A 115,343-nucleotide genomic window follows, 5' to 3' on the forward strand; every position below is an offset into this window, starting at 1 on the left:
AGATTTTCTAGACCACTCGTAATGATTTCTTGGAACAGTGACCAGTCAAAAGCTGATTCACCATAAATGACTACATATTCATCCAGCAGATCAATCAGCGCTCCCCATGTCTGCTCATGGTTTCTTGCCGCTTCTAAGTTTCCTCTGTCTACTTCCTGATTACGCCAAAACAATAATTGTTGCTGTACACCACTTTGAATCAAAAATTGATAAAAAACATTTGCGGCCGCTTGTCCTGTTTTGCTTTTCTTTATTTTTTTAAAAAATGCAGGTACAGCTTTCTGAAATAATCGTCTAATCGTATTTGACTGTTCTTCCAGATATTGTACGTCTTCAATCTGTTCTGCTTCAAAATCATACGCTACAAACTGCCAGTCTTTTTCACGCGTCCAGTAAGTGCCTTGATAATTATAAGCAAGTGCAACATTTTCTGTGATGTCCAATTTTTTCCTGAATTCATCTCGTTCTTGTTTCCATTCATCCAGTTCGGTTTCTGTTTCCATCGATAGGAACAATTCCGTCTTAAAAAAACGCATAATATCACTTAATCGATAAGAATAGCGGTCAAGAGCGAACAGACTGTTGATCCATTCAATCAGCGGATGATTTTCCATCATTTGTTCTTCATCGATATAAAATGGAATCGCCATTTCTTGAAAGATTGGTCGAAGAATATTTCCATATAAGGACATATTTTTTGTCAGTACTTGGATATCACGATAACGGTAGTTTTCTTCACTGACTAGCCGTCTGATTTCAACAGCTAACTGTCGGACTTCCTCAGTTGGATTTTCAGCTTCCCACAAATGGAGAGCCTCTTGTTCCCCTAATTTGTGGACGGTTGCTTTCTTTTGGCTGGAAGTCTCTTCCCACATCGTTTGCAGCAACTGCAGCGCTGTCGGACGATTCTGCTCTGGCGCAAAACGATCTACTAATATAGGAACTTTCCGTTCTCTCGCACTTTGAAAAAGACGGAAATAAAGCTTTCCAGTCTCATGAAAGAGCGTAAGTACTTCTGGAAGATCCGCTGTATAAGGACGATCCAACAATAAATCGACAACTAATTGCCCCTTTTCCATCATCGCCTGCAGTAATTGATACTCTTGCCCATTGATTCGGGAAAAACCGCTGACGATAAATTTGACGTTGGTGAAATCTTGTGTCTGCATATAATTTGCTAGTATAGCCAGTGCATCTTCATTTGATAGGGCACGTTCGGTCAATTCGCTGTCATAAGCTGAAAAAATCAGCTTCAAGTCTTTCATTTTAAGTTGCTGGTCTTCTGCATTCGGTGAATCACCAAATAAAAGCATCAAGTCTTCCGGTTGAATATTCCCTATGCGCAATTCACTATAGAGTTCTTGCAATTGGCGAATAAATCCTCTTTTATTGATTTCTCCGCGAAAGATCGTTAATTCTTCCTCATGTTTTTCTAAAATCTGTCGCAAGATCATCGCAGATCCGGATTCTGATAACTCATTTCCTGTAAGAAGGGTTGTCTGTTGCAGCAAATACCAAGCCAGACGGTAAAAACTGAATACTTGAACATTTGTTGTGCTGAAAGCTTTTTTCCCGCTTCTTCTTCGCATCTCCGCTAAAATTTCTTGTTCCTGTTCGAATTTGCTGTAATTGGGGACAAGGAAAAATACTTGGTTGCTTGCATCCTGGTCGAGCCAAGCTGACGCTTCGTCGATCAAGACTTGACGGTGATCTTTTTTCCCATTTCCAAGAATAAATTGTAAAGACATGCTTTTCCTCCTTCAACACATGATACGGTGCTTCTTTATTATATCAAAAAATACTGAACATTTGTTCTATATTCTTCAAATTATATACTTTTATGGTTCTGATATTTCTATCTTTTTTGAGTATACGCAAAAAGACAGGAATCGCTACAAATAAGCAATTCCTGTCTTTTCGTGAGTTGATTAATGGATAGATCCCATTAGTTTTTTGATTGGTTCTTTCACAGTAAATAGCAAGATACCACCAACGATTGCTACTGCACCGATAATACCGAAGTAGGCAGATTCCGTTCCCGGTGTGTAGAAGCGTGCAATTTGTGCATTGATTGCTTGTGAAGAAGCATCAGCTAAGAACCAAATAGCGATTGTTTGTGATTCAAATGCTCGTGGTGCTAATTTCGTTGTTACAGACAAACCAACTGGTGAAAGACACAATTCAGCAATAACCACGATGAAGAAACTTCCTAACAACCACAATGGACTTACTTTTCCACTTGTCCCATAAAGCATACCTGGCAACATCAATAGTAAGTATGATAATCCTGCAAACAAAAGACCAAGAGAGAATTTCACTACTGTAGATGGTTGGCGTTTGCCAAGTTTTGTCCACATCGTTACGAATATCGGTGTCAAAATAAAGATGAAAATCGGATTCAATGATTGATACCAGCTTGCTTGGATCGTCACACCAAATAGTGTAGATTGCGTACGTTCACTAGCAAATAAAGCTAAGATAGATGAACCTTGTTCTTGTAATGACCAGAAAATGATTGCTGCAAGGAATAATGGGATATACGCCCATACTCTTGGTTTTTCTTCAGCAGTTACATCTTTTGAAGTCAACATTTTGATAAAGTAATACAACGGTAAGATAATCCCCAATACACTGATTGTATTGACAAAAAAGTCGATTGTCAGATGACCAGTTAATTGTGCCCCACCGAATACTGCAGCGATAACAACAAGTGCGATGATCAAGTTACGGATGAATCCTTTACGTTCTTCAGTTGTCAAAGGATTCGGCGGTGTAGTACCCACTCCGTCTAATGTCTTGCGTCCTTGGATAATGTATTGTAATAATCCAAAGAACATCCCAATAGCAGCTAAAGAGAACCCTAAATGGTAGTTATATTCTTGACCGATTGTCCCAACGATTAGTGGTGCTAATAATGCCCCTAAGTTGACACCCATGTAAAAAATCGAAAATCCTGCATCTCTTCGCAAGTCAGTCTTTGAATAAAGATGTCCGACCATACCAGAAACGTTTGGTTTCAAAAAGGCGGTTCCAATAATAATCAATGCCATTGAAACAAATAATGTACTTACACCAAATGGTAAAGCCAAGACGATGTGTCCAAGCATAATGAAGACTCCACCAAAGAATACAGTACGTTTTGCTCCTAACATTCGGTCAGATACCCATCCGCCGACGATACTAGACATATAAATCAAAGATCCGTATATCGACATGATAGCTAATGCTGTTGCTCGTGGTAATCCAAGTCCCCCGTTGGCAACTGTATCGTACATATAATAGATAAGTAATGCACGCATACCATAATAACTAAATCGTTCCCACATCTCAGTGAAGAACAAAGTTGACAATCCCTTCGGCTGCCCGAAGAAGCCCTTGTCTTGCTGTTTTTCCATAATCTATACCCCAATTCTTTAAATTTTCAGAAAATATTATACATCTTTACCGAAAAATTTAACTAAAAAACTTATTTAAGAAATATAAACTAATTTTCTATAAAAACAAGTAATTTTTAATGGCAATATCATAAAAAAAAGAAGATAGAGATTTAATAATTATATATCAGCTGTTTTTTTCAAATAAGCAAAAATTCCTAAAACACAGCAATGAAAGCGATAACCAAGAAAATCCTTTTCTGACGATTTCCCTTATTAAAATTGTTTTTTGAACTTCGCTTATTTTTTGTGAGCATATCTGTTTACTTACTTTTTGTAAGATGCTATACTTCATTTCGTAATCAATTAAAAAAATGCAAAACGCAAATCAAAGGAGAAATTTTATTATGACAACTTTTACTGACACTTTAAAAAACCGCCGTTCAATCTATCATCTAGGACGTAATGTTTCACTTTCTAATGAAGAATTGACAGCTTTGATCAAAGAAGCAATTAAAGAAAGCCCAACTGCTTTCAATGCTCAATCAACACGCGCAGTTATTCTTTTCGAAGATGCACATGAAAAACTTTGGGAAATCACTGAAGAAGCACTTCGCCCATTGACTCCAGCAGAAGCTTTCCCAAATACACAAAACAAATTAGCTAGTTTCAAAAATGGTTATGGTACAGTATTATTCTTCAAAGATACTGACGTGGTAAAAGGACTACAAGAACAATTTGAATTATATGCAGACAACTTCCCAGATTGGTCAGAACAATCAAACGGAATCGCAACAGCGAACACTTGGGTAGCATTAGTTGATAAAGGATTGGGCGCAAACCTGCAACATTACAACCCAGTTATTGACGAAGCAGTTGCAAAAGAATGGAATATTCCTTCAAACTGGAAACTACGTTCACAATTAGTATTCGGTTCACCAGAAACACCAGCTGGGGAAAAAGAATACATGAACGATGCAGATCGCTTCCGTGTATTCGGATAATTTTACTTGAAAAAAACAGAGGTTGTGACAAACATTTTGTCGCAACCTCTATTTTTTATTCTGGATCGATCATAATATCAATCTCCGCCTCATCGTTCAAGCGTTGGGACAAAAATGGAACTAATTCTTCTAATGATGCAGAAAATTTCAGCATCGGTCCCCGCCATCCGTTTCGGAAAAAATTCATTTTTACAATTTTAGAACCTTTTGGTTGGTACAACACGATTTTATTGATTTCAGAAAAAGGAACACCTTTTTTATCAAAGCTATTCAAGACAAGCCCTTCTTCTGTAATTCCTCGACTGTCCAACAAAAAACTAATAAAAATCATCGCTGACAAAATCCCTTTTGCCAATTCATCTGCTGTAGGCTGACTGATGAGTGTGTACCAAACGACTAGTACTACTAAGAATGGTATGACCAAGTAAACCCATCGATTCCGAACAGTCCGATAAATAATTTCTTTTCGAACCAGCCAAAGAAATAAGAACATAACAACAACGAATAAAAACAATAGAACCGTAAAAAATGTTACCATGACAACTCGCCTCGCTTTTTCTTCTCCTGAAAACAGGAAAAGAATACTGATTTACCTTCTCAAAGAAATTGGACTTGCAGCACGCCGCACGTCCAATTATTTTCTTTATTCAAATGTATCATATTTTGCAACAACCATGCTTGCTTTTTCATCTAATAACTCTTGATCCTCTGCAGCACATTGGGCAACTTTGACCACGGCACAGTTTGTCATTTTTGATACAACTTCACCAATGACCGTTTTTGTAAAGCCAATTGGTTTGCATGCATATTGTTCTCCTAAATTAATCATTTCTTCCGTCATCAAAATCCTCCTAAACTGCTGGAACTTTTCTCCATATTACAACTGCTATTTTTTGGAGATTTAATTATTTGATTTTTTGTTTACAGTCAAAAATCAACCTTACAGGCATTATAGCGTACTGTTTTCGTTTTCACAATTAAAACAGCTGTTGTATCTAGAAGAATTTTTTCTAGAATAATAAATAATATTCCTCAAAAACTGATTATTTCTTACATATTTAAATAAAATACTTCCCTTCCCAATAAAAATACACTTATAATAGGAAAGATAAACAGCTGAAAAGGGAGATTTCCAATGAAGAAAAAAACATTTAAAAAACTATTGTTTCTAGGAGGTACAGCTACTCTTTTATTAAGCGGTACAAGTTATTACCTACATATCCATTCTCCAGAACATACAATGAATACTACACAAAAAAGTTCAACACAAAAAACGAAAAAGACAAAAGAGAAAGCAGAAGTTTTGCTAGATGTTCCATTAGAGAGCCAGTTTGACTCTCCTTCTCTAGAAAATGGCTGCGAGGTCACTTCGCTTTCCATGCTTTTATCTTTTTATGGTTATGAAACGACTAAAAACCAGTTAGCTGAACAATTGGATTACGTCCTTGTTTTCAATGCAGACGGGACTCACGGCGATCCTAATGAAGGATTTGTTGGAGATATCAGTGGCGGAGACTGGGCTATGGGCGTCTATGTCCCTCCTGTTGCCTCTCTTGCTCAACAAATCGTCCAAACGGATTATCATACTTTTCCAAAAACAGACGCTCAACTAGATGATATCAAAAAAGCTCTATCTAAAGGAAATCCTGTATGGACTTCCGTGACTATCAATTTTGAAGTCCCTGATGAAACTGATTTTATGACTTGGACAACAAACAACGGAGAAGTAAGAGTCACTCCACTTGTTCATGCTTGTGTAGTCACTGGATACGACAAAGAAAATATTTACGTCAACGACCCCTATGGCGTAAAAAATCGAGCAGTACCGATCAATGATTTTTCGGCTATTTTCACTGCAATGGGTGGACAAATGCTAACTTTGGAGAAAAGCTAGTAATTAAAGTAAAAATCCCTTATACTCTAGATACCGAACCTTTGAAGGGAGCACAGATAATGGAAAAATTCACTCATAAAAAAATGGATCCAAATGAAATTCCGATTATTTTTGTCCGTGACCGCAAAGGAAATGTTCAAGGTAAAGTTTCTATTAATGAGTGGAACGAACGGTGCAGACCTGCTACCCTCAATGAACTAGAAATCAAACTGTATCGTCAAGCTCTTGTCTATTATGGAGACCAAGAGTATGGAAAAGCAATCGATTTATTAAAATTTCTGATCGCTCGAACGGAGTACACCCATTTTGAATATATCGAACGTTTAGCAAACATTTACCATATCATGAATGAACCTGTCAAAGAATATCACTTGCTTGACTCCGTCTTGTCAGTAGCAGAGCGGATTGCCCTTCCTGCTGGATTGGAAAAGAAACTGGTGCGCCGCCTTTTACGAGTAAAACAACAACTATCTGATCAAGAAAAATAACTTGCGTTTTTTTAGAAAAGTGCTATGATTATTTTGTTGAATAAATGGGATGTAGCCAAACTGGTAAGGCACTTGACTCTGAATCAAGCAATTGTAGGTTCGAACCCTGCCATCCCAATTTGATGGACTTGTTGATAAAAAATGAACCCCTGAAAAAAGATTAATCTTTTTTCAGGGGTTTTTGGAATATTTTTATTATTTATTATATAGTTTACATAATTTTATTATAATTAACAATTAAATCTGTAGCACTCATACAGTAAATTTAGCCAATAATTGCTAATGCTTTTTCCGGAACTTTTTCTCTAGGAACTTCTTCATACGTTTCTATGTGCGCTCCTTTATTGCTGATTTTCAAATAATGATTTTCTTTTAACACAGAAAGTCCATTAAATTCAATTGTACGCTCTTTCCCATCGACATTAGCAGCTTTTTGAACATACCTTGCCGTTCCATGTTCATTTACTTCCTCTGGTTTTTGTGTTTTTACATAGACCTCACCTTTTTCAACTAATGGATTTAGTTGATCAAGTATACCAGGGATTTCCCCGTAACTTCCTTCAGTATAGTATTTCAGTCCAAATAGCAAAATACCACTAATCGCCGCCAATCCTATCAAATATTTAATCACTTTCATCTTTCTACCTCCTTGTTATATATTCAGTATATGGGGCAATTAGAAAAATTCCATCCGACCTAAGTTGGAGATTTTTCTCCTACTTTAGAAGCGAGAAACAAGTGTTTTTTTAGTAAAAATGATCGTTATTTGATATTATGGAGGTGTGGATAATGTAGTTTTTCTCACTTTATCCATGTTAAAAAATCAAGTTGATGGCAAAGGATGTGTTCAAAATGAATCAAGAAGAATTATTTCAAAAAGTCAAGGAAATGATAAAAGGCGGCAACTTCGACGGCGCAAAACGATTTATCGAAGAACATAAAGAACAACTAGGTCCTTACAAAGAGAAAGCACAAAATCTTCTAAAAGACGTAAATATCGACAGTGTGAAAGACAAATTCAAAAATCTATTTAATAAGTAGGAATTTTCATTTCTGGAACACCGGGAATCAGAAGTTGTGAAAGAGACGTTCAGCCTTATTGCCGATAGGCTGTCTCTTGAACACCGTTTGTCCAGAAGAAGGGACTGTGACACGATTTTTGTCACAGTCCCTTCTTCTTTCTGAATCATCCTTACTAAAATAAGCGTGTTGGATCATAATGATAAGTCACATTGCCGTTCAGCGATGCTTTTCCTACCACATATTTACGATTCTCCAATTTCAGCCATGCTTCTCGAAAAGCCATCAATTCTTCTCTTTTTACATCAATTTTTTCGATTTTTCCATCAATCAAATCTTGGATAAGTTGTTCATATGGATTCATTTTTTTCCTCCATTTGCTGTTAATCAATAAGTTGTAAAAATAGGTTCATATGCCTTTTTAGTATCCAGATCTTCTCTGACTTTGACTGTCGTATAAATGATTTTTTCTACTGGGATACTATAATAACTACCTTCACCGTTATTGAATCGGTGAACGTCTTTCTTTGCTAAAATACCATTGATTTTATTCGTCAGTACACGTTGTTCGACACTATTGCTTACAACATAGTAAATCACCCGAATATTATTGATTAAATGCAAATCGATTTCTAACACTACATGATCCATGAAAATTCCACTCCTTCTTTCACTTTGATTATAGCAATTTTCCCCTATAAATTCAAAAACAATACATATTTTACTGGATAAATCCATAGAGCTGCTTGCGCCTTCACGCACAAAGTGTTATTTTGTATCTTGGACTTTATTTATTGGAGGCAATAGTATGATTGCGATCGGTCAGTTTGTTTTTTATATTCCTTTTTTTATTATGCTAAGCATTCTTTTCTATTACATAAAATGGACGAAAAAGAAGTTTTCAGTTTTACTGGCCTCTTTACCTGCCGTATATTTTACTTATCAGATTTTTTCTTTTAGACATTGGGAAACAACATCTGTATTAGTGATACACATCATCGAATTGACGCTTGCAGTAGTTTTTCTAATCATTTGGATTTATTTTTTATATAAAAATCAGAATTGAATCCTAGCAGTTTCAAAAGAAAACGATTAAAGATCAGCAGAGATTTGCTGTATCTTTAATCGTTTTTTTCTATTCTGTGATACCAAAAAAATGTTTGAATCGGTGAAGAAGCGTTCCTTGTTTTAATTCTACAAATTCTTGTGCAATCGGATATTTTTCTTCCAAATTTTCTTTGTTCTTTTCAATCAGACTTTTTGCTTCTTCATATTTTTTATCTGCACATAATACTTTTACTTCCTGTAAAACTTTTCCTGCTTCCATTTACCTCACCCTCTTGCCTTTTTTATGGCTTTAAGTTTGATTTAAGCTATACGCATTATTCTATATTCATCCCAAATAACCTTTTTTCATTTTTTACTCCTCGAACCAGTCAGTTTTCTAAAGACTGATTGGTTCGTCTTTTTTATTTTTCATCCATTTTATGCTGCTCTTCTGCTAATTTGTCTAATGCTTTGAGGGATGTGACGGTTTTCGCATAATCATAGCTGTATAATTCTGTAAATTTATCAGGCAGAACAAACCACGCTGGATGGTAGCCGTTCGCAGTGATTGGGAATCCTTTGTCTTGTTGATTATCTCCATCCCACCTTACAGCAACACCTTTTTTTCCTTTCCACTTTATTAAAGCAATCGAGTATCCTTTTTTTGTTTGTGTGCCGTCTTCAATAATTGCTAAAATTTCTATTTTTTCTTTTGGTGCACGAACTTCTTGAGGGCGAACCATTTTCTATTCCTCCCTTATCTAATTACTTCACAACCAATACACTGCAAGGGGCATGTGAAACGACATAAGAAGCGGTCGATCCTACTAGTGCTTGTTGTATCGCTCCTTTTCCTGTCGCTCCCATAACAATCAAATCAATATTTTCTTGTCCAGGGATGACATTGGCAATCAAATTTCTTGGATCTCCAGTTTCAACTATTGCATGGATCTCAGCAATACCGAACTCTTTGGCATCATTGATTTTTTTCAGCATGGCTACTTCTGTTCTTTGTTTTTCATCTGCATAGATTTTTGAAAAGGCATAGGCACTATGGGTCAGCTCAACTTTGTTGATGATTGACACGATAAATAAGTGGGCTTCATTGTCCTTTGCTAAGTCAAGGGCTTCAGCGAACGCTTTGATCGATTGTCTTGATCCGTCAACTGCTACCATGATGTTCTGGTATCTCTTACTCATTGGAACCGCCTCCTTTTTCTTTTATTGTAACATCTCAAGCAAAAATACAAAAAATATACGCAATGTGTAAATAAAATGATGATTAATAGCAATTTTTTTCAAGTTATTTATACATTTCTGTTCTCATCAGAACTCTTGTTCTAAACCTATTATTTCTGCATTATGTGAATTTCCTCATCATTTTTCACATGAGATGAACATCATTCTGTTACAAAAAACGTGGATTTGTCATAAATTGTCATGCTTCTTTTACCTATGAAATATTTTCACGTGTTAAAGTATTCCTCGTTGAACACAACAAATAAAACTTTTTAACGAATAAAGGAGATTTTTCATGACATCACTTAAAACTTTACTTTTTGGAACAACTTTGGCTGCCGGTGCTGCATTCTTCATGGGAACGACTGCTCATGCGGACGAAGCTTATACCGTTCAATCAGGTGATACTCTATCAACGATTTCTCAAAAATACGTTGGTGACAACTCCTTGATCAATGCCATTGCAGAATCAAATTCAATTTCTGACATTAACCTGATCTACTCAGGACAACAATTAACGATTCCAACAGAAGGCTCTACACAAGCAGCTGCTGAACCTCAAGCAGCCGTTCAAGAAGCACCAGTCCAAGCTGAACCTGTTCAAGCTGAACAACCTGTTGTACAAGAAACGGTTCAAACGGAAACACAAGCAGCCCCTGTTGCTGAAACACAATCTGCTACAACAGAAACAACGGCAACAAGCACGAATGCTGCAAAAGAATGGATCGCACAAAAAGAATCAAGCGGTTCTTACACAGCAACGAACGGACGTTACATCGGACGTTACCAATTAGATTCTTCTTACTTGAATGGTGATTACTCTGCTGCGAACCAAGAAAAAGTGGCAGAACAATATGTTGCTTCACGTTATGGTTCTTGGGAAGCTGCGAAAGCATTCTGGGAAGCAAACGGTTGGTACTAAGATTCATTATTTGAACGTTTAAACACATTCAAAATAGGAAGAGGCCATGCGAAAGAATACATCGCATGGCCTCTTTTTGAGTTGTTTTGTCACATTAGAGCGAGTTTTTTGCTCATCTATTACTTCTATGACTTTCTTACCGAAATCTATTTTATATCAGATTTTATAAAAAAATACCGATGGGATCTCTCCCTCGACATCTTTTCTCAGTATATATAAAAATTATGCGGCTAAGAAGATTCGAACTTCCACGAGGTCGCCCTCACTAGCGCCTGAAGCTAGCGCGTCTGCCAATTCCGCCATAGCCGCATCATATGTTCTAGTTTAGGATTACATTTGTTTTTTGTCAAGAACATATTTTTTGTTCTTTTTTATCTCTACGCGTTTTCCCTCTTGCAACCAATACAAATAGTTCATCCGAATAACTCCATCATCTATTGAAGGGCGATAAAAAAATTCTGTTTTTTCCATAAGCTCAATTTCACTTTTCAGAAAATTGGTCACATGATGCGGGACGCTGTCGATGCAAACATAGACATAGTCAACAGCACGGATTCTTTCAAATAGTGCTTTCTCCCCGTACTCATATGCATCGATTCTTTCGACAGTTTCTACATATTTCTGCAATCCTTTTACGAATCCTTTTATTTGTTTGTTCCCGATCACAGCAATTTTGAGTGATGATGCCCACTTTTCAGCGTCTATGCTCAATTGCTTTTTACTTGACTGTTTAGATTTTTGTCTTGTTCTCTTTAGATATTTGTCGCTTCTTCTTTTTGACTTATTCTGTTCAACGATAGGATAGCAATACCTTAGATATACTGGACCGTCTACTATTTTTTGATGTACTCGTACTGCTATGCCATCTGTTAAAAGATCTTTGCGTTTAAAGCTCTCTTCTACTATCAGTGGTCTTCTTTGCTCCGTATTGACCTCATAGAAATAAATGTTGTCCTCTTCTATTTCTACAAAACCATAAAAAATATTTGTTTCTTGATACTGCAAATTATTCGCTTGTTGTTCAAAGATCCATTGATACCTATTGAACAGCTTGTTCAGCTGATTGAACTTATAAAATGATTGGGTATCTAACTGTTGGATCAATGCATGGATCAGATCTTGAGGAGCTGCTTGTACGAAGTTTTGTTTTTTCTTTGCTAATTGTTCTGTTTGTCGCTGGTTGACTTTATACAACTGTTGCAGTTCTTGTTTTTTCTTCTCCATGATTTTCAGATACGTAGCATTTCTATTTGAAAGCTTTTCTAATTTCTTGTTCAGTCGATCATTTCTTTTCTTTAATAAACCTGACGCTTTATGTATGCTCTCTAGATAATGTTGCATTTGGCTATTTTTTTGCAGCAAATAAATGATGATCTGGTTACGTTTTTGGAGTTCCTGAAGTGCGTGATTATCTGTATCCCAGCCCACTTCTTCTAATTTTTGATACAATAGTTCTGTTTTCCTCTGCTGTTCGATGGCTTTTTGTCTCATCTCTTCTTTTTCTACTTTTGCTTGTTGGTGCTGTCGTTCGAGTTGCTGTGACAGCTCTCTGATGTGTTTCTTGTCCTCTCTTCTTTTCTTGCTCACAGTAGCTACTTGTTTTTTTGCTTTACTCAATTCTTGCTTCAATTGATTCATTTCATTGTTTAAACGAACGATTCTGGGATCGGTAGCTATTTTATTTTGCTGCTTTTTCTTCGTTTCTTTGTTCTTCTTTTTCTCTCGATTCAGCTGTTTTTGCTGCATTTTCTCCAACAACTGTCTTCTTCTTTCGTTTTGATACTGATCATTTTTTGCTTCTGTTTGCCGCCATCCTTCTGGAATTCTTTTATAACCGCTAAAGTAGTTCACGAGATCTCCTTTCTAGTGATCATAAGCAACGGACGAAAAAACTTTAAAAATAACACATTTATTAAAAATTCAATTTATCTTGAACTTTCAATATCAATCAATAAGATCATTTTTAAAAGATAACGAGGATTCATCTATTATAAAAACAATACAATAAATAACAAAAATCTGCAATCATTTATTTTGTTAAATTATTCTTAATACGATACATCACAAAAAAATAAAAATAAGAATGGCTATTCGCCAAAATAGTGCTATAGTAGAAAAAATATGTTTACTTAGGAAGAGGCGGATTCGATGAAATTGATCAAACTATGGGAAGCAGATTTGGAGAAAGCTTATCGGCTGCAAACTAGCTTCGGACCAAACGAGAATGGATTTATCAACAGTGCTTATGGCTATACACTTGCTGAATTTTTAGATTATGTAAAAAAATGCGAAAACACTTCTTTAGGTATTGATCTTCCTGAGAATTACGTTCCCGCAACCGTCTTTATTTTGGAAAATGATGGACATGAGTATGTAGGAATTTTTAATCTGCGCCATAAACTGAACGAATCATTAAGAAACGGCGCTGGCCATATCGGTTACGGCATCTCCCCTGACTATCGTAAAAAAGGATATGCAACACAAGGTTTAGCATTAGTACTACAAGAGGCAAAAAAAATCGGCATCGATGAGGCACTTTTGTCTGTAAATAAAAAAAATCTTGGCAGTCTTAAGGCGCAGCAAAAAAATGGGGCCACGATTTATCGTGAAGATGAGAAAGAATACTATACGAAAATCAAATTGATGTAAAAAATATGGATGGCAAAAGAAAAGAGATTTGAATGTCCTTTATCAATAGAACACATTTATTTGATTAACTTCTAATATAGCAGACAAAATTTTATAAACAAAAAAACCTCTTATCTCTTTTCTTCTAGAAAGGATAAAAGGTTTTTTGTTTTTACTATTTGCTTCTCATAGCTAGTCAGTCAAGATCCCTATCGAATCCCCAACGCAATCCGTGCATAACGGCTCATCTTATCGGTCGTCCATGCGGGATACCAGACAAGTTTTACTTCTGCTTTCGTTACTTCTGGTACTTCTTTCAATGCGTCATGGATAGATTCTGTTAAAATATCGGCTAGTGGACAGCCCATAGTTGTTAGCGTCATTTTGATGACTGTTTCTCCGTTTTCAGGATTGAATTCTATATCATAAATCAAGCCTAAGTTGACAATATCGATTCCTAATTCAGGATCGATCACCATTTCCAAGGCAGCAAGAATACGTTCTTTGATCAGTTCTATTTCTTGCGCAGACCGTTCTTGGTTTGCTTCGCTCATCGTACGACACTCCTTAACACGATTTTTATTTATCATACTCTTTTTTTAACTACTTGTAAATGAGAATTTAGAAGGAAGATTCTCGTTTAAATTTATAAAATGTCCTTATTAGATGGAATACATTAAATTCATTCTAAATAAAACTGATTCCTCATTTTTTTTGTGAACGATTTTTTATTTCTGGCAACACACCTGTTGTTCGATACATTTTTTGTTCGTTTTCATTTGCAAATCGGCCAAATACTGAATGAGTTGGTAAAATATTGATAAATGCATCGTCGTCGATTTCATGAACGATCTGATCAAGATCATACATTTCATAGCGAGTGATGACCATCATGATCATATTTCCTTGTTTTTTTGAATAGCCACCGACAGACGGAAGCAATGTCATTCCACGTACCATCCGTTTCGCTAGTTCTTCTGTTACCTCTTCCGGTTTGACGGTCACGATCATCGCTGTTACTTTTTGATGACTCGTATGGATGGCATCAATCACTTGAGTCATTGCATAAATGGAAATAATCGTATACAAGGCACTTTCCCAGTTAAAGAAGAAGCCTGCGATGACTACAATGATCCCATTTAGAATCAGCATGTAATTTCCGACTGTTTTTCCAGTTGTTTGTGAAAGCACAAGAGAGATGATGTCCATTCCCCCAGTTGTAAAGCCCATTTTTAAAGATAACCCTACGCCAAGACCTAATAAAACACCGCCTACTAAGGCATTCATCAAAATATTATCAGTGATCTGTCCGACTGGAAGTAGCATCGTCATCACTGATACGCATACAACGTTCACAAAACTAAGGATCGTTGCTCGTTTTCCTACTTTGAGGAACCCTAATACAAACACAGGGATATTCAAAATAAAAATAAATGTTCCTGTGTCTACCTTGATATGAAACCATTCATATAAAAGCGAGGAAATGATTTGAGCGATCCCATTCATCCCTGCAGAAAAGACATTGGCTGGAATCAAAAAATAATTTAAAGCGACCGCAGCGGTCAATCCGGTTATCAAAATAACCACTATTTTTTTTAATCTTTCATTTTTATGATACGCAGTCATAATTTTGCTCACAAGCACCTCTCCTCTACTTTGTTATTCCAAATGTAAGAATAACAGTTTATCTATTAAAATAAAATACTTCGAACTCAAATGAGAAGAATTTTAGCAAACAAGTAAGAATCTGCCCCATTCCTATGATAAGATAGATGTATAGTAAACTTATACGTATATCAGGAGGGTTCTTATGGCAAAAGATGCTAGCTTCGACATTGTATCAGAAGTCAATACAGAAGAAGTAAAAAATGCGATTCAGCAAACAACAAAAGAATTGACTAATCGATTTGACTTCAAGGATTCTACGGTAGAAATCAAATTAGAGAACAGCAATCTAGTTGTCTTGAGCGATGATGATTTCAAAATCGAACAGATCAAAGATGTATTATTTGGTAAGTTGATCAAAAGAAATGTGCCAATCAAAAATATCCATTTTTCCGAATCGGAACACGCGCTAGGTGGCAAAGCTCGTCAAATTGCCGATCTTGTCAACGGAATCGATCGTGAAAACGCGAAAAAAATCACTACAGCTATCAAAAATGAAAAACTGAAAGTAAAAGCACAAATCCAAGAAGATCAGATTAGAGTGACAGGTAAAAACCGTGATGATCTTCAAGCTGTGATTGCTTTATTACGTAAACTTGACTTACCAATCGAGTTGCAATTCACTAACTATCGTTAATGAAAAAAACGAGGCTGACATCTGTCATCCCTCGTTTTTTTGATTTACTGCTTCTTTGGATGACCAAAAACGCTGTATTCCTTCTTCCAATTCTCCAACACTTCGTACTTCTCTTGCTGTTTGCCAATGTTGTGGGAATAAACGTCGATAAGAAAAACGAGCAAATCGTTGATCTGCCAATACTACGATTCCTTGATCCGCCATGCCACGAATCACTCGACCACCAGCTTGCAAGACTTTGTTCATTCCAGGAAGCTGATAAGCGTAAGCAAATCCAAGGTGTTCCTTCTCATCATAATATGATTTGATCAGTTCCTGCTCATGATTCATCTGCGGCAAACCTACACCTACAATCATACTGCCGATCAATCGGTTCCCTCTCAAATCGATTCCTTCTGAAAAAATCCCACCAAGTACACAAAATCCTATCAATGTTTCATCGGGATCTGCTTGGAATTTTGCTAAAAATCGTTCGCGTTCTTCTTCATTCATGTCCGTTTCTTGAATCAGCACATCGCTGTCAGGATATTGCTGTTTGAATGCTTCCGCCGCAAGGTCTAAATATTGATAAGAAGGAAAGAAAACGAAATAATTTCCGACCTTTCCATCAGCAAAAGCATGGATTGTCTCAACTAATTGTGCCAGACTTTGTTCCCTTTTTCGATAAGTCGTCTCTAAGTAATTTGCGATGAAAACTTGCTGGTTTCCTTCTGGAAAAGGACTCGGCAGTTTGTAAGCGAGACTTTTTTGTCCGCCCAGTGTTTCCTGATAATAAGATAGGGGTGAAAAACTCGCAGAAAAAAGGATACTGCTTCTTCCTTTATCCAACGACTGCTCAAGAAACAAGCTTGGATCAATACAAAACTCTTTTACTATCAGATCGCGATACGTTTTTTCGACCGTTGTTTCATAGTGATCATCATAAAATTCACTGACCTTCAAAAAATGAAGCAAATCAAAATAATAAGGAAGCAATTGTTCTTGTGATGGATGCTCAGGAAATTCTGCTAGCCATTCTTTGATTTTTTCGCTTAATTGATAACCTGCCTTTACTAAAGATTCAGCCGGTGCTTTTTGATGATGATAATCCCAATGATCTTCTTTTGCTATTTCTCGGATCGAATCAAATTCTTTCAATAGTTTGTTGAAACGACGATGGAGTTTTTTGAATTCCTTTGGTATAGCTTCCTTACTTCGTTTCGTTTTTTCATAAGATAGTTCTGCCGAATACATCTCTCGGGAACGATTCACCAAATTATGTGCCTCATCAATCAAAAACAGATAATCCTCGTTTTTTTCATCTTCAAAAAAACGTCTTAAATAAACAGTGGGATCAAACAAATAATTGTAATCCCCAATGATCACGTCGCACCAGATACTGACATCTAATGATAGTTCGAAAGGACAAAGTGTATGCTTCCTTGCATAAGTTTCGATGACTTCTCGAGTGATCTGATTCTCATGATTCAAAAGATCCCATAATCCTTCGTTGATACGATTGTAATAACCATTGGCATACGGGCACTGATCTGGATTACAGGTCGTCTCATCTAAAAAGCAGATCTTATCTTTAGCCGTCAAAGTGACACTTTTTACTTCAGCTCCAGTATCTTTTAATGCTGTCATGGCATCTTCAGCTACTTGTCTAGTTATTGTTTTGGCCGTTAGATAAAAAATCTTTTCTCCCTCTTCTTCCCCTACAGCTTTCAAAGCGGGGAATAACGTAGAGATTGTTTTTCCAGTTCCGGTAGGTGCTTCTACAAACAATTTCTGTTTCGTACGGATTGTTTTATAAGCAGCTACTGCTAGTTCACGCTGGCCTTTCCTATACTCATCATGGGGGAATTTCAAAGCCATCAAAGAGGCATTGCGTATAGTACGCCAGTTTTCTTGAAAAACAAGCCATTCTTTATAATCTTCAGTCAGTTTTTTAAAAAAAATTTCTAACTGCTCTCTTGTCTGATGTTCGACCTTTCTCGTGATCACTTCTTCTGCCGTCTGAAAGTAAGTCAACTGCAGATTTATTTCTTGTAAATCATGCTCTTGACTATAGATATAGGCGTATACCCTTGCTTGATGAAAGAAAAGTTCCACTTGTTCTGGTTCTAAATCTTCAAATCGTGGTTCGGAGGTTTTGATTTCATCTATATAATAAATACCGTCTCTTTTGAAAATACCGTCTGCACGGCCTTCAACGATCAGGTGATATTCATCTAATGGGACTGTTGTTTTTAAAAAAACTTCTTTTTCATAGTCTTCTCCCGCATCTTTTTGGAGCTTGCGGTGGATTCTTGCTCCTTCTAATGCAGTATGGCTACTTTTTTTACGATTGTCGATACTTCCACGTCGCAAAATAAATTCTACTAAGTGCCGCACAGATATTTTTGACTGTTTGATCATTTCCACCACCTCTTTCTCTCTAAGATTACCTGAAAAAACCTAGTTTAGCAAAAAGAGCTCTCTTTTCAAGCATAAAAAAAACACCCTGCTGATTAGGCAGGGATATAGGATATAGAATTTGGATTTTTGGATGAGTCTAATGTAACAAGGACATATTAAAATGCTATGAAAACTTACTTTCCTTCTCTTTAGAATATCCAAATACTTTTCATATAGTCTGATAATTCAGATAAGTAAAGAGAAATAAGTACCTGTTTTTGTTTCCTAGCAATGAATGCGTTATACTAATGGATGAAAGAAGTTTTGGCTATCAAGGAGGAATGCACATGCATATCGAAAGATTAAAAACAGGAATGATTGAAGAAAACTGTTATTTGGTCTACAACGAAGAAGCACTTTTGATCATTGACCCTGGAGAAGATGCGGAACAAATCAAACAAGAAATCAAAAAAACAAACCAACAACCGGTAGCGATTTTACTTACCCATACCCACTATGATCATATTGGTGCAGTAGAACCCTTACGCGCATATTATCAAATCCCGGTGTATGTCAGCCCACTAGAACAAAAATGGCTAGGTGATCCGATTTTGAACCTTTCTGGACTCGGACGACATGATGATATTGCTGATATTATTGTCTCGCCTGCAGAATATGAATTTGAAATGAAAACTTATACTTTAGGAAACATGTCTTTTCGTGTGGTCCCTACTCCAGGGCACTCCATCGGAAGCGTTAGCTTTATTTTTGATGATTTTGTCGTTTCTGGCGACGCCCTATTTAGAGGAAGTATCGGTAGAACCGATCTGTATACAGGAAATTTAGAACAATTACTTCACAGTATTCGGACCCAGCTGTTTGTTTTACCTGATGAATTTGCAGTCTATCCAGGACATGGTGATGCAACAACGATTGAACAGGAAAAAAGGACAAATCCTTTTTTCAATCGTTAAAAATGATTTAGGAGGAGAATAAAATGACAGAAACTACACTTTATATCGTACGGCATGGAAAAACGATGTTCAATACAATCGAACGCGTACAAGGCTGGTGTGATACGCCACTCACAAAACAAGGACAAGAAGGCATCCATTATTTAGGGCGCGGGTTAAAAGATGTCGACTTTTCTTTTGCTTATTCTAGTGACAGTGGTCGGGCGATCGAAACTGCCCGTATTATTCTAGGAGAACATTCTAAGGGAAAAGAAATTCCTTATTTTATCGAGAAACGGATCAGAGAATGGTGCTTCGGGTCTCTTGAAGGCGGCTATGACATGGAAATGTGGGGTGTGATCCCTCGCGTATTGAATTTTAAAACATATGATGAAATGTTCACCACAGAAGTTTCTTTTGAACAAATTGCCAATGCTGTATACAATTTGGATACGGCTGGATGGGCAGAAACTTATGAAACATTACGAGATCGTGTGTGGACAGGATTTGAAGATATCGCCCATCACTGCGAAAAAAACGGCGGCGGAAATGTTTTAGTCGTATCACATGGTTTGACGATTGCCTTCTTGCTTAATCTGATCGATCCTAAACAGCCTGTTCGTGCTGGTCTTTTAAATGGCAGTGTAACAAAGGTTACTTATGCAAACGGTCGATTTTCTATCCATGGTATCAACGATACGTCTTATATCGAAAACGGGAAAGCACATAGTCGAAACTCATTTTTATGATGGGATATTTTAATTTTTAACAGAGAATCATAAAAGGCAAAGTCTGAACGAGGGCTTTGTCTTCTTTTTTTCTCTTCGTATTCTTATCTGCTTCATTTCTCAAGTTTTTCTTAATATTAAAAAACAGATTGGGTTTATCAAAAAATAACGGTATACTATAAGATGTATCTTAATTGGGAAGGAAGGAATTTATGTTTTTTGCAAATATTATCAAAGCAGTGATTCTCGGTATTATTGAAGGAATAACGGAATGGCTGCCCATCAGTAGTACTGGTCATCTGATCCTAGCAGATGAATTCATCAAACTGGATGCCAGTTCACAGTTTATGTCGATGTTCAATGTCGTTATCCAATTAGGGGCGATCTTAGCTGTCGTCGTTCTTTATTTTCACAAATTAAACCCCTTTTCTCCAAGTAAATCAACGATAGAAAAAAAAGATACTTGGACACTTTGGTTTAAAGTGATCGTTTCTTGTATACCAGCCATCATCATTGGTTTGCCTTTGGATGATTGGTTAGAAGCAAATTTCCACAAGTTCTTACCCGTTGCCATTGTTTTGATCGTTTACGGTATTGCCTTTATTATTGTCGAAAAACGTAACAAAAACAAAACACCTCGTTGGACTTCGCTGAATGACTTTACGTACCAAGCAGCTCTTCTTGTTGGGTTATTCCAAGTCTTGGCACTTGTTCCCGGAACATCCCGTTCTGGTGCAACGATCCTAGGAGCTATCTTGATTGGCGCTTCGCGTTTTGTCGCTACAGAATTCTCATTTTTCTTAGGGATTCCTGTCATGTTTGGCGCAAGCGGCTTGAAGATCGTCAAATATTTAGCTGAAGGGAACTCATTCAAAATGGAAGAAACTGTTGTTCTTCTTGTAGGAACATTCGTATCTTTTGTGGTTTCTGTCTTAGCTATTAAATTCTTATTAAGTTATTTGAAGAAAAACGACTTTACCGCTTTTGGCTGGTATCGTATTATCCTTGGTATCATTTTAATTGGTTATTGGTTTATCGCAATGTAAGAAAAACCAGAACACTTCTCTTGTATGAGAAATGTTCTGGTTTTTTATTTTCTTTAATGATAATTATTATAAACAATAAAAACTATATAAAGCTTCATAGCCATCTGATAACCATTATCGTTCTCATTTAGCTGTTTTTATTATCAATTACATTGTTATTATGCTATCCTTGTTTTGACAAGGAGGACTGATAACGATGACTAATCAGAAAAAAGCTTTTGCAGCAACAATTGGCTGTCTTTTATTTATGATTGCCGGTTTTATTTTCGACCGATTCTCTCTTACCATCACCCCACTTTTTTATATCAGCGCTATTATCATCGGTGGATACAAACAAACATCGGAAGGCTTGAAAGAATTGTGGAATGACCGAACACTGAATGTGGACTTATTGATGGCTTTAGCTGCTATCGGTGCCTGTTTGATTGGTAATTACTTTGAGGGAGCAATGTTGACATTCATCTTTTGTTTAAGCGGTGCATTAGAGGAATACACGACCAATAAAAGTCAAAAAGAAATTACCGCTTTGATGAATCTTCAGCCACAAAAAGCTCAGTTACTAAAAGAAAACGGACAAATGCAAGAAGTAGATGTTTCGCAATTAAAGGTGGATGACTTGGTGTTCGTCGCTAAAGGAGCGGCTGTTCCGATCGATGGTTGTTTAGAAAGCACACAGGCAACGATCGATGAGTCTGCATTAAGCGGTGAATCTGTACCTGTAGAAAAATATTTAGGAGATGAGATGTTTGCAGGAACGCTGAATCAAGGAAATCCCATTACGATTCGAGTAACAAAAACGAGTGCCGAAACCGTCTTTGCTAAGATTATCCAATTAGTGGAAGAAGCACAGAATACGCCAACTCAAACAGCTTCATTTATCGAACGGATCGAAAACAATTATGTAAAATTGATTTTGCTTGCTGTGCCTCTAATGATCCTTCTCCCCCACTTTTTCTTAGGTTGGAGTTGGGATGAAAGCTTTTATCGAGGAATGGTATTACTAGTCGTGGCTTCTCCTTGTGCGCTTGTCGCATCTGCTACTCCTGCTTCTCTAGCTGCTCTTTCAAATTCTGCAAAAAATGGGATTCTAATCAAAGGCGGGATTCATTTAGAGAAGCTTTCTGAATTAAAAGCGATTGCCTTTGATAAAACAGGAACACTCACTAAAGGAAAACCAGTTGTGACTGACAGCTTTTTCTTTGATGAGAAGGATTTGGCACAACAACTTCTTGTTGCTATGGAACAAAAAACGACACACCCTCTTGCTCATGCGATTTTACAATATTTCGATTGCACAATACCCGAAGCAATCCAATCCTTATCAATAGAAGAAATTACTGGTTTTGGCTTACAAACTACCTATTTAGGTGCGCAATGGAAAGTTGGCAAACACGCTTATGATCCTGAGACGATGAGAATCAGCAAAGAGATTGAGGAAATGATCGAACGTTTAGAAAATCAAGGAAAAACTGTAATCTATCTGTCTAAAGATCAACAGTTAATCGCTGTTTTAGGTCTGTTGGATATTCCAAAAGCAAATGCCCAACAGGTGATTTCTTACTTTAAATCCCAAAACATCCATACAAGTATGATAACTGGCGACCATTCTGGCACAGCAAAGGCTATTGCTGAACAAGTAGGGATCGAACATTACTATGCAAGCTGTACTCCGGAAGAAAAAACACAACTAGTCAAAAAAGAAAATGAACTTTACCAAGTAAATGCGATGGTTGGTGATGGAGTCAATGATGCGCCTGCTTTAGCAGCTGCTTCATTAGGTATCGCTATGGGACAAGGAACAGACGCCGCTATGGATATCGCAGACATCGTCTTAATGAAAAATGACTTAGATAAATTTGTCTACAGTCATCGGCTGTCTTTAAAAATGCGGCGGATCATCAAACAAAATATTATTTTTTCGATTCTTGTTATTCTCTTGTTGATTGCTTCTAACTTCCTGCAATTTTTAAATCTACCTCTTGGAGTTGTAGGACACGAAGGAAGCACAATATTGGTTATTCTGAATGGCTTGCGTTTACTAAGACCTTTACCTGCTCTTTCTGATTCTTCAAAAAAATGTAAGTCTTGTCCACTATACAAAGCGCGGCTGTCTTCTGTTAAATAAGCGAAGTGTTTTTTATAATTTTATTTATTTTATGAAAAAAACAGCTTATGAATAGGTCTTGAAGGATGAATTCCTACTTTTGCAACTTTCCAAAAAGATGTTATGATTGTTTCGAAGAAAGTGAGGAATATATTTTATGGAAAGTTGGCTTTTTTTAGGAATTATTTTACTTGTAGCAATTTTAGCTAAGAACCAAAGTCTGATGTTAGCGGCAGCTTTTGTGTTGATTATGAAGCTCATACCAACCTCTCGTTCCTTTTTCCCTTGGCTTCAAGGCAAAGGAATCAATATTGGTGTGACGATCATCACTGCAGCTATTCTGATCCCTATCGCAACAGGAGAAATCGGTCTACGTGATTTATTAGAAGCCTTTAAATCCCCTATCGGCTGGGTAGCTGTTTTTTGCGGTGGGCTAGTGGCTGTCTTATCTTCCAAGGGCGTAGGATTGATTGCTTCTGATCCGCAAATCACTGTTGCGCTTGTTTTTGGCACGATTTTAGGTGTTGTCTTCTTAAGAGGAATCGCCGCCGGACCAGTCATTGCTTCTGGCATTACTTATTGTATCTTACAAGTATTTGCTTTAGGAAAATAGATCAAATTTTGCCTATTTTTAGGAGATTCTTAATACCCCCAATTTACTGATCCGTGATATACTGACAACGAGGTGATACAATGTTCGAAAAATTGAAGTATTTCATAGGAACAATTGGCTGGTTTCTTTTAGCGGTACTTTTGATTCTAGGCTTAGCTTATCTTTTATTTCCTGATTTGATACAAAATGTGTTAGATACTGCTTTTTGATTGACCTATTAGAATGATATAGGGATGCTCCTGCGATGCAGGGGCTTTTTTTAAACAAGGAGCGAGCGAATGAGATTCCCTATTGAAATCGATGCACTTTTTTCTTTTTGGCTCTTCTCCTCTTTTTTGTTATCGCGAATTGTAAAATTAAGTTAGAAAAATAAAAAGGCATTTATGGTACACTCAAATTGTATTTCCGACGAAAGAAAACAAAGGAGTGTAACCATAAATGACCTACAAACATCTTACCATAGACGAACTGACAATGATAGAATCATATTATCTTCAACATAATAAGCCGGTTGAAATCGCTAACCGAATGGGACGTGCTATACAAACTATTTATAATGTAGTCAATAAGTTCAAGCAAGGCAAGACTGCTCTTGATTATTGGCACCAGTATAAAGAAAATAAGAAAAAATGTGGGAGAAAAGTCATTCAATTACCTGCTCATGAAGTAGATTACATTAAAGAGAAAGTCACTCTTGGTTGGACGCCTGACGTCATTATCGGGCGAAAAGAAAGGCCTGTTTCATGCGGTATGAGAACACTTTATCGTTTATTTTCTAAAGGAATATTTGATATTGACACACTACCGATGAAAGGTAAAAGAAAACCCAATGGCCATCAGGAAAAACGGGGAAAACAACAGTATCAGCGCTCAATCCATGATCGACCTGATAATTATCCTGATTTCAATTCTGAGTTTGGTCACCTTGAAGGTGATACGATCGTTGGCATTCATCATAAAAGTGCCGTCATTACTTTAGTTGAAAGATTATCTAAAGTCATTATCACGATTAAACCCAACGGCCGTAAGGCATTAGATATTGAAACTGCCCTTAATCAATGGTTTTCTCGCTTCCCTAAAAACTTCTTTAAATCTATTACGTTTGACTGTGGAAAAGAATTTTCTAACTGGAAAGCCATTAGTAACCAACATGATATTGATATATATTTTGCGGACCCTGGAACACCTTCTCAACGCCCATTAAACGAGAATTCTAACGGGATTCTGCGTCGTAATGGACTGCCGAAATCAATGGATTTTAGAGAAGTGAATCAGACATTTATTTCCAGTGTCAGCAATCAACGTAATCATATTCCAAGAAAATCATTGAATTACAGAACACCAATCGAAATATTTTTGAGCTATGTACAAGAAGCATTTTATTCTAGCTTAATTTGACAAATCATATATACTAGATTACAGTGGACAAAAGAAGGAATGATTGCATCCGCTTTAACGAATACCAAAATGGAAGAAACAGTACCTGTTTTCAGGTTACTTTGGAAAGAAAGGAAGACGCTTGTGGAAACTTTTGAAGGTCTTTTAATTGATACGTATGTTTTACAAGAACAGCCAATGATGCTGACTGGAATCAACTTGCAGCTTGAGGACCGTGTGATCAATGGACTGCTTAAAGATCGCTATTTGGCAAAGTACATCTTACGTTTGCCACTAAATAAATATGTACTGGAAGTAAGTGGCAAATGGAACCGTCGAAATCAGTTAGTCATTAAAAAAATGTTGATAAAAAATATTGATGAATATATTAAAATAATCGGTACACCAGAATAACCTTTACCGATCAAAGGTGACTGGTTATAAAATAACTGCAGTTTCTTAATAGAAAAACAAAGAACAATAGGGAATCGTATCCCTTTTCAAAAAAAACTTTGCAAACGGTTCTCTTTGTTATATAATGACTTAGTACCAAACATTCCCATTCAATCTTTGTTTAAATAGATAAATAAAAATCTAGTTTGGTTTGACGCTATTGCCTCCCACAATAGCGTCTTTTTGATTTTTTCAGCTTGATTTATCTGTTTTTACTGATAAAAAGTTTAAATAAAAGACTGTTAAGGAAAAAAACTTGTCATGTTCATATTGCAAAGCGCGCTGCCTTTAGGTATAATAATGAATGTTGAATTATGCGGTCACACGCGTAAGAACTTAAGTTATCGGAGGTGAAACTAATGCCAAACATTGAATCTGCAATCAAACGTGTTCGTACAAGCGAAAACGCTAATGTGAAAAATTCATCTCAAACAAGCGCTATGCGTACTGCAATCAAAAAATTTGAAGATGCTGTAGCTTCAGGTGCTGACAACGTAGATGCGTTATATAAAGAAGCTGTTAAAGCTATTGATATGGCTGAATCAAAAGGTCTAATCCACAAAAACAAAGCTAACCGCGACAAATCTCGTTTAAGCAAAAAAATCGCTAAGTAAAAGAATCGGCTTCGGCCGGTTTTTTTATTTGTCAAAAAAACCAAAAGCAACCGGTATTCTTGCATGCTTTTGGCTTCTTCTTTCTTCCTATCGATTTCTCAACAACTGCCCTGTGCGCAAAACGAAAAGTTGAAAACTTAATTCTTTTTCGATTTGCCCCGTTTTGATTTGATAATCCATTTCGACTAATTGATCAAATAATTGTACTAGCAACTGTTCATCGAATTTCCTTACTTCTTGCATGGCAAGTTTTACACGGTAAGGATGGATTTTTAATGTTTCTGCAATATTGGCCTGCTGATAGCCAATCTTTACAAGAAATTTTGTCTGTAAAAACAAACGTAATTGAGAAAGTAAAATCGCATTGATTTTGATTGTTTCCTCCCCTTGCATGACTAAATCTTCATATAAACGCAAGGCTTGTTCTGTCTTCCCTTTTAAAATATATTGGGTCATGTCAAAAATATTATGTTCCAATGTTTTAGGAACTAATTGTTCTACTTCTCGAACAGTGATCTGCTGTTGATTTTGTCCATAAAGAATTAATTTCTGTAACTCTCTCATCATTTTGGATAAATCTAAGTCAGTCAACCGCAAGAATAAATCAATGGCGTTGCGTTCCATTTTGATGGAGGAGTTCTCTAAGGTATTCATCAGATATTGACGTACTTCTTTTTCATTCAACTGTTGGACGTTGATGATGGTTGCTGTTTTTTTCAATTGTTTCGTTACTTTTTTCCGTTCATCCAACTTTTCATATGGTGCAAAAAATACTAATACAGTCGATTCTAGTGGTTCTTTCAAATAAGCTGTCAGTAAATCAGTATTTTGTTCGATCCCATTGTTTACTTTCTCACCTGTTAAAAAATATGGGTTCTCCACAAATACTAATCGTTGATCTCCGAAAAACGGCAATGTCTCTGCTTCAGCCACTACCTCCTCTAAACTTGCATTTTCCATGTCAAAACTTAAAAAATTTAAATCATCTTCGCTCTCTAATTTGATTTTTTTAACTATTTCTGCCCGAACTTGATCTTGGAGAAACTTTTCTGTTCCTAAGATCAAGTAACAAGATGCAAGTTTTTCTTTACGTATTTTTTGTAACTCTGCTTGTATACTCAAATTACTCACCACTTTCAAAATTATCCTACCATGAGAAGATGAGAATTACTAGTCTATCATTGTTTCCACTAGGCCGTGAGGATGAAAAACTGGATGCCAGCGATAGGAGATCATTCCTTGCTGATCGGTTCGCCATGTTCTTATCTGATTTTCTTCTAGTGCCTCCAATACTTCGCTGTGAGGGTGACCATAACGATTATTTACTCCGCAGGATATAATTCCATGTTTCGCTTCAATACGGGAAAGAAAATCCGTATTACTTGATGTGCGGCTACCGTGGTGACCTAATTTGACTACGTCGGCTTTCAAATTAGGATAAATAAAAAGCAGCTGTTCTTCCATCGCTTGATTCAAATCGCCTAAAAACAAAAAACGGCTATTGTTATATTCCGTCCATAAACCAATTGAATCTTCATTTCTTCCTTCTCCCTTTTCAAAAGGGGTCAATACATAAAGATCATAATAGCCTTTGATCCTGTCGCCATGTTTGACTTCAATGATTTTAGTGCCATTTTTTTGAGCTTCTGTTAAATGCCTTCGCAACGGCTCATTTCGTCCAGCACCCCAGCCAATATAAATTTTTTTGATGGTGAAATGCTGAGATAATGTGGACAATTCTCCCACATGATCCGTATCATCGTGTGTCAAGATGAGTTTATCGATCACACTTATTCCCTGTCCTTTTAGATATGGAACGATATTCCTTTCAGCAGGAGGTCGTACGATACCTTGCGCCCACTTTTCCCTTTCAAAGTGCAACTTACCACCCGTATCAATCAAAATCGTTTCTTTTCGAAAAGGACTTTGCAAAAAGATACTGTCTCCTTGACCAACATCGATAAAAACGATCGTTGAAGAAAAACGTAAAAATGGCAAAGTCAATAGCATCAAAGAAAACAGACCTACATAAAACAAGAGTTTCATCGGCTGCTCGTTCAATCTATCCATACAAATCAGCAATCCGAAAATATATACCCCTGATAGCACAAGAGGTAGACGCCCTATAACAAGAGTCGATCCTGAAAACGAATCGATCATTCGTTCAAACAAGATCAGTCCCTCTTCTATCAGCAAAAGTAAGGTTCTCGGCAACCAGCGATTGAAAAGCGTCAGAAAGAACACACTAGGAAGAAAAAGAAACTTGAATACCGGTGCAACCAGTAATGTAAAAAGACTGCCTAAAAGAGGCCACTCATAAAAATGCCATACAATCAACGGCATCGTGATCATGGTAAATAGGACATGAGAAGCCGTTTTTTTCATCCAATCTCCATCAAAAGAAATCAGGATAAACAAAAAACTCATGAAAAAACTAAGCTGTCCGCCCGCATGAAAAAGAAATCGAGGATCAAATAGCAAAAGAAGCCAAAAGACAACTGCAAATAAGTCCATAGAGGAGTAACGTTTATTCAATAATTTGACTAGCAACCGCAATAAAAACAACAGACTAGAACGCAAGACAGAAATAGAACTGCCTGCAAGAGAAACATAACAGATAGTTAGCAGACTCAACGGAATGATGCTGACGTGCAGTGGCCATCCGATACGTCGAAACAAATAATACAGCCACCCTAAATAAAATTGGATGTGTAATCCCGATAGGCTGAATAGATGCAGCAAACCACTCTCTCTAAAAATTTCTTCTGATTCTCTGAAGCCTGAATCTTTATAACCCCATAATAAAGAATTGATATATACACTTGTTTTTTGCGGAAATTCAGATTGGACAAAAGAAATAAAAGCGCCTCTTTTTCTCTGGAGCCAATTTCGCCAATGATTTTGTATGTTGATTTTTTCGACCCTTTGAATTTGGAATCGACCAGAGATTCTATGGTTCCTGAAGTAAGCTTCTTGGTCAAAAGTATAAGGATTTCGCTTTTTTTCGGGAGAAATAAACTCGCCTTCAGCTGTCAATTCTATCCCCTCCCCTCGGAACCCAAGCCAAGTTTTCAATTCCTCTTCGGTGTTTGCTTGATAAGAAAGCTGTATCTTCTGTTTACTCTCTGACAACCTTCCTTCCATTGTCAAAAAACTGCCATTTGCACGAATCGTATCTGTAGATAAAGTCACTTGCGCAGAAGTTTCTTTTTCCTCTAAAAATGAATATTCTTGTAGCTTATAAGAAACGGATACCATTATGCTACCAACAATACAGAAGTACGCGATAAAACGTCCTTCTTTTAGCGAAAATCACAAAAAAATTCCGGCAAGAAACAAACGATAAATCCAATTGTCCGTATCATACAACAAACAAATAATCATCGACGTAATTGCCGGAAAAATCAACCGATTTCGAACATGCCTTTCTAAAACGCTAGACATGTTTTCCTGTTAATTCATTTTGAAGTTTTGAAAAATGCTGCGAGTCTAAAGCAACTTGGTGTACAGATACGCCTAATTGTTCAATCAACGCTTGAGCATACGGATCATTTCGATAGTCATGGAGATAATTGATCCCTTTGACACCAGCTTGCAGCAAAGCTTTTGTACAAGCTAAACATGGAAAATGTGTGACATAGATTTCCGAACCTTCCGTTGGGATACCGAGTTTCGCGCACTGTAGCAGCGCATTCATCTCTGCATGGATCGTTCGCAAACAGTGTCCATCCACAACATAGCAGCCTTCATCTATGCAGTGGACATCTCCACTAACTGCTCCATTATAGCCGCCAGCAATGATCCGTTTTTCCCTAACAAGTGTCGCTCCTACTTCTAAACGTGTACATGTGCTGCGTAAAGATAACAATACTGCCTGAGCCATAAAGTACTGGTCCCAGGGAATGCGTTTGTTTTGAGTCTTATCAGTAATTTTTTCTTTGTTCGTATCGCATGGTTTTGAAGATTTTTCTAACATGGTTTACATTCCTCCGTTTTTTCAAGTTGATCAAAAAAGCACTCCATTGCTTAAACAAAATATTCTTTAAATATACCGAATCATCATGTCTGACAAAAGAGCATATCCTTCACTGCCGAAATGAAGTCCGTCATCCATTAGCCTCCATTTATTGCTCTTTTCAGTTGATTCTGAATCATTCTATTTAATTGTAACGAAGTTTTTTAGTTTTTCAACTGTCTTTTCACCGATACCAGAGATCTCCTGCAAGTCTTCCACTTTCTGGAAGGATCCGTTTTCTTCTCTAAATCGAATGATTTCTTGCGCCTTGACTGATCCGATCCCAGGAATCTGCTGGAGTTCTGAGGGACTGGCTGTATTGATATTTATTTTTGAAGGCTCGGAATCTGCTGTAGATTGTTTTCCTTCTGAGGATGCCAACTGATCAAGATGTTCTGGCAGCTCTTCACCTACAGCAGGGATATATAGGACTTGCTGATCTTCTATTTTCGCAGAAAAGTTGATTCGATCGCTATCCGCTTCTTCTAATAATCCTCCTGCGCGCTTTAGTACATCATAGACCCGTTCTTCTGAAGAAAACGAATAGATACCAGGCTCCTTCACACTTCCTTTTATATCGGTGTACATAACCTTTGGACGAGCATCCTCTTCTACAGTATTTCCTTCAGGCAATTGATTTTCTTCAATGGAACTAAATGGAGAAAGCATTTCTTTTGCAGCGATTTCTTCTGGTTCTCTATGAAATAACAGATTTGACAATAAAAAACCACTGGCTATACAAAAAATAAGAACTACCGTAGACATACAAACGATTAACTTAGGTGAGGTGAGTATTTTCTTGCTGATTTTTTCTATCATTATTTCTTTTTACAAAGAATGATCAGTAAAAACCATTCATTACTCCTTTCATTTGAAATCGAAGAAACAGTGTGCTCTGGCAAAATCGTCCCTTCAACATCTAATTACGTCAATTTTTTCTTTTTTTTTAGCAGAAAGATATTTTGACGAAAAAAAAGGATTGTGACAGAAAATATGTCACAATCCCTTATTCAAAATAAATAGTATTCAATTAGCTCAAAAGCTTGCATCTGCGGTAAATAAATCCAAACAAAAGAGGAGAAGCTGTTTTTGCGTAGCTATTCTTATTACTTGATACAGAGCAGCTTTTTCACTTTTTTTTAGTTGCTTCATTTCATTTTCTCTAGATAGTCAAGCGCATCTTGTACTGTTTTTACTGGTACGATTTTCATGGAGGAATTCAATTTTTTGGCGGCGGCTTTTGCTTCTTCGTAGTTGGTTTTTATTTCAGGATATTCTTTCTTAACATCGTCTGAGATCGTATCATCTGGTGCAAAGAAAATCTCTACGCCGGCTTTATCCGCGCTTGCCACTTTTTTATCGATTCCTCCGATTCGGCCGACTTCTCCTTCGCTGTTGATCGTTCCAGTTCCGGCAATTTGCTTACCATGTCGCAAATTTTTACCAGTGACCTGTTCATAGATCTCTAAAGTGAACATCAATCCCGCTGACGGTCCACCAATAGAGCCAGAATTAATGCGAACGTCTGTATCTGATTCGATCTCTGTATGATCAGTAAGTGTGATGCCTATTCCTGCCTTTTTATCTGTTGGCAACTCAATCAGATCACCAGATGCTGTTTTTTCTTCACCATTATGCAAATAACTGATTTCGATTGTTTGTCCAACTTTTTGGCTTTTTACATAATCCATAAATGCTTCTGTACTTTGAAAGCTTTTGCCGTCTACTTTTGTTACTGTATCTCCTACTGAAAGCTTGCCAAAGAAGTTCGATGTTTTCTCTACGCTCATGACATATACGCCTTTGAATTCCATTTTATAAGGCTTGCCTGCAAGTTTCAACGCTTGTTCGATGGCTGCGTTTTGGGAAGAATCCATATAATACTGTTGCATTTGATTATATTCTTCATTTGTTGCCCCACCAGTCAATTCTTCTTTACTGATTAATTCTTCAAAGGGGGCTAGTTTAGCCTTTAGCGCCAAAAATCCGGTAGCTTGCCTGATACCGACGGATGTAAGAGAGAAAGAGCCAGAACCTTTGTCTTCTTTGTCATTGACTGTAATTAATTCTTTCAGATCAATCGTTGCTCCTGGTGATTCCACATAATATGGCAGAGGAACTACTACAAATCCGATGATCAACATTCCAAATATGATAATCAGTACTGTTTTCAACCATTGTTTAGCTTTCATTTGATTCACGCTTTCCAGCTAAAGCTTCGTTGATAACTGGCGGTAAATAACTGCTCACGTCTCCACCAAAGTGCAGTACTTCTTTTAAAATACTGGAACTGACATGGCTATATTCTGGTTTTGCCAATAAGAACACCGTTTCCAATTCCTCGTTTAGATGATGGTTCATCTGAGCGATTTCTCGTTCATATTCGAAGTCTTTGATACTCCGTATTCCTCTGACCAAGGCATCCGCGCCGATTTCTTTTGCCGTTTCCACTGTCAATTGATTTTCCTGATGCATGACTTTTACATTAGGAAGATGTGCCACAGCTTTTGCGATCAATGTCATTCTTTCTTCTGGAGGAAACAAACTTTTCTTTGAAGTATTGATAAAAACACCAATTACCACCTCATCGAATAATTTAGCCGCACGCTCCACTGTATCTAAGTGTCCTTTTGTAAAAGGATCAAAACTTCCTGGGAATAATGCACGTTTCATCGATTTCCCTCTTTTCTATAGATAGTCACAGCTGTTATGCCATAAATCTGTTTTCTTATTTGATGAAATCCAGCCACAGATTCTGGCAATTCGACTGTTTTATCCGTTTCGCATACGATAACTGCGGTTTTAGAAAAAAGTCCCAGTTCTTCCATTTTATGGATTTGATCAATGATTTTTTGTTTTGCATACGGCGGATCAAGAAACAAGTAATCGAATTGTTGTTTCTCTGCTGCTAGCCGTTCGATTGCTTTGTCCGCATCAAGTTTTATTGTGGTAAACTTCTCTGGTTCTTTCGTAATCTCGATATTTTCTTTGATGATTTTTAGCGCTTGGTAATTTTTGTCTACGCATACTGCATGACTGCAACCTCTGGATACGGCTTCGATAGCTAGACCGCCGCTTCCTGCAAACAGATCCAATACTGTCTCTCCATCAAAATAGGGTCCAATCATATTGAATATGGATTCTTTTACTTTATCTGTAGTTGGTCTGGTGTTCGCCCCCGCTAAACTTTTTAAGCGGCGTCCGCCATAATTTCCTGATATTATCCGCATCTACTCACTCCTTAGAAATGGTACTGGTACTAGTATACCAAAAAAAAGACCAAAAAATACTTGGACAATGATCAATTTTTGATAGTTGTCCAAGTTATTTTTTTATTAAAAAACTGCTCATAAGAGATTTTTAAAGATGTTCAGCTAATCTGATTTCTGTATTCAGCTCTTCGATTTCGAAACCTTCTTCTTTTAATACCGTTTTATTACCTATTTTATCAGCAAAATTCATTTCGATATCTGGTCGGTAAGAACGTTCTACGTTTCGAACAAAATGTAATTTACGGATTCGTTCTTCTGTCTCTTCAAATGTCTCTTCATTCAAGTAAAGGACGACATATTTCATTCTTCTTGAGACATAATGCAACAAGCCGAACTTTTTTAGATTCTTTAATTGTTTTAAGCTGTAGACCCATACGATCAGCCCGCGTCGTTTTATTATTTCAAATTCACTATTGTCAACTTGCATGACAATTCCCTCCGCATCCAAAGTGTTTTTTCGTTTCAAAGAACGGACTACCTGCATCTACCTTGATCTCATTAGAAACTTCTTCGGCAAGTGCTTGGACAATTTGATCCAACAGACTTTGTAACTGTGTTTCACTATACCTAAAAGCTGCGACATGCTCATTCAGGTCAAGCTGTCTTTTTGCTTTTCGAAGAGCACGTTTTTTTTCACGATAATCAGGTGCATATTCGCCATATGCCGCTACATTTTCAAACGCCTTTTTCTTCGACAGGAACGCCTCTTTTAATTGGCAGACTTCTGCAGATTCTTTCATTGACTGTTTATGTTTGAAATAAGAAGTCATCGTTTTACTCTTTTTTATCATTTCAGCGACTCGGAGGCATTGATCCTCCAGTTGAAACAGCTCTTCGTTAACGATCACTGCTATCACTACTTTCTCCGTTTTCTTCTTGCAATAAGACTAACATATTTTCTTTAGAAAAAGCAATGCCTAATGAATCCGTTCCCGGATCCATAAAGCGGTCATGATTATATGGATCGCTGTACCAATATAAAAACGAAAAAGTAGCGTCGATTGCTGGATGAATAAACAGTCCACTAGTATTTTCTAATTTCTGTTTACTGATTAGCTTCTCCAATTCATCATTCGTCAAGGAGAATTTCATTGTCGTTTGCCCGCTGCCTAGCGATTTTTGCCAATCAGCCATACGTTCGTCTGACAAGATTTCTTCAGGCTTTGTCAAGAAATCATGTAGCAGCAGCCGACTGTGGCTTTGAAAGGCAAGCGGTTGGTTGTATATAGGAAGTTCGTCTTCTCTTCTAAGCATGTTTAGTAAAGTCGTACTTTTTCGTTTTTTACCGCGATTGATCGATTCCCAGTCAGCCGATTTATCTGCTTCATAATGTGGGAGACCTTCACCAAACACTTGATACGGTAAAAGTTTCAAAAGACTATCTTTATCTAAATATACAACTGAAAACAGACCGTTTGTTGTTTGATCAAAAAACAAAATAGCAAAAGTGTCGTTATCAAAAGCAATCAGTGGACGATAATTCATATCCTCTTCCATCAGTTCGATTCCAACTTCTGTGTCGTGATACTCAAAAGTGAAATTAGTATAGATAGTCGTGAGTTTCGTTAGGTCCTGCATCGTCATCCCTAAATAAAACGGCGTGATATCAGCAGGTCCTGTTTGCAGTACTTTAACAGTTGTGACCATGCTATCTTGGACATTTACTTCAAACGTGAGATGACTGGCTTTGTTTTCATAATATCTTGTTTCAAAACCAAACCCACTAGTTAATCGATCATAGGATTGTCCAAAATCTTTTTCTAGCTGTTCGATCGGTTTTCCAATATAAGTAGAAAAACCAGTTGCTTTAAGCTCCTGGTATTTCCACGTTGTCATTTGATTTGAGATTTGTTGATCAGAGTTTTCCTTCACTTCAAGTTTTGGCGGGAACAAGACTGGTTCCATATAGAATGCCGCAATAACTAATAGCAGAATCAGCCAAAACAAACCCAGTCTTTTCATGTTTCCCCACCTTTCACTTATTATTTTTCAGTCACTTCAATCAAAAGGTCGCCAGACGAAATCGTGTCGCCTGAAGATACATATACATGTGCAACTTCTCCGTCAAAACGTGCTTCGATGGCTGTTTCCATTTTCATTGCTTCAGTAATCATCAACGTGTCGCCTTTTTTGACGTTATCGCCTTTTTTCACTAATACATCAAGCACAGAACCAGACATCGTTGCTCCGATTTGTTCTCGGTTTGTTGGTTCAGCTTTCAATCGAGTTTGAACCGCACTGATGATTGAATTATCTTTGATAGTGATTTCCCGTCTTTGCCCATTCAGATTGAAGAACAGTACGCGATTTCCTTCGATATCGGGTTCTCCGATTTCATCTAAACGAATGATAAGCGTTTTTCCACGTTCGATTTGTACATTGATCGTTTCACCTAAACGTATCCCTTGGAAGAATGTTGGTGTATCCAGTAATGTAACATCGCCAAATTGATTATACGCTTTTTGATAGTCCAAAAAGACTTGCGGATACATCAAATAACTTAATACTTCGTCTTGTTTTGGTTCATAGCCGATTTTTTCTGCCAATTCTTTTTTCACTTCGTTGAAATCGACTGATTTCGCCAACAGTCCTGGACGTTTACTCAACGCGGGTCTGCCCTTAAGAATGATCTTTTGCAGTTTTTCAGGAAATCCGCCGACTGGTTGTCCTAGTTCTCCTTGGAAGAAAGTCACTACAGATTCAGGGAAACTTAGTGTTTCGCCTTTTCCATAGATGTCTTGTTCTGTGAGATCATTTTGGACCATGAATAGTGCCATATCTCCTACGACTTTAGATGATGGAGTTACTTTCACGATATCGCCAAACATCAAATTGACAGTATGGTACATTTGTTTGATTTCATCCCAGCGATGACCTAGTCCGACAGCTTTTGCCTGCTGTTGCAGATTTGAATACTGTCCTCCCGGCATCTCATGCATATACACTTCTGTTTCAGGAGCATTCAAGCCATTTTCAAATGGTTTGTAATACATACGCACATCTTCCCAATAATGGTTTAATTTCTGTGCATTTTCAATTGTGATTTCTGGCAGCCGTGGGCCATTGACCAGCGCATAATACAAGCTGCTCATGCTAGGCTGACTCGTGTTCCCACTCATTGCACTCATTGCTACGTCAACGATATCTACTCCTGCTTTTGAAGCAGCGGAATAAGTGATAATCCCGTTTCCACTAGTATCATGAGTATGCAGATGGATTGGCAGATCCGTCGTTTCTTTCAATTCACTAATCAAGCGATAAGCTGCTTGCGGTTTAAGCAACCCAGCCATATCTTTGATTGCAATGATATGCGCACCCAGTTGTTCTAGTTCTTTTGCCATGTCTTTATAATACTGAACATTGTATTTTGCTCGGCTTGGATCGTTGATATCGCCAGTATAGCAGATAGCTGCCTCTGCGATTTTACCAGTATCCCGTACTGCTTGGATACTTTTTTCCATTTGAGGAGTCCAGTTCAAACTATCAAAGATTCGGAAAACATCAATCCCTTGTGCTGCTGCTTCTTTGACAAATTCCACCAGTACATTGTCAGGATAATTAGAATACCCAACGGCATTTGAACCTCTGAAAAGCATTTGCAGCAATGTATTAGGCATTAAAGAACGGATTTTTCTCAATCGTTGCCAAGGATCTTCATTCAAAAATCGGTAAGCCACATCAAATGTTGCTCCCCCCCACATCTCACTTGAAAAGAGTTCAGGAAGACCTTCTCCCGTTAAGCGTGCAATCTGCTTGAAATCCTTTGTCCGAACACGAGTTGCTAGCAGACTTTGATGAGCGTCTCTAAATGTCGTATCCGTCAACAATAAATTTTCCTGTCCTTTGATCCATTCAACCAAAGCATCGGCACCCTTCGCATCTAATACGTTCTTAGCCGTTACGTAATCAGTTCTTGTGATTAGATCTTTAGGTATACGTGGTTCTTCATAAAATGGTTTTTCGCCACTTTCGATACCTGGAAAACCATTGACAGTAATTTCACCGATATATTTCATCGTTTTATTTCCGCGGTCTCGTAGTCGAGGAAATTCAAATAATGTTGCTGTACTATCGATAAAAGTTGTTTTTGCATTTCCTGATTGGAATTCAGGATGTGTGATGACATTTAGCATAAATGGAATATTTGTTTTTACTCCACGGATCCTGAATTCTTTCAAGCAACGTTCCATTTTCTGAATGGCTGTTTCAAAAGTAGCGCCATGCGTACATACTTTTACTAACAATGAATCAAAATACGGCGTCACCACATAGCCAGCGTAAGCATTCCCTACATCCAGACGTACGCCAAATCCGCCAGGTGAACGATACGTATCGATTTTTCCTGTGTCTGGTAAAAAGTTATTCAACGGGTCTTCCGTAGTAATTCGGCATTGAATAGCTGACCCATTTAATTTGATTTCTTCTTGCTGAGGCAATCCGATTTCTTTATGCAAATCTAACCCTTGGGCAATCAATAGTTGTGTTGTCACGATATCAATATCTGTAATCATTTCTGTGATCGTATGTTCCACTTGGACGCGAGGATTGACTTCGATAAAGTAAAAATCATCTCCTTCAACAAGAAATTCTACCGTACCCGCATTGACATACCCAACATGTTTCATCAATTGGACAGCTGCCTGACAAATTTTTTGACGTTGCTGTTCGTTCATAGAGACACAAGGCGCTACTTCTACTACTTTTTGGTGGCGGCGCTGAACAGAACAGTCTCTTTCGAAAAGATGGATGACGTTTCCATGTGTGTCACCAAGAATCTGTACTTCGATATGCTTAGGGTTGGCGATGTATTTTTCAACATACACTTCATCGCTACCAAAGGCAGCTTTTGCTTCGCTTTTTGCACGTTCGTAACCTTCTCTTGCACTCTTTTCATCATGAGCCACACGCATTCCGCGACCTCCGCCGCCTAGAGCTGCCTTAATCATAATCGGATAACCGAATCGTTCAGCAAATTCCAATGCATCGTCTACAGAAGCGATTGGACCATCTGTGCCTGGAATTGAAGCAATTCCTGCTTCGATGGCTGCAGCTTTTGCTTTGATTTTATCTCCAAAAATATCCAAATGATGCAGTTTGGGTCCAACAAAAGTGATGCCCTCTTCCTCGCACCGTTGCGCAAAATTCAAGTTTTCCGATAAAAGACCATAACCAGGATGAATGGCATCAGCCCCGCATTCTTTCGCGATAGAAATGATCCCTTCAATATCTAGATACGCATCAATCGGTTTTTTCCCTTGTCCTACTAAATATGCTTCATCCGCTTTAAAACGGTGTACGGAATATTCATCTTCTTCTGCATAGATTCCAACAGTTTTAATTCCTAATTCTGTACAAGCACGAAATACACGTACAGCGATTTCACCCCTGTTAGCAACTAAAACTTTTTTCATCGAACCACTCCTACATCTTTTTTTATTATAAACCTAAGCTCTTGCGTTTTTCATCCGCACTAATGTTGAGGACAAAGCCGACACAGATCGAAAGCATCAGCAAACTGGATCCTCCTTGACTTAAGAATGGGAACGTGATCCCTGTCAAAGGAATGACACCAGTGATTCCTCCCAGATTGACAAACACTTGGATCAAAAACATTGCGCCGATCCCAATGCACAAAAGCGAATTGAACGGATCTCTTGAACGAATCCCTACAAGAATAATGCGCACAATCATAAAGAATAGCAACGCTAATATCAAAATCCCCATAATCACTCCGAGCTCTTCCACTACGATCGCATAGATAAAATCGGTTTGTGCTTCTTGTAAAAATCCCTTTTTCTGGATACTGTTACCTAATCCTCTGCCAAATAACCCGCCATTGAACATGGCATAGTAACCATTAACTAATTGATGGCCTTTATTTAATTCATCCGAGAAAGGATTTTGGTAAATAGCAAAGCGATTATAGATATACTGTAAACGTCCAGGCAAGATTTTTCCGTTTGTAATATTGATTAGCCAGATCGTAAAAGTACTTAAACAAAAACCCCCTACTCCTACAATCAAAGTATACACATAATTAACTCCGCTGGCTAAAAGCAGAACCAAAATAATCAAAAAGATAACTGCCGCATTCCCAAAATCGGGAAGGATAGCGATCAAAGCAGTCAGTCCGATAACCATTGCAAGTGGACGTTTTACAGTCCCTAGGAAATCTTTTTGTACACTGTTTTGCCTTTTTGATAAAGTCAGAGACAGATACCAGATAGAAATGATCTTTAGGTATTCGGCAGGTTGGATCGAAAATCCTGCAATTTGAAGCCAACCTTTTGCACCATTGATTTCTTTACCGAAAAACACAACGATCAGCAGCAAAATCGTCAAAACTGCGATGGCTGCCATAATCAAACGCTGGTTTTTCAAAACATCTGTTTTCATTTTGTAGAGTAGTGCGATAGCAATCAAGCTGAGCACCCAAAAAATACTTTGGTTAATGACTGATGCGGACGGATTTTGTCCGTTTTCTAATAATAGATACGACGTAGAACTATATACCATGATCAAACCCAAAACACATAAAATCAAATAGGGAATCAAGATACTATAGTCTAATAGATGCCTTTTTTTTACTTTCTTAGGCAAGTCTATTCCTCCTTGCCAACTTCTTTTTTATCATAATTTTCTTGGTAAACCTCACTGTATAACTGATTCAATTCTCGTTCCAGCTCACTTAACATCAGCTGTCCCTCGTTTTTTTCGATTACTCCTATACGAACAGCAAACCCGACTTGCTGGGAGAAACCGTACATCTGTGTATCTACCACTTCTTCGAGGGCTTTGCATTGCGAGATACAGAGACTGTTATTTTGGTTTCGGATTAATCGTTTGATCCGTTCTGCTTCATCATTTAATACTTGGATCGCAAGTTTTTTCGACAAAGAATCCATCTGTGCTTACCTCCCGTTCTAATTCCTTAATTATAACATATTTGATTTTCATAGGGAGCAAAAAAACAGATTTAACCAGTTGTTTTTATTCATTTTTACGTAATGGTCCTTCTTACTTGTCCAGAACGTTAGGATCCGTATTTTTTATCCGAGATAAAAAGGCTTCTCCGTATTTATCAAGCTTGCTTTGACCAACTCCCTTTATCTGAAGCATCTCCAGTCTGCTTGATGGACGTATTCGGCTCATTTCTTTCAAGGTGGAATCTGAAAATACGACATACGGGGGAACGCCTGCTTCTGATGCTAGATCCGTTCGAAGTTCCCGCAACACTTCAAATAGTGTATCGGTCTCTTCATCCGACAGCTGCTGGACTTTTTTGGGTTCCTTTCGATAGACAGCTTCTTGTCCTTTTAATACTTGGATCCCTCTTTCTGTTACTTTCAAGATAGGATATTCTCCATTAACGGTCAGAAGATAGCCATTCGATATCAAATATTCAATCAATTGCATCGTTTCTTTTTGCGATTGGTTTTTCATCAGTCCATAGGTAGATAAACGTTCAAACCCCAAGGCTCGCAGCTTTTGTTCTTTCGATCCTGCCAAGACTTTCATTAGCATCTGCTTGCCATAATTCTCCCCCATACGTTTCAAACAAGAAAGGACCATCTGTGCTTGTGTCGTTACTTCTACTATTTCTCTGTCATCTAAACAGTTACCACAACGATTGCACGGACTGCTTGTCTCGCCAAAATAGTTTAGGATGTATTGCTGAAGACAGGATTCTATATACGCATATTCTGTCATCGCTTTTAATTTTTCATATTCTTTTTGCTTTTGCTCCTCTTCTCTTTGGGACTGATGGATAAAAAACTTTTGGACCTGAATATCTTGAGGAGCGAAAAGCAGGATGGCTTCACTGGAAAGACCATCTCTTCCCGCACGACCAGCTTCCTGATAGTATGCTTCTAGAGAGCCAGGAATTTGATAATGGATAACAAAACGGACATTGCTTTTATTTATGCCCATGCCGAATGCATTGGTCGCTACGATTAGCTGTAAGCGATCGTATAAAAAGGCCTCTTGCATTGCCGTTCGTTCATTCTCCTTTAGGCCACCATGATATCTGCCTATAGAAAATCCAAATTTTTTAAGCAAATGATAGATTCGGTCTACTTCTTTTCTCGTCGCTGCATAAATAATGCCCGATTGATTTTTGTTGATTTTCAAATACTCGACTAGATATTGTTCTTTTTTTTGGTCTTTCACTACTTGAAAGCGGAGATTTTCCCGTCCAAAACCAGTCTGGATGTGATTGCCGTCAGGGATTTTTAAAAGTCTTTTTATGTCAGCGGCTACTTGTATAGTTGCTGTAGCTGTCAGTGCAACAATAACAGGTCGATTTGGCAGTTGATCTAGCTGTTTCGCCATTTGTAAATAACTTGGACGGAAATCATGCCCCCACTGAGAGATACAATGCGCCTCGTCAATGGCAATCATACAGACGTTCCATCGATTCATCGCTTGAATGAAATCCGACATGATAAAACGTTCTGGAGCAATATAAAGTAAACGATACTGCTGCCTATCGATTTCTTGGAAGCGTCTAGCTGTTTCGTAACCATCTAACGAGCTATTGATAAAAGTGGCGGGTATACCTAATTGATTCGCTGCATCCACCTGATCCTTCATCAAAGAGATCAAAGGGGATACAACCACAGTAAGCCCATCTACTAGTAAAGATGGAAGCTGGTAACAGATTGATTTCCCACTGCCGGTAGGCATGATCCCTAATACATTTTCCTGATCAATGACTTTCTGAATAATTTCTTTTTGACCAGGTCTAAACTCATCATAACCAAAGTATTGTTTTAATAAGTCGTTCATCTTCCCGCTCCTTTCCCTTGCCATTTTACTTCGGTTTTCTCCGAAGGACAAGTTGATCCCTCTTGTGAAACATACGCGCGATATGAAACAAAATCACACCAGAATCAAGTTCTTTAAAAGTCTTTTAAATGTCTTTTGGCGTATTTTCTGAATTTAAGTCCATTGACAAAGATGACTTCTCCACAGAAATAAGTTGGACAAAAAAGAAACCAGCTATTTTTTATAACAAGCTGGTTTCTCTCTTCATCCTTTTACAGATTATTTTTTCTTTTTAGATGCTTTTTCACGAGCATTTTTCTCTAAAATTTGTTTTCTCAAGCGAATGCTTTCTGGTGTTACTTCGCAATATTCATCATCATTCAAGAATTCCAAAGATTCTTCCAACGTCAATTGTTTTGGTTTTTTGATGACAGATGTTTGGTCTTTAGTAGCAGACCGTACGTTTGTCATTTGTTTTGCTTTTGTGATGTTGACAGTCAAATCATTATCACGGCTGTTTTCTCCGATAATCATTCCTTCATATACTTCTGTACCTGGTTCTACGAAGACTGTACCGCGTTCTTCGATACTCATGATAGAATAGGTCGTTGCTTTTCCGGTATCGATCGAAACAAGCGCACCTTGGTGACGTCCACCGATTTGACCAGGAAGCATTGGCAAGTATTGATCAAAAGTATGGTTCATGATTCCGTAACCGCGTGTCATTGAAAGGAATTCAGTTGAATAACCGATCAAACCGCGAGCAGGTGTCAAGAATGTCAAACGGATTTGTCCGTTTCCTGTATGGACCATATCTTGCATTTCACCTTTACGTAAGCTCAAGGATTCGATGACACTACCCATGTATTCTTCTGGTGTGTCGATTTGTACGCGTTCAAACGGTTCGCATTTTACACCGTCGATTTCTTTTTCAATAACTTCTGGACGAGATACTTGCAATTCGTATCCTTCACGACGCATGTTTTCAATCAAGATAGACAAATGCAATTCTCCACGACCAGAAACAGTCCAAGCATCTGGAGAGTTTGTTGGTTCAACTCGCAAAGATACATCTGTTTGAAGTTCTGCCATCAAACGTTCTTCAATTTTACGAGCAGTTACGTATTTCCCTTCTCGACCGGCAAATGGTGAATTATTAACTAAGAAAGTCATTTGCAATGTTGGTTCGTCAATGTGAAGGATAGGTAACGCATCTTGATGATCCACAGGAGTAACTGTTTCACCGACAAAGATGTCTTCCATACCTGAGACAGCAATCAAGTCTCCAGCTTTTGCTTCTTGAATCTCTAGACGTTTTAGTCCAAAGAAACCAAATAATTTCGTTACACGGAATTTCTTAACTGTTCCGTCTAATTTAATTAATGCTACTTGGTCGCCTACTTTGATTGTTCCTCTAAATACACGTCCGATTCCGATACGACCTACATAATCGTTGTAGTCAAGTAATGAAACTTGGAATTGTAATGGTTCGTCGCTATTATCGACAGGAGCAGGAATTTTTTCAATAATCGTGTCAAAAATAGTTGCCATTGTTGGTTCTTGATCTGCTGGGTCGTCTGATAAGCTTGACGTACCATTCAGTGCAGACGCATAAATCACAGGAAAGTCTAACTGATCATCATCTGCTCCCAATTCGATGAATAGTTCAAGAACTTCATCTACAACATGCTCAGGACGAGCAGAAGGTTTGTCAATCTTGTTTACGACAACGATTGGTGTGATATGTTGTTCCAATGCTTTTTTCAATACAAAACGTGTTTGAGGCATTGTTCCTTCATACGCATCTACGACCAACACAACGCCGTCAACCATTTTCATGATCCGTTCTACTTCGCCACCAAAGTCCGCGTGTCCTGGAGTATCCATGATGTTTACGCGAATTCCTTTATAGTCTACAGCTGTGTTTTTGGCTAAAATCGTGATACCACGTTCTTTTTCTAGCGCATTTGAGTCCATCGCACGTTCTTGCAATTGCGTATGTGCGTCTAATGTATCTGATTGTTTTAATAGTTCATCAACTAATGTTGTTTTTCCGTGGTCAACGTGGGCAATAATTGCGACGTTACGGATATCGTTTCTATAATTCAATGTAACTAACTCCTTTTTTATTGGTTCTTTATGACAGGGCAAATTTTACTCGACTGCTAATTATAGCAGACTTTTTTCATGAAATATAGTAAAATGTTTTCATTTTTTCGAGAAAATTAATCTTTTGCCCGTTTTTATCATTTTTGTGAATGATTTCTACCTTTTTTCAGCCTTCTTTTTTCAAAAGGTCTGCGATTTCTGCATATGCACAAGGAGTCCCTGCTAAATAGTATTCCCTTCTATCAAAGGTCAATGGAGTGCCAAAAAGACCGCTTGTTACCATACCAAACTCTTCCAATAAAACATTTCCCGCTGCATAATCCCAAGGGCTGAGGTTCGAAATGTAAGCAATATGGTTTCCTTTCAAGATTGCGGCTAGTTCAAGCCCTGCACACCCGTACATACGTGTTCCCATGCTGCTTTCCGCAATCTCTCGGATTCCATATTTATTATGACCGAAAAGATAGCTATTCACACCAAGTAAGCCTTCTGATAAAGATTTATTTGCTGGTCTAGGCATTGGTTTGTCATTTTTATAGACACCTATTCCTTTTCCACCCCAAAAAAGCTCATTTCTCATGACGTCATAAATGAAACCAAGTTTTCCAACGCCGGATTCATAAACAGCGAGCATGATACAAAAGTTTTCCCCTTCAATCACGAAATTCAATGTGCCATCAATAGGATCGATGATAAAGACTCTTCCATCGAGATCCGATAGTTTATTACACCCTTCTTCTTCTGCCAATATTTTCGCCTCTGGATCATAGGAATGGATTTTTTCGATTAGAAAATTCTGGATGTTTCGGTCGACATTTGTCACTAGATCCGTTCGATTTGATTTTTGCGAGATCGTTAATGTTTGTTGAGAAGATTTGATTTTCTCACCAGCTTCTTCTAGCCAGGATTTGATATGATCAATCATCTGTTCCATTTATCTCACCCGTTCATTCTCAAAGTTTTGTTTGGATTTTTTTTTGCTTGCTGCACTGTTCGATATAAGGAGTACCCGGAAGCTTTTTCAAATTCCCGTCCCAACCGTTTTTCTTCTCCGATGGATTTGACAACTGTTTTGAACTGCTGATAGGTCTTCAAAAAAGCTTCATTGTTTATCCCTTTTTCATTCGCACGTTCCAGATCTTCCCACATCTTCATTACAATGACCATTTCATCTGTTGTCCAGTCTAAATCAAGTGGATACTGATATTCTTGCATCTTCAACTCTCCTATTTCATATTCTTCTTTAGTGTAGCATAGGAGACGGTAATAAACCAAGAAGTTGTCGTATTATTAAGTTTACATAATTAAATTATTGATAATAAAAAAGAAAAAACGCAACCGATTTCTCAGTTGCGTTTCGCCTGTATTATTCAAATCAAATATGGATTGGCAAGCCTAATGCTAATTCCGAAGCATCCATGACGATTTCGCCAAGAGATGGATGCGGATGAATCGTCAAGGCGATATCTTCAGCGTTCATTCCTGATTCGATTGCTAAAGCTAATTCAGAAACCATATCGCTTGCACCGACTCCCCCGATTTGTGCACCAATCAGCACGTTATCTTCGATCGTCGTAACTAGACGGATGAATCCTTCTGTTTTACCAAGCGATAATGCCCGACCGTTCCCTGAAAATGGGAATTTGTATGCTTTTGCTTCGATACCAGCATCTTTTGCTTCTTTGATCGTCATACCTACAGAAGCCAATTCAGGGTCAGTGAAGGCTACTGCCGGCATTGCTTTATAATCTACAGCTACTTTTTTGCCAGAGATTGCTTCAGCAGCGATTTTTGCTTCATAACTGGCTTTGTGTGCTAATGCCGCCCCTGGAACGATATCACCGATGGCATAGATATTAGGTACGTTCGTACGTCCTTGTTTATCTACCGTAATCAATCCTCGTTCTCCTACTTCGACTCCTGCTTGTTCTAAGCCCATATCATCCGTATTCGGACGACGACCTACAGTGACCATCACATAATCAGCAGTAACGGATTCTTCTTTCCCGTCCACTGCATATTTCACTGTCACGCTGTCACCGTTATCGACTGCTTCTTTCGCCATTGCATTCGTTACGACTGTTACACCTTTTTTCTTGAAATCATCTTCTACTAATTTTACTAGATCTTTTTCGTAAGTTGGTAAAATTTGTGGTGAACCTTCAAGGATCGTTACTTCTGCTCCTAAGTTTGCGTACGCTCCGCCCAATTCGGCACCAATCACACCGCCACCGATGATCACAAATTTCTTAGGTACTTCTTTCAATGCTAATCCGCCAGTAGAATCTAACACACGTCCTCCGAATTTAAATCCTGGAATCTCGATTGGACGGGAACCTGTTGCGATGATTGCGTTATTGAACGAATAAGTTTGAGCTGAATCTGGATGGATGACGCGTAGTGTGTGATCATCTACGAAGAACGCTTCTCCTTCGATTGTTTCAACCTTATGTTTTTTTAATAGGAAACCAACACCAGAAGTCAACGTATGGACAACTTTGTTTTCTTTCCATTCTTGTGTTTTCGCAAAATCTAGTTTGACATTTTCACTAGTTACTCCAAACATTTCAGAATCTAGTGACTCTTGATAATGGTGTCCTGCAGCTATCAGTGCTTTTGAAGGAATACAGCCGACATTCAAACAAACACCGCCAATATACTCTCTTTCAATGATTGCTACTTTTTGTCCCATTTCAGCAGCGCGGATGGCAGCTACATAGCCACCAGGTCCCGCACCGATTACAACTGTATCTAATTCTACAGCAAAATCTCCAACTACCATTTGTTTATCATCCTTCCATCATTAATAGCTCTGGATCAGCTAAAAGACGTTTGATATTATTCATTGCTTGTTGCGCAGTTGCTCCATCTACGATACGGTGATCGAAACTTAATGACAGTTTCATCACACGACCGACAACGATTTCGCCTTCAGCATTTACGATTGGTTGTTGTGCAATCGTTCCTACACCTAAAATAGCTACTTCTGGATAGTTGATGACTGGTGTAAACCAACCGCCACCTACAGATCCGATATTGCTGATCGTAATCGTTCCATTGCGCATATCTTCTGCAGATAGTTTGCCGTCATGAGCTAATTTTGCTTTCTCATTGATTTCGTCTGCAATAGCAAACATTCCTTTGCGGTCTGCATCTTTCACATTTGGTACATATAGTCCGTGATCCGTATCAGTTGCAATACCGATATTGTAGTAATGTTTATAAACGATTTCTTGGTTTGCATCGTCGATAGATGCATTCAATACTGGGTATTTCTTAACAGTCGCTGTTAAAGCTTTCACGACATATGGCAAGAAAGTAAGTTTCGTACCATTTGCAGCAGCAACTTCTTTAAATCGTTTCCGATTATCCCATAGTTTAGACACTTCTACTTCATCATGCAATGTCACGTGTGGAGCTGTATGCTTACTGTTGACCATTGCTTTAGCAATAGCTTTACGTGTTGGTGTCATTGCTACACGTTCTTCCAAGTCTCCTAAGTTGGACTTGAATGGTTTTGCTGGTGCAGATGGTTTGCTTTCTGCTGCAGGAGCTGCTTCTTTCGGCGCTGCCGCTTCTGGCGCTTCTGATTTCGCTGGTGCACTGCTTGGACCACCTGACAAGAAGTTTTCGATGTCCTCTTTTGTTACTCTGCCACCTTTTCCAGTTGCAGTTACTTGTGAGATATCTACATCTTTTTCGCGGGCAAATTGACGAACAGATGGCATAGCCAATACACGTTTATTTGGATCGGCAGCTTCAACGACACTTGCTGAACCTGATGTTTCTACTTTTTCTTTTGGTGCTTCAGCTGATGGCGCACTAGTTGATGGTGCACCATTGTGTCCAGGAGCATCGATTTCTACTAACACGTCCCCAACATTTGCTATTGTTCCTTCTGGGACAATCACGTTTTTAACTGTCCCGGTTACGGGTGACGGGATTTCTTCTACTGATTTGTCGTTTTGAACTTCTAATAATGTATCATCTTCATTGATTGTATCTCCTGGTTTGACGAACCATTTGACGATTTCACCTTCTGCAATTCCTTCACCGATATCCGGTAACTTGAATTGGAAGACTCCTTCGCTTGACGATCCAGCTGATTCTGTATCAACAGTTGGTTCAGCAGCCGGGTTAGCTGGAGTTTGGGATTCTGCGGCTACACCACTGTCCCCTTCATTGTCTTCGTGTCCTGGTGCATCGATTTCTACCAATACATCCCCAACATTTGCTACTGTACCTTCTGGAACAATGACATTTTTAACCGTTCCTGTTACAGGTGAGGGGATTTCTTCTACTGATTTGTCGTTTTGAACTTCTAATAATGTATCATCTTCATTAATCGTATCTCCTGGTTTGACGAACCATTTGACGATTTCACCTTCTGCAATTCCTTCACCGATATCCGGCAATTTAAATTGATAAGCCATGACTTTGTTTCGTCCCTTCTTTTCTTAAAATTCCGCGATTTCTTTTACTTTGTCTTCGATATCTTTTGCGTTTGGTAACCAAACATTTTCTGCTTGTCCAAACGGGAAGACTGTATCAGGTGCAGAAACTCGTCCGATTGGGGCTTCTAATGAAAGGATAGCGCGTTCTGAGATCTCAGAAACTACTTGCGCAGCAACACCCGCTTGTCGTTGCGCTTCTTGGACAACGACTACGCGACCTGTTTTTTCCACGGATTGAATGATCGTTTCTACATCTAATGGCGCAACTGTACGAAGATCAATGATTTCAACAGAGATATTTTCTTTTGCAAGATTGTCTGCTGCTTTGATGGCTTCACGCACCATTGCCCCGTATGTGATAACAGATACATCTGTTCCTTCACGAGTAACTGCTGCTTTGTCCAAAGGAACTTCGTAAGCTTCATCCGGCACTTCTTCTCGGAATGAGCGATATAGTTTCATGTGTTCTAGGAAAACAACTGGATCGTTACTTCTAATAGAAGAAATCAATAGTCCTTTTGCATCGTAAGGATTTGATGGGATCACTACTCGAATACCAGGAGACTGGGCAATCAAACCTTCTAAATTATCTGAATGCAGTTCTGGTGTATGAACACCGCCACCAAATGGTGAACGAATCGTGATTGGTAGATTTCTAGTACCGCTCATTCGGTATCTTGTACGAGCCATTTGAGCTACTACTTCATCCATTGCTTCGAAAATAAAACCAAAAAATTGGATTTCAGGAACTGGACGAAATCCTTCCAACGCAAGTCCGAAACTCAACCCTGCGATTCCAGATTCAGCTAAAGGAGTATCGAATACTCGGTCTTCTCCGAATTTTTCCTGCAATCCTTCAGTTGCCCGGAAAACTCCTCCGTTTTTCCCAACATCTTCACCAAAAACAACGACATTCTCGTCATTTTCTAGTTCAAGTGCTAAGGCATCGGTGATTGCTTGGATCATTGTTTTTTGTGCCATGATTATTTCGACTCCTTCGCTTCATAAATTGCAATTTGTTCTTTGATTGATTGTGGAGATACTTCGAACATGTTTTTCAAGAAATCTGAAACCTTTTGTTTTGGAACTTTGTCGGCTTCTGCGATAGCTGCTTTGATTTCTTCTTTAGTTGCTTCAATCACTTGTTCTTCTTTTTCTTCAGACCAAAGTCCTTTTTCCGTCAGATATTTACGGAAGCGGATCAATGGATCTTTTTTCTGCCATTCGTCATCTGTGTCTTTTGTACGGTAGCGGGTTGGATCGTCCCCAGATAGTGTATGTGGTCCGTAACGATAAGTCAGTGTTTCAATTAGGACTGGTCCATTTCCGCTGATTGCCCATTCCCGTGCCATTTTAGATACAGTATATACTGCAAGCGGATCCATTCCATCGACTTGAATTCCTGGAATCCCAGCTGCGACAGCTTTTTGTGCAAGTGTTTTTGCTGCGGTTTGTTTTTCACGAGGTGTAGAGATCGCATACCCATTGTTTTGGATATAAAATACAGCATTTGCATGGTAAGCACCAGCGAAATTGATTGCTTCGTAAAAATCACCTTGTGATGAACCGCCATCACCAGTATAAGTGAAGACAACATTTTTCTTGTTGCGTTTTTTCAAACCTAATGCAACACCGGCTGCTTGTACATATTGTGCACCGATGATGATTTGTGGTGGTAGAGCTTTCAATTCTTCCGGATAAGAATTACCTGCAGCATGTCCTCTAGACCATAAAAATGCTTGTGATAAAGGTAAGCCGTGTTTTACTAATTGAGGGACATCTCGATAACCTGGAAGAAGAACATCTTCTTTATCAAATGCATACGCACTGGCCAGCTGACTTGCCTCTTGTCCGGCAGTTGGTGCAAAAAAGCCTAGGCGTCCTTGGCGGTTCAGCGCTGTGGAACGTTGGTCTAATACACGAGACCATACCATGTGAGTCATTAATTCAACGAGTTCATCATCGGATAAATCAGGTACTAAATCTTTGTTAACTACGTTTCCATCTTGATCAAGTGCTTGATATACTGGGAAATCTGCATTGACTTCATCTAGCAGTGCTTGGAAGTCGATCGGTGCTTTTTTGTTTGCCATTTGTCACACATTCCTCTCTCATCTATAAGAAAATCTCTTCATTCTGCGATTGAAACAGCGAATAAAACTGTATCACTATTTAACCGTCTTCATTAATAAATTATCATGGATTTATGAGAAATACAAGCTAAAAGCACAAATTTTCACGATGAAAGGAAATTATGCCAATCCGCATATTAACAGCATTAGTGAATATAATCACAATAAGGAAAGCGTTTTATATTTAGACTGTGTTTTTTCTATTTTCTAATCAAACTTATAATGATCTGTTTCTATTTAGAAACGCTGGTGTTATACAGTTTTGCTGCAACTATTTATTTTCTTAAGACATCGTGAACGGTTGTACAAAAAGTGTTTTTTTCCCTAATACTTTGTCTCGTCTTCTTTTTAAGAAAAAAAAGAAACAGCCGGAAATTTAAATCCCAGCTGTTATATTCTTTAATCTTTTTACTTTGTGAAATTATTCTGTTAACCACTGTTCTAAAATTTTCATCTTTGAATAAAACAACGATATGTTGGCTTCATCTAGACGACTGTAATTGATTCTGATTCCATTTATATCTTGCCCAAAAAGTAGACTTGGTGCGATTCCTAGACCCATATCTACTACTTTTTCTGCTAGTTGGGGGTCCAGCTTTTTTCCATCCCAAGTGATCCAAGCATAATAACCACCTAGAATCGAATGAAGCTTGAAAAACGATTGAGACTCCGCCCAAATACTTATCAGTTGGCTTTTTTCTTTCAATTTTTTTCTTACATCCAACATTTTCAAATCAATTGCTTCATCAAATACATTAGCGGCCGTGATTTGTGTAAGGATGTTCATCGGAAACTCCATCATTTCTTGCGCTTTAGCGAGTTGCAAGATAAAGGTCTCTGGTCCGATCAACCAACCGATTTTCGTTGTTTTTCCTAAAATCCTAGATAACGAACCGACATATAATACATTATCCGGATCAATCGTCCGTATAGGAAGAACTTCATCTTGCTTTAGAAATGAAAGGTCCGTAAATACATCGTCTTCAATAATCGGAAGCCGATACTGCCGACACAATTCTACTAGCTTTTCTCGTCGCTTTTGGCTCATCACTTTCCCTGTAGGGTTTTGAAAATTGGGGTTGATAAGCACTGCTTTCAATTTATTTTTATGGATCGATTCTTTCAGTTTTTCTAAGTCGATCCCTTCTTCATCCATCGGTATCCCAAATAAACGCGTTCCTGAAGCTTTGAAAAGAGGTAATCGGTAAAAAAAAGAAGGTGACTCTACAGCTATCCCCTCTCCAGCAGAAAGAATCGTTTGTAAGATCAAAAAGATTGCTTGCTGGCCACCACCAGTCACCAGAAGCTGGTTTAGGGAAAAGGTCAGTCCAAATTTACTTTCCAAATACCGTTTGATTTTGTTACGTAACGGAGTATAGCCTAAAAGATCCATTTCTTTTTCTTCCGCTAAGATTTCTTCAAGAGAATAAGAAGGAAACTCAAAATTCGGCAAAAGCTCATTTGGCATCTCACTCGCATATAAGTCAAGGAACAATGTTTTTTGGCTCTGCTTTGCTTCTTTTATTTTTTGCTCATACCAATCCGTCTGTTCATAGCGAGGTGAGATCATTTGTCGCCAATCGATTCTTGGAACGGCGAATTTCCCCCATTCAGTCTGATTGACGAACCAACCGCTACCACGTTTACTTGTTAATACGCCAAGCTCTCTAAGTTCTTCCAATGCATGAACAACGGTGGAACGATTTACACCAAAAAATTGCCCTAGTTTTCGTTCCGATTCAAGTTGATCTCCAGGATTGATTCTTCCACTTTCGATTTCTCTCATGATCTGTTCCATGATTTGACGATAAATCGGTCCTTGTTTTTTCTCTACCTTTTCCCACATAGTCCTCTCTTTTCTGTTGTCCATTCTTTCTATTGATTTTACCGAATTTACGAGAAAAAAGAAAAGCTTTTTTTGCAAAACATAAAAAACGGAAGGTTCTGTTATGAACCTTCCGCTGATATTTTGCTCATTATTTAGATCGTATCTCCGTTAAAAATCGAATTTTTCACGATGACATAATCAACTTTCCGAATGGCTTCCAGATCTCTTCCTCCAGCATACGAAATAGATGATTGAAGGTCTTGTTGCATTTCCACTAGTGTATCTTTCAAAGATCCTTTATGTTGGATCCAGATTTTCTTTCCTTCAACATTTCGTTTTTCACCTTTTTGGAATTCTGAAGCAGAACCAAAGTATTCTTTATATACAATTCCGTTTTCGACTTTTGTTTCGCCAGGAGATTCCTCGTGACCGGCAAACAATGAGCCAATCATAACCATTGTCGCTCCAAAACGGACAGATTTTGCAATATCGCCATGTGTTCTGATCCCACCGTCAGCGATGATCGGCTTGCGAGCTGCTTTCGCACACCATCTAAGAGCGGCCAGTTGCCAGCCTCCAGTTCCAAAGCCTGTCTTGATTTTTGTAATACATACTTTTCCTGGACCAATCCCGACTTTTGTTGCATCTGCGCCCGCATTTTCCAATTCACGGACGGCTTCCGGTGTACCAACATTACCGGCAATCACAAAAGTTTCAGGCAAATATTTTTTAATATGCTGAATCATATCAATAACTGAGTTAGCATGTCCATGCGCGATGTCGATAGTGATATAATCAGGATTTAGCGATTCTTCTGCCAACTTCTCTATAAAGGAATATTCCTCTTTCTTGACGCCAACACTGATCGAGGTAATCAATCCGCGCTTTTTCATTTTTTTGATAAACGGAATTCGAGCTGCTTCATCAAACCGATGCATGATATAGAAATAACCATTTTCCGCTAAGAATTCTGCAATCGTTTCATCAATAATCGTCTGCATGTTGGCAGGCACTACTGGCATTTTGAATGTATGTTTGCCTAATGTGACCGTTGTATCACATTCAGAACGGCTATTTACGATACATTTATTAGGAATTAATTGAATATCTTCGTAATCAAATACTTTCATTACATTATCCTCCTGATGTTCACATCCAGCAAAACACGAACATTATTAATTTAATCAAGGCTTTTTTTAGCGCCCTATGTAATTTAACTCAATTAAGCGAAAAAATCAAGAGCAAAAAGAGAATTTATACGAATGGTAAAAAAACATACATTATTTTTAGTCTAAACAAACGAAGCAATGAATGTTCGCTTTTAGCGAAAAAAAGACTGTGACAAATGTCTTGTCACAGTCTTTTTTCTGAATAAACGGTGTTCTCCTACGCTGTCCGTTTTTTCTTGTTATACAAGTCTAATACAACGGCTAAAAGCAAGATCAACCCTTTGATTGCCTGCTGCCAATCTACCCCGACGCCTAAAATCGACATACCATTGTTCAATACACCCATGACCAAGCCACCGACAATCGCACCCATAATCGTTCCGATGCCGCCGGATGTTGAAGCACCGCCAAAATATACTGCCGCCATCACATCTAGTTCCATCGAAGTACCCGCTTGAGGTGTCGCCGCATTTAACCGAGCAGCTAAAACTAATCCAGCTAAAGCTGCCATGACTCCCATGTTGACGAAAACCCAGAACGTGATCCGCTTTGTTTTTATCCCTGATAATTCAGCCGCTTTTCGATTTCCGCCCGTCGCATAAATCTGGCGACCTGCTACTGTTTTATTTGTCAAAAACCCATATGCTGCGACGATCAAACCGAGAATGATCAAAATGATCGGATATCCTTGATAAGAGGCAAAGATGTAAGTTATCCCTAGTACAACGACTGCTGTAAATACTGCCTTTACCAAGAAAGCTGCTGGAGATTCCACTTCAAATAAATGATTTTTCCGACGATTTCTTGTTCGCCATTGTCCAACAACTAACACGATGGTGATGATCATTCCTAAAATCAATGTCAAGAAGTGAAGGCTGCTTCCTTCGCTTAAGTCTGGTAAATAACCCGTAGACATTTTTTGGAAAACAGCTGGAAAAGGTGCTAGAGATTGACCGCCTAGAACAACTTGTGTCAGTCCACGAAACATCAGCAATCCTGCTAAAGTCACGATAAACGCCGGTATCCCAGCATAAGCTACCCAAAAACCTTGCCATGCGCCGATCAGCCCGCCTACTGCAAGACATGCGATGACTGTCACCCACGGGTTCATTTGGCGATTGACCATCATCATGCCCGCAATTGCACCAACAAACGCCATCACTGACCCTACCGACAAATCCACATGACCTAAGAGCACAACTAATAACATCCCTGCAGCTAGTACTAATATATGACTATTTTGCAAAACAAGGTTAGTTATATTCAACGGACGCCAGAAAATACCATCCGTCATCAATTGAAACGCAATAAGTAGTCCCGCTAAAATGATCACCATGCTGTAGCGACCAAAAAGATCAGCTGCTCTACTTTTCAAATTTAGTTTTTTCTCTTTTTTATCCGTAAGATTTTTTGCTTGTTCCAACTTAACCCACCTCTTCTTTCGTCATTAATTTCATCAAGACTTCTTGATCTGCCTCTTCTCGCGAGACTTCTCCTGTAATACGTCCTTCGTTCATCGTATAGATTCGATCACACATTCCTAAGATTTCAGGAAGTTCAGAAGAGATAAGACAGACAGCTTTGCCATTTGCTGCCATTTCTTCGATAATCGTGTAGATCTCATATTTTGCCCCAACGTCTATCCCTCGGGTTGGCTCATCTAAAAAAAGAATATCGGGTTGTGTCATCAGCCACTTGGATAAAACGACTTTTTGTTGATTCCCACCACTAAGACTACTGACAATTTGATGGATGGAGTTTGTTTTTATACGCATCTTTTTCCGGAAATTTTCTGCCTCAGTTACTTCTTTTTCTTTATCTAATACTCCTTTTTGACTTATTTTATCCAAACTGCTCAGCGTCACGTTTTCCCGAATATCCATCAGCAGATTCAGTCCTAAAGATTTTCGATCCTCCGAGACATAAGCGAGTCCGTTTGCAATGGCTGAAGGAACGGTCTTAACTGATATCTCTGCCCCTTCCTTTAATATACGTCCGGATATCTTGCTTCCATAAGAATGTCCAAATAGACTCATAGCGAATTCAGTTCTGCCCGCTCCCATCAGCCCAGCTATTCCTACAATCTCTCCTTTTTTCAAATGCAAGTTGATATGGTCGTTTATGATTCGCTCATGATCAAGAGGGTGATAGACCGTCCAGTCTTCTACTTTAAAATAAACTTCTCCAATATCCGGTTTTCTTTCAGGATAACGATCAACTAAATCTCTGCCCACCATCCCGCGAATAATATGCTCTTCGCTGATCATTTCATTTTCTAGCGTCTCAATCGTCTGTCCATCCCGTAAAATGGTGATTCGATCTGCGATATCCACGATTTCATTCAGCTTATGTGAAATAATGATGGAGGTTACACCTTGCTCTTTCAATTCTCGGATCAATCTCAGCAAATTCGCGCTTTCTTCTTCATTCAATGCAGCGGTAGGCTCATCCAAAATCAACAGACGGACGGATTTTGATAATGCTTTAGCTATTTCAACTAGTTGCTGTTGCCCTACGCCGATCTGGGATACTAGAAGATTCGGGTCGATAGACAAACCGACTTTATTCAGCAATTCATACGTTTTCTTTTCTGTCAGTTCCCAATCAATCACGCCTCTTTCTGCTTGTTCATTTCCGAGAAAAATATTCTCTTTTATTGAAAGATAAGGACTTAGTGCTAATTCTTGATGAATGATGACGATGCCTTTTTCTTCACTATCTTTCAAATCTTTGAATTGACACAGCTTTCCATCATAAAAGATTTTCCCGTCATAGGAGCCATATGGATACAAGCCGCTCAAGACATTCATCAATGTTGATTTTCCCGTTCCGTTTTCTCCGCACAATGCATGGATTTCCCCACGTTCAATCATCAGATTCACGCAATCTAACGCTCGGATTCCAGAAAATTTTTTGGTGATATCTGCCATTTTTAAAATACAATCCGCCATAATTCTTATCCTCTCTCTGACTTAGATCTCTTTAGTTCCTTGTTTGGTTCCTCTTAATTTTTCAGATCGGATTCTTTATAATAATCTGTGTCGATCAGCTCTGCTTGATAATTATCTTTATCGACAGATACTGTATTTGCTAAATACGTAGGAACAGTTTTCACCCCATTATCATAAGTTTCAGTATCATTGACCGGAACCTCTTCTCCATCACTGATTGCTTTGATCATTTCAATCGTATTTTTTGCTAAGATACGTGTGTCTTTAAAGATCGTTTGTGTTTGTTCCCCGGCAATGATCGATTTGACGCCAGCTACTGTCGCATCTTATCCAGTAATCACAGGTAAAGGTTTACTTTCACTCCCATACCCCACGCCTTTTAATGACGAAATGATCCCTAAACTTATTGGGTCATATGGCGACAAAACAGCATCCAATGTTTGGTCAGTATAATTTGCGCTTAACAGATTATCCATCCTTGCTTGCGCCGTAGAACCATCCCAGCGAAGCGTAGCGATTTGACTGAAACTCGTCTGTCCAGATGGCACGACCAACTGACCGTTGTCCATATATGGTTGTAAAACAGACATCACTCCGTTGTAATTAATTAGTGCATTGTTGTCGTCAGGCGAGCCACCAAATAATTCAATCGTGAATGGCCCTTTTCCTTCTTTCAATCCTAAGTGCTCCTCAATATAAGCTGCTTGCGATACACCTACTCCAAAATTATCAAAAGTCGCGTAGTAATCGACATTTTCTGAATTCATCAGTAAACGATCATAGGCAATCACCTTGATATCTGCTTCTTTTGCTTTAGCTAACACATCAGTTAAAGCCGAACCATCGATAGAAGCAATCACAAGTTTATCTACCCCTTTTGTAATCATATTTTCGATTTGTGCTACTTGATTTTCTACTTTATCTTCTCCATATTGAAGATCTGTTTTATAACCCAGTTTTTCTAATTCCGAGACCATGTTGTTCCCATCAGCGATCCATCTTTCTGCTGATTTGGTCGGCATAGCGATTCCTACATACCCCGTACTATCATCTGCAGATCCTGAATTGCCACACGCACTTAATAGAATGCTTGCGGTCAAAATAGCGATACTCCCAAGAATCTTTCTAAATTTGTTTTTCATTTTTTATCCCCCATTCCGATTGATACACCGAGTATAGCTAATAAAGAAAGCGTTAACATTGATTTTTTTATGGGATTTACTTTAAATTTTTTAGGTGCACTTTTTTTGTCTTGGATTTTTTTAAGTTTCTTGGATTTTTTTCGATTGATTCCTTTTGACTTTGATTTTCCCTTTTATCTGATAAGATAGTACTAACAAATCCAGATGGAGTGATCTAAAGTGAAACGTGTTTTATTTTTTTTAGCCCTTATTGTAATCGCTTACCAAATGATAGGGTGTACACCTAGTACAAAGGAAGCACCTGACCCACTAGTCGTTGGTTTTTCGCAATCAGGAACGGAGAGTAGCTGGCGGAAAAAGCATACTGAATCAATTATCACTGCGCTTGAAAAAGAAGATTACCAAGTTCTCTACCGAAATGGTTACATGAATCAGGAACGGCAAATCCAAGATATACGGACGTTCATTGCCTATAAAGTAGATATGATCATTTTTACTCCTTTGCAAGAATCCGGGTGGGACTCTGTATTAAAAGAAGCCAAGCGAGCAGGGATCCCTGTCATACTTGTCGACAGACATATTCAAACGAATGATCCCGAGCTTTTCGTCACCCACATCGGTCCCAGTTTCAAAGCAGAAGGAAATCGGGCGGGTTTATTTGTCAGCAATCACTTCACAAATTCAAAGAAACAGGAAATCAGAATCCTAGAACTTGCTGGTTCAGAGAACTCCACACCGACCAAGCTACGCTCCGAAGGATTTTTGGAATCAATCAATCGTAAACCAACCCTAAAAAAAGATGGAACCATCGACCATAAACCTCCAATGACTATTGTTCACCGAATTGTCGGTGATTTTATTCGGATGAAAGGAAAAGACCAGATGAAACGATATTTAGAAACAAATGATTTATCCGAAATTGATGTATTATACAGCCATAGTGATGAAATGACTCACGGTGCTTTAGCTGCGATAAAAGAAACATCAATCAAACCTGGAGAAGATTTGATCATTGTAACGATTGATGGACAAGAAGATATGATCGAGAAGCTACGCTCAGGAATCGTCAATTGCGTAGTCGAGTGTAAACCTGATGTCGGCTGGTATGTAGCCAATACCGTTACTCGTTATTTTGGAAATCTTCAAACAGGAAAAACATTACCTAAAGATATTTTTATTTCCGAGACTGTCTTTTCCCAGCAGAATATAGCTAACATCCCAACCAGAAATTATTGACTGGAGAAGTATCATGACCAAAAATTTAAGCATAAAACAGATTTTTGCCCAAGCAAACAAAGCCATGCTTCTATTTGCTGTTATCCCTTTGCTACTGAGCATACTGTTATATTCGCAACAGCTTTTGATTTATCAACAGACGATCGCAAATATCCAAAAAGCAGATGCAATTGCTTTGAAGGTTGATCAAAAAGTTTTGGAAAGTATGTGGGACTTGATTTCTGGCCAAGTAACCGTAGATGAGTTCAATGAGGAAAATATCCTAGAAGAACTTAGGAATGATATTCGAGAGATCAAAAATAATACAAATACACTTAAAGAAATTAGTACGTTAGATGTATCGTTACGTACGATCGATACATTGGAAGATTATCAAACTGAGCTCATTCATCATATCTTGGCAGAAGATTTTATGGATACCAATGAACAGATCATCAATCAGGTCGATTCTGTCACTCAACTACTGTCAGATATTTTACAGGATTTTGTTCGTGTGGAAATCGACTTAGCAAGTCAAAAAAATACGACGCTTGTCCGCTCGCTCATTTTATTAACGATAGTCGAATTGGGGGTTCTTAGTACTATTTTTTTCTATGCGAAAAAGAATCGCCGCTTTTTAGAGCAGAAGGTCCAAGAGCCGATCAATCAGCTGATCACAATGTCCGAACAGCTTTCTTCAGGAGATCTTGGATTTCGTTTAAACATGCCAGAAACACAAGAACTACAGACACTTACCGCTAGTATGAACAAAATGGCGGAAGATCTAAACCAGTCTTTACGGGAGAACGCTTTGAAACAATACCATTTAGCACAAAGTGAAGTTCGTGTATTGCAAGCTCAGATCACTCCTCATTTTATTTATAACAGTTTGGATGCCATCATTTCTTTGATCGAACAAGACTGCTTTGAAGAAGCTCTGACTATGACCCATGCACTTTCCGGCTTTTTTCGTACGTCTTTAAGCAAAGGACAAGACTGGATTCCTCTTGAAAAAGAAATCAGCCATATCAATGATTATCTGGTCATTTTAAAAATAAGATACGGACATATGCTTGACTATAAGATCGATATACCAGAAACACTTTTTCCTGTTTCTATTTTAAAGATGATCTTGCAACCATTGATCGAAAATGCTGTGTACCATGGAACAAAGTACGTTCGTCACAAAGGATTTATTCGTATTACTGCATGCAAAATCGACGAAATGATCCAATTCAAAGTCATAGACAACGGTATTGGCATTCCTGTAGAAAAACTAGCAGAAATACGTAAAGAGTTAGCCAAAGGGATCGATTCAGATTTCAGTATCGGCTACGGGCTTTACAACGTAAACAAGCGTCTCCTTCTCTATTACGGAAATAATCAAAAACCTATCACGATTGACAGCAAATACCGAGAAGGGACAACTGTCACACTGACGATTCCTATATCTCCCAAAACAATTGGAGGAAACAAACATGTATAAAGTTTTTATCATCGAAGACGAATACCTCATTCGCAATAACTTGCGGGAACAAATAACTGCCCTTAATTCTTATTATCCAATCACTTATGTCGGGGAAGCTGGAGATGGTGAGATGGCACTGTCTTCGATTATCGACTTACAGCCCGATATCATTCTGACTGATATCCAAATGCCATTCATGGACGGTTTGACTTTTTCAAAAGAAGCAAGGAAACTGCTTCCTTGGACTCGCCTCATATTTATTAGCGGATTCGACGATTTCGATTATATGAAAGGAGCAATCCAAGTACAGGCAGATGATTATCTACTTAAACCAATTAAAAGCAACGAATTGAAACAAGCAATAGAAAAAGCAGTGACTGCGTTAGACTTGCAGCAAAAAGAAACGCAGCCTTCTTCTGATCTTGTTTTCGAATTGAAAAAAAATCATTTCTTGAACGGTTTGTTCAAAGGCTCACTTACGATCAGTGAAACATTGAAACTTGCTGAATCTTTCAATCGCTCTTTAGCAGGGAAAAAAATGACCGTATTATTAGCAGCAAACCAAGTCAGTACAGACTTTGAAGATTACGCTCATCTCAGTGATTATTTGAAGTTTTTATTTAGGGAGAATCAACAAGTGATTTTTTCTGCTGTTTCCTCTCGATTCATCAAATTTTTAATAGTTGATCCTCTTGAAGAAAATGTGATTGAGACCAGTTATCAGGTAGCCCAAACGTTGGTCCATGAATTAGAAAAGGGACAAAAAAATAATTTTTCAGTCGCCATCGGTCCTGTCGCAGAAAGAATCAGCGAATTACCTACATCTTTTGAGATCACGCAGATGATACTTGAAACTGCCAGTTCCCTTAAAGATCAAATTATCAGCTATGAGGATTTGATTAAAGAAACAAAACTTCCAGTTGATTCTGTCTTTTACTTTGATCTCTCACTTGATTTGTCTTCATTATCGAAAAACGAAGTATCTAAGTACATCGAACACTTGACGAAACCACAAGGCACACCAATCCGAACACGATTATATCGTTTATTTGTCTTGACTAAGCTACTCCAGCATGTCCGCCTGAAAGAAAAGGAAATCCCGCAAGAAATGGTTCATTGCACAGCCACTAGCCAACGCTTAGCAATCAGCGCCGACGACTCGCTTTACCGTTCGACTGTTTCTATGTTCATTTCTTTCTTAACTGCTCTGCCCTCACAGCCTTCAAAGAACAAATGTCAGCCAATTTTGAACCATGCATTGGATTTTATCAAAGAAAATTTTACCGATCCAGATATGTCCTTAACTTGGGTCGCTCAACAAGTTGCATTAAGCCCCTCTCATTTCAGTACGATTTTTTCTCAATCGTTTAACCAAACATTCATCGATTATCTGACAGAACAAAGAATCGAATTAGCAAAAAAATTATTGCAGCAATCAGACTATCGTATCTCAGATATTGCTTTTGAGATTGGTTATAATGACCCTAACTATTTCAGTTATTTATTTAAGAAAAAACAAGGGATTTCCCCAAAAGAATATCGGACACAGCTTTTCCTTGAAAACAAAAATAAATAATAAATAAAATCCGTATAGCGATACTCTTTCCCGTTGGCAATAAAAAAAGGCGGAATATCTCGAAGCTGAAAATAGCTTTCAAGATATTCCGCCTTTTTAATTGATCGCAACGTTCACCTGCTTATGACAACTTTTAAGGTAAAATGTTTCCAGCAGCACGGTACAATTCGTACCAATCTTCCCGAGACATATTAATTTCTGATGCTTGAGCGATTTCCTTGATTCGCCCTACGTTCATCGTACCGGCGATTACTTGCATATTGGCTGGATGGCGCAAAATCCAAGCAGAAGCCAAGCCAGTTGGTGTCGTTTGATATTTAGCTGCGAGTTCTTCTAATGTTTGGTTTAATTCAGGGAATTTTTCGTTCCCGATAAATACACCTTCAAAAAATCCATACTGGTATGGCGACCACGCTTGGATCGTCATATCATGCAGACGGGAATAATCAAGTACACTACCATCATGGTCGATACTTGCTTCATCTGTCATATTGACATGGATCCCTTGATCGATCATTCCAGTATGTTTCAAGCCAAATTGCAGCTGATTAGCTACTAATGGTTGACGAACATATTTTTTCAGCAATTCGATTTGCATTGGTTTTTGATTGCTGACACCAAAATAACGGACTTTACCTGATCGTTCCAATTCATCAAACGCTTCAGCTACCTCTTCTGGTTCCACCAATGTATCTGGACGATGAAGAAGTAAAGCATCCACATAATCCATTTTCAGACGGGTCAAACTTTTTTCCACTGATTCAATGATATGTTTTTTAGAAAAATCAAACATCACACCTGGAACGATTCCACATTTTGTTTGAATAAAAAGATCTTCTCGTTTGATTGATGTTTTTGCTAGAGCATCTGCAAAGATTTCTTCACATTTACCGTTCCCATAAATATCTGCATGGTCAAAAAAATCAATGCCGTTTTCATAAGCTGTCTCAATCACTTTTACTGGATCTTCCGCATTGTTGATACGCATACAGCCTAAGATCACTGCAGCTGCTTTCTGATCAGAAGTACCTAATTGAATTTTTTTCATCTGAACTCCTCCTTATTTATATACACAACAAAAGTGTACCACACTCTTTATGAAAAGGCTTCACTAAAATCGGCGCTTCCGACTATATTTGTTGTATTTTTTTATAAATAGAAGCAGCTGATTTACTTCACGACTAGTTCGCTATTGGCAGCTTTTTCTCCAATATCTGTACGATAAAATGTTCCATCTGTCGTTTTATCCATTAACGCGGTGTAGATTTTTTCCTGTGCTTCTTTGATCGTCTCACCGTATGCTTCTACTAGATAAAGGCGTCCTCCTGTTCCAACTAGTTTGCCGTTATTTGAGGAAACTCCAGCATAGTAAACAGAAAGCTCTTCTTCCAGAAAATCTGGTAGAACCATTCCTGTCTCATATTCTTCGGGGTAACCGGCAGCTGCCACCACAACGCCTACATTGTATCCTTCTTGCTGCCACTTTAACTCTACTGCACGATTCTCTAATAAATCATCGATTACTTGTGCAAAGTCACTCTTCAACCGAGAAAGAACGACTTGCGTTTCAGGATCACCGAAACGTGCATTGAATTCGATCACTTTTGGTCCTTCCTTCGTAGCAATCAAACCCGCATATAAAACACCCGTGAAAGAGCGTCCTAGTTCTTTCATTCCCAAAGCCGCTGGTTTTAAAACTTCTTCCACAGCTTTTTCAATCATCTTTTTTGGAATTTGCGGTACTGGTGAATAAGCACCCATTCCGCCTGTATTTGGCCCTTTATCGTTATCGAATGCCCGCTTATGATCTTGCGAAATGACCATCGGATACACTTTGGTATCACGGACAAACGCCAAAAGGGAGAATTCTTCTCCTGCCAAAAACTCTTCTACGACGATTTTTTTGCTGCTGTTCCCAAATCGATGCTGGTTCAACATTTGTTCTGCCGCATCCAGCGCTTCTTTCACTGTTGTAGCCACGACTACACCTTTTCCAGCTGCTAAGCCATCCGCTTTCACTACGATTGGCGCACCGTTTTCTTTGATATACGCTGCTGCTTTTTCGTAACATTCAAAACTTCTGGATTTAGCTGTCGGGATCTGATACGTCTCCATCAATTGTTTAGCAAAACTTTTCGAACCTTCGATCAGAGCTGCTGCTTTTGTCGGACCGAAGATTTTCAATCCTTCCGCCATAAAATCATCGACGATCCCATTTAATAAAGGAACTTCAGGACCAACGATACTCCAATCAATCGCCTCATTCTTAACAAAATGAATTAATGCTGAATGATCTTGTTCACTGATAGCGACACAATTGATGCCATCCTTTGTCATTCCAGGATTTCCTGGCGCACAATACACAGTATCCACCTTCGGACTGTCTAAAAGTTTTTTACTTATTGCATGTTCACGACCACCTGCACCGATCACCAAAATGTTCATTTATCCGACTCCTCTCTAATGTCTAAAATGCCGAACATCAGTAAAGACCATTGCTAGATCGTATTTATTCGCCATATCAATAGAATCTTGGTCTTTGATACTTCCACCTGGCTGAATGATTGCTTTTATACCATGTTTGGCTGCATATTCAACTGAATCATCCATTGGGAAATAAGCATCGCTAGCTAAAACTGCACCTTCCATTTTCTCTTGCGCTTGTTCAATCGCAATTTTTACTGAACCGACTCGATTCATCTGCCCGGCTCCGATTCCTACTGTCTGACGTTCGTTTGCCAGTACGATCGCATTAGATTTCACATGTTTGACAGCTTTCCAAGCAAACGCTAATGCTTTTGCTTCTGCTGGAGTCGGCTTACGTTTTGTCACGACTTTCCATTCTTCTTCGTTTTCCATTGCCAGATCTTGATCTTGTACAAGAAGTCCACCTAAGACTGAGACCGTTTCTTCTCGATTTTGATTTTCTTCTTGCGCAAAGTCTACTGTCAGTAATCGGATGTTTTTCTTTTTTTGCAGTAATTCCAAAGCTTCTTGTGTATAAGAAGGGGCAATGATGATTTCTAGAAACAGCTTATGCATCTGTTCTGCTGTTGGCAGATCTACTTCTCGATTCAAAACGATGATCCCACCAAAGATTGAAACAGGATCTGCTTCATATGCTGCTTCCCACGCTTCTAAAATCGTAGATGCTGTCCCAATACCACAAGGATTCATGTGTTTCAAGGCGACTACCGTTGGTTCGTCATATTCCTTCATGATCCGTAACGCAGCATCTGCATCTCGGATATTATTATAAGAAAGTTCTTTCCCATGGAGTTGTTTTGCTGCTGCAATCGAATATTTTTCCAGAAGAGCGGACTGATAAAAGGCAGCGGCTTGATGGCTATTTTCACCGTAGCGAAGCGTTTGTTTTCGTTCATACGTAAGTGTCAATTTTTCCGGTTCTTTTTCTTCCACCCAATCCGTCAAGTATTGAGCGATCAGTGCATCATATGCAGCAGTATGACGAAAGACTTTTGCCGCTAGTTTTTGTCTGAAAGAAAGTGAAGTATGCCCATACTGACGTAATTCTGAAAGTATTTCTTCATAGTCAGATGGATCAACAACAGCGGTGACAAATTCATGGTTTTTTGCTGCACTACGGAGCATACTAGGACCACCGATATCAATGTTTTCAATAACTTCTGCTATTTCGACATCTGGTTTCATAATCGTTTCTTTGAAAGGATATAAATTGACACAAACAAAGTCGATTGGTTGGATATTTTCCGTCTCCATTGCCTCCATATGGCTAGAGAGATCGCGTCTTCCTAAAAGACCACCATGGATTTTAGGATGAAGTGTTTTGACACGGCCATCCATCATTTCAGGAAACCCTGTCACTTCTTCGATCGAAAGCGTTTTGATCCCAGCTTGATCCAACGTATGCTTTGTTCCTCCTGTTGAAATGATTTCTACTCCTTGTTCAACCAAACCTTGGGCAAATGCTACAATCCCAGTTTTATCTGATACACTGATCAATGCTCTTGTCATTTCAGATAGCCTCCATTTTCAATAATTTCACTAATCACTTCTGGATAGATTCGATGTTCTACTCTATGGATTTTTTCTTTTAAAGAATCGAACGTGTCCTCCTGTTCGATCCTCACTTTTTCCTGCCGGATGATTGGTCCAGTATCTACACCTTGGTCGATATAATGAATTGTGACACCCGTTTCTTTTACTCCAGCTTCAAATGCATCACGAATGCCATGCAAACCAGGAAATGCAGGTAAAAGAGATGGATGGATATTGATGATTCTTTTATCATAATTTTCCAGCAATACTGGTCCAATGATTCGCATGTATCCAGCTAATACGATCAAATCGATCTTTTTTTCTTTCAATTTATACAAAATCGCTTCTTCATACTCTTTTTTGGAGTCAAATTCTTTAGGTAAAAAACAATCTGCCGGTACATCCAATGCGACTGCACGTTTCAAAACATATGCTGCAGGCTGATCACAAAACAACCAATCAATCGAAGCTTCCATTCCTTTTTTCGATAGATAATCGGCTAGCGCTTGAAAGTTGCTTCCGTTTCCAGAAGCAAAAACAGCGATCCTCATCGTTCTTCTCCTGTAAACACCACACGATGTTTTTCTTTGGCGATCACTTTCCCGATTTCATAAACTTTTTCGCCAGCTTGCTCAATCTCGTGCACGATTTCTTTTACTTTTGCTTCCTCGACTGCTAAGACCATACCGATGCCCATATTGAATATTTCGTACATCTCCATCATAGGAATCTCACCATATTTTTGTAAACAGCCGAAGATCGGAAGGATCGGCCACGTGCCAAGTTTGATTTCAGCAGCCATAGATTCTGGCAACATTCGCGGGATATTTTCTACAAACCCTCCACCGGTGATATGTGCAGCTCCTTTGATTTTCTTTTCTTTGATCAGCGGAAGCAAGGCAGAAACATAGATTTTCGTTGGTTCAAGTAATACTTCGCCAAGTGTTTTTTTCAATTCTGGCAGGTTTGATGATAAAGAAAACTGCTGCTGCTCAAAGAAAATTTTGCGAACAAGAGAGTACCCATTTGAATGGATTCCGCTAGATGCTATTCCAAGCAACACGTCTCCTGGGTTGATTGTTTCTCCTGTCAATAATTGAGATTTTTCAGCTATCCCTACAGCAAATCCGGCTAGATCATAATCATTTCCTGAGTACATACCGGGCATTTCAGCTGTCTCGCCGCCGATCAGTGCCATATTTCCTTGAACACACCCATCTGCTACACCTTTTACTACATTTTCTAAACGTGTCGGATCATTTTTCCCCGTTGCTAAGTAATCTAAAAAATACAACGGCTCTGCCCCTTGTGCTAAGATATCATTGACACACATCGCTACGCAGTCGATTCCGATCGTGTCGTGTTTGTCTGCTTCGATTGCTACTGCTAATTTCGTCCCTACACCATCGGTCCCCGAAACAAGGACTGGCTCTTTTAATTGAAAGACCGATAAATCGAAACAGCCGCCGAATCCTCCTATAGCGCCCATCACGCCTAATCGTTCCGTTTTTCTGACATGCTTCTTGATCCGTTCTACTACTTCATATCCAGCTTCGACATCTACGCCAGCTTTTGCGTATGCATTTGCCATTGGCTTCATATACTCCCTTCTTGATCTGCTTTTAAAAGAACGATACTTTTTCTTTTAGTGATTCCTGATATTTTTCTTCATAGTCATATAACGGCGTCGGATAATCTCCGTTGAAATAAGCCATACATAATCCTGAATACGGGGCATCTTTTTCCAGACCGATCGATTCGATCAGGCCCTCTTCACTTAAAAAACCTAAAGAATCGGCACCGATACATTCTTTGATTTCATCAATCGTGTGATTGGCCGCAATGAGTTCTTTACGCGTTTGAATATCAATCCCATAAAAACACGGATATTTCAAAGGAGGAGAAGCAATCCTCACATGTACTTCTTTTGCTCCTGCTTCTTTCAAAAGATGGACGATCCGTCTGCTTGTCGTGCCCCGAACGATCGAATCATCAACCATAATCACCTTTTTCCCTTCCACTACCCCGCGTACAGCAGATAATTTCATTCGGACGCCTTGCTCTCTTAGTTCTGGCGTCGGCTGGATAAATGTTCGGGCAATGTATTGATTTTTTACTAATCCAATTTCGTAAGGGATACCGCTTGCTTCTGCATAACCGCTTGCGGCTGACAAAGAAGAATTAGGTACACCAACGACCATGTCTGCTTTTACTGGCGATTCTTTCGCTAAATTCCGTCCCATGTTTTTCCGTGCAGTATGCACATTGATCCCTGCGATATTTGAATCCGGTCTGGCAAAATAGATATATTCCATCGAACAAATAGAAAGCTGCGTGTCCTTCGTAAAGCAATCAATCTGGATTCCTTTGTCATTGATGATCACTATCTCACCAGGCTGGACATCTCTTATAAAACGTGCCCCAATAACTTCTAATGCACAAGTTTCCGAGGCAATCACGTATGCTCCGTTTTTCATTTGTCCGATTGCTAATGGACGAAAACCATTCGGGTCCAAAGCGGCAATCATTGCCGTTTCTGTCATTAATAAATAGGCAAAGCCACCTTTGACTTCATTTAAAGCACTTTTCAATTTATTTAAAAAATCTGTTTCTTCACTTCGTCGGATCAAATGCATCAATATCTCCGTATCGGAGTTGGAATGGAAGATCGCCCCATTTTCCTCTAACTCTTTTCTAAGAGAGCGAGCATTGATCAAGTTACCATTATGCGCTAAGCCGATCGACTGATCATGAAATTTGAATAGAAAAGGCTGAATATTGTCCACACTTCCATTGCCTGCTGTTGCATAACGTACATGTCCGATTGCAGCTTCTCCTGTTAACTGCTGCAATTTTCTTTGATCTTTGAATACCTCAGAAAGTAGACCCAGGTCTCGATGACCCATGAGCTTTCCTCGATCATTGGACACGATACCCGCACCTTCTTGTCCTCGATGCTGAAGACTATGGAGCCCGAAGTATGCCACACTAGCGGCGTCTGGATGACCCCAAACACCGAAGATCCCGCATTCTTCATTTAAACTCTTCACTTCATAAGACATACGATTGCATCCTCCCAGCACTTTCTTGCTACTGCTGTTTCTATTTTGATTTGACCGTCAGTTGCTGAAATTTCGATTATCGCTTCATCCGTCACCTTACCTGCTAAAACAGCAGCATCTCCCATCATTTCTTCGAATCGTGTCTGGTTTTCCGGTGCAACTGTCAATACAAATCTTGATTGAGTTTCTGCAAACAATTGAGCAGAGGGCAAGCCAAACTGCACAGATAAACCTAACTGATATTTGAAAGCTGATTCTGCCAGTGCAATTGCCAAGCCACCTTCTGAACAGTCATGGGCACTTTCAATCAATCCGTTTTGGATGGCTGTCAATACTAACTCCTGGTTTTTCTTTTCAACGGCTAGATCAAAGTTTCGAATCACCCCTTCGATTCTTCCAAGCTGCATCTTTTGTAATTCACTGCCATCAAAATCTGCAAACGTCTTGCCTAATATATAGATTAGATCCCCTGATTTTTTGAATTCCTGAGTAGTGATATGTTCATGATCCTCGATCAATCCGACCATACCGATCATCGGTGTTGGATAGATTGCTTGACCGTCCGTTTCATTATATAAAGAGACATTTCCTGAAATAACAGGAGTTCCTAACGTTTCACACGCAGCAGCAATGCCGTCAGCTGAAGTCGATAATTCCCAAAAAACTTCTGGTTTATCAGGAGAACCATAGTTCAGGCAGTCGGTGATCGCCAAGGGTCTGCCACCGCTAGCAATGATATTTCTAGCTGCTTCTGCCACTGCTATTTGTCCTCCGACTTTTGGATCCAAATAGAGATAACGAGCGTTGCAGTCTGTGGTCATCGCTAATGCTTTGTTCGTCCCTCTGACTCTCATCACAGCCGCATCGCTTCCTGGACAGACAACTGTATTGGTTTGTACTTGTGAATCATAAGTTTCGTAGATTGAACGTTTCGAAGCAATCGTCGGTTGTTGCAGCAGATCAAGCAATACTTGTCCAGGTTCTTCAATAACCGGCTGATAAGGAGCCAACCGCTGAAAATCTGCGATTCGAGCTGGTTCTTTCATCTCTTTATGATAGACTGGCGCATCTTCAGCCAGCGCATCGACTGGCAGATTCGCTACTTCTTTCCCTTGATGATATAGACGATATTGCCCGTCGTCTGTTACTTTACCGATAGTGACTGCATCTAGATCATACTTCTGAAATAGTTCTTGGATTTTTTCTTCCTCTCCTGATTTGACACAAATCAACATCCGTTCTTGGGATTCCGATAGCATCATTTCATAAGGCGTCATTCCAGTTTCTCTTTGTGGGACTTCGTCTAATGTCAATATAAGTCCTGAACCAGCTTTTGAAGCCATTTCCGCACTAGATGAAACAAGTCCTGCTGCTCCCATATCCTGTATACCTACTAGAGAATCCGAATGATGCAAGATTAATTCCAAACACGCTTCAAGCAGCAGCTTTTCCATAAAAGGATCGCCTACTTGTACAGCAGAACGTTGCTGTTCTTCTTCTTGACTAAATTCTTCTGAGGCAAAAGTTGCGCCGTGGATGCCGTCGCGACCTGTTTTTGCTCCTACATACATGATCGAATTGCCGACACCAGCGGCTTGCCCTTTCTGGATATATTTGTGTTCAATCAAACCTACACACATTGCATTGACTAATGGATTTCCTTCATAACAAGGATCAAATGCAATTTCGCCACCTACAGTCGGTATGCCGATACAATTGCCGTATCCGCCGATACCTGCAACTACTTCTTCTAGTAAATATTTTGTTCTTGGATTATCTAATTCGCCGAATCTCAATGAATCTAGCAGCGCAATTGGACGAGCCCCCATGCTGAAAATATCTCTGATGATTCCGCCAACTCCTGTCGCAGCTCCTTCATAAGGCTCCACGGCTGAGGGATGGTTGTGACTTTCTGCTTTGAAGACAACTGCTAGTCCATCACCGATGTCGACGATACCTGCGCCTTCTCCGGGGCCTTGCAAGACATGAGGTCCACTAGTAGGAAATTTGCGTAGAACCGGTTTAGAATTTTTATAGGAACAATGTTCGCTCCACATAACAGAAAACAGTCCAGTTTCCGTATAATTAGGCATTCTTCCTAAGATATCTTCTTCGATCATTCGATATTCTTCATCAGTCAATCCCCATTCGGCATAGATTCTTTTTTTCTTGATCTCTTCAGCTGTCGGTTCATTCAATGTTTTCATCTATACGGTCACCTTTCCGAAGTTTTTTAAAATGGAAGCAAAGAACCGTTTCCCATCTTCTGATCCTAGCAAGTCTTCTACTGCACGTTCTGGATGAGGCATCATTCCTAACACATTCCCCGCTTTATTCGTAATCCCTGCAATGTTTTCCACGCTGCCGTTGATGTTGTCATTATAAGTAAAGACGATCTGATTATTTTCCTTCAGTTCTTCAAGTGTTTCTTCGTCACAGAAATAATTTCCTTCCCCGTGAGCAACTGGAAGAGAGATTATTTCATCTGCTTCATATTCTGAAGTAAAGGCTGTCTTAGGGTTGACTTTCAATGGTACAGTTTTACAAATAAAATGCAAAGACTCATTTCGTCTCAGTACACCTGGCAACAGTCCAGCTTCTGTCAATATCTGGAATCCATTACATGTACCGAATACGGGTTTCCCTTCTTCAGCAAAACGAATCACTTCTTCCATGATTGTAGAAAACCGAGCAATCGCACCGCATCTCAAATAGTCACCATAGGAGAATCCTCCCGGCAGTAAAACCCCATCAAAACCTTCTAAAGAGGACTCATCATGCCGTACAAATTCGGCATCAGCGCCCATAATCTCGCGAACTGCCCATAACATATCTGCGTCACAATTTGAACCCGGAAAAACGATGACCGCAAATTTCATGTTATACTTCCTCCATTTTTTTGATTTCATATCGGTATGTTTCCATATTTACATTTGCAAGCAACTTGTCACAAATCGTTTCAATCACTGTATCGATTGGTTCTTCTGTATCAGCAAGTTGTATCTCAAAGTATTTTCCGATACGGATATCTTCGATTGTTTCATATCCCATACGATGGACTGCTTTTTTTACTGCCTCTCCTTGAGGATCTAACACTGAATCTTTATAGGTTATATAAACTTTTACGAAATACATCATACTCGCTCCTTTTCTTCAGTTAGTTCCGATAGACGGTTATATACTTCTTGATAGACTGGAATCAGATCACCTAAGCCTCTGCGGTAAACGTCTTTGTCCATATGTTCATTCGTACGTTCATCCCATAATCGGCAAGTATCCGGTGTTACTTCGTCCGCAAGCAACATTTTTCCATTCGACCGACCAAACTCAAGCTTGAAATCCACTAAAACCAGACCAACCTTAGCGAATAATTCGATCAAAATTTTATTGATAGCTAATGCTTGGGTTTTCAGCTCACTGATTTCTTCCGGTTTTGCCAGTTGCAAGTAATAGATATGGTCTTCATTGACAAAAGGATCATCCAACTGATCATCCTTATAGTAGAATTCAACGATTGGCTCGATTAATTTTTTGCCTTCAGGAACACCTAGACGTTTTGAGAAACTTCCTGCTGCAATATTTCGGATAACCACTTCCAGAGGGATGATTTGTACTTTTTTTACTAATTGTTCGGTTTTAGATAATTGTTCAATAAAATGATTTTTTATTCCTCGCTGGGTCAGATAGCGGAAAATCGTACTTGTGATTTGATTATTCAATTCTCCTTTCCCACTTATCTGATCTTTCCTCGCGCCATTCAACGCAGTCGCCTGATCTAAGTATTCTACCCAAATCAAGTTTTCATCAGAGGTAAGATATAATTTTTTGGCTTTCCCTTCGTACAGAAGTTCTTTTTTCTCCATGTCTGACTCTCCTTTTTGTTTACATTGAAAGCAAATACATCGATTTTTGTTCGTGTTTTCACTTTGAATTTTAACAATCATCTTTTTAGAAATCAATATAAATATGTACATTAAAGGCATTAGATTCTTTTAATGTTCGTGTTTTGTTATAAGTACAAAAATCCCCTCATCAACAAGCGTTTACATTTATATATAATGATGGTATATTAAAATTAACTAAAAATTTGGATAACTGGATCGAGGAGGCACTTGCCGATGGAAGATGCAATAAAACAAGGTCAGCTTTTTTTATCAGAATTAACGGCTGAAGAACGTTCCTGTCTATATAATGATTTATTGTCGATCAAAGACGTTTATTTATGCAATAAAGATACTAGTTTTTATACCTTTCGGAAAATCCGCCGAGCAGCTAAGCGTTGCGCTGAATGCCGTAAAAGGACTTTTAGTTATCGGACAGAACACAAAGGCGAACTTTTAATCAGTCAGATCCACGAGCAGAAACGTTTCAAAAATCACTATCGTATCCAGATCTTATTTAATGGACAAGAGATGGAATATGCTTTTCTCGAAAATTTGCTGCAATATCTCCATAACCAGCATTTTAGTTATAATAGCCAAGCCATTTACGCTTAATTCCTCTATTTTTTGTATGTAAAGAGGCACGGTAAAGAGGTAGTCGCTTTTAAAATCAGGTTCCTATCATTGATAAGAAAACATAATAAACTAAAAGAAGCAGAACCGCTAACGGATCTGCTTCTTTTTTGGTTATTTTTGCTATTCTATTTTAATTGAATTTTGCAACTCACTCTTCTTTATTCCAAACCTACTCGTTTGAATATCACGTCAACGTTTTTCAAATGATGATGATAATCAAAGGCATCGTCTATTTCTTCTTTAGATAAGACCGATGTGATGGTCGGATCTTCTTCTAACAGCGGGCGGAACTGAACTTGGTTGTCCCAAGCATACGCAGTTTTTGGCTGAACAAGATCATAAGCTTCTTCTCTTGCCATTCCCTTATCAATCAATTTCAGCATAACGCGCTGGCTATAAATCAAACCAAATGTTGCAGACATATTCCGCTTCATGTTTTCAGGAAAGACCGTTAGATTTTTAACGATATTGCCAAAACGATTTAACATGTAATTCAATAAAATCGTGGTATCAGGCAAGATGATTCGTTCGGCTGAAGAATGAGAAATATCTCTTTCATGCCATAACGTGACATTTTCATAGGCAGTGACCATGTGTCCACGCACCACTCTGGCTAGACCAGCCATATTTTCTGAACCGATCGGATTCCTTTTGTGCGGCATAGCAGAAGAACCTTTTTGACCTTTCGCAAAAAACTCTTCTACTTCACGTGTTTCAGACTTTTGCAATCCGCGTATCTCTGTTGCAAAGCGTTCAATACTTGTAGCAATAAGTGCCATCGCTGAGAAATATTCAGCATGTAGATCCCGAGGGAGAACTTGAGTAGAGATTTCTTGCGGACGGATCCCCAATTGTTTACATACATACTCTTCAATAAATGGTGGGATATTTGCGAACGTCCCCACTGCTCCTGAAATTTTTCCTGCTTCTACTCCTTTTGCCGCATGTTCGAATCGTTCGATGTTCCGTTTCATTTCTGAATACCATGTGGCAAGTTTCAATCCAAAAGTAGTTGGTTCCGCATGGACACCGTGTGTTCGGCCCATCATCACTGTATATTTGTGTTCTTTTGCTTTTTCGCCAATGATTTCCGTAAAACGTTTCAAGTCTTCCCGTAAAATATCATTTGCTTGCTTGATGAGATAGCCATAAGCAGTATCTACGACATCCGTACTTGTTAGACCATAATGGACCCATTTTCTTTCTTCTCCCAATGTTTCAGAAACTGCTCGTGTAAAGGCAACGACATCATGGCGTGTTGATTTTTCGATTTCCAAGATACGATCGATATCAAATGATGCATGCTCGCGGATTTTTTTCACATCTTCTTGCGGGATTTCACCAAGTTCTGCCCAAGCTTCATCTGCTAAAATCTCGACTTCGAGCCACGCACGGTATTTGTTCTCTTCCGTCCAGATATTCCCCATTTCAGGGCGTGTATAACGTTCTAACATGTTTTTTCTCCTCTAATCCCAAATATTCGTTTGTTTGATTTCTTCCAGCGTTTGCTGGATGTCTTCTGTCAAGATAGTGATATGTCCCATCTTGCGACCTTTTTTCGCTTGTTTTTTTCCATAGAAATGGAATTGCCAGTCTGGCTTATTCTCAATCAAGCGATAGCTTTCCAACAGTTGTTCTCCCAAAACATTGACCATCACTGCATTGCTTGTCAGACGCACTTTTTCTCCTAATGGCCAGCCGCAAATACCTCGAATATGGGCATCGAACTGACTCATAGAACAAGCTTCGATAGAATAATGCCCAGAATTGTGAGGACGAGGGGCTAATTCATTCACATATAGCCCGCCTGTTTTTGTTAAAAACATTTCTACCCCTAGAGCACCTGAAAGGCTTACTGCTTCTGCAATCACACGGGCAATACGCTCAGCCTCCTCAATCACATCCTGATCAATCGCGGCTGGAGCAATCGTTTCGTGCAGAATGTTGTTTCGATGGATGTTTTCCACGACCGGAAAAGTTGTGAAATCTCCTTGTCCATTTCCTGCCACCATGATCGAAATCTCTTTTTCAAATGGGATCCAAGCTTCTAAAACACAGGTTCCTTCTCTTAAAAGATCCATTGCAGGGGCCAAGTCTGCACGACTTTTCAAAACATACTGCCCTTTGCCATCATAACCGCCTCGAGTGGTTTTCAAAACGCAAGGATAACCGATCCCGTCAATCGCATCTTGGATATCTGTCGGACTGACGATCGTTGCATAAGGAGCAATCACGATGTTGTTCGTTTCCAAAAAAGATTTTTCCAATAGGCGGTCTTGCGTAATCGCAAGCAAGTCTGTCCCTTGAGGAATAAATGACATGGGTAAGATCGCATTTAGCGCCTCTACACTGACATTTTCAAATTCATAGGTAATGACATCTGTTCTTCTAGCAAGCTCTTTCAGCGCAAAGGTGTCATCATAGACACTTTCAATGTGCCAATCTGCAACTTGTGCGGCTGGACAATCACTTACAGGATCCAGCACACCTACTTTAAAGCCCATTTCTTTTGCACTAATCGCCATCATACGACCTAATTGACCGCCGCCGACGATCCCGATCGTTGAACCAGGCAACAAAGGTTTAACCAAGTTGATCACTACTTTCTATAACAGTTTTAGCCAACATTGAACGTCTTTCAGCCAATTTAGCCTCCAATTCTAAATCATACATGGAAAGCATCTGTATCGCAAGTAGTCCAGCATTAATTGCTCCAGCTTTTCCGATTGCCGTAGTAGCCACAGGCACGCCTCCAGGCATTTGAACAATCGACAGAAGCGAATCTAAACCATTTAATGTTCGTGATTGGACCGGTACGCCGATAACCGGCAAAGTTGTTTTTGCCGCAACCATCCCCGGTAGATGGGCGGCTCCACCTGCTCCTGCAATAATGATTTTGATTCCTTTTTCTCGAGCGCTTTGTGCATATTCAAACATCAAATCTGGTGTGCGATGAGCAGAAACGACTTTTTTATCATAAGACACACCGAATTCTTCCAATATTTGACATGCTTCTTTCATTGTTTCCCAATCTGAAGTACTCCCCATAATCACAGAGATTTTTGCTGTCATTGTTTTTCCTCCCAGTTTTTCTACACCCATATTTTAACAATCGTATTTTTTGATGTCAAAGAAATTTCGAATATTGATAAAGAAAACCATTTTATTGTTCGTGTTTGTCGAAGGCATAAAAAAAGAATGTAACAAAAGTGATGTCACATCCTTTTTTAATATAAATGGTATTCAATCAGCTGATCCTCGCTATTCACTCAAAACGCTGGTTTCACAACTTTTCTTTTACTTCATTATTTTTTGAAGGCTTCTTCTACTATTTCTTCATCTTTTTTTAAACCATTAAAGATCAGATTCAATATGATCGCCGTAATACTACTCATTACGATGCCATTGCCAGTGAACATTTGCAATGTTTGAGGCATTTGACTGAATAATGTCGGCGTAATATTGAAACCTAGCCCAAATCCAACAGAAACAGCAACAATCAATAGATTTTTATCATTGCTGAAATCAACTTCCAACAGCATACGGATTCCTTGGACTGCCACCATCCCGAACATGACTAACATTCCTCCACCAAGTACCGGCTCAGGAATGATTTGTGCTAACGCACCGATTTTAGGGAATAATCCTAAAACAATCAAGAAGAACGCAGAGAAGTAGATAGGTTTTCTCGTTTTGATACCCGAAAGTTGAACCAATCCGACATTTTGAGAAAAGCCTGTGTAAGGGAATGTATTGAAAATACCGCCTAAGATAACGGCAAGTCCTTCTGCACGATATCCTTTTTTCAATTCTTCTTCTCCAACATTCTTTCCAGTAATGTCACCAAGCGCAAAATATACACCCGTTGATTCTACCATGCTGACCATAGAAATGATGATCATCAGTAAAATCGACCATACATCAAAAGTTGGCTTACCAAAATAAAAGGGTTGTGGGACATGGAACAACGGTGCATCTCCAATCGCACTCAGATCGATCATTCCCATGAAAGCAGCTAAGATGCTTCCACCGACTAAACCAATCAATACCGCGATGGAACGAATGAACCCTTTTGCCAACATTTGCACACCTACAATGAGGAGAATCGTCACAAATGCAAGTAGTAGATTTGTTTTGTCACCAAAATCAGCCGCTGTTGCATTACCGCCACCCATTTTTTCAATTGCTACTGGAATCAATGTCAAACCAATAACGGTGATAACCGTTCCTGTTACTAAAGGCGGGAATAATTTCTTGATTTTAGAAAAGATACCTGAAACTAACACAACAAAGATACCTGAAGCGATAATAGATCCGTAAATAGCTCCTACTCCTTCATTAGTTCCGATCAAGATCAGCGGCGCTACTGCTTGGATCGCACATCCTAAAACAACAGGCAAGCCAATTCCGAAAAATCGGTTAACGGTCAATTGCAATAATGTTGCTAATCCACACATAAAGATATCAATTGAAATCAAGTAAGTCATCTGTTCTTGATTAAAGCCTAGTCCTGTACCGATCAAAAGAGGCACCGCTACTGCTCCTGCATACATCGCTAACAGATGCTGCAGCCCTAAAACCGCGGCTTTTCCATTTTGTGTTTCTTTTTCCACGATTATGCATCCTCCTCAAGAAACTCAACTTGTCCATTCGTCAAGGAAGCGATACGTGCAAGAGAAACGACTCTCAATCCCATTTCTTCAAGCAACTGACGTCCATCTTGGAAAGACTTTTCAATGACGATCCCGATTCCTTCTACTTGAGCTCCAGCTTGCTGGCATAATTCAATCAATCCTTTTGCCGCTTGTCCGTTTGCCAAGAAATCGTCAATAATCAATACTTTATCTTCTGAAGATAAGAATTTACGAGAAATAGAAATCGTACTTGTCACTTGTTTCGTAAAAGAATAAACAGAAGCCGTCAATAATTCTTCATCCATCGTCAAGCTTTTTGCTTTTCTGGCGAAGATCATTGGAACACCTAATTCTTTTGCAGCAAATAAAGCTGGTGCGATCCCAGAAGCTTCAATGGTCACAACTTTCGTGATCCCTTGTTCTTTAAATACTTCTGCAAACCGTTGTCCCATTTGTTCCATCAATACAGGGTCTACTTGGTGAGTGACGAAACTGTCGACTTTTAGTACGCCCTCGCCTAATATACGTCCGTCTTTTTGAATACGTTCAACTAATTCTTTCACTTTATTTGCTCCTTTATCATTTATTAATACCAAAAAACCGCTTTTGTGCAAAAACCTACTATGTTTCTGTTAAAGAAAAACACCCTCCACTTTATCATAAGAAAAGAAGGGTGAAATAGCCAATCTTTTACTTATAGTCCAGCATTTACGGTACTGGCTAGAAACTGTCATCCATATTATGACGATATATAAGTAGGTATGTAAAACTAATAATAGTGTAAAATCATTTTCTTGCAACTGTTTTGCACGTGAAGGCAGTTTGACATATTTGAATAAAGAATGTTGTTTCAAATATTGAAAATAGTCTAACACTACTTTCTGAAACTGACAACGTGGTTTACTTATTTTTTTGTAAAATCTAATGATTTTTAATGCATTACTCCTTTTTGTTCGGGTTTAAATAGTTATTTTTATTTTCACTTATCCAAAAATTCTATTCCACACAAAAAGGATTGTGAAAAAAAACGTGTCACAACCCTTCTTTCGAATAAATAGTGTTCCAAAGACAACCTACGGCAATAGCGCACAGATTTATAACGTACAGGAAATAATTTTCGTAAATTCCTTCTTATTCCTTGAAGCTGACAAGTTCGTCAATCGCCACTGCTTTTCCTGAAGCAATAGAGTGATTTGCTGCAATTCCTGTCAAGATCGACAGGATACCATCTACGTGAGTTGCTGCTCGATTCCACGGATCTTCTTCCTTTGCTTCGCCAAATAGATCATCCAACAAACGTGGATCTCCTCCGCCATGTCCGCCTGCTTCTTGTTCAACGATTACCTCATAGGGTTCACCGAACATCGGATAGAGCTGGATGGACTGAAGAACGGCTGCTCCCTCGTCTGTTTTATCTCCACCAGCGTTGATATAGGACTTTTCGATCACTTTCATTTCGATCCGTCCTTTGCTGCCATTAAAAGAAACATTGAATCCTTCCCACGGCATATACGCATTTAGCGAATACGTCAATATCGTACCAGTCTCGTATTTGACCGTCACTCCTAACGTATCTTCAATAGAGATATCATCGGAAAATACACTGCGATCACGAATGTATCCACTGTCTTCTTCTGCTTCTAAATACATTTCTCGTAATTCCTCATTGGCTGATAGATCTATAGCAAATGGATCATTTTTGGCTAGTTCGCTTCCATAGCATCGACTATAAAATGTTTCTACTCCGCGTTTTTCCGCATTATGCATTCCATAAAAATTCAATTCACCAAATGCGAATACCTTTTTTGGCTGGCTACTCAACCAAAAGTTCACCAGATCAAAATGATGGGTAGATTTGTGCACGAGAAGTCCGCCACTATTGTGTTTATTTCGATGCCATCTTCTGAAATAATCTGCCCCGTGCTGCGTGTTCAGCAACCATTCAAAGTGGATAGAGAAAACATCGCCGATTATGTCTTTTTCCAGCAGTTCCTTTATCTTCGTGTGATATGGCGCATAACGATAATTGAAAGTGACTCGCAGATTCCTTCCCGTTTGTTTTTGGACAGTTATTATTTCTTGCGCTTTTTCCTCATCAATAGTCAGAGGTTTTTCGCAAATAACATCATACCCTTTTCTCATTGCACGGATGATATAATCATGATGCGTTCGATCTACTGACGTAATAATGACTTCATCTGGCTGTACATCATCCAGTAGCTGTTCAAATTGCGATGGCATACATGTCTTTACTTTCTTCTGTCCATACTTGTTCACAAGTACTCGATTTGCATAATCCATTCTTGTTTGAGACACATCACAAAAACCGACCAGTTCACAAGTTTGATGATACGTAGAGGCAATTGCCTCATAAAAAAAGCGAGCTCTTCCGCCAAGACCGACTTGTACATATTTTTTCTTCATTTAAACTCATTCTCCTTTTCTTTTAACCAGCATGCCGTGACAAACGGCAGTCCAGGATACAGCAATGCAGCAAGTAAAAAATCATACTGTATACACCAAAACAGCACATACAAAAGACAGAAATACCACAGAAACCCTTTGACGTTTTTTGACAACAGCCAGATATTCCTTTTGATCAAATAAATAAGACTATCTGCTTTCTCTTCTTTGCAGACATCAATTAGCGTACTAAAAAAACCATGGGATACAAAAAGCAACAGACACAATAGAAAAGGAATCAGATACCAAGCATCAGCCTTTTCTATGAACAAATACCAATCAGCTGCAAAAATAAGAACGAACAGCTGAAACAACGCAACAATGAAACATGACCTTTTGATTTTTTCTTTCCGCCAACCTACCTTCTTTTCCGCCAAATAATGGGCAGATAGATAATAAGCAGGATACATCATCAAAAAATAAATCAGATAGATAACATGAGCAGAAAGCGTTAATCCTAAAGTGAAAAAACATCCTAGAAAAAAAGCGAAAAGACCATGACTGATAAGACTGGTTAAAAAAATCCGACAGAAATAGTAGTTGATCTTGTAAAGAAACATCTCCTCTATTGGCTTTTTCATATTCAGCCTTTCAAGCCGCTTGTACTGATTCCTTGAACGAGATATTTATTGAAGAATAAGAAAATCAGAAAAACCGGCAGCAGAGACAGCGTAGACATCGCAAACATACTGGCGTAAGTCGTGCTAGATCCAGCATCTGCAAATAATTTGATGGCAATCGATACGGTATAAGATCTCGGCTTGTTCAAATAGATCAGCGGTCCCATAAAGTCATCCCATTTCCAATAAAACTGGATAATGATCGTGGTGATGATCGAAGGTTTCAGCAAAGGAAAAATAATTTTGGTAAAGACACTATATTTGCTGCATCCGTCAATAATCGCAGATTCATCTAACTCTTTGGGGATACCAACCATGAATTGCATGATCTGGTAAATAAAAAATGCTTGTCCAAAAAAGTGCGGTAAAATCAGCGGCACATACGTACCAACCAAATTCAGCCGATTGTAAATAATAAACTGCGGAATCAAAATCACTTGTGCAGGAATCATCATCGTTACTAACATGACGACGAACCAGAACCTTTTTCCTTTGAAATCGATCCTCGATAATGCGTAAGCAATACAAGTCGAGCTCAGCACTGTCCCGATCGTTGATACCGCAGAGATGACAAACGAATTCTTAAAGAACGTGAAAAATGAGATTCCAGCAAAACCTGCCCATCCTTCTGCGTAATTTTCCCATCGAAAAGTTTCTGGAATCAAATTCAGTGAACCACTCAGAATCTCTTGATCCGTTTTAAAAGAACCTGCGATCATCCATAAGACTGGATAAATCATGACTAGACCTAATAGCAAAATAAACCCGTACTGGAACCATTTCATTACTGTTTTATTCATTTTTTCCTCCCCATTCACACAACGACCCATTTTTTTGATGATTTGAAAATCAGAAAGGTGACAGCACCCATGATCAACAGCATGATCCACGAAATAGCACTAGCATACCCCATAGAATTAAAAGAGAATGCTTGGTTATACACATAAAGAGCATAAAAGTTCGTGGCATCATTCGGACCACCTTGGGTAATGATGAACGCTTGCGTGAAAGTCATAAACGCTGCAATCGTCTGCATGACCAAGCTATACAAAATGATTGGCGAAAGAAGAGGTAGCGTGATCTTGTAAAACGACTGCCATTTGTTCGCTCCATCGATCTCTGCCGCTTCATAATACGAGGCTGGGATCTCTTTGATACCTGCAGCAAAGATGATCATTGCCGAACCGAATTGCCAAGCAGACATCAAAACAAGAGGGATCATGACCAATTTTTGATCGCCAAACCAGGAAAGTGCTGGTGCGCCTAGTCGTTCTAGAAAAATATTCACTAACCCATTTTTAGAAAACAATTCTCGCCACACTAGAGCAATAGAAATACTGCCGCCAATTAAACTAGGTACATAATACAAAGAACGAAAGAAAGTCGTTCCTTTGATATTTCTCGTTAAAAGATAAGCAATCAATAGACCAAAGATCAGTTTCACAGGCACAGAGGCAAATACATAGAGAAAAGTAACTCGAATGGAGTTCAAAAAACGAGCATCACTTAGCATTTTTATATAACTATCCAAGCCGATCCATGAGACTGGATTCCCCAGACGATAATCGGTGAACGAATAATAAAGAGACAAGATTATCGGTATTACCGTTATCAATAGAAATCCTAGAATAAATGGAGAAGCAAATACGTAACCGACCACGTTATCTTGATTCATGAATCGTTTTAGTTTTTCTTTTTTCATGCTTTCCTCCTGTTACTATTCCAGAATGTTTGAAGCAAACTCATAAAGACTCTCTGCTGCTTCTTCTGCCGTCATTTCTTCATAGATGACTTTTTCTACCAAAAGATTGTATTGATCTTGGATCTCTGGATTTAAAGCGCTGTCAAAAACATTTACTTCACCGTTGTCCATATCGGAGATCATTTCTAAATAGTCGAATGTCGCTTGTAAAGTTGTATCATCTGTCTGAGCGAGTTGTTCTCGAATATTGGACATGATTGGTACACCGCGTTCTCCTTTTAAAATCTCATTGGCTTCTTCACTGTTTTGGAAGAAATCAATAAATTTAGCCGCTTCTTCTTTGTGTGCTGAATTTTTTGCCATACTCAGCATTTGCGAAGAACGTAAAGGAATACCAGATTCTCCATCTGCTTTTCTGCGAGGGGGATTAATCAATCGAATTTCCATGTCTTCAGGAGCGCCTGACAAAATTTCTGTCAACTGGTTACTTGATAGAAAAACCATCGCTGCTTCGCTATCTCTAACTGCCTGAAAAGACAGATCTGTCGTACTTGCAGCTCCACCACCCGGTTCTGGATGGGCACCTTTGTCTACCAGATTTTTACGCAGTTGGAAAAAATCTGTTAAATAATCCGGATTTTCGAATCCCAAACTGTTAGATAAATCCTCCTGATTATAAAAATTCAATCCTTTCTCAACTTGCGGTATTTGAATAATACAGCCAGCTATAAAATCTTCGAACCTTGAAATAGCATAGATCCCTAATTCTTCAGTGATTTGATAGCTGATTTGTTCAAATTCTTCCCATGTCCAATTGGAAGCAGGTTCAGGGATACCTAATTGTTCAAATATATTTTTATTGTAAGCAATCGCAAACGAGTTCACCCCGTTGGACAGTCCAACTAATTGCCCGTCGTAAATCGTCGTTGCCAAATAGGATTCATCTGCATTAGAAACATCAATTATCCCTTGCTCCACATATTCATCTAATGGTTCAATCTGATTGATGTATTGAGGAAATTGATTATTTAATTGAAAAATATCCCAGATATCATTTGATGCTGCTAGCATACCTAATTTTGTGTAATATCCTTCATAATCATAGAATTCATACTCGATCGTCACATGAGGATTTTTTTCTTCGTAAAGCTCGATTACTTTTACCGTTGCATCGTGTCGAACTTGTGAACCCCACCAAGCCATGTTCAACGTGATTTTTTCGTCATCCTCTTGCCCACAAGCCGTCAAGAATAATAACATAACACTTAATGCTAAGATGATTCTCATTTTTTTCTTCATTTTCTACACCTCTACTTCCATTGACATTTTTCAATATACTGTATTTTTATACAGTATATATTTATAAAACTATCTTTTTTAAAGGCGAATAAAAACCAAGGCTTGCCTTTTTGTTCTGCCTAGGATGAACAACTCAATACTTTCAAGGAAAATTAGATAGTGCTGATTCTTTTTCCATTGCTACAAACACTTCTTGCTTCAATGATGGGAGGATAATTGCGCAAAGAAAAAAGGATATCAGACAACCGTCCAATATCCTTGACATAGCTAAATAAGCGTGCCACTCTGCGTATATTATTCCCTAAAAAATCAGAAAAAATAACTAGTAATTCTGTATGAAATTAGGTACAATATACACGTCGATGCACAAGCATTGACTATGGCAACTTGATTGGTCAGTTCCCGCTGACTTTTCAAGCCCCGGCGATTTAGCTGCTACTAAATTGCCGGGTGCCTTTTTTAGTTTTTATTCGTTTTTCATTCTATAGAAAGCGCTTCAATAAATCAAGACATTTTTTTGACGTAAAGCTAATAATAACAACATATTCCGACCGTTTATATGTACATTACAGATAAAAAAACAAAAAAATCTTCTTTTATTTCTGAATTTCGAACAAATAGGACCAAGTATAAAAGAGGTCGCGAGCCTGCCATTCAGCTCCGAGTCACAAGAAACAATTTAAAAAAAACAGCTTCCCATGTTTGATGAATATTGTGACTTGTGACCGAGGAATTGGTAAGAGAACACCATTTAACCGGAAAAAGAGCGTGGGACAAAAGTAAAGAACACTTTTGTCTCACGCTCTAAATACGTATAAACGGCGGAAGCAGAAGCAACTCCTTCGGAAATAAGCTGAAATTCACAAAAATTTGAAAAGCAAATTTCGTGAATTCCTTTTTATTTCTTGGAGTTAAACGCTTCTGTCCCAGCCTCTACTTCTTACCTGTTATCCATGTTTCCTTTTTCAGTTTCCCGATATTTTTCCATTTTACGACTAAAAAGCTCTCCGCTACTTGGCGGCGTATACGTGATGGCATTTGCTCCTGCTTGAATGGTCTCAGCAATACTTTCTTCCGTTGGTCCGCCTGTCGCAATAATAGGAAGTTCAGGATACTTTTTACGAAAATGACGTACTGCTTCTGCAGTTTCTTTTCCCGCACTGATATTGATAATCGAAATACCAGCTGCTAGCTTTTCATCAATTTCTGTATATTTCGATGTTACCGTACTGATAACTGGGATATCAACTACTCGACAAACTTCTTTCACTGTCTCTAAAGGTGTAGGACCATTCAAAACGACCCCTAAAGAACCTTGCGCTTCTGCAAACATGCTCATGTAAGAAGAACGAGCACCTTGTGTCAATCCGCCTCCTACACCGGAAAAAACCGGAATATCAGCTGCCTCAATGATACTTTTAGTAATTGCTGGATGTGGTGTAAAAGGATACACAGCAATTACTGCATTCGCATTTGTATTTCGTATGATTGCGATATCCGTAGTAAAGATGATCGAACGAATCAATTTTCCAAATATCTTGATCCCGCTTGCTTCTAAAATGATTTCCGGTACTCTTACGATATCTTTTCTCAATTCCGTCATGATTTCCGGCGTAAATTGTTCTGCCATCAGCCACTTCTCCTTTGCTATCTCCGGTCATACTGATTCAACTGGTACGTCTCGATGACCTGGATGATTTTTTGCGCATAACCGGGGTCTGTCGCATAACCTGCATCTTGCAATGCTTGTGCGGCTTCCTGATAATTGGTGGCCGTAATCACTTTTTCATACAGTGCAGGATTCCAATCTACTCCTTGGACGAACAGTTGTGTATGGTCATCCATGGACTGTTCCCATGAATCATACACTTTGAAGTCTCCTTGGATAGTTATCCATTCTTCGTTAACAAATTCCTTTGTTTCCAGGCTTACTTTCTTCTGATCCCCATAAGCCTTGATCCCGAAAAGATTATTGTATTTGCTAGCCAAGGTACTTTTTCCCCAATTCGATTCTAATATAGCTTGTCCTAAAATGATACTAGGAAGCACTCCATAACCATCTTGTAGTTCTTGGGCATGTGGAACAAGCCGTTCAATAAATTGCTGATGGGATTGCGCTTCATTTTCTTGCTGATTATCAGTAAAAGGAGAAGACAGATTCTTCAAGGAAAAAACAAAGGCTAGGAGTATCACTACTACACCGGCAACCACTGCTGGCCAACGGATATTCTTACGCTTTTGCTTTTTCCACTTTTTTTTCGCCATGATCAATTCCTACTTTTCATTTAATTCATTCAGATATTCTTCTAGCGTCAATTGGTGTTTGGTGATATACTCAGCATTTTCTTTACCGACATAACGTAAGTGCCAAGGTTCATATGTGATTTTAGTTATATCTTCGCGTCCTTTTGGATAACGAACGATAAATCCATACTGCGCAGCATTCTCTGCAATCCATTTAGCTCCAGGCTGATCTCCGTAACTTGCATCCAATACAGTAGAAGGATAACTGTTGTACCAGTTTTGATCGACGACATCGACTGCCAGACCTGTGTGGTGTTCGCTGTATCCTGGCTCCGTAATCGTTTCTTTAGTGATTTTTGTCGCCTCCTCTTCTGATACACCTTGGCGACTCATCACATCTTGGACATTTTGTTCGAAAACTTGTTGTTGGGATGATACAGACCGGTAAGCTGAAACCATAACTAACGGAAACCCAGCTTCTTCGGCAGCTTTAGCAAATGCTTCATATTCCGGAGCAATACGTTTGTCGATCAAATAGCCATTACTCAATGATGCCAATTGAGTAGACTCATCGATTTCTTTTTCTAATTTGTGATCTGGACCAACCAAAACTAGCTGCCAATCGTCTGTTTTAACATCTGGCAATTGTTTGGATGTACGATCTTGTGTTTCTTTGTCCTTTGCCTTGCTGCTTGTTGTTTGACTGTTCTTTTCTTTACTAGCAGTTGTTTTGGTGCTTGTTCGTTCGACCGTTTGATTGCCGGCTTGAACATGCGCGTCATCATCGCTAAAAATAACATAGCCCATTGCTGCGATCATAATCACAACTGCTCCAATTCCTAAAAATTTATTCACTTGAAAAATCCTTTCGTTGTTCTTCACGTTCCCCGTTCGTATCATGAACGTAAGTTTCTTCCAGATTTTCATTCACCCAATCAAGAAGTTCGATTTTTTCTCCTTCAATCTGTTTTTGAACATCTGCTGGCAGACGAAAATTCAAAATATCGTCATAGCCCCATTCATCATATTGAATACTTACTTTCAAGTCAAGGTACCTACCAGCCTGCTGATTGTTTTTCAAAGGAATCAGCTCGACTTTTGCTGCTTTGCTGCTTAGCCATTTTTGCGCGATACGTGTTTTAATTTGTTTATACTCTGCAACAGCAATATTTCGTTTCTCGGGAAAAATAATCGTTTGACGCAAAATCTTTTGCGTAAGCATCCATTCATAATCAGTGAAAAGATTTTTTACTTTCTGCATCGCTTCAGAAGGCAAATTTTTCTCGCCATCTTTCCATTTTTGCCATTGTTCTGGGCTGATCAGCAAGTATTCATCTAAAAAGTTTTTTTCAGTTTCAAACTGTTCCAATAATACACTCATAATAAGATCAATATATACTTGATGCACGTTTATCCCCTCCTTTTAACTATTCTACTTAAGTTTTAGTCAAAAAGCACCTGTTAAATCGCTGCTTTCATTTTTTTTAATGTTTCAAGTCCTCTCCCCTTCATTCTTCGTGATTTTTGTTATAATGATAGACAGAAAAGAATCTCAATCCAACTATGAAGGAGCGTTTTCAGATGAAAAAATATCAATGGGGAATCGTTGGACTAGGTACCATCGCACATGAGTTTGCCGAAAGCTTCAATCAAGAGACAAGTGAACTAACAGCGGTTGCTTCCAGAACTTCAGAAAAAGCGGAAAAATTCGCACACCGTTACAATATTCCAAAAGCTTACGGAAGCTATCAAGAAATGTTAGACGATGCTGAAATCGACATCATATACATTGCTGTACCAAATAAACAGCATATCGACCATATCTTGGCAGCATTGGAAGCAGGCAAACACGTCTTATGCGAAAAAGCCATCACGATGAACAAAAAAGAACTGGCTGACGCTATGCGTTTAGCAGAAGAAAAGAATCTGATTTTAGCAGAAGCCATGACTATCTTCAACATGCCGCTTTATCAGCAATTACGCTCAATAATGGATACAGGAAAACTAGGGGCTTTAAAAATGATCCAAGCACCTTTCGGCAGTTATAAGGAACCAGATCCAGAAAACCGATTCTTCAATCCTGAATTAGCTGGTGGAGCTCTATTGGATATCGGTACGTATGCGGTATCTTTCGCTCGTTTCTTTTTGAGTTCTCAGCCTGAAGTAGTTGCCTCTACAATGGTCCCTTTTGAAACAGGCGTAGACGAGCAATCAGTCACTATTTTGCGCAACAAAGAAAATGAACTTGCTGCTGTCAGCTTGACTTTTCAGGCAAAAATGCCAAAAGTCGGGATCGTTGCCTTTGAAAACGGCTATGTGACGATTGCTGATTATCCTCGTGCGGATCGTGCGGAGATCCTATTTACAGACGGTACGAAGGAATTCATCGAAAGCGGGCGTACTTCTGAAGCCATGAATTACGAAATAAACAATATGGTACACATGATCGAAGGTGACTTGCCAAATCGTTCTCTCTTCTTGACAAAAGATGTCATCGACATCTTGGATCAAATGCAAGTTTTATGGAAAAATATGTAATTTTAAAAGGTTGTGAAAAAGCAGCTTAGTTTCGAGTATTAAGAAAAATTTTGTGAAAATGGCTTTCCACATTTTTGCATAAATTTGGCTTAATACCGAGAAACTGGCTTTTTGAACACCGTTTATACCAAGAGGTCGTGAGCCTGCCGTTCAGCTCCGAGTCACAAGGAGCAATTTCAAAAACAGCTTCTCATGTTTGTTGAATATTGTGACTTGTGACCGAGGAGTTGGCAGGAGAACACCGTTTAAAGAAGAGGTTGTAAAATCAGCGTTTTGACCTGAATATTAGAGAAACAAACGGAAAAATAGTTCCTCATATTTTGCCGTTTTTTGAGCTAATATCGAGAGTCAGCTGATTGAACACCGTTTAAGAAAGAGGTTGTGAAATCAGCTTTTTGACCTGAGTATTAGCTGAATTCAAAACCTCTATTTTTTGATTTTTTGTTGGGAGAATTCTGCCTTGATTTCAATAAAACTTTTAAAAGACTGCAAAAACTGGAACAATTCTGCTCGGTCCTCGAATTCAGGGCGGCTAGTCGGCAGAGGCATTTGCCGATACAATACATAAACTTCTTCAATACGCGCTAAGATTTGTCTGCCATCATTTGACTCTGAAAATGTTTCTGCCGTATAAATCAATAAACCGTAGATATGTTTTCCATAATAAGCTGGTTGTTGGATCCGCTCTAGATTTTCCAACATGTCTTTAATCACATTGACCTGGGCTCGTCTCATAGAGAAGTAAGTTTCATAGTATAGCGGCTGTCTGAGCCAGTAGTTTTCTTGATGTTCTCTGGCATCTTCTTGGCTTTCGCGAATGAATGTCAGCAAATGTTCGCATTTGATCTGCACATCTCCTTTATTTTCCGATAAAAGAAATTCTGCCATTTGTCTCAAGATATTCCGAAATTCTTTTTCAATCTGTATTTGGTTTTCCTTCAGCTGCTTCGTACGATCTGGCATATAGACATTCGCAAGCAAAGCAAATACTAATCCAATCGCCATTAATCCCGCTTCATTGCCGATCAGCTGCCAAGACATGTTTTCCTCCACTAAATAATGAGTGACCAAAACTGAATTTACGACGATTCCTTCAGTTAATTTGAAGCGAGAGGCAAGTGGGATGAACAGGAATAAAAAAAGACTGAAGCCAAAAATAGTATACCCAACAGCAAAAAAACTGAACAGCGCTGTTGCCGTAGTTAATATAAAGGCTGCGATTCGATTCATCCCTGTACGCAATGTAGAGCGTTTTGTATTTCCCACACTCAATAATGCAATGATTCCTGCAGCTGGCCAATACAATAGCGATAAGCTACCCGCTGTGACCATTGAAAAGAAGACACTGATCACCGTTTTGATTGTTCGCATTCCTATACGCATTTACTCCCCCCTTTTTCTGTTTTAATTATACTTGAATAATGAAAAACTAGCTATCAGACAAAAGTTTAGGTATGATGGTAAAAAGAACAAAAAGGAGAATCTCTATGCAATTTGGCCGTTTTCGACTAGGTATGCGTACGATCAAAAGTGCCTTAGCTGTTTTTTTATGTATCTTGTTTTTTCATTTGACTCAACGAGGAATCCCAATGATTGCTGCATTATCTGCTGTTTTTTCTTTGCGTCAGGACTTGACTACAACCGTTTCTTTTGGAAAATCTAGGATCATTGGCAACACATTAGGTGGTACACTAGCTATCATTTATTTTTTTGTCAAAAGCTATTTTCACAATGATTTTTTGGTAGAATTGATCCTGCTTCCTATTCTAGTAATTATTGTGATTGTCGTGTCAGACGGCATCAACAATAATTCCGGCATCATTTCCGCAATCGCTACGTTATTGCTGATCGCATTGAGTATCCCTCAAGGTGAATCTGCTTTGTACGCGATCCAACGAGTACTAGATACTTTTATAGGAACATTCATTGCGATCGGTATCAATTTCTTTCTTCGTCCGCCTGAAACAGAAAAGAAGGAAGAACTATCAGAAGATTTGGTCGAACTCCAAAAGAAAGAACGATTGCTGCGAACAAGTTTACAAGAGATAGAAGCTAAGATCCAAAAACAAAAGAAAAATAGCGAGGACTGATTTTCTTTTGAAATAACATAAAAAATGGAGAGAAGGACTTGAAAAGCCTTCCTCCATTTTTTATTGATCGGTGAAGTGTCCTACTTTATTCTTCCTTCATCGAGTGTTGTTCTGCCTCTTTTGGTGCTTCATACATATTTACTTGGCTAGTAGTCCCACGTGTCGACAAATTCTCTACGATTTCCTTCAAGTCAAGTCCTGTTGTCGCTTTTAATGTTTCTTGAGTAGTAGAAAGCAAGTTTGTGGCATAATTTGTCACTCGGTTCGCTCCACTGGTTTCTCCTGAGCTGCTTCCTGTATCGACAACAGAGATTTTTTCGATATTTCCTAGCGGCTGTGCTGCTTCGCGCATCAATTGCGGTAGCATATCGATAACCATACTCAAGACAGCTGCTTCGCCATATTCCTTGAAGGCATTGGCAATTTTTTGTTTTGCTTCGGCTTCTGCTTTTCCTTTTGCTAATGCTGCTTCTGCTTCTGCCTGTCCAGCTAACCTTGTCTTATTGGCTTCCGCTTCTGCTAGTGCTTCCACACGGAAACGTTCGGCTTCTGCTTCGGTCACTTCTTTGACTTTTTGAGCTTGTGCTTCTTGTTCTTTAGCGTAACGATCGGCATCTGCTTTTTTCTTCACTTCCGAATCGTATTGCTTTTCTCGACGTGTAATTTCTTTTTCTTCCAATTCGATTTGTTTTTGACGCTCTATGATTTTGATTTGCATTTCTTGCTCGATTACTTGTTGTTGCGCTCTGGCGCTTTCCAAGTTGTAGGCTTGGTCTGCTTTCGCTTTAGCAACATCTTGTTCTTGTTTGTAGGTTGCTAGTTTCAATTCTTTTTCTTTCAATGATTCGGCGATTTCTGTTTGTCGTTGTAATTCAGCTGCTTGTGATTCTTTTTCTGCTTGAGCTTTTTTGATACGCGTTTCTTTTAAAGCTTCTGCTTCTGCTATATCTGCATCTCTTTTGACTTGGGCGATTCTTGGTTTCCCTAAAGAGTCAAGATAACCATTTTTGTCTCTGACCTCTTTGATAGTGAAAGAAACAATGATTAATCCCATTTTTGCAAGGTCTACAGAAGCGACTTCTTGTACGCTTTGACTGAACTTATCACGATTTTGGTAGATTTCTTCTACAGTCATAGAACCTAGAATCGAACGTAAGTGACCTTCCAATACTTCTCTTGCTTCATTCTCCAATTCTTCTCTAGTCTTACCTAAAAACTGTTCTGCTGCTGTAGCAATCTCTTCTACAGAAGAACCAATTTTAATGATCGAAGTACCGTCACACATCACCGGTACGCCTTGTTCTGTATACACTTCTGGAGTAGAAACGTCCAATTTGCTAGATAATAGACTGATTCGATTCGAACGTTGGAAAACCGGTAAGACGAACGCTCCGCCTCCTCGCACGATTTTGATTTTGTTGTCACTTTCATCTTTGTGTACATTTTTGCTTCCTAAATAACTTCCACTGATGATCAACGCTTCATCTGGTTTTGCTGTTTGGTACTTCGCTACAAAGACGATCAGTAGCATCAGCAAAATCAACGCTGCGATTGCGATCGCGATAAAAACAACTGGTATTCCCATTTAACACACGCTCCTTTAAGCTTTTATCATGCTTTCATAAGGCATGACATAACAGATTCTTTCCTTGATCTCAATGATCAATACTTTCGTTCCCCGCTCCGCTATCTGTTCTTGGGGGCTGTAGAAACAAGCAGGACGACTAATGGAACCGGTAACACTTTTTAATTGGATTTCTCCCATGCCCCGTACAGGGATTGGTGTGATCACAACAGCTACTTGCCCTTCCAAAGTCTTTTCAGAAGACGACATCGTTGATTCGGCATGTTTCATCGGCATCAATAGATAGAAATTAAGCAAAAATACCAAAACTGTCGATATGGCTCCACTGGCAATAAATAAAAATAAAGAGGATTGATCCGTTAGACGCTCACCAAGAAAACCAAACAAACTTGTAAAAGTTAGCCAAGGGATAATAAGCATTGGATCAAGTGGGCCATCAAAGTCGAAGACATCTCCAAAAATAATCAAAAGAACTGCCAACCCCGCACAAATCAGCAATGTATACCAATAAATCGTCTCAAGTGCGATTCCCCCTATCATATACACGCCTCCTTCCATTTCTACGTCTATCATACCAATGTTTGAAAATTCTGTATAGCTTCTTTCACCGATTCAAAGGTATTTATTCATAGAAAGCTTCTATTTATCAATGCCAATTTGTTAATTTTCATTTTTCATGTTAAAATTTTCACAATAAATTCTTTCGAGGTAGCCTATGTTTCCTTTCCTTAAGAAAAAACCATTAAAGCTCCAAAATACGATCATTCTTGTCGTTTGTTTCTCCACATTCGTTTCTTTGATTGTTTCTGCCATATTGATTAGGAATTTTATTCTTTCGATGAACCGATCTAGTGTGTCAGATAGAATCTCTAGCATCGCTAAAATCGTTGCCAGCGATAAACTCATCCAAAAAAAGCTTCAGACTGGTGATCCGACACATGTGATTCAAGGAATCACGAATGAAATCATGGTGGCATCGAATTTAGATTTTATTGTTGTCATGGACCCTGAAGGCATTCGATATTCTCACGCAGACCCAAGTTACATCGGCCTTCCTTTCTCAAGTCATGAAGATGTGAAAAAAGTGATTGGAGGACAAGAATTTTTCTCTGAAAAAGAAGGAATGTTAGGGTTCGGCTTCCGCTATTTCGTCCCTATTTATTATGATCAAGAGATTATTGGTGCAGTTTGTGTTGGCTTGACGAACAACACGATCGACAATCAGGTCAAAGATGGACAAAAAATGATTGTTTTTTCATTGATCATCGGACTTAGCGTAGGCATCATAGGCGCCGTTTTTCTTGCCCAAAAAATGAAAAAAGTACTGCTTGGACTTGAACCACAAGAAATAGCGGAACAGTTAAGTGAAAAAACGATTATCGAAAATGAAGTAGATGAAGGAATATTGGCCATCTCTTCTGATAAAACTATCCTCTTGATCAATACACCTGCAAAAAATATTTTCTATCAAACAAAACGGCTGTCGGATTTCGAAGTAGGAAAAAAAATCAGCGATAATCTATATGACGTATTGTTTAAAGAGACAATCGAGCACCAAACGACTGTTCGGACTCAATCCATGTATTTAAATGGGATAGAAACTATTTCTAGCGTTACACCTCTTTTTAGCAATGACCGTTTTTTAGGAGCAGTCGCAACTTTACGAAATCGATCAGAAGTAATGAAATTAATGGAGGAGCTCGGGGGGACGAAACAATATATAAACTCTATGAGAGCTCAAACTCATGAATTTATGAATAAACTTCACGTCATTTCTGGCTTGATTGACTTGAAGAAATATGAAGAAGTCACCCATTTTATCCAACAGCTAAATCAAAATTATAAAAAAGAGATTGGTCAAGTCTCAAATCTGATCAAAGTCCCTGCGATTGCCGGTTTTTTATTAGGAAAAATAAACGAAGCCAAAGAACAATCTGTTGAAATGTTGTTAGAAAGCGATTCTTTTATCCCTAAAATGGAGATGGACGACTCCATCCATTCACTTTTGCAAGTGTTAGGGAACTTACTTGATAATGCTAAAGAAGCCGTACTTCAAATGCCTGAAAGAAACGGACAGGTTCGGCTCCATTTAAACTATGACACAGAAGCGGAAGTATTCATCGTGACCGTCTGCGATGACGGTGTCGGAATATCAGAAGAAATCTCAGAAAAAATATTTACGCTAGGTTTTTCGACGAAAGGAATCAATCGTGGATATGGGTTGAATATCATCCATTCAATTGTCAAACGTCACGGTGGGATCTTAGAATTTTCCAAACAAGCAAATGGCGGTACAATCGTCTATCTAGAATTACCAAAAAAGGAAGATCAAAATGATGACAAATGTCCTAATAATTGAAGATGATCCAATGGTTGCAGAATTGAATCGTACGTTTGTGGAAAGTATACCTAATATGAACGTAATCGAAAGTTTCAGAAATGTAGAAGAAGGAAAAAAATATTTCAGACAAAAAAACGCAGATCTGCTGTTGCTTGATGTATATATGCCTGGCGAAAGTGGTATCCATTTTTTATCTTGGCTGAGACAGCAAGGAAACGATATCCCAGTGATCTTGATAACCGCTGCAGATGATATCGAAACCATAAAAAATGTGATCCGATATGGTGCCTTAGATTATTTGATCAAACCCTTCACTTTGCAACGTTTCCAGTTGGCGATTGAAAAATACCTTGCTTTCTTCCAGACGATCCAAACGACTGAAAAAGCAGACCAGAAATTGATCGATCAAGTATTCAACCATACCACTCCCATTCACGAAACACCTTCATTCATTGATTTGCCTAAAGGTCTGTCAAAACTGACTTTAAAAAAAATCAGTGCATCTATCCTAAAAGAAGAGACTATTTTTTCAACAAAAGAACTGGCTCAAAAAAGTGCACTTTCACGTATCTCCGTCAAGAAATATTTAAATTTTTTGGTGGAACAAGATATACTGAATGAAAGAATCAGATATTTGGAGATTGGCCGACCACTAACCTGTTATGAATTGACAAAGAATGGGCGGAAAAAACTCACGGATTATTGTTGAGTCGTCGAGTTATCTAATACTAAATAAAGGCTGTGAAAAAAGTCTTGTCACAGCCTTTTCCTACGATTAGTCAAGTAAAAGGTGTAAGAAAAATAGCTCATAAACGAAAGCGACAAAATCAAGGCACACCAAATAAAGCCTCGTTCGTAAAAAATTTTCGATCTGGGCAAAGAAGTGGTATACTGTAAGTGGTTTAGTTAATGGTCCACTGAGACCGCGTACGCATAGTCGTACTCTGTATGTGCCCTAACCATAGCGTGCATACATTTCAGAAGCTTGTTCATACAAGCAACTGTGGCAACCTTATCTTTCTTAGGGATAGGTTGCTTTTTTAATTTGTAGTAATAATCGACAATATGATTAGGAGCTGCGCGTTGCTGGCGAATCATATTTCGAATGGTGAAGAAAATAATTTTCCGTGCTTTGGGATTACCACGCTTATTGATGCGGTCTTGGCCAGTATACTTACCTGATTGATACCGTCGGATGTCAATTCCGACAAAGGCATTCAATTGTTTATGGGTTTTAAATCGTGTGATATCTCCTAATTCACCGAGCAATAAAGCGGCTGTGAGTGCGCCGATCCCAGGGAACGTTTGGTACAACAAAAAGCAAGGAGAGCCTTCGGCTTTTTTGATCATTTGTGTCGCCAGTGCTTCTTTTTGTTCGAGTAAATCTTGGAGAAGTTCGGCGTAATAAATCGTTTTTTGACAGTGGATACTGTCTTTTTCAACAGCTGGGTAGGCACACTGTGCATAGTGGATGATTTGATCTGCCTTTTGCTCGGCACGATTCGCGGAGATTTTTTTCCGTGTTTCGTTGATTAGTTTATTTTTTATTTTTGTCCGAGTAGATGCCAATACAAAATCTGGATGGGGAAAAAGACGGATCAATGTCAATGCGTAAGGGGTCAGCCTGTTTGAAAAGAACTGTTCAAGCTCTGGAAAAGTCAACTGAAGGCAGTTGTGTAAATCCATGCGCAGACGAGTGATTTTCTTCTCAATCTCTTGATAAAAACGGGCTAAATCGCGCATCTCTAAGTAAAAATTGCTTTGTACTTCTTTTGGCTGACGTTGATTTTTAAGATGAGTCTGTGCGAGCCGGTGGGCATCCGATTTATCTGTTTTCCAACTGCGTAAGGTGCTTTCTTCCATCTGTTTTTTCGCTTCTAACGGGTTTAACAAACAGTAAGAAAAGTGATGATCTTGAAAGAACTTTTCGACTGGTCTGGAATAAATCCCCGTTGCTTCAAAAACAATCAATGGACGTTCAGGCAAGTGCTGGATCTCTTCGAGTAATGCATGAAATCCTCTTTGAGTGTGTTCGATCTCGTCTTCAAATAAGCAGGTGTCGTCTTTGTATAGGACACTGTAGCTGTGTCCCATTGAAACATCTAATGCAAGAATGTAAGGCATTTGTATTCCTCCTTTTTAAGTTTTGAAAGAACTTTACTGCTTCATTTCGATTCCAATTTCCTATACACGGGCTCATGGCCCCAACATACGTAAACCTGATTCTAAAATGACAGTAAAGAAGTTCGGTTTTTGATAGGGACTCGTAGTCCTCAAGGCTTTGTTCGAACTTTCTTTCACTCTTCACTATAATCTAAAAATAGAAAATAGAGGAGAACATCATTCGTCAATGATGTTCCCCTCTAATCTTAGTATGTTTTTCCGAATAAATGGTGTTCCAGAAGTAGCTTCTTCGAAAAATAAGCCGAAATTTCACAAAAATTTGAGAAGCAATTTTCGTCAATTCCTTCTTGTTTCTTGAAGCTGACCACTTCTGTCACAACCTCTATTTTTAAACATATTAGTGGTGCGTGCCCATGTTTCCTTATTTTAATTGACGCGCTTTAGGAAGAGATACCTCATTTTTCGTTTTTCCAGTTTCTATTATTTCGCGGAAGTTCTCGAAGCTTGTCGAAATCATATTTGACAATGCCTCATCTGTATTTGAACCTACATGAGGGGTTATAAGAACTCTAGGGTACAATTCTACTAGTTGCTGGATAGCAGGATCTGGAATCATCTCCCATGGCTTGAAAGATCGGAAAAAGACATCTGTTTCATTTGCAAAAACATCGGTTGCAAAACCAGCTAAATGTTCACTTTTCAAAGCTCTTAAAATAGCTTCATTATCTTGAAGCTCTCCACGAGCTGTATTGATCAAGATACTGCCTCTTTTCATTTGAGCCAAAAATCCTTCATTGATCATTTGATCGTTTTCACCTGGGATGTGAGGTACATGGATACTGACGATATCGCTTTTTGCTAACAATTCTTCGAGTGAGTGAAACGTCAATACTTTTTTAGCAGCTTCTGTCTGATGGATATCATAGCCGATCACTTTGGCTCCTAGCCCCTTAAACAAAACTGCTTCCGTCAATCCTATTCTGCCTGTTCCTATGATACCTACTGTGCAATTTCTGATTTCACGGCTAAACATTTGTTCATCCACTCGAAAATCTTTGAAAGATGTTCGGATCGTCGTATACGCTGTATTTCTCAAAAGCATCATGGCAAAAGTCAAAGATAATTCTGCTATAGCATTTGGCGAATATGATGGGACACGGGCTACTGTCATACCAAAATCAGCTGCCGCTTGTAGATTGATATGATTGACTCCCACAGTTCGGGTAAAAACATAGCGGATCCCATATTTCTGCATTTTTGCAAGATTGATCTCATCTGCTATACAATTTCCTCTCAGCAGTACAGCATCATGGGCCATAGCTGATTCAATATTGTCATGCGTCAGTAGTTCTTCATAAAGACTCAGTTCATAATGGTAAATATTCAATTGCTCAAAAAAATCGATCTCATTCGGACGAACACCATAACATGCGATTCTCATACTTTCCTCCTCCATTTCCTATCAAAACAAACCTATGCCGTGAATCATTTGCAATACAACGATCCATACAGGTGTCAGTACTACAGCAAAAATAGTTGACAGTAAGGATGCATTAGAGGCTAAAAGTGCCTCCCTATCAAAACTGATAGCATAGGCTGCTGCCACAGTTGCGGCTGGTGTAGCCATCATGATAACAATCGTTGCCAGTGCTTCAAAATTGACCGGTAGAATATTTGTTGCCGTCAAAACTGCTAAAATCACGATATTCAATGCAGGTACAAATACCACTTTGACTAAACTGTAATACCATGATGTTTTTTCAGAAGCAGCTTTTTTGAAACTTACTTCACCTAATGTTGCGCCGATTGCTAGCCATGCCAATGGCGAACTTAAACCAGCTAAATAATCCATTGGCTGAAATAGCCAAGGTGCTGTCTGGTCAATTCGCAAAAACGCTACTTGGCTTATCTCTCCTTCTGCACCTGTAATTGACACTTGTGGAAGATATCCTTGGAACAGCCAAATGAAAAGGCCGGCAAAAGTAGCGATGATGATTGGATTAACGAACATCGCTTTGATATTTTTGGCTTCCATCTTCAAGCCACTCATTTTTATGTATCCATAAGAATACAAAAAGATCCGATAACCAATGTTGAAAATCGAGGAATACATCACGCCGACCGGTCCATAAATCGCACTGACAATCGGTGTCCCGAAAAAGGTCGTAGAACCAAAGATTGTCAGGACACGCAACGTTGATTGCTTATCCCCTTTATAACTTAAGAAAAATGGCCTTGAAACTAGAATAAGAATAATATAAATCACTAACCCCCAAATCAAGACATTGATTCCTTGCATCAATAGTTCTGTATTGATATCTTGCATGAAAGCTCGAAATGCAAGTGCTGGCAGAGCCGCTGTTAAGACAACTTTCGATAGGATTTTTCCAACAGATTCAGAAAAAATTTCCTTTTTTCTACAAATAAACCCTAATAATATAATAAAAACTGTTGAAGTGATTGCACTAACAATCGACATATCTGTCAAAGTCGATCGGAAAATATCAAATAAATTCATCTTTTCCCTCCTATTAATGTTCATTTATTCACAATTCAAAATGCTTTTATTTAGCTAATACGTATTAACATTTTTTATTTTATCTTTATATTGTTAACTATTGAACAATAAGGAATTAAAGAAACTTTTGAAACTTATGTAAAGTGATATTCGTTAGAACACAAAAAGGAGCGTGGGACAAAAGTAAAGAACACTTTTGTCTCACGCTCTAAACACGTATAAACGGCGGAAGCAGAAGCAACTCCTTCGGAAATAAGCTGAAATTCACAAAAATTTGAAAAGCAATTTTCGTGAATTTCTTCTTATTTCTTGGAGTTAAACGCTTCTGTCCCAGCCTCTATCTTAGATTATATTATGCGTGGAAACGTTCCACACCATCTAGATAAGTTGCTTCCAATGTCATATCAGGGTTCAATACGATAAAGTCTGCGTCGCGTCCTTGAGCGATTTTTCCACATGTGTCATCGATTTTACAACTGATTGCTGGAATCAGACTAGCCATCATGACTGCTTGTTCTGGTGTTGCTAGTCCCCAATCCACGACATTCTTAATTGCTTCTTTCAATTTCAAGATGCTTCCAGCTAAGTTGCCAGATTCCAAACGTGCCGTTCCTTCTTTTACTACTACCGGAAATTCACCTAAATTGTAATTTCCATCAGGCATCCCACCGGCCATCATACAGTCTGTAATCAAAGCGACATGCTCATGTCCTGCTTTTTCCATTAGGATTCCTGCCGCATTTGGATGTACATGATGTCCGTCACAAATCAATTCAGAAAAGACATGTTCTAAAGATAATAACGCACCTACCATACCTGGTTCGCGATGATTCAATCCGCGCATCCCATTGAAAGCATGGACAAACACGCTGGCGCCTGCTTCAACAGCTTTTTGCGCTTCTTCTAGCGTAGCGTTACTGTGCCCTAGAGAAACAACTACTCCTTCTTCAGTCACTTGTTTGACAAACTCTTCTACACCTTGACGTTCCGGTGCTAAAGCAATTTTTTTGATCAAACCGCCTGAAGCTTCTTGCCATTCATGGAAAGTATCCAAATCAGGATCACCGAAATAACTTGGGTTTTGTGCCCCTTTGTGTTCTTCTGTGAAGAAAGGACCTTCAAAATAGATTCCTTTGATTTTAGCTCCTGGTGCTTCTTGATACATTTTGCCGATTGTCTCAGCTACATCTTTTAAACGTTCTTTGCTTGACGTCAATGTTGTTGGTAAAAATGAAGTCACTCCACAAGATAATAGACCTTCAGACATCACTTTGATACCTTCTGCATCGTTGTCCATTACATCATGATTCATATAGCCGTGAATATGTGTATCTACCAAACCAGGAGCAATCCATTTGCCGCTTTGGTCAATGATGTTGACTTCTCCCTCAGGTAGTTCTTTGGTGTATTCACCAAAAAGCCCATCGGTAATTTCAAGATAGCCTGCATTTTTGACGCCTGACGCTAAAAAGAATTTGTCAGCATAGATAAAAGTTCTCATTCTATTCTCTCCCTTTGTTTTTCTACCTCTAAAGTACTCTTATTTAGAGAAGAAGTCAAGAATGGTCTACACCATTTATAGATTTTTTGAAATTTGTTTCACAGCTTGTGCCAATCCTTCATAAAATGCTGCTCTTTCTGGTTCTTCTTTACGCTTGTATATCAAGCTCTTAAGCACAAATAAATCATTGAGATAATAGTAACTATTTTTCTCTTGAGCCCAATAGATTCCTTGGTTCACCTGCTCTAGTGCTTCGTCAATTTCATTTTGATGGAATAAGAAATTTCCATAATTATAAAAAATTTGCGAAAATTCACTTTTTGATCGTTCATCAGCTGATTGATGCAGCAGTTGGATGCTTCGACTCAAATAGTAGCGGGCTTCAGCAGTTTTTCCTGCCACACCATATATTTTTCCGATACAACTAATCAGTTGTATTTCTGTGTCAGAGACATGGATTCTTTCTTTTTGGCTAGAGTAGCTTAATGCTTCTTTTAAATAATAAAGAGACTGAGAAATATTTTGACGCAACGTGAATTCACAAACACCGAGATAATAATAATATCGTTGAAAGTCAGTTGCTTGATACAGATTCTCAGAAATATCAGAAGATTTTAGTACTTGTTCTAACTTGCGATAATCACGTTTTTGGAAACAACTATCCAACAGTTCAAATAATTTATCGTTTGTCCGAGTAGTTTTTCGAGAGAGATTCATCACATGATCAATCGTTACTCCTAGCCGTTGACAAATCTGCATCATCACCAATACATTCGGCAGTTCCTCATTATTTTCGATCCGGCTTAGTACACTTTGTGAACAAATATCTTGCGAAAGCATCTTTTGCGTCATTTTTTGTTCTTTTCGAATCTCTTTAATGATTGTGCCAAAGGACTCGATTAACGTTTCCATAAGTATCCTCCCCAAAATATGCGTATTCGCATTCTATCCGTATTTTACTTTAGGAAGTCGCAAACTTCAAGAAAAGACTTGCAACTAAATAATATGACTTTAGTTATTTAAGAGATCTCCATTAGAAAGAGAGCCTCAGTATATTTGTCTGTGGCTCTCTTGCTGGAAAATTTGCTTTTTTTTAAGTCACTTTTGTCGATATGTCGCTAAAAATTCTCTCATTTTCTTAGCTGTTTGTTTCAAATCATCCATTTTAGGAAGATAGACGATCCGAAAATGATCTGGTTGGTTCCAATTGAATCCGCCACCGTGTACGAGCAGAATATGATGTTCATGTAAAAAGTCCAAGACGAATTTTTCATCATCCAAAATATTGAATCGTTTTGTATCGATTTTAGGGAATATATAAAAAGCAGCTTTTGGTTTTACAGCTGAAAGACCAGGAATATCATTGATTGCATTATAGATATATTCTCTTTGCTCATAGATCCTTCCGCCTGGCAGGAGCAGCTCATCAACACTTTGATAACCGCCCAGCGCCGTTTGGATGATTTGCTGAGACAAGACGTTAGAACACAAACGCATGGAAGACAACATATTCAGCCCTTCTATATAGCCTTTGACGTGTGATTTATCTCCGCTTAGGACCATCCAGCCGACTCGAAAGCCTGCCACACGATGAGACTTGGATAGACCGTTCAGCGTAACAACGAACAAATCAGGCGCTAATGTAGCAATCGGAATATGTTCTAGGCCATCCATCACTAAGCGGTCATAGATTTCATCAGAATAAATAATCAGGTTGTTTTGTCGGGCTACTTCAACAATTTCTTCTAACAATTCTTTTGGATAAAGTGCCCCAGTAGGATTATTAGGATTGATGATGACGATCGCTTTTGTCCGACTCGTTATTTTTGATTTGATATCATCAATATCAGGATACCATTCTGCCTCTTCATCGCAAATATAATGAACAGGTGTACCTCCAGCTAAAGCAATCGAGGCAGTCCACAACGGATAGTCCGGCATTGGAACCAGTACTTCATCTCCATTGTCTAGCAACCCTTGCATACACATCGTGATCAGTTCGCTGACTCCGTTTCCGGTATAGATATCATTGATCGTCACATTCGGAAAATGTTTCAGTTGACAATATTGCTCAATTGCTTTTCTAGCAGAAAAAATTCCCTTGGAGTCTGAGTAGCCTTCTGAATCACGGGCATTCATGATCAAATCACGAATGACTTCGTTTGGTGCCTCGAATCCAAAAGGTGCGGGATTTCCTGTATTCAATTTTAAAATACTGATGCCCTCTTCTTGCATCCGCTCTGCTTCTTCTAGAACCGGACCGCGAACGTCGTAACTAACACCTTCTAATTTGTTGGATTTTTCAAATTCTCTCATCACTTAGCCAATCCCTCATTTCAAAAAGTTAGAACTTTCCAAATTTTTTGTTATTTACTATTTCAATATCATACTCCATCCTAGAAAAATTTGCCACTTATTTAGGAAAAACATAAGTATCGAAAAAAATGCTGAGAAGCGCTGAGAACTTACTGGTCATGATAGTCATTCCATAGATTTGCTGCCCAATCCATTGCAATCCCACAAATAATTCCCAGCATCAACCCAAATATAAAACGACCAAATGCAAGGCCAATCAATATGCCTAGGATCATCCCCAGTCCTGAAAATTCTCCGTCATATTTCTCCATCTTCATAAGACCTCCCACTTTTTGAGCTTGACAACTATGTAAAACCTCGCTATCATTATTGTGTTATTATTTATGCAGACGTGATGGAACGGCAGACATGCAAGATTGAGGGTCTTGTGAGCGTACGCTCGTGTGGGTTCAAATCCCATCGTCTGCATTTTTCTTTCAAAACAAGCGGCTAGGACATTTTTGTCTCAGCCGCTTTTCTTTTTCTCGTTCATTCTTTCATCTTATTGGACCTTTTTTCTTGGGTATAGACTTTTCTCATATTCTACCACAATTTTTGGTTTTCCTAACACATGATAAGATCTCACCACGAATTGTTTTCTATTATTGTAATATCCTGTAACAACTAGTTTCATCCCTTCGTCTACTTCAGCTAGGAAGTTCAAACTATGGGAAGCAATCAGACAATTGACCTCATTTAAGCTAAAACGAATCAGTGGTCTGGCGCTGACCTGCAACGTACGAATCTTATCTACTGTTCCATATTTTATCTCCATTGCCTTCACCTCATTACTATTATACGAACATACATTCCCTTTTGTAAAGAAGAAACACTTTTTATCTTGTGATTTTTTTGTCCAGCTATTTTTCTTAACGAACATATAACTCTTCTTGCGACGATGAAGGACTACTTATTAACAAAAAAGCGGCAACAGCATAAATTGCTGTCGCCGCATTGCTGATCAAGGGTTACTTATCATAAAAGATTATTTACTCAAATGTTCTTCAACGATTTGTTGAGATTTATCAGCTGTATCTTCCACTTCGCCTTTTGCTTTTTCTAACTTTTGAATATATTGTTTCAAACTTGTGTTTTCAGCAGTTGCTTCGTCTAATTTTTTTTGTGTATCTGCTAACTGAGTTTCTAAATTTGCTTTTTCTTGTGTCAGTGTTGCGATTTGTTGGTTCAAACCATTTACAGTATTTTGTAATTCTGAAAGTTTTGCTTGTGCTTCTTGTAGTCTTGCAGTCCAATCTGCATTCAAACGATTGATTTCATCATTTTTTTGGTTGATTTCGTCTAGTTTCGCAATTGATTTCATTTTGTTTGCTTTGTAGTTGTGCATCCTTGCTGACTAATTGACTTTCTAAGTTTTGTTTTTCTGCTGCCGATTGATTTTTTTGGTTTTCTAATTCATTTACTTTTGCTTGGTATTCTTGGACATCTGCCTTTGAATCTTGCAATGTCTGTTCTTTTTGTGCTAGTTGTGCGGTAAGATCTGTAATCTTTTGCTCTTTATCTGTCAACGTATGGTCAAGCTGTGTCAGATTCTCATTGATTGTATCGATATCTGTCTCTCCACCCCACAAAATAATTTCATTTGCGTAACGCGTGCCTGTGTAGCCAATTAGACATAGAAATGCAACCACAATCCCACCAGCAATAATTTTCTTTTTCATTATGTAGCTCCTTCATTTAATATTTTTACTCACTAAAAGTAAGTGATTTCACATGCAATGTCAAGCACTTTTAAATTACAATTGTATTTTTAATAGAAACGCTATTAAATTCTCATTTAATCTTCCTTTTTTATGTATCTGCAAAAACTTTTCATAGAGAAAAATGTACCTTAACACTTTCTTAAATATAGATGTATAGTAAAAATAAATGAAAAAAACTAGTTTTTCTTAAACGTAATCCTTTTCATTTCATAAATTACTGTGTTTATTACAAAAAACGTGGATTTGTCATAAATTGTCATGCTTCTTTTACCTATGAAATATTTTCACGTGTTAAAGTATTCCTCGTTGAACACAACAAATAAAACTTTTTAACGAATAAAGGAGATTTTTCATGACATCACTTAAAACTTTACTTTTTGGAACAACTTTGGCTGCCGGTGCTGCATTCTTCATGGGAACGACTGCTCATGCGGACGAAGCTTATACCGTTCAATCAGGTGATACTCTATCAACGATTTCTCAAAAATACGTTGGTGACAACTCCTTGATCAATGCCATTGCAGAATCAAATTCAATTTCTGACATTAACCTGATCTACTCAGGACAACAATTAACGATTCCAACAGAAGGCTCTGCACAAGCAGCTGCTGAACCTCAAGCAACCGTTCAAGAAGCTCCCGTCCAAGCTGAACAACCTGTTGTACAAGAAACGGTTCAAACAGAAACACAAGCAGCCCCTGTTGCTGAAACACAATCTGCTCCTGCTGCAACAGAAACAACAACAACGGCAACAAGCACGAATGCTGCAAAAGAATGGATCGCACAAAAAGAATCAAGCGGTTCTTACACAGCAACGAACGGACGTTACATCGGACGTTACCAATTAGATTCTTCTTACTTGAATGGTGATTACTCTGCTGCGAACCAAGAAAAAGTAGCAGAACAATATGTTGCTTCACGTTATGGTTCTTGGGAAGCTGCGAAAGCATTTTGGGAAGCAAACGGTTGGTACTAAGATTCATTTATTAATCGAACGGTTTACTTTTATCCAAAGAAAGCCAAAAAGAGGTGCGACACTAGTTGTGTCACACCTCTTTTTTATTTACCTAATCTAATGAAACGTTCCAAGTTTTGATAAGTATTTTTCTTAACTTCTTCAACTGATAGCTCTTTGATTTCAGCGATTGTCTTTAACTGTTCTTCAAGCAGTAAGACATAATCTTTTTCTGAAAAACTATCACCTAATGCCCATTCTGCTGCATGTAGTCCATCCGTTTCAATAAGTAAGTGGTCGATTGGGACTGTTTTAGCTAGTTGCCAGACTGCTGGGTTCTTTTTCAAATCAAGACCAATGCTGAAATAACAGCCTAAATCAATATAGTCTTGTTGATAGTCCAAAGAAGAATACCAATGAATCAAATAGTGATTAGGGTAAGCTTGGATATAGCTTAAGATCTCTTTTTCGCATCCTTTTGTATGCAGTACAACAGGTTTCTTATTTATGGCTGCAAAAGCAAGCTGTTGCTCAAACACTCTTTTTTGTGTAGACAGCGGCACATTCGTCCAGATATTGTCTAACCCTATTTCACCGATGATCCTTGCTTTTTTCAAAAAAAGCTCAACTTGTGCAAACGTATAGCTATCCGCTTTCCAAGGGTGGATACCGTAACTTAAGACTTGATTCTTGCTTGTTGCAAGCCGTCTGTTTTTCTCCCATTCTTCTGGCGAATCACAATTAATGATCGTCAAAATCGTGTGTTCCTGCTGAAGGAGTGCTAAACTCTGACTCCCATCTAAATGGCAATGAGCATCACTTAACACCTCATTCACCTGCCAATAACTGATAAATCGTTTGCTTCAACTCTGATTGCTGCAGTAGCCATTCACGTGACCGTCGTTTTTCAGGCACTTGAATCTCAGCAATCACATGTGCCGGACGGGCGGAAAACACAAGAATCCTGTCTGATAAATAAATTGCTTCTTCAATATCATGTGTCACGAGCAAAGTAGTCCGCTTTGCTTTTTTAGGCAGTTTCAGCATCCAGTCTTGCATCTGCCCTCTGGTCATAGCATCTAACGCTCCAAATGGTTCATCAAGAAGCAAGTAAGAAGAAGGATTCATGATTGTTCGTAACAAGGCCGTTCGCTGCTTCATCCCGCCAGATAATTGTTCCGGCAAAAAATGTTCATAGCCGTTTAATCCAAAGATATCCAGATAATCCCTTACTTGTTCTTCATCAATTGCTAGATGATTGATTTTTTGATATAACGTAACGTTTTGATAGACGCTCAGCCAAGGAAGTAACATATCTTCTTGCGGCATATAACTAAATGCTGTATGGAGACCAGTTACTTTTTGATCATCTACTTTGATCGTTCCAGAAGTCATAGGCTGGACTCCTGTTAAAGTTTTCAGTAATGTTGACTTACCGGCTCCGCTTGGCGCGACAATCGATGTAAAAGTATCTTTAGGGATAGTGAAATGGATGTCTTCTAATATTTTCAGGTTTTCAATAACTACATTCAAGTGGCTGATTTGGATTGACACATCTATCACTCCTATTTTATAAACTGATTAGTGAATAGTTCTTTCGAAGGTACATCTTGTTTGATCAATCCGTTTTCCTGCATAAAAGCTGTATAATTGCGCCAAACTTTTTCTTCCATCAATCCCCAATTCTCAGGATCATCCGTATAATTTTTTGATAAGAATGCTTGTGATTCTTCTAAAAACGTCCGATCATTTCCTTTTGCATATTTTTGCAACAGTTTAGCACTGTCATTTGGATCCTTAATAGCTTCCTGATAGCCTTTTTTCGTGGCATCCATAAAAGACTGTACCAATCCTGGATCATTTTTGATCAGTTGATCATTCGTAATAATTACCGGAGTATAGTAATCTAACCGTTCATCTAATTCTTTCAATGGGATATAGTTTAGTTCAATACCGGCTTCTTTTGCTTTGATCATATCCCAACCTTCAAAGTACCATTGGATATCTGAGGATTTTCCTAAGCTTTCTGGCCCTTCTCCATTGCTTCCTACCATTGTCAGTTTTGAAAAGTCACCGCCGTCTTTTTCCATCACAGCTTTTAAGACAGCTTCTTCACTTGGACTTTGCCAACCTGCATATGTTTTTCCTTCAAAATCTTTTGGTGAATGGATGTTACTGTCTGATAGGGTGGCGAATCCAGAAGTATTATGTTTGATCACTGTAGCAATTGCTTTGACTGGTATATTCTGTCCATCTGCGTGAGCATAAGTGACATCTTCTTGATAACTTACACCAAATTGTGCTTTGTCCGCACCTACTAGACCAATACTTGTCGAATTATCTCCTGGTTCGATGATTTGGACATCTAAACCAGCCTCTTTATAATAGCCTTTTTCTTTTGCTAGGTAGATGCCAGTATGATTAGTATTCGGTACATAATCCAAAACAAGTGTCACTTTTTTCAAATCCTTCGTTTCTTGTTTGCTACTTGTTTCCTTTGCAGTGCCACAAGCGGATAAAAGCAACAGTAGCGGTAATAAAAGCCATAATTTTTTCATTTGATCCCCTTCTCTTAAAAAATATAAAGCATACGATAATACCCTTTTTTCAATAATGAACAAGCGCCATTCAGCAATAAACTCAATAGAATGACACAAATGATCGCAGCAAAAACTTTATCGATCTGGTAGCTGTTTTTTACGCGTATCATATAATACCCTAAGCCTGCTTGAGCGCTTAGCCATTCTCCAACGACTGCTCCGCTGACACAATAAGTAGCGGCCACTTTTAAACCGGAAAAGAATCCGGCTAAACCCGCTGGTATTTTATATATTCGATAAATCTTCCCTGTATCTGCTCCCATCGTTTTCAAAAAGATGATTTGCTCCTTCGATACTTTCCTCAATGTATCCGAAAAAGAAACTACGATCGGAAAATAGCTTATCAAGACAACAAGGATCACTTTTGGAAGCATACCGAAACCAAACCATAGGGTCAGTAATGGCCCTAACACCATGATTGGCAACATTTGAGAAATCACTAGTAATGGATAAAAAGACATTTCTAAGAACTTCCAATAATCCATTGCCAAAGCAGTAATAAAAGAAAGAACGCTAGCTATTGCCAAACCAATCACTGCTTCATTTAATGTTGTGACAGAATGGGAAAGTAATACGTGTGCATCTGCTGTTAACGCAGAAAATACAGCAGCAGGTCCGGGTAAAATAAAAGCGGGTATTTTCCAAACTAAGACAACGATCTGCCAAATAATTAAAATGAATGCCATACTGACTGCTGGATAAAGATTTTTCTTCATTTTGACGCCTCCTTTCTTCTAATATGGATAACAAAAAACGCTTGAAATGGGCACGACATAGTAACCCGCTTCAAGCGTCTGCTATGTTTCTCCCTTCACCAGTATTAACTGACAGGTTCAATGGGTCTAAGTTCACAACTTACTCTCATGTCGTCTACGACATCCCCAGAAACAGGTATTCATTTTTTAAAGTGTAGCACAAGAAGGAAAAAGCAACAAGCGCTTTAGTTATCATGCTGATTATTTCAATAAATAGGAGAGATCACTTGCCAATGTCGGATACCCCATGATATAGCCATCCAACTCTTTTTTAGTCAATTTTTGATTGATGACTAGTGTCAAATCATCGATCAATTCATCTGCTTGCTCGCTAATCACTGCAGCACCAATCAAATAATTTTGCTGGTCAAAGGTCAATTCAGCCTTAGCAACTGGTTCATTGACGCGATGATAGGTGAACCAACTGGTAAGATCCATCTCCACCACTTGATCTGACGAAGAGGCGTGACTTTTTGTAACTCCTACTTCAGCAAGTTTAGGACTGGCGTAGACGATCGTGGGTATAATCGGATATTTGATAGGTTCGCTTGTTGCATCCGTTATCCGCTTAGCTACATAATTTCCTTCAAAAGTGGCGACTGGTGTCAATTTGGGTGTTTTCCTTGAAACAATATCTCCACACGCAAAAATTTTTGGATTGCTCGTTTGCAGATAATGATTGACCTCAATCCCGTGTTTATCAAAGACGACATTCGCTTGTTCAAGTGCTAAAGATTCTGTATTCGGCTGTCTCCCAGTCGCACAAAAAATCATATCTGCTACTAATTCCGTCTCTTTTCCGACTAAACGATATCGAGTTCCTTCCGAGATGATCTTTTGGGTTTCAACATCAAAAGCAAACTGAATGCCAGATGCTTCCATTTGATGGACGGCTTCCTCTACCAAAGACGCCTCAAATTCTTTTAATGGTCGTTGATTATGATGGACAATGGTTACTTTGCTCCCTGCAGCATTGGCAATCGTAGCCAGTTCAAAAGCAATATATCCGCCGCCGATAAAAATAATTTCTTTAGGCAGTACAGGCAATGATAAAAAATCTGCACTAGTCTTCAAGTATTCCTTTCCTTCCACTGGTAAGATCGTGGGTCTTTGGCCTGTTGCCAGAACAAAGTAATCTCCATGAAAAACTTCTTCATTGACTTCAATAGATGAGTCGTCTAAGAAACGAGCGGTCCCTGAAAGATGATCGATTCCAGCTTCCGCCAATTGTTTTTTCCGATTTTCTGGAACTGGATCTGTGAATGTGCGTTTGAATTTTTGGAGTTCTTCCCAATTAGCGGTTGGGATCTCGTTAAATCCTTTTCCATTCAATTGTTTTATCCGATTACGGGCTTCTACAGCACTTAACAAGACTTTTTTAGGATCACATCCACGGTTAGGACAAGTCCCGCCCCATAGATCTTCTTCGACCACTAGTACTGTTTTACCTGCTTCTTTCAATCCATAAGCAGCACTTAAGCCGCTCACACCTGAACCGATGACGATTGCCTCATATGTTTTCATTTTCTTCCTCCTCTCGACTTAAAAAAGTAAAGACTTCTTTACTTGTCAGTGAACCAATATTTTTTCCTTTTTCTACTATCACAATGTTTGGGTACACTGAAAGAAGTGTATACACTTCTTTCAGAGGCGTATCAAGGCAAACTTGTTGATGACTGTTTTTTGGTACTTCTTTTAAAAAATATCCATTGACGACTAAATCTTCGACTCGCCATTCTTTCGTCTGTTTCGGTTCATCAAAGAAATGCCGTACATATTCATTTTTAGGATTCATCAATAACTGTTCTGGTGTGTCGCATTGGATAATTTCTCCATCTTTCATAAACGCAATACGATCTCCTAGCTTGATTGCTTCTTCCATGTTATGCGTAACGAAAACGATGGTCGTTCCCAGTTCTTCATGTAAAGATAAAACTAATTCTTGTAATGAATTTCTTGAAATAGGATCTAATGCGCTAAATGGCTCGTCCATCAAAATCACATCTGGGCTTGCAGCAATAGCTCGGATGATCCCGATTCGTTGCTGTTCTCCTCCAGACAACTCTCTAGGCATACGATCTCGATAAATATCAGGAGATAAGCCAACTTTTTGAAGAAGTTCATCTACACGGTCTGCTCTTTTCTGCTTTTCCCAACCTAACATTTCAGGGATGACTTCAATGTTTTGCTTGACTGTCATGGTCGGGAACAAAGCGATTTGCTGCAGCACATACCCCATATTCCACCGCATTTTCTGCAGATTATATTCATTTAACGATTTTCCTTTGAAGTAGATGTCTCCTGCTGATGGTTTAGATAATCCATTGATCATTTTCAAAGTAGTTGTTTTTCCACTACCGGAAGGCCCAACCAAAACAAAGATTTCTCCTTCTTTGATTGCAAGAGTTAGGTCATCAATGACATATTTTCCATCGTACTTTTTTTGCACATGTTTGAATTCGATTAATTTAGTCACTGATCTCCCTCCTTTAGTAATCCTTCGTTTTCCAGGAAGGTTCGTGCTACTTCTGCCGGTTTTTTCTTTTCGACATTGACTTGATAGTTCATATCGATCATTTGATTTTCTGTTATTTTTCCGCTTAATTTATTCAGCGCTTCAACGATTTCAGGATGGTCCTTGGCGAAATCTGTTTTCATCAGTGGCGCGCCTTGATAAGCTGGAAATAGCCCTTGATCATCTTCTAGAGTGACTAGATCATACTCCTTGAGTTGGCTGTCTGTGGAATAAGCATCCACAATATTGACATCTCCATTATTGATTGCTTGGTAACGCAAACTTGGTTCCATGCTTTGTACACTTGAAAAATTCAATCCATATGCTTCTTGAATTCCTTTATATCCATCGGAACGATCAATAAATTCCAGTGTGAATCCCGCTTTGATCTGATCAGAAACTGCTGCTAAATCGGAAATCTTTTTAAGTTGATGCTCGTCTGCAAAAGATTTCTTGACCGCCAAGGCATACGTATTTTGATAAGCCATTGGTTTCAATAATGTCATATCGAATTGTTTGTTCAATAATTCTTCTGCTTCGTCATATGTTTTTTCTTTTGTCAAATCAGCACTTTTCATTGCTTCAGGTACCTTCACCAAGCTTTCTAGGACAGTCCCTGTGAATTCAGGATAGATATCGATTTGCCCTTGATCCAAGGCATTGAACAAAAAACTAGTCTTGCCGAAATTCGGTTTTAATTCAACTTCTGTTTTTGTGTTGTCTTCAATCAATTCTTTGTACATTTGGATCAGGATTTCAGGTTCCGCTCCTAATTTTCCAGCAATCGTGATGGTTTCATTTTTAAACAAGGCAGACTGATATAAAGAAACGCCCCCAAATAAACACACCACGGCTGCTAAAGTAATGATAGAATATCGAGGTTTCTTATGCTGCAACCAGCGAATCAATCCGCTGAATATAATGGCAAGCAAGGCAGAACTGATTGCACCAATCAATGTTAAAACTGGTGTGTTGCGGTCGATACCTAATAAAATAAATGTTCCTAATCCACCTGCTCCGATCAATGCCGCCAAAGTAGCCGTACCGATGATCAAAACTAAGGCAGTTCGGATACCTGAGATAATGACAGGCAATGCGATGGGAAGTTCTACTTTCAGCAAGCGTCTCATTCTGGACATACCAAATGCTACCGCCGCTTCTTCAATAGACGGGTCAATCTCAGCTAGACCAATATACGTGTTTTGGAAAATCGGAAGCAAAGCGTAAATAACAAGTGCAATCAATGCTGGAACAGTTCCGATCCCTACAAATGGGATAAGTAACCCTAATAAGGCAAGTGAAGGAATCGTTTGAAGCACACCCGTGATCTGCAATAAGACTTCTGCCATTTTTTTATGATTAGCTGCCCAAATTGCTAGAGGAATAGCAATCAGTGCTGCAATCAGCAAAGAAATGAGAGAAATAGACAGATGTTGAAATGCAGCTTCCAGCAATTCGCCTTTTCTTTCACTTAATGTTTGTATAAAATTATTCATGCGACCTTCCTTTCTGTTATTCTTTAAGTATAAACATTTCTTTACATTTTCCCAACTAACTTGACTTACCTTAACCCTACTAGGGCATCAGTAATTAATAGAAAAATCACCTCTAATATGCGGATAAAAAAAGAATCCGAGCAACAAAATCTGATAGATGTATTGGTTCTCGTTTCTTCAAAACGAACATCCAATACATCTATACGAAATGATCACTCGGAATCAACCGTATCGTTTTTCATATACAACTTTTCTTTTAAATAAAAAGAAACAGCCAATAAAGTAGAAATCTCGTGGGGGAGAACACCTTTATTGGCCTGTTCAACAAGTATTATACTGTATCATGACACTTTTTTGCCAAAAATGTAAAAAACGGTTGTTTTGGCATCATAAACGTCTTGTTTTCTTATTTTTACTTATATCACCACTTTATTTTCTATCTCTTTCACTCCATAAAGCGGAATGAGTTCTTCTTTTGACTGATAATAAACAGCTTTTTCACGGTTCTTCATCAAAAATAGAAAGATTTCTTTCATAGCAAGTGGTGCTTTGCCTTGTTCAAATAAAAAGATGAATTGATACGATTCATTTATCTGGATTCTTGTCACAGGAATCAGTTTTTGGTCTTGAGCCAAAAAAACACCTTGATAATCTGTTTTTTTGGGTGATTTTGTAAGAATTGTCAATAAGTCTGCTGCTCGCATTTTTCCACTCCTTTTTGATAATTTGGAAGAAACAACCAAAAATAAATTTTTTTCATTTTCCTCTTGAAGAAAGAGTATAAGTCAGTATAATGAAGAGGTTGCTGAAAATTTTCAAAAGAAAAGAGGCTAGAAATGAAAAAATTAAATTTAATGACAGAATTGTGCGGAATCATTTTAGGCGCAGGGATCTATGGATTGGCTGTGACAGGCATCAATATTCCATCTAAACTGGCAGACGGTGGTGTTACTGGTATTGCTTTGCTCTTGCATAATCTTTTTGGATTCGCGCCTTCTATCACTTCGCTGCTTTTTAATTTACCTTTACTGCTTATCTCATTGTTTCTTTTTGGAAAACACGCTTTTCTTCGGACGATCGTCGGAACATTTGCGCTGGTTTTCTTTTTACATTTATGGGAAAGCCTTCATATACATTTTGCTGTAGATAGTCTACTGATCAATAGTTTGATGACAGGGATTCTTTCTGGCATTGGTTGCGGTCTCGTCTTTCGATTTGGCGGAAGCACAGGCGGAACAGATATCATTTATCAAGCCATTGAAAAATATTTTCATATTAAGATTGGCAAAAGTCTTTTCTTGATCACTTTTGGTATTTTAGTTGTCTCCTTGCTTTATTTGGATCTCACACATTTTCTGTATACATTGCTTAGCTGTTCTATTCTATCTTATACATTGAATAAA

109 protein-coding genes, 3 tRNA genes, 2 pseudogenes and 2 riboswitches (2 of these 116 only partly in view) are annotated in these 115,343 nt (G+C 38.6%); of the genes and pseudogenes, 29 read left to right on the forward strand and 85 right to left on the reverse strand.

Going from position 1 to position 115,343, the window contains the following annotated elements:
• Window positions 1-1,748, reverse strand: partial view of a PD-(D/E)XK nuclease family protein gene (locus tag QK255_RS07265; RefSeq protein WP_002292945.1) — the beginning only. Its footprint begins 1,780 nt before the window's first position; 1,748 of the gene's 3,528 nt are visible here — the first part of the coding sequence; it begins with the start codon at window positions 1,746-1,748; its stop codon lies beyond the left edge, outside the window.
• 180 nt (window positions 1,749-1,928) lie between these two features.
• On the reverse strand, window positions 1,929-3,395 hold the full coding sequence (locus QK255_RS07270) for a peptide MFS transporter (protein ID WP_002292944.1): 1,467 nt from the start codon (window positions 3,393-3,395) through the stop codon (window positions 1,929-1,931).
• A 386-nt stretch (window positions 3,396-3,781) separates the two neighbouring features.
• Between QK255_RS07270 and QK255_RS07275 the strand changes: the two genes are divergently transcribed.
• Entirely contained in the window at window positions 3,782-4,378 is a 597-nt protein-coding gene (locus QK255_RS07275) for a nitroreductase family protein (RefSeq protein ID WP_002292942.1), read from the forward strand.
• Between the two features lie 55 nt (window positions 4,379-4,433).
• Here the strand turns inward: QK255_RS07275 and QK255_RS07280 are convergent, their stop codons facing one another.
• A complete protein-coding gene (locus QK255_RS07280) occupies window positions 4,434-4,916 on the reverse strand; it encodes a hypothetical protein (protein WP_002292941.1) in 483 nt (160 codons plus the stop codon).
• A 105-nt stretch (window positions 4,917-5,021) separates the two neighbouring features.
• Window positions 5,022-5,219 carry a hypothetical protein gene (locus tag QK255_RS07285; protein ID WP_002288059.1) on the reverse strand — a complete coding sequence of 66 codons (198 nt, stop codon included), beginning with the start codon at window positions 5,217-5,219 and terminating at the stop codon, window positions 5,022-5,024.
• 294 nt (window positions 5,220-5,513) lie between these two features.
• Between QK255_RS07285 and QK255_RS07290 the strand changes: the two genes are divergently transcribed.
• From QK255_RS07290 to QK255_RS07300, 3 genes are all read left to right on the forward strand, one after another.
• Window positions 5,514-6,272 carry a C39 family peptidase gene (locus QK255_RS07290; RefSeq protein WP_002292940.1) on the forward strand — a complete coding sequence of 253 codons (759 nt, stop codon included), beginning with the start codon at window positions 5,514-5,516 and terminating at the stop codon, window positions 6,270-6,272.
• Between the two features lie 59 nt (window positions 6,273-6,331).
• Entirely contained in the window at window positions 6,332-6,760 is a 429-nt protein-coding gene (locus QK255_RS07295) for a hypothetical protein (protein ID WP_002292939.1), read from the forward strand.
• 45 nt (window positions 6,761-6,805) lie between these two features.
• Window positions 6,806-6,878 (forward strand) — tRNA-Gln (locus QK255_RS07300).
• A 147-nt stretch (window positions 6,879-7,025) separates the two neighbouring features.
• On the opposite strand, the gene QK255_RS07305 is transcribed toward QK255_RS07300, so the two are convergent.
• Window positions 7,026-7,397 (reverse strand): YxeA family protein, encoded by a 372-nt coding sequence (locus tag QK255_RS07305; RefSeq protein ID WP_283341518.1) that lies wholly within the window; start codon window positions 7,395-7,397, stop codon window positions 7,026-7,028.
• Window positions 7,398-7,612: 215 nt separating this feature from the next.
• On the opposite strand from QK255_RS07305, the gene QK255_RS07310 reads away from it, so the two are divergent.
• Window positions 7,613-7,801 carry a hypothetical protein gene (locus QK255_RS07310; protein WP_002292937.1) on the forward strand — a complete coding sequence of 63 codons (189 nt, stop codon included), beginning with the start codon at window positions 7,613-7,615 and terminating at the stop codon, window positions 7,799-7,801.
• Between the two features lie 154 nt (window positions 7,802-7,955).
• Here QK255_RS07310 and ykzS read toward each other — a convergent pair whose 3' ends face one another.
• Entirely contained in the window at window positions 7,956-8,144 is a 189-nt protein-coding gene (ykzS, locus tag QK255_RS07315) for a protein YkzS (protein WP_002288067.1), read from the reverse strand.
• Window positions 8,145-8,167: 23 nt separating this feature from the next.
• Window positions 8,168-8,431, reverse strand: a complete 264-nt coding sequence (locus QK255_RS07320; RefSeq protein WP_002292935.1) for a hypothetical protein — start codon at window positions 8,429-8,431, stop codon at window positions 8,168-8,170.
• A gap of 157 nt (window positions 8,432-8,588) precedes the next feature.
• Between QK255_RS07320 and QK255_RS07325 the strand changes: the two genes are divergently transcribed.
• Entirely contained in the window at window positions 8,589-8,846 is a 258-nt protein-coding gene (locus tag QK255_RS07325) for a hypothetical protein (RefSeq protein ID WP_002292934.1), read from the forward strand.
• Window positions 8,847-8,915: 69 nt separating this feature from the next.
• Here the strand turns inward: QK255_RS07325 and QK255_RS07330 are convergent, their stop codons facing one another.
• The 3 genes from QK255_RS07330 to QK255_RS07340 all read right to left on the reverse strand — a co-directional run bounded on the left by QK255_RS07330 (window position 8,916) and on the right by QK255_RS07340 (window position 10,027).
• Window positions 8,916-9,107, reverse strand: a complete 192-nt coding sequence (locus QK255_RS07330) for a hypothetical protein (RefSeq protein WP_002292933.1) — start codon at window positions 9,105-9,107, stop codon at window positions 8,916-8,918.
• Window positions 9,108-9,249: 142 nt separating this feature from the next.
• On the reverse strand, window positions 9,250-9,570 hold the full coding sequence (locus tag QK255_RS07335) for a hypothetical protein (protein WP_002292931.1): 321 nt from the start codon (window positions 9,568-9,570) through the stop codon (window positions 9,250-9,252).
• A gap of 22 nt (window positions 9,571-9,592) precedes the next feature.
• Entirely contained in the window at window positions 9,593-10,027 is a 435-nt protein-coding gene (locus QK255_RS07340; RefSeq protein ID WP_002292929.1) for a universal stress protein, read from the reverse strand.
• A gap of 334 nt (window positions 10,028-10,361) precedes the next feature.
• Here QK255_RS07340 and apf (QK255_RS07345) point away from each other — a divergent pair, with 334 nt between their 5' ends.
• Window positions 10,362-10,988, forward strand: coding sequence for an aggregation-promoting factor (gene apf / locus QK255_RS07345; RefSeq protein ID WP_002310878.1), 627 nt, complete (start codon window positions 10,362-10,364; stop codon window positions 10,986-10,988).
• A 225-nt stretch (window positions 10,989-11,213) separates the two neighbouring features.
• Here apf (QK255_RS07345) and QK255_RS07350 read toward each other — a convergent pair.
• A tRNA-Leu gene (locus tag QK255_RS07350) sits at window positions 11,214-11,297 on the reverse strand.
• A 21-nt stretch (window positions 11,298-11,318) separates the two neighbouring features.
• Window positions 11,319-12,839: a coiled-coil domain-containing protein gene (locus QK255_RS07355; RefSeq protein ID WP_002292170.1), complete on the reverse strand. Its 1,521-nt coding sequence runs from the start codon at window positions 12,837-12,839 to the stop codon at window positions 11,319-11,321.
• 297 nt (window positions 12,840-13,136) lie between these two features.
• Between QK255_RS07355 and QK255_RS07360 the strand changes: the two genes are divergently transcribed.
• Window positions 13,137-13,637 carry a GNAT family N-acetyltransferase gene (locus QK255_RS07360; protein WP_002292172.1) on the forward strand — a complete coding sequence of 167 codons (501 nt, stop codon included), beginning with the start codon at window positions 13,137-13,139 and terminating at the stop codon, window positions 13,635-13,637.
• A 188-nt stretch (window positions 13,638-13,825) separates the two neighbouring features.
• Here QK255_RS07360 and QK255_RS07365 read toward each other — a convergent pair whose 3' ends face one another.
• Entirely contained in the window at window positions 13,826-14,170 is a 345-nt protein-coding gene (locus QK255_RS07365) for a metal-sulfur cluster assembly factor (RefSeq protein ID WP_002292174.1), read from the reverse strand.
• A gap of 151 nt (window positions 14,171-14,321) precedes the next feature.
• Window positions 14,322-15,242, reverse strand: a complete 921-nt coding sequence (locus QK255_RS07370) for a YitT family protein (RefSeq protein WP_002316215.1) — start codon at window positions 15,240-15,242, stop codon at window positions 14,322-14,324.
• A 184-nt stretch (window positions 15,243-15,426) separates the two neighbouring features.
• On the opposite strand from QK255_RS07370, the gene QK255_RS07375 reads away from it, so the two are divergent.
• Window positions 15,427-15,918, forward strand: coding sequence for a YajQ family cyclic di-GMP-binding protein (locus QK255_RS07375; protein ID WP_002292177.1), 492 nt, complete (start codon window positions 15,427-15,429; stop codon window positions 15,916-15,918).
• Between the two features lie 24 nt (window positions 15,919-15,942).
• Here the strand turns inward: QK255_RS07375 and QK255_RS07380 are convergent, their stop codons facing one another.
• On the reverse strand, window positions 15,943-18,318 hold the full coding sequence (locus QK255_RS07380; RefSeq protein ID WP_002292179.1) for an ATP-dependent DNA helicase: 2,376 nt from the start codon (window positions 18,316-18,318) through the stop codon (window positions 15,943-15,945).
• Window positions 18,319-18,644: 326 nt separating this feature from the next.
• Here QK255_RS07380 and QK255_RS07385 point away from each other — a divergent pair, with 326 nt between their 5' ends.
• The 9 genes from QK255_RS07385 (at window position 18,645) to rpsT (ending at window position 26,185) form a co-directional block, all read left to right on the forward strand.
• The gene (locus QK255_RS07385; RefSeq protein WP_002292180.1) at window positions 18,645-19,271 is read left to right on the forward strand and encodes an MBL fold metallo-hydrolase; all 627 of its coding nucleotides are present in this window, start codon (window positions 18,645-18,647) and stop codon (window positions 19,269-19,271) included.
• Window positions 19,272-19,294: 23 nt separating this feature from the next.
• Window positions 19,295-19,999: a histidine phosphatase family protein gene (locus tag QK255_RS07390; protein ID WP_002292181.1), complete on the forward strand. Its 705-nt coding sequence runs from the start codon at window positions 19,295-19,297 to the stop codon at window positions 19,997-19,999.
• 191 nt (window positions 20,000-20,190) lie between these two features.
• Complete coding sequence (locus QK255_RS07395; RefSeq protein ID WP_002292182.1) at window positions 20,191-21,024, forward strand: undecaprenyl-diphosphate phosphatase; 834 nt, start codon at window positions 20,191-20,193, stop codon at window positions 21,022-21,024.
• A 196-nt stretch (window positions 21,025-21,220) separates the two neighbouring features.
• Entirely contained in the window at window positions 21,221-23,149 is a 1,929-nt protein-coding gene (locus QK255_RS07400) for a heavy metal translocating P-type ATPase (protein ID WP_002292184.1), read from the forward strand.
• Window positions 23,150-23,285: 136 nt separating this feature from the next.
• Complete coding sequence (locus tag QK255_RS07405) at window positions 23,286-23,741, forward strand: DUF441 domain-containing protein (RefSeq protein WP_002292185.1); 456 nt, start codon at window positions 23,286-23,288, stop codon at window positions 23,739-23,741.
• Window positions 23,742-23,821: 80 nt separating this feature from the next.
• Window positions 23,822-23,950 carry a hypothetical protein gene (locus QK255_RS07410; RefSeq protein ID WP_002292186.1) on the forward strand — a complete coding sequence of 43 codons (129 nt, stop codon included), beginning with the start codon at window positions 23,822-23,824 and terminating at the stop codon, window positions 23,948-23,950.
• A 229-nt stretch (window positions 23,951-24,179) separates the two neighbouring features.
• Window positions 24,180-25,139, forward strand: a complete 960-nt coding sequence (locus QK255_RS07415; RefSeq protein WP_002293280.1) for an IS30-like element IS6770 family transposase — start codon at window positions 24,180-24,182, stop codon at window positions 25,137-25,139.
• A gap of 123 nt (window positions 25,140-25,262) precedes the next feature.
• Complete coding sequence (locus tag QK255_RS07420; RefSeq protein ID WP_002289125.1) at window positions 25,263-25,532, forward strand: hypothetical protein; 270 nt, start codon at window positions 25,263-25,265, stop codon at window positions 25,530-25,532.
• Window positions 25,533-25,930: 398 nt separating this feature from the next.
• Entirely contained in the window at window positions 25,931-26,185 is a 255-nt protein-coding gene (gene rpsT, locus QK255_RS07425; RefSeq protein ID WP_002292188.1) for a 30S ribosomal protein S20, read from the forward strand.
• Window positions 26,186-26,272: 87 nt separating this feature from the next.
• Here rpsT and holA read toward each other — a convergent pair whose 3' ends face one another.
• From holA to chvE, 26 genes and pseudogenes are all read right to left on the reverse strand, one after another.
• Window positions 26,273-27,319: a DNA polymerase III subunit delta gene (holA, locus tag QK255_RS07430; protein WP_002342224.1), complete on the reverse strand. Its 1,047-nt coding sequence runs from the start codon at window positions 27,317-27,319 to the stop codon at window positions 26,273-26,275.
• A 36-nt stretch (window positions 27,320-27,355) separates the two neighbouring features.
• Window positions 27,356-29,329, reverse strand: a complete 1,974-nt coding sequence (locus tag QK255_RS07435; RefSeq protein ID WP_301179144.1) for a DNA internalization-related competence protein ComEC/Rec2 — start codon at window positions 29,327-29,329, stop codon at window positions 27,356-27,358.
• A 292-nt stretch (window positions 29,330-29,621) separates the two neighbouring features.
• Window positions 29,622-30,161 (reverse strand): ComE operon protein 2, encoded by a 540-nt coding sequence (locus tag QK255_RS07440; protein WP_002292191.1) that lies wholly within the window; start codon window positions 30,159-30,161, stop codon window positions 29,622-29,624.
• 180 nt (window positions 30,162-30,341) lie between these two features.
• A complete protein-coding gene (locus QK255_RS07445; RefSeq protein WP_002292192.1) occupies window positions 30,342-30,920 on the reverse strand; it encodes a helix-hairpin-helix domain-containing protein in 579 nt (192 codons plus the stop codon).
• Window positions 30,921-31,348: 428 nt separating this feature from the next.
• On the reverse strand, window positions 31,349-32,392 hold the full coding sequence (locus QK255_RS07450) for a SepM family pheromone-processing serine protease (protein ID WP_002292194.1): 1,044 nt from the start codon (window positions 32,390-32,392) through the stop codon (window positions 31,349-31,351).
• Entirely contained in the window at window positions 32,382-32,873 is a 492-nt protein-coding gene (gene coaD / locus QK255_RS07455; RefSeq protein WP_002292195.1) for a pantetheine-phosphate adenylyltransferase, read from the reverse strand. The genes QK255_RS07450 and coaD overlap by 11 nt, the downstream gene beginning before the upstream one ends.
• On the reverse strand, window positions 32,870-33,430 hold the full coding sequence (gene rsmD, locus QK255_RS07460) for a 16S rRNA (guanine(966)-N(2))-methyltransferase RsmD (RefSeq protein ID WP_002292196.1): 561 nt from the start codon (window positions 33,428-33,430) through the stop codon (window positions 32,870-32,872). Before rsmD ends, coaD begins: the two co-directional genes overlap by 4 nt.
• A 130-nt stretch (window positions 33,431-33,560) precedes the next feature.
• Window positions 33,561-33,899: a YlbG family protein gene (locus QK255_RS07465; RefSeq protein ID WP_002292197.1), complete on the reverse strand. Its 339-nt coding sequence runs from the start codon at window positions 33,897-33,899 to the stop codon at window positions 33,561-33,563.
• Window positions 33,889-34,329, reverse strand: a complete 441-nt coding sequence (locus tag QK255_RS07470; RefSeq protein ID WP_002292198.1) for a YlbF/YmcA family competence regulator — start codon at window positions 34,327-34,329, stop codon at window positions 33,889-33,891. Before QK255_RS07470 ends, QK255_RS07465 begins: the two co-directional genes overlap by 11 nt.
• Window positions 34,310-35,434, reverse strand: a complete 1,125-nt coding sequence (locus tag QK255_RS07475; RefSeq protein WP_002292199.1) for a CAP-associated domain-containing protein — start codon at window positions 35,432-35,434, stop codon at window positions 34,310-34,312. Before QK255_RS07475 ends, QK255_RS07470 begins: the two co-directional genes overlap by 20 nt.
• 20 nt (window positions 35,435-35,454) lie before the next feature.
• The gene (locus QK255_RS07480; protein ID WP_002329125.1) at window positions 35,455-38,883 is read right to left on the reverse strand and encodes a pyruvate carboxylase; all 3,429 of its coding nucleotides are present in this window, start codon (window positions 38,881-38,883) and stop codon (window positions 35,455-35,457) included.
• Window positions 38,884-38,908: 25 nt separating this feature from the next.
• Entirely contained in the window at window positions 38,909-40,072 is a 1,164-nt protein-coding gene (locus QK255_RS07485) for an FtsW/RodA/SpoVE family cell cycle protein (protein ID WP_002292201.1), read from the reverse strand.
• A 2-nt stretch (window positions 40,073-40,074) separates the two neighbouring features.
• A complete protein-coding gene (locus tag QK255_RS07490; RefSeq protein WP_283341519.1) occupies window positions 40,075-40,377 on the reverse strand; it encodes an Fpa/YlaN family protein in 303 nt (100 codons plus the stop codon).
• A 112-nt stretch (window positions 40,378-40,489) separates the two neighbouring features.
• On the reverse strand, window positions 40,490-42,262 hold the full coding sequence (gene recQ / locus QK255_RS07495) for a DNA helicase RecQ (RefSeq protein ID WP_002292203.1): 1,773 nt from the start codon (window positions 42,260-42,262) through the stop codon (window positions 40,490-40,492).
• Between the two features lie 258 nt (window positions 42,263-42,520).
• Window positions 42,521-44,350 (reverse strand): translational GTPase TypA, encoded by a 1,830-nt coding sequence (typA, locus tag QK255_RS07500; protein WP_283341520.1) that lies wholly within the window; start codon window positions 44,348-44,350, stop codon window positions 42,521-42,523.
• A 166-nt stretch (window positions 44,351-44,516) separates the two neighbouring features.
• Window positions 44,517-45,284, reverse strand: coding sequence for an inositol monophosphatase family protein (locus QK255_RS07505; protein WP_002292205.1), 768 nt, complete (start codon window positions 45,282-45,284; stop codon window positions 44,517-44,519).
• A 5-nt stretch (window positions 45,285-45,289) separates the two neighbouring features.
• Window positions 45,290-45,565: a UPF0223 family protein gene (locus tag QK255_RS07510; RefSeq protein WP_002292206.1), complete on the reverse strand. Its 276-nt coding sequence runs from the start codon at window positions 45,563-45,565 to the stop codon at window positions 45,290-45,292.
• 160 nt (window positions 45,566-45,725) lie between these two features.
• Window positions 45,726-47,132, reverse strand: a complete 1,407-nt coding sequence (gene lpdA, locus QK255_RS07515) for a dihydrolipoyl dehydrogenase (protein WP_002289686.1) — start codon at window positions 47,130-47,132, stop codon at window positions 45,726-45,728.
• A gap of 7 nt (window positions 47,133-47,139) precedes the next feature.
• A complete protein-coding gene (locus QK255_RS07520; RefSeq protein ID WP_002329123.1) occupies window positions 47,140-48,783 on the reverse strand; it encodes a dihydrolipoyllysine-residue acetyltransferase in 1,644 nt (547 codons plus the stop codon).
• Between the two features lie 24 nt (window positions 48,784-48,807).
• Window positions 48,808-49,785, reverse strand: a complete 978-nt coding sequence (locus QK255_RS07525; protein ID WP_002292208.1) for an alpha-ketoacid dehydrogenase subunit beta — start codon at window positions 49,783-49,785, stop codon at window positions 48,808-48,810.
• Between the two features lie 2 nt (window positions 49,786-49,787).
• A complete protein-coding gene (gene pdhA / locus QK255_RS07530) occupies window positions 49,788-50,897 on the reverse strand; it encodes a pyruvate dehydrogenase (acetyl-transferring) E1 component subunit alpha (RefSeq protein ID WP_002292209.1) in 1,110 nt (369 codons plus the stop codon).
• A gap of 460 nt (window positions 50,898-51,357) precedes the next feature.
• Window positions 51,358-52,782, reverse strand: a complete 1,425-nt coding sequence (locus QK255_RS07535; protein ID WP_283341521.1) for an aminotransferase-like domain-containing protein — start codon at window positions 52,780-52,782, stop codon at window positions 51,358-51,360.
• Between the two features lie 134 nt (window positions 52,783-52,916).
• Window positions 52,917-53,894: a GMP reductase gene (gene guaC / locus QK255_RS07540; protein ID WP_002287992.1), complete on the reverse strand. Its 978-nt coding sequence runs from the start codon at window positions 53,892-53,894 to the stop codon at window positions 52,917-52,919.
• Window positions 53,895-54,150: 256 nt separating this feature from the next.
• Window positions 54,151-55,356: a multiple monosaccharide ABC transporter permease gene (mmsB, locus tag QK255_RS07545; RefSeq protein WP_002292212.1), complete on the reverse strand. Its 1,206-nt coding sequence runs from the start codon at window positions 55,354-55,356 to the stop codon at window positions 54,151-54,153.
• Window position 55,357: 1 nt separating this feature from the next.
• Entirely contained in the window at window positions 55,358-56,884 is a 1,527-nt protein-coding gene (gene mmsA, locus QK255_RS07550; RefSeq protein ID WP_002292213.1) for a multiple monosaccharide ABC transporter ATP-binding protein, read from the reverse strand.
• Between the two features lie 53 nt (window positions 56,885-56,937).
• Window positions 56,938-58,026: pseudogene (chvE, locus tag QK255_RS07555) on the reverse strand (multiple monosaccharide ABC transporter substrate-binding protein).
• 219 nt (window positions 58,027-58,245) lie between these two features.
• On the opposite strand from chvE, the gene QK255_RS07560 reads away from it, so the two are divergent.
• Genes QK255_RS07560 through QK255_RS07570 form a run of 3 tightly spaced genes read left to right on the forward strand, consistent with a single transcriptional unit; the run spans window position 58,246 to window position 62,285 of the window.
• Window positions 58,246-59,262, forward strand: coding sequence for an ABC transporter substrate-binding protein (locus tag QK255_RS07560; RefSeq protein ID WP_024635303.1), 1,017 nt, complete (start codon window positions 58,246-58,248; stop codon window positions 59,260-59,262).
• A 13-nt stretch (window positions 59,263-59,275) separates the two neighbouring features.
• Complete coding sequence (locus tag QK255_RS07565) at window positions 59,276-60,727, forward strand: sensor histidine kinase (RefSeq protein WP_002292218.1); 1,452 nt, start codon at window positions 59,276-59,278, stop codon at window positions 60,725-60,727.
• Window positions 60,720-62,285 carry a response regulator transcription factor gene (locus QK255_RS07570; protein ID WP_283341522.1) on the forward strand — a complete coding sequence of 522 codons (1,566 nt, stop codon included), beginning with the start codon at window positions 60,720-60,722 and terminating at the stop codon, window positions 62,283-62,285. The genes QK255_RS07565 and QK255_RS07570 overlap by 8 nt, the downstream gene beginning before the upstream one ends.
• Window positions 62,286-62,418: 133 nt before the next feature.
• On the opposite strand, the gene QK255_RS07575 is transcribed toward QK255_RS07570, so the two are convergent.
• The 10 genes from QK255_RS07575 to purC all read right to left on the reverse strand — a co-directional run bounded on the left by QK255_RS07575 (window position 62,419) and on the right by purC (window position 73,230).
• Window positions 62,419-63,333: an aldo/keto reductase gene (locus tag QK255_RS07575; RefSeq protein ID WP_002292220.1), complete on the reverse strand. Its 915-nt coding sequence runs from the start codon at window positions 63,331-63,333 to the stop codon at window positions 62,419-62,421.
• A 122-nt stretch (window positions 63,334-63,455) separates the two neighbouring features.
• Window positions 63,456-64,730 (reverse strand): phosphoribosylamine--glycine ligase, encoded by a 1,275-nt coding sequence (gene purD / locus QK255_RS07580; RefSeq protein ID WP_002292221.1) that lies wholly within the window; start codon window positions 64,728-64,730, stop codon window positions 63,456-63,458.
• Window positions 64,731-64,745: 15 nt separating this feature from the next.
• Window positions 64,746-66,281 (reverse strand): bifunctional phosphoribosylaminoimidazolecarboxamide formyltransferase/IMP cyclohydrolase, encoded by a 1,536-nt coding sequence (gene purH, locus QK255_RS07585; RefSeq protein WP_002292222.1) that lies wholly within the window; start codon window positions 66,279-66,281, stop codon window positions 64,746-64,748.
• Window positions 66,278-66,856, reverse strand: a complete 579-nt coding sequence (gene purN, locus QK255_RS07590) for a phosphoribosylglycinamide formyltransferase (RefSeq protein ID WP_002292223.1) — start codon at window positions 66,854-66,856, stop codon at window positions 66,278-66,280. Before purN ends, purH begins: the two co-directional genes overlap by 4 nt.
• A complete protein-coding gene (gene purM / locus QK255_RS07595) occupies window positions 66,853-67,905 on the reverse strand; it encodes a phosphoribosylformylglycinamidine cyclo-ligase (protein WP_002292224.1) in 1,053 nt (350 codons plus the stop codon). The genes purN and purM overlap by 4 nt, the downstream gene beginning before the upstream one ends.
• Before the next feature lie 22 nt (window positions 67,906-67,927).
• Complete coding sequence (gene purF, locus QK255_RS07600) at window positions 67,928-69,367, reverse strand: amidophosphoribosyltransferase (protein ID WP_002292225.1); 1,440 nt, start codon at window positions 69,365-69,367, stop codon at window positions 67,928-67,930.
• Window positions 69,352-71,574, reverse strand: coding sequence for a phosphoribosylformylglycinamidine synthase subunit PurL (gene purL / locus QK255_RS07605; protein WP_002292227.1), 2,223 nt, complete (start codon window positions 71,572-71,574; stop codon window positions 69,352-69,354). Before purL ends, purF begins: the two co-directional genes overlap by 16 nt.
• Window positions 71,575-72,246 (reverse strand): phosphoribosylformylglycinamidine synthase subunit PurQ, encoded by a 672-nt coding sequence (gene purQ, locus QK255_RS07610; protein ID WP_002292228.1) that lies wholly within the window; start codon window positions 72,244-72,246, stop codon window positions 71,575-71,577. It abuts the gene before it with no gap.
• 1 nt (window position 72,247) lies between these two features.
• Complete coding sequence (gene purS / locus QK255_RS07615) at window positions 72,248-72,502, reverse strand: phosphoribosylformylglycinamidine synthase subunit PurS (protein ID WP_002292229.1); 255 nt, start codon at window positions 72,500-72,502, stop codon at window positions 72,248-72,250.
• On the reverse strand, window positions 72,502-73,230 hold the full coding sequence (gene purC, locus QK255_RS07620) for a phosphoribosylaminoimidazolesuccinocarboxamide synthase (RefSeq protein WP_002292230.1): 729 nt from the start codon (window positions 73,228-73,230) through the stop codon (window positions 72,502-72,504). Before purC ends, purS begins: the two co-directional genes overlap by 1 nt.
• A 255-nt stretch (window positions 73,231-73,485) precedes the next feature.
• Here purC and QK255_RS07625 point away from each other — a divergent pair, with 255 nt between their 5' ends.
• Window positions 73,486-73,863: a hypothetical protein gene (locus QK255_RS07625; protein ID WP_002329120.1), complete on the forward strand. Its 378-nt coding sequence runs from the start codon at window positions 73,486-73,488 to the stop codon at window positions 73,861-73,863.
• A 179-nt stretch (window positions 73,864-74,042) separates the two neighbouring features.
• On the opposite strand, the gene purB is transcribed toward QK255_RS07625, so the two are convergent.
• The 14 genes from purB to QK255_RS07695 form a co-directional block, all read right to left on the reverse strand.
• The gene (gene purB, locus QK255_RS07630; protein WP_002292232.1) at window positions 74,043-75,338 is read right to left on the reverse strand and encodes an adenylosuccinate lyase; all 1,296 of its coding nucleotides are present in this window, start codon (window positions 75,336-75,338) and stop codon (window positions 74,043-74,045) included.
• A gap of 12 nt (window positions 75,339-75,350) precedes the next feature.
• Window positions 75,351-76,475: a 5-(carboxyamino)imidazole ribonucleotide synthase gene (purK, locus tag QK255_RS07635; protein WP_002309493.1), complete on the reverse strand. Its 1,125-nt coding sequence runs from the start codon at window positions 76,473-76,475 to the stop codon at window positions 75,351-75,353.
• Complete coding sequence (purE, locus tag QK255_RS07640; protein ID WP_002329118.1) at window positions 76,468-76,956, reverse strand: 5-(carboxyamino)imidazole ribonucleotide mutase; 489 nt, start codon at window positions 76,954-76,956, stop codon at window positions 76,468-76,470. The genes purK and purE overlap by 8 nt, the downstream gene beginning before the upstream one ends.
• Window positions 76,957-77,189: 233 nt before the next feature.
• The gene (locus QK255_RS07645; protein ID WP_002292241.1) at window positions 77,190-78,497 is read right to left on the reverse strand and encodes a nucleobase:cation symporter-2 family protein; all 1,308 of its coding nucleotides are present in this window, start codon (window positions 78,495-78,497) and stop codon (window positions 77,190-77,192) included.
• Window positions 78,498-78,499: 2 nt separating this feature from the next.
• Window positions 78,500-79,081 carry a xanthine phosphoribosyltransferase gene (locus tag QK255_RS07650; RefSeq protein WP_002292242.1) on the reverse strand — a complete coding sequence of 194 codons (582 nt, stop codon included), beginning with the start codon at window positions 79,079-79,081 and terminating at the stop codon, window positions 78,500-78,502.
• Between the two features lie 114 nt (window positions 79,082-79,195).
• Window positions 79,196-79,293, reverse strand: a riboswitch (purine riboswitch).
• 356 nt (window positions 79,294-79,649) lie between these two features.
• Window positions 79,650-80,942: a Gfo/Idh/MocA family protein gene (locus QK255_RS07655; RefSeq protein ID WP_002292243.1), complete on the reverse strand. Its 1,293-nt coding sequence runs from the start codon at window positions 80,940-80,942 to the stop codon at window positions 79,650-79,652.
• A complete protein-coding gene (locus QK255_RS07660) occupies window positions 80,939-81,562 on the reverse strand; it encodes a hypothetical protein (protein ID WP_002329117.1) in 624 nt (207 codons plus the stop codon). The genes QK255_RS07655 and QK255_RS07660 overlap by 4 nt, the downstream gene beginning before the upstream one ends.
• 2 nt (window positions 81,563-81,564) lie before the next feature.
• A complete protein-coding gene (locus tag QK255_RS07665; protein ID WP_002292245.1) occupies window positions 81,565-82,401 on the reverse strand; it encodes a carbohydrate ABC transporter permease in 837 nt (278 codons plus the stop codon).
• 14 nt (window positions 82,402-82,415) lie between these two features.
• Window positions 82,416-83,303, reverse strand: coding sequence for a carbohydrate ABC transporter permease (locus QK255_RS07670; RefSeq protein ID WP_002292246.1), 888 nt, complete (start codon window positions 83,301-83,303; stop codon window positions 82,416-82,418).
• Window positions 83,304-83,318: 15 nt separating this feature from the next.
• On the reverse strand, window positions 83,319-84,602 hold the full coding sequence (locus QK255_RS07675; RefSeq protein ID WP_002329115.1) for an ABC transporter substrate-binding protein: 1,284 nt from the start codon (window positions 84,600-84,602) through the stop codon (window positions 83,319-83,321).
• Window positions 84,603-85,542: 940 nt separating this feature from the next.
• Entirely contained in the window at window positions 85,543-86,232 is a 690-nt protein-coding gene (locus QK255_RS07680; RefSeq protein ID WP_002293277.1) for a beta/alpha barrel domain-containing protein, read from the reverse strand.
• Window positions 86,233-86,249: 17 nt separating this feature from the next.
• Window positions 86,250-86,867 (reverse strand): glycoside hydrolase family 73 protein, encoded by a 618-nt coding sequence (locus QK255_RS07685; RefSeq protein WP_002315168.1) that lies wholly within the window; start codon window positions 86,865-86,867, stop codon window positions 86,250-86,252.
• A 9-nt stretch (window positions 86,868-86,876) separates the two neighbouring features.
• A complete protein-coding gene (locus QK255_RS07690; protein ID WP_002329114.1) occupies window positions 86,877-87,701 on the reverse strand; it encodes a M15 family metallopeptidase in 825 nt (274 codons plus the stop codon).
• A complete protein-coding gene (locus QK255_RS07695; protein ID WP_002293272.1) occupies window positions 87,694-88,254 on the reverse strand; it encodes a hypothetical protein in 561 nt (186 codons plus the stop codon). Before QK255_RS07695 ends, QK255_RS07690 begins: the two co-directional genes overlap by 8 nt.
• A gap of 173 nt (window positions 88,255-88,427) precedes the next feature.
• Here QK255_RS07695 and QK255_RS07700 point away from each other — a divergent pair, with 173 nt between their 5' ends.
• Window positions 88,428-89,384 carry a Gfo/Idh/MocA family protein gene (locus QK255_RS07700; protein ID WP_002293271.1) on the forward strand — a complete coding sequence of 319 codons (957 nt, stop codon included), beginning with the start codon at window positions 88,428-88,430 and terminating at the stop codon, window positions 89,382-89,384.
• Window positions 89,385-89,810: 426 nt separating this feature from the next.
• Here QK255_RS07700 and QK255_RS07705 read toward each other — a convergent pair whose 3' ends face one another.
• Window positions 89,811-90,767: an aromatic acid exporter family protein gene (locus tag QK255_RS07705; RefSeq protein ID WP_002292925.1), complete on the reverse strand. Its 957-nt coding sequence runs from the start codon at window positions 90,765-90,767 to the stop codon at window positions 89,811-89,813.
• 104 nt (window positions 90,768-90,871) lie between these two features.
• On the opposite strand from QK255_RS07705, the gene QK255_RS07710 reads away from it, so the two are divergent.
• Window positions 90,872-91,474: an FUSC family protein gene (locus QK255_RS07710; protein WP_002292924.1), complete on the forward strand. Its 603-nt coding sequence runs from the start codon at window positions 90,872-90,874 to the stop codon at window positions 91,472-91,474.
• Window positions 91,475-91,559: 85 nt separating this feature from the next.
• Here QK255_RS07710 and floT read toward each other — a convergent pair whose 3' ends face one another.
• Window positions 91,560-93,059, reverse strand: a complete 1,500-nt coding sequence (gene floT / locus QK255_RS07715; protein ID WP_002292923.1) for a flotillin lipid rafts scaffold protein FloT — start codon at window positions 93,057-93,059, stop codon at window positions 91,560-91,562.
• A gap of 15 nt (window positions 93,060-93,074) precedes the next feature.
• The gene (locus QK255_RS07720) at window positions 93,075-93,599 is read right to left on the reverse strand and encodes an NfeD family protein (RefSeq protein ID WP_002292922.1); all 525 of its coding nucleotides are present in this window, start codon (window positions 93,597-93,599) and stop codon (window positions 93,075-93,077) included.
• A gap of 175 nt (window positions 93,600-93,774) precedes the next feature.
• Between QK255_RS07720 and QK255_RS13355 the strand changes: the two genes are divergently transcribed.
• Together QK255_RS13355 and QK255_RS07735 are read left to right on the forward strand one after the other, a co-directional pair.
• Entirely contained in the window at window positions 93,775-95,418 is a 1,644-nt protein-coding gene (locus tag QK255_RS13355; RefSeq protein ID WP_002329113.1) for an ATP-binding protein, read from the forward strand.
• Window positions 95,393-96,109, forward strand: coding sequence for a response regulator (locus QK255_RS07735; protein ID WP_002292916.1), 717 nt, complete (start codon window positions 95,393-95,395; stop codon window positions 96,107-96,109). The genes QK255_RS13355 and QK255_RS07735 overlap by 26 nt, the downstream gene beginning before the upstream one ends.
• Before the next feature lie 197 nt (window positions 96,110-96,306).
• Here QK255_RS07735 and QK255_RS07740 read toward each other — a convergent pair whose 3' ends face one another.
• The 7 genes from QK255_RS07740 to QK255_RS07770 form a co-directional block, all read right to left on the reverse strand.
• Window positions 96,307-97,524: an IS110 family RNA-guided transposase gene (locus QK255_RS07740; protein WP_002329089.1), complete on the reverse strand. Its 1,218-nt coding sequence runs from the start codon at window positions 97,522-97,524 to the stop codon at window positions 96,307-96,309.
• 421 nt (window positions 97,525-97,945) lie between these two features.
• Window positions 97,946-98,965 carry a 2-hydroxyacid dehydrogenase gene (locus tag QK255_RS07745; RefSeq protein WP_002291563.1) on the reverse strand — a complete coding sequence of 340 codons (1,020 nt, stop codon included), beginning with the start codon at window positions 98,963-98,965 and terminating at the stop codon, window positions 97,946-97,948.
• A 21-nt stretch (window positions 98,966-98,986) separates the two neighbouring features.
• Window positions 98,987-100,042 (reverse strand): AEC family transporter, encoded by a 1,056-nt coding sequence (locus QK255_RS07750; protein ID WP_002291564.1) that lies wholly within the window; start codon window positions 100,040-100,042, stop codon window positions 98,987-98,989.
• Between the two features lie 352 nt (window positions 100,043-100,394).
• On the reverse strand, window positions 100,395-101,543 hold the full coding sequence (nagA, locus tag QK255_RS07755) for an N-acetylglucosamine-6-phosphate deacetylase (protein ID WP_002292705.1): 1,149 nt from the start codon (window positions 101,541-101,543) through the stop codon (window positions 100,395-100,397).
• A 75-nt stretch (window positions 101,544-101,618) separates the two neighbouring features.
• Window positions 101,619-102,455 carry a helix-turn-helix domain-containing protein gene (locus QK255_RS07760; RefSeq protein ID WP_002292704.1) on the reverse strand — a complete coding sequence of 279 codons (837 nt, stop codon included), beginning with the start codon at window positions 102,453-102,455 and terminating at the stop codon, window positions 101,619-101,621.
• A 186-nt stretch (window positions 102,456-102,641) separates the two neighbouring features.
• Window positions 102,642-103,859 (reverse strand): pyridoxal phosphate-dependent aminotransferase, encoded by a 1,218-nt coding sequence (locus tag QK255_RS07765; RefSeq protein WP_002303757.1) that lies wholly within the window; start codon window positions 103,857-103,859, stop codon window positions 102,642-102,644.
• Window positions 103,860-104,008: 149 nt separating this feature from the next.
• Entirely contained in the window at window positions 104,009-104,170 is a 162-nt protein-coding gene (locus QK255_RS07770) for a hypothetical protein (protein WP_002329112.1), read from the reverse strand.
• A gap of 74 nt (window positions 104,171-104,244) precedes the next feature.
• On the opposite strand from QK255_RS07770, the gene QK255_RS07775 reads away from it, so the two are divergent.
• A tRNA-Leu gene (locus QK255_RS07775) sits at window positions 104,245-104,327 on the forward strand.
• 73 nt (window positions 104,328-104,400) lie between these two features.
• Here QK255_RS07775 and QK255_RS07780 read toward each other — a convergent pair.
• Entirely contained in the window at window positions 104,401-104,673 is a 273-nt protein-coding gene (locus QK255_RS07780; protein WP_002292700.1) for a hypothetical protein, read from the reverse strand.
• A 210-nt stretch (window positions 104,674-104,883) separates the two neighbouring features.
• A pseudogene (locus QK255_RS07785) lies at window positions 104,884-105,577 on the reverse strand (DNA-directed RNA polymerase subunit omega).
• Window positions 105,578-105,971: 394 nt separating this feature from the next.
• Between QK255_RS07785 and apf (QK255_RS07790) the strand changes: the two are divergent.
• On the forward strand, window positions 105,972-106,595 hold the full coding sequence (apf, locus tag QK255_RS07790; RefSeq protein ID WP_002329110.1) for an aggregation-promoting factor: 624 nt from the start codon (window positions 105,972-105,974) through the stop codon (window positions 106,593-106,595).
• Between the two features lie 83 nt (window positions 106,596-106,678).
• Here apf (QK255_RS07790) and QK255_RS07795 read toward each other — a convergent pair whose 3' ends face one another.
• From QK255_RS07795 to QK255_RS07830, 8 genes are all read right to left on the reverse strand, one after another.
• Window positions 106,679-107,401 carry a TatD family hydrolase gene (locus QK255_RS07795; protein ID WP_002290261.1) on the reverse strand — a complete coding sequence of 241 codons (723 nt, stop codon included), beginning with the start codon at window positions 107,399-107,401 and terminating at the stop codon, window positions 106,679-106,681.
• A gap of 1 nt (window position 107,402) precedes the next feature.
• On the reverse strand, window positions 107,403-108,128 hold the full coding sequence (locus QK255_RS07800) for an ABC transporter ATP-binding protein (RefSeq protein WP_002290260.1): 726 nt from the start codon (window positions 108,126-108,128) through the stop codon (window positions 107,403-107,405).
• An 11-nt stretch (window positions 108,129-108,139) separates the two neighbouring features.
• Window positions 108,140-109,132, reverse strand: a complete 993-nt coding sequence (locus QK255_RS07805; protein WP_002329109.1) for an ABC transporter substrate-binding protein — start codon at window positions 109,130-109,132, stop codon at window positions 108,140-108,142.
• A 14-nt stretch (window positions 109,133-109,146) separates the two neighbouring features.
• Window positions 109,147-109,890: an ABC transporter permease gene (locus QK255_RS07810; protein WP_002342227.1), complete on the reverse strand. Its 744-nt coding sequence runs from the start codon at window positions 109,888-109,890 to the stop codon at window positions 109,147-109,149.
• Window positions 109,891-109,963: 73 nt separating this feature from the next.
• Window positions 109,964-110,068: riboswitch (TPP riboswitch) on the reverse strand.
• Window positions 110,069-110,130: 62 nt separating this feature from the next.
• On the reverse strand, window positions 110,131-111,453 hold the full coding sequence (locus tag QK255_RS07815) for a dihydrolipoyl dehydrogenase family protein (RefSeq protein WP_002290257.1): 1,323 nt from the start codon (window positions 111,451-111,453) through the stop codon (window positions 110,131-110,133).
• Window positions 111,440-112,405, reverse strand: coding sequence for an ABC transporter ATP-binding protein (locus QK255_RS07820; RefSeq protein ID WP_002290255.1), 966 nt, complete (start codon window positions 112,403-112,405; stop codon window positions 111,440-111,442). The genes QK255_RS07815 and QK255_RS07820 overlap by 14 nt, the downstream gene beginning before the upstream one ends.
• Entirely contained in the window at window positions 112,402-113,940 is a 1,539-nt protein-coding gene (locus QK255_RS07825) for an ABC transporter permease/substrate-binding protein (RefSeq protein ID WP_002290253.1), read from the reverse strand. Before QK255_RS07825 ends, QK255_RS07820 begins: the two co-directional genes overlap by 4 nt.
• Window positions 113,941-114,356: 416 nt before the next feature.
• The gene (locus QK255_RS07830; RefSeq protein WP_002290251.1) at window positions 114,357-114,644 is read right to left on the reverse strand and encodes a hypothetical protein; all 288 of its coding nucleotides are present in this window, start codon (window positions 114,642-114,644) and stop codon (window positions 114,357-114,359) included.
• Window positions 114,645-114,776: 132 nt separating this feature from the next.
• Between QK255_RS07830 and QK255_RS07835 the strand changes: the two genes are divergently transcribed.
• Window positions 114,777-115,343 carry the 5' portion of a YitT family protein gene (locus QK255_RS07835; RefSeq protein ID WP_002290249.1) on the forward strand. 102 nt of this gene lie beyond the right edge of the window, so only the first 567 of its 669 coding nucleotides appear in the window; the start codon lies at window positions 114,777-114,779; the stop codon falls past the right edge of the window.

This window comes from Enterococcus sp. ZQ21 (assembly GCF_030053755.1).
Lineage (GTDB): Bacteria > Bacillota > Bacilli > Lactobacillales > Enterococcaceae > Enterococcus_B > Enterococcus_B lactis.

Coding starts and splice junctions, on each gene's coding strand:
- pdhA (WP_002292209.1), bottom strand. CDS start 50,897: ATGGCAAACAAAAAAGCACCGATCGACTTCCAAGCACTGCTAGATGAA.
- mmsA (WP_002292213.1), bottom strand. CDS start 56,884: ATGGCGGATTGTATTTTAAAAATGGCAGATATCACCAAAAAATTTTCT.
- QK255_RS07735 (WP_002292916.1), top strand. CDS start 95,393: ATGATGACAAATGTCCTAATAATTGAAGATGATCCAATGGTTGCAGAA.
- QK255_RS07305 (WP_283341518.1), bottom strand. CDS start 7,397: ATGAAAGTGATTAAATATTTGATAGGATTGGCGGCGATTAGTGGTATT.
- guaC (WP_002287992.1), bottom strand. CDS start 53,894: ATGAAAGTATTTGATTACGAAGATATTCAATTAATTCCTAATAAATGT.
- QK255_RS07330 (WP_002292933.1), bottom strand. CDS start 9,107: ATGGAAGCAGGAAAAGTTTTACAGGAAGTAAAAGTATTATGTGCAGAT.
- QK255_RS07705 (WP_002292925.1), bottom strand. CDS start 90,767: ATGCGTATAGGAATGCGAACAATCAAAACGGTGATCAGTGTCTTCTTT.
- rsmD (WP_002292196.1), bottom strand. CDS start 33,430: ATGCGGATAATATCAGGAAATTATGGCGGACGCCGCTTAAAAAGTTTA.
- QK255_RS07570 (WP_283341522.1), top strand. CDS start 60,720: ATGTATAAAGTTTTTATCATCGAAGACGAATACCTCATTCGCAATAAC.
- QK255_RS07810 (WP_002342227.1), bottom strand. CDS start 109,890: ATGAAGAAAAATCTTTATCCAGCAGTCAGTATGGCATTCATTTTAATT.
- purH (WP_002292222.1), bottom strand. CDS start 66,281: ATGACAAGAGCATTGATCAGTGTATCAGATAAAACTGGGATTGTAGCA.
- ykzS (WP_002288067.1), bottom strand. CDS start 8,144: ATGAATCCATATGAACAACTTATCCAAGATTTGATTGATGGAAAAATC.
- recQ (WP_002292203.1), bottom strand. CDS start 42,262: ATGAACGACTTATTAAAACAATACTTTGGTTATGATGAGTTTAGACCT.
- QK255_RS07685 (WP_002315168.1), bottom strand. CDS start 86,867: ATGGCGAAAAAAAAGTGGAAAAAGCAAAAGCGTAAGAATATCCGTTGG.
- QK255_RS07780 (WP_002292700.1), bottom strand. CDS start 104,673: ATGGAGATAAAATATGGAACAGTAGATAAGATTCGTACGTTGCAGGTC.
- purN (WP_002292223.1), bottom strand. CDS start 66,856: ATGAGGATCGCTGTTTTTGCTTCTGGAAACGGAAGCAACTTTCAAGCG.
- QK255_RS07280 (WP_002292941.1), bottom strand. CDS start 4,916: ATGGTAACATTTTTTACGGTTCTATTGTTTTTATTCGTTGTTGTTATG.
- QK255_RS07675 (WP_002329115.1), bottom strand. CDS start 84,602: ATGAAGAAAAAAATGAGAATCATCTTAGCATTAAGTGTTATGTTATTA.
- QK255_RS07415 (WP_002293280.1), top strand. CDS start 24,180: ATGACCTACAAACATCTTACCATAGACGAACTGACAATGATAGAATCA.
- QK255_RS07335 (WP_002292931.1), bottom strand. CDS start 9,570: ATGGTTCGCCCTCAAGAAGTTCGTGCACCAAAAGAAAAAATAGAAATT.
- QK255_RS07665 (WP_002292245.1), bottom strand. CDS start 82,401: ATGAATAAAACAGTAATGAAATGGTTCCAGTACGGGTTTATTTTGCTA.
- QK255_RS07475 (WP_002292199.1), bottom strand. CDS start 35,434: ATGAAAAGACTGGGTTTGTTTTGGCTGATTCTGCTATTAGTTATTGCG.
- QK255_RS07435 (WP_301179144.1), bottom strand. CDS start 29,329: ATGGAAGGAAGGTTGTCAGAGAGTAAACAGAAGATACAGCTTTCTTAT.
- QK255_RS07825 (WP_002290253.1), bottom strand. CDS start 113,940: ATGAATAATTTTATACAAACATTAAGTGAAAGAAAAGGCGAATTGCTG.
- purE (WP_002329118.1), bottom strand. CDS start 76,956: ATGACAGCAAAAATCTCTGTGATTATGGGGAGTACTTCAGATTGGGAA.
- QK255_RS07535 (WP_283341521.1), bottom strand. CDS start 52,782: ATGTGGGAAAAGGTAGAGAAAAAACAAGGACCGATTTATCGTCAAATC.
- QK255_RS07375 (WP_002292177.1), top strand. CDS start 15,427: ATGGCAAAAGATGCTAGCTTCGACATTGTATCAGAAGTCAATACAGAA.
- QK255_RS07575 (WP_002292220.1), bottom strand. CDS start 63,333: ATGAAAAAAATTCAATTAGGTACTTCTGATCAGAAAGCAGCTGCAGTG.
- QK255_RS07275 (WP_002292942.1), top strand. CDS start 3,782: ATGACAACTTTTACTGACACTTTAAAAAACCGCCGTTCAATCTATCAT.
- QK255_RS07400 (WP_002292184.1), top strand. CDS start 21,221: ATGACTAATCAGAAAAAAGCTTTTGCAGCAACAATTGGCTGTCTTTTA.
- QK255_RS07565 (WP_002292218.1), top strand. CDS start 59,276: ATGACCAAAAATTTAAGCATAAAACAGATTTTTGCCCAAGCAAACAAA.
- QK255_RS07660 (WP_002329117.1), bottom strand. CDS start 81,562: ATGAAAAAGCCAATAGAGGAGATGTTTCTTTACAAGATCAACTACTAT.
- QK255_RS07710 (WP_002292924.1), top strand. CDS start 90,872: ATGCAATTTGGCCGTTTTCGACTAGGTATGCGTACGATCAAAAGTGCC.
- purM (WP_002292224.1), bottom strand. CDS start 67,905: ATGAAGCCAATGGCAAATGCATACGCAAAAGCTGGCGTAGATGTCGAA.
- QK255_RS07655 (WP_002292243.1), bottom strand. CDS start 80,942: ATGAAGAAAAAATATGTACAAGTCGGTCTTGGCGGAAGAGCTCGCTTT.
- QK255_RS07440 (WP_002292191.1), bottom strand. CDS start 30,161: ATGTTAGAAAAATCTTCAAAACCATGCGATACGAACAAAGAAAAAATT.
- QK255_RS07830 (WP_002290251.1), bottom strand. CDS start 114,644: ATGCGAGCAGCAGACTTATTGACAATTCTTACAAAATCACCCAAAAAA.
- QK255_RS07465 (WP_002292197.1), bottom strand. CDS start 33,899: ATGCAAGTTGACAATAGTGAATTTGAAATAATAAAACGACGCGGGCTG.
- floT (WP_002292923.1), bottom strand. CDS start 93,059: ATGGGAATACCAGTTGTTTTTATCGCGATCGCAATCGCAGCGTTGATT.
- QK255_RS07510 (WP_002292206.1), bottom strand. CDS start 45,565: ATGCAAGAATATCAGTATCCACTTGATTTAGACTGGACAACAGATGAA.
- purQ (WP_002292228.1), bottom strand. CDS start 72,246: ATGAAATTTGCGGTCATCGTTTTTCCGGGTTCAAATTGTGACGCAGAT.
- purB (WP_002292232.1), bottom strand. CDS start 75,338: ATGTTAGAACGTTATACACGCCCTGAAATGGGGAATATCTGGACGGAA.
- QK255_RS07450 (WP_002292194.1), bottom strand. CDS start 32,392: ATGAAAGCTAAACAATGGTTGAAAACAGTACTGATTATCATATTTGGA.
- QK255_RS07385 (WP_002292180.1), top strand. CDS start 18,645: ATGCATATCGAAAGATTAAAAACAGGAATGATTGAAGAAAACTGTTAT.
- QK255_RS07625 (WP_002329120.1), top strand. CDS start 73,486: ATGGAAGATGCAATAAAACAAGGTCAGCTTTTTTTATCAGAATTAACG.
- QK255_RS07325 (WP_002292934.1), top strand. CDS start 8,589: ATGATTGCGATCGGTCAGTTTGTTTTTTATATTCCTTTTTTTATTATG.
- QK255_RS07765 (WP_002303757.1), bottom strand. CDS start 103,859: ATGAGAGAATTTGAAAAATCCAACAAATTAGAAGGTGTTAGTTACGAC.
- QK255_RS07525 (WP_002292208.1), bottom strand. CDS start 49,785: ATGGCACAAAAAACAATGATCCAAGCAATCACCGATGCCTTAGCACTT.
- apf (WP_002310878.1), top strand. CDS start 10,362: ATGACATCACTTAAAACTTTACTTTTTGGAACAACTTTGGCTGCCGGT.
- purD (WP_002292221.1), bottom strand. CDS start 64,730: ATGAACATTTTGGTGATCGGTGCAGGTGGTCGTGAACATGCAATAAGT.
- apf (WP_002329110.1), top strand. CDS start 105,972: ATGACATCACTTAAAACTTTACTTTTTGGAACAACTTTGGCTGCCGGT.
- nagA (WP_002292705.1), bottom strand. CDS start 101,543: ATGAGAACTTTTATCTATGCTGACAAATTCTTTTTAGCGTCAGGCGTC.
- QK255_RS07370 (WP_002316215.1), bottom strand. CDS start 15,242: ATGACTGCGTATCATAAAAATGAAAGATTAAAAAAAATAGTGGTTATT.
- QK255_RS07380 (WP_002292179.1), bottom strand. CDS start 18,318: ATGATCAAACAGTCAAAAATATCTGTGCGGCACTTAGTAGAATTTATT.
- purL (WP_002292227.1), bottom strand. CDS start 71,574: ATGAAAACATTGAATGAACCGACAGCTGAAGAGATCAAGAAAAAAAGA.
- QK255_RS07395 (WP_002292182.1), top strand. CDS start 20,191: ATGTTTTTTGCAAATATTATCAAAGCAGTGATTCTCGGTATTATTGAA.
- QK255_RS07505 (WP_002292205.1), bottom strand. CDS start 45,284: ATGGAACAGATGATTGATCATATCAAATCCTGGCTAGAAGAAGCTGGT.
- QK255_RS07490 (WP_283341519.1), bottom strand. CDS start 40,377: ATGGATTCTTTGTCGAAAAAACTTGCGATCCAAGTATTAAATGATGAA.
- QK255_RS07340 (WP_002292929.1), bottom strand. CDS start 10,027: ATGAGTAAGAGATACCAGAACATCATGGTAGCAGTTGACGGATCAAGA.
- QK255_RS07270 (WP_002292944.1), bottom strand. CDS start 3,395: ATGGAAAAACAGCAAGACAAGGGCTTCTTCGGGCAGCCGAAGGGATTG.
- QK255_RS07805 (WP_002329109.1), bottom strand. CDS start 109,132: ATGAAAAAATTATGGCTTTTATTACCGCTACTGTTGCTTTTATCCGCT.
- coaD (WP_002292195.1), bottom strand. CDS start 32,873: ATGAAACGTGCATTATTCCCAGGAAGTTTTGATCCTTTTACAAAAGGA.
- QK255_RS07750 (WP_002291564.1), bottom strand. CDS start 100,042: ATGAATTTATTTGATATTTTCCGATCGACTTTGACAGATATGTCGATT.
- QK255_RS07285 (WP_002288059.1), bottom strand. CDS start 5,219: ATGACGGAAGAAATGATTAATTTAGGAGAACAATATGCATGCAAACCA.
- QK255_RS07815 (WP_002290257.1), bottom strand. CDS start 111,453: ATGAAAACATATGAGGCAATCGTCATCGGTTCAGGTGTGAGCGGCTTA.
- QK255_RS07405 (WP_002292185.1), top strand. CDS start 23,286: ATGGAAAGTTGGCTTTTTTTAGGAATTATTTTACTTGTAGCAATTTTA.
- QK255_RS13355 (WP_002329113.1), top strand. CDS start 93,775: ATGTTTCCTTTCCTTAAGAAAAAACCATTAAAGCTCCAAAATACGATC.
- QK255_RS07520 (WP_002329123.1), bottom strand. CDS start 48,783: ATGGCTTATCAATTTAAATTGCCGGATATCGGTGAAGGAATTGCAGAA.
- QK255_RS07680 (WP_002293277.1), bottom strand. CDS start 86,232: ATGGCAGAACAATTTACGCCGGAAATCATGACGGAATTGAGAAAAGAT.
- QK255_RS07310 (WP_002292937.1), top strand. CDS start 7,613: ATGAATCAAGAAGAATTATTTCAAAAAGTCAAGGAAATGATAAAAGGC.
- QK255_RS07320 (WP_002292935.1), bottom strand. CDS start 8,431: ATGGATCATGTAGTGTTAGAAATCGATTTGCATTTAATCAATAATATT.
- QK255_RS07390 (WP_002292181.1), top strand. CDS start 19,295: ATGACAGAAACTACACTTTATATCGTACGGCATGGAAAAACGATGTTC.
- QK255_RS07290 (WP_002292940.1), top strand. CDS start 5,514: ATGAAGAAAAAAACATTTAAAAAACTATTGTTTCTAGGAGGTACAGCT.
- purC (WP_002292230.1), bottom strand. CDS start 73,230: ATGGAGAAAAAAGAACTTCTGTACGAAGGGAAAGCCAAAAAATTATAT.
- QK255_RS07720 (WP_002292922.1), bottom strand. CDS start 93,599: ATGATAGGGGGAATCGCACTTGAGACGATTTATTGGTATACATTGCTG.
- QK255_RS07740 (WP_002329089.1), bottom strand. CDS start 97,524: ATGCCTTACATTCTTGCATTAGATGTTTCAATGGGACACAGCTACAGT.
- QK255_RS07360 (WP_002292172.1), top strand. CDS start 13,137: ATGAAATTGATCAAACTATGGGAAGCAGATTTGGAGAAAGCTTATCGG.
- purS (WP_002292229.1), bottom strand. CDS start 72,502: ATGTATTTCGTAAAAGTTTATATAACCTATAAAGATTCAGTGTTAGAT.
- QK255_RS07670 (WP_002292246.1), bottom strand. CDS start 83,303: ATGAAAAAAGAAAAACTAAAACGATTCATGAATCAAGATAACGTGGTC.
- purF (WP_002292225.1), bottom strand. CDS start 69,367: ATGTCTTATGAAGTGAAGAGTTTAAATGAAGAATGCGGGATCTTCGGT.
- lpdA (WP_002289686.1), bottom strand. CDS start 47,132: ATGGTAGTTGGAGATTTTGCTGTAGAATTAGATACAGTTGTAATCGGT.
- QK255_RS07745 (WP_002291563.1), bottom strand. CDS start 98,965: ATGAGAATCGCATGTTATGGTGTTCGTCCGAATGAGATCGATTTTTTT.
- QK255_RS07700 (WP_002293271.1), top strand. CDS start 88,428: ATGAAAAAATATCAATGGGGAATCGTTGGACTAGGTACCATCGCACAT.
- QK255_RS07365 (WP_002292174.1), bottom strand. CDS start 14,170: ATGAGCGAAGCAAACCAAGAACGGTCTGCGCAAGAAATAGAACTGATC.
- QK255_RS07480 (WP_002329125.1), bottom strand. CDS start 38,883: ATGAAAAAAGTTTTAGTTGCTAACAGGGGTGAAATCGCTGTACGTGTA.
- QK255_RS07770 (WP_002329112.1), bottom strand. CDS start 104,170: ATGGAGAAATATGACGGAGAATTTTCAGGACTGGGGATGATCCTAGGC.
- QK255_RS07760 (WP_002292704.1), bottom strand. CDS start 102,455: ATGGAAACGTTAATCGAGTCCTTTGGCACAATCATTAAAGAGATTCGA.
- rpsT (WP_002292188.1), top strand. CDS start 25,931: ATGCCAAACATTGAATCTGCAATCAAACGTGTTCGTACAAGCGAAAAC.
- QK255_RS07295 (WP_002292939.1), top strand. CDS start 6,332: ATGGAAAAATTCACTCATAAAAAAATGGATCCAAATGAAATTCCGATT.
- QK255_RS07410 (WP_002292186.1), top strand. CDS start 23,822: ATGTTCGAAAAATTGAAGTATTTCATAGGAACAATTGGCTGGTTTCTT.